This is a genomic window from Nesiotobacter zosterae, assembly GCF_033843645.1.
Lineage (GTDB): Bacteria > Pseudomonadota > Alphaproteobacteria > Rhizobiales > Stappiaceae > Pseudovibrio > Pseudovibrio zosterae.
The window spans coordinates 1-115343 of sequence record NZ_JAWXVZ010000012.1 but is presented as its reverse complement, the minus strand read 5'-3'; the positions used below and the strand labels follow the sequence as shown (position 1 = coordinate 115343).

Sequence of the window (115343 nt, the reverse complement as noted above, 5' to 3'; positions counted from 1 at the left end):
GTGTTTACTACGATGACCCAAGTTCGGTTGCAGAAGCTGAGCTGCGTTCCCACGCCGGGATGGTCGTTTCTGCTGATGTGGAAGTATCGGAGGGTCTGGAGCCTGTAGACCTGCCAGCCGGACCCCATGCGGTGCTGCGCTACGTGGGCCCATATGCTGGCCTCGACACCCCTTACACCTATCTTTTTGGTGAATGGTTGCCGAAGTCTGGCCGGGAAGTGCGTAACAGCCCAAGCTTTGAGATCTATCTCAACTCACCGCAGGACACACCGGCCAATGAACTGATTACCGACATTTACCTTCCACTGGAACCTGCGAAGTAATCAGCGAATTCCCTAAAGAACCTAGGGAGCGCCCTCGCCTTGAGACACGGGCTGGGGCGCTCCTTGCTCTTTTCTGTTGGCGGCAACCGCGCCATATTGAGGGCAAGTTGGTGCCAGCCGGAGCAGTCTCCCCATGTTCGTGCGTCCCCCTCAAACTTTCCGAAACAAAGCCGAGAGCGACCCCATATCCAAGGCGCTGCACCAAGAGGTGATGGAAGAGAAGGTTGGCACCCTGTCGCGGCTCAACAAAAAGCTGGAAGCGGCAGTGGACAGGCTCACCCGGCTGGAGAGTGAGGATCTTCCGGAAGAAGACCGGCAGCGCCTTGTTCACGAAGCCGGTGAAGCGCTATGGCATGTTGTGATCCAGCGCGAACTGGTTGGGCTCACAGGCTTGAAGGCCTTTCTCGACCACATGGGTGTGCCAAAGGAAGTGCGCTTGAAAGCAGGTCCAATGCCTGCGCACCTGAAACGGCCAAACAACAAGCCCTAAAAGGCAAGACAAGCGCGGCAGCACCCCACCGCGCTGGCCCAGCCTGTTCGAGCGGCGTTTCAACGGCCAGGTCTTCAATCAGCCAACATCAAGGAGCCACTTTTGCGCGGGGGTAAGGCGGCTTAGCGTATGCGCCGTGATCCATTTCTGCTGCTCTTGCTGCGCGGTGTCCTGGCGGTCGATATAGAGCCCATGAAGAACGCGGCGGCGGGCGCCGGTCTTGTTCGTGGTGCCGCCATGCCAGGTGTGGGCGTTGAAAATCATCACACTGCCAGCCGGACATTCGAAAACCACCTCATCGGGATGGGGGGCCTCCACATCTGCCAGCACATCCTCGGGCAATTCGGGCCGCAGATGCGTGCCCGGCAGAATGCGCGGTGCGCCGTTCTCACTGGACAAATCATCGATTGCCCAGATGGAGTTCACCAGATGCACCTTTGGGAAGTCCGGGCGCGGTTTCTTCCAGTCGGCATGGAGCGGCTGGTGGCCACCGCCCAGAAGAGCCTCACGGGCGTTGAGGCTGGAGATCTTGAACTCGCCGGCAAAGATGTGATGGCACGCAGCAAGAACAAGCGGGTGGGCCCAAACCTTCTCCCAGACCGTTCCCTTGTTGACCAGATTGGCGATGCGCGTGGCCCCATCTTCCTGATGATGTTCCATGGCAAGGTTTTCCCCTTCTCGGGCCACCAGGCTGTCGAAGGTGCGCCGCATGTCTTCCAGCCAATCAGCATCCACCACGTTTTCGATGATGGTGAAGCCTTTCTGGTCCAGATCCTCCCGCACTTTGCCCGAAACTGGCAGGGTTGCTCCCAAAGCATCCAGATGGCGCGCAGCGCTGTTGCTCAGCTCTTCCATTCATTTCCTCCAAAATGAGTGCAGCAAATCTCATCGACGAGATGGCTCTAGCCTATGGGCTGTTTTCGGTCTGCGAAGGAAGAAAGATGTTCGATTTGCTGGATATTTGTTAGAATATCTGAGGGCGTGCCAACGCCCTCCGGCCCGGCAAGTGCGCTTGGCTTTGGATACCGGATCAGCGGCTCGCTCCCGCTCCCCTTGTCCGACATGACGCAAGAGTGGGACGGAGGTGCTGCAGGCCCATTGCGGACGCCGAGGAAGATGCGCAGCGCACCCTACACCACTACCGTCATCCCGCACCTCACCACCATCACCCAGCAACACCCCCCACCGTCATCCCGCACTTGATGCGGGATCCAGCGGGGCTCTTCGGTCAGTGCTCGGAACTTTAGGTTCTGCGTTCGCAATTGCTCACGCTCGTTGTGCTGGATACCGGATCAGCGGCTCGCTCCCGCTCCCCTTGTCCGGCATGACGCAGGAATGGGAGGGAGGTGCTGACGGGTCCTCTCAGCCTGCGAGAGAAGACTTGTAGCGCTGGTGCTACGCTTTTGTTTGGCGTTGGCCGATGTGTCTTTCAGTATTACCTCGTACCACCATCGTCATCCCGCACCTCACCACCGTCACCCAGCACCACACCTCACCGTCATCCCGCACTTGATGCGGGATCCAGCAGGGCTCTTCAGTCAGTGCTCAGAACTTCAGGTTCTGTGTTCGCAATTGCTCACGCTCGTTGTGCTGGATACCGGATCAGCGGCTCGCTCCCGCTCCCCTTGTCCGGTATGACTCAGGAGTGGGACAGTGGACAAAAGAGAGACGCCGCACCGCTTACGCCACTGGCGTCATCCCGCATTACTCCGCCGCCGTCACCCCGGCATCTCCTATTCCACTACCGTCATCCCGCACTTGATGCGGGATCCAGCAGGGCTCTTCGGTCAGTGCTCAGAACTTCAGGTTCTGCGTTCGCAATTGCTCATGCTCGTTGTGCTGGATACCGGATCGGCGGATCGCTCCCGCTCCCCTTGTCCGGCATGACGCAGGAGTGGGGCGGAGGTGCTGCAGGTCCATTGCGGACGCCGAGGAGGACGCGCAGCGCTGGTGCCACGCTTCTGTTTGGCGTTGGCCGATGTGTCTTCCAGCATTACCTCGTACCACCATCGTCATCCCGCACCTCACCACCGTCATCCCGGCATCGCCTTCCCCCTCGCCGTCATCCCGCACTTGATGCGGGATCCAGTCGGGCTCTTCCGTCAGTGCTCAGAACTTCAGGTTCTGTGTTCGCGATTGCTCACGCTCGTTGTGCTGGATACCGGATCAGCGGCTCGCTCTCGCTCCCCTTGTCCGGCATGACATCCGAGGGGCAATATACAAAAGAGAGAAGCCGCACCGCTTACGCCACTGGCGTCATCCCGCATTACTCCGCCGCCGTCACCCCGGCATCTCCTATTCCACTACCGTCATCCCGCACTTGATGCGGGATCCAGCGGGGCTCTTCGGTCAGTGCTCAGAACTTTAGGTTCTGCGTTCGCAATTGCTCACGCTCGTTGTGCTGGATACCGGATCAGCGGATCGCTCCCGCTCCCCTTGTCCGGCATGACGCAGGAGTGGGGCGGAGGTGCTGCAGGTCCATTGCGGACGCCGAGGAGGACGCGCAGCGCTGGTGCTACGCTTCTGTTTGGCGTTGGCCAATGTGTCTTCCAGTATTACCTCGTACCACCACCGTCATCCCGGCATCGCCCTCCCCCTCGCCGTCATCCCGCACTTGATGCGGGATCCAGCGGGGCTCTTCGGTCAGTGCTCGGATCTTTAGGTTCTGCGTTCGCAATTGCTCACGCTCGTTGTGCTGGATACCGGATCAGCGGCTCGCTCCCGCTCCCCTTGTCCGGTATGACGCCAGTGGGGGTTATTGATGCAGGAGGTCCTTTACACGCGATTCAGTCGAAGTTTGTGAGGTCGAAAACGCCTACCGTCACACTCCACCATCACCCAGCACCCCCCCCACCGTCATCCCGCACTTGATGCGGGATCCAGCAAGGCTCTTCGGTCAGTGCTCGGAACCTTAGGTTCTGCGTTCGCAATTGCTCACGCTCATTGTGCTGGATACCGGATCAGCGGCTCGCTCCCGCTCCCCTTGTCCGGTATGACATCCGAGGGGCAATGCATAAAAGAGAGAAGCCGCCCGAGGGCGGCTTCTGCATTCCAGGTGGCAAGGCCTTGATCAGATAACCACAACATCCAGCGGCGGGAAGCCGTTGAAACCCACAGAGGCGTAGGTGGAGGTGTAAGCCCCGCAGGAGCGGATCATCACCCTATCGCCCGCACACAGGCTCTCCGGCAGAGCCACATGCTGGTTTTCATAAAGCACGTCTGCGCTGTCGCAAGACGGCCCGGCGACAACGCAAGGCCCATGATCGGCCTCGTCCTTGTCGGTGACAAACCGATAGCGAATGCTCTCGTCCATGGTTTCAGCAAGCCCGGAGAACTTGCCGATGTCGAGATAGACCCAGCGGTGCGGATCCTTCTCAGACTTCTTGGAGACCAAGAGCACCTCACAGGCGATCATGCCCGCTTCGGCAACAAGCCCCCGGCCCGGCTCCGCAATGATATGAGGCACACCAGGAAAGCGAGCGTGCACCAGTTCCATGACCATGGCCGAATAAACGGAGGGGTGCGGCACATCCTTGTCATAGGACGCGGGAAATCCGCCGCCGATGTTGAGGAGTGACAACTGAAAGCCTGCTTGGTGCACGGCTTCCCACACTTGTTGCACCTGATCGAGGGTATCCACCCACATGGCGGGCTCGCGGGTCTGCGAACCGACGTGGAAAGAAAGACCGACGGGGTTGAGCCCAAGCTGCCTAGCCAGTTCGAACAGGCTGATCGCCTTGTCTGGCGCACAGCCAAACTTGCGCGAAAGCGGCCAATCTGCGCCGGTTGCGTCGACCACGATGCGGATGAAGACATTGGCGCCGGGCGCGTTTTTACCAAGCTTGTGCAGCTCTTCTTCTGCATCTGCAGCGAACAGGCGAATGCCGTGCTCATAGGCCCAGGCAATGTCCGAAGCGCGTTTGATTGTGTTGCCGAAGGAAATTCGGTCTGGCGTTACCCCCAATGACAGGCAGAGCGCGATTTCGCTTCTGGAAGCGGCATCAAAGTTTGCCCCTTCCTGCAGAAGAACCCGCAGAACGGCAGGTTCCGGGTTGGCCTTGACCGCATAGTGGATTGCGACATCGCCCAAGCCCCGCTTCAACGCGCGAAACTGATGAGCAATTGCAACCGAGTCCACCACCAGGGTTGGTCGGTCAAAGCTGTTGGAACGAATGTAGGATTCAAGGCGTGCAGGCGCAGCAATAGCGTCACGCCCGATATGTTCGGAAACGTATGCGTTCAAGTGCATCTCCAATAGACCCGGCCATATATGACCGCTCACTTCCAAGGGAGACGTTACCGTCGCTACGTAAACACGTTGGATGGAAAGAACCACCCCAAGGCCAGAGGCGCGTGCGTTGGCGTCTATTTCGCCGGTTGTTTTACGCGTAAGTGTGTATGACGCAAGTGAAATATTCCACTGACAAAACCTAGCGGTACTTTTTCCAGAAGAAATCTAGGTTGCAGAAGAAATCCGTGCGCAACTGCGATCGCCGTTAAAAAGTGGTCGCACCTCTCCTATACTTGGCGAAGCGTTAGAACAGGGAGAAACCGCATGCTGACCACAACCACCAATACGCTGCAGAATCACGAAATTGATCAGTACTATGGAATGGTTCATGGGGAAGCCATCTTGGGTGCCAACGTGTTCAAGGATTTGTTCGCAGGCATTCGCGATATCGTGGGTGGCCGTTCCGGTGCCTACGAGGAAGAGCTTTTGAAAGCCCGCAAGATCGCCATCAACGAGATGTGCGAGGAAGCGCGCCAGATGGGTGCCAATGCGGTGATCGGCATCGACATTGACTACGAAACCGTGGGCAGCAACGGCTCCATGCTGATGGTGACGGCCACAGGGACCGCGGTGCGCTACCGCTAAAACGCGGGCCTAGACTTTTGGTCATCCAGGGACGGGTTGCGTTTTTCCTCCCGTTCCTGAAGGTTAGGGATCTGCGATTCCAGAGGAAAAAGCGCCCTGACACCATGACTGACACCGGAAAAACACCGCGCGATAATGTGGAGCAGCTGGCCGAAAAGCTGATTGGCGGACAGCGAGCGGCTCTTGCGCGGGCCATTACTCTGGTGGAATCAAAGAACCCCGCTCATCGCCGGCAGGCCGAAACGCTGCTTTCCAAGGTGATGGACCGCACCGGCGGGGCTTTTCGCCTTGGCATTACTGGGGTTCCGGGCGTTGGAAAGTCCACCACGATCGACAGCTTCGCCTCCAATCTGACGGCGGCGGGCCACAAGGTGGCAGTGTTGGCGGTAGACCCGACCTCCACCCGGACGGGTGGCTCGATCCTTGGCGACAAGACCCGCATGGCCCGGCTTGCGGTGGACCGAAACGCCTATATCCGCCCCTCTCCTTCTGCTGGCACGCTGGGCGGCGTGGCAGCAAAGACGCGCGAGTCCATGCTTCTGTGCGAAGCTGCCGGGTTTGACGTGATCCTTGTGGAGACCGTCGGCATCGGCCAGTCGGAAACCACCGTAGCGCAGATGGTGGATTTCTTTCTGGTGTTGATGCTGCCGGGTGCGGGGGACGAGCTGCAGGGCATCAAGAAAGGTGTTCTGGAAATTGCCGATATGATCGCCGTGAACAAGGCCGATGGCGACGGCGCGGTGCGGGCTCGCGCGGCGGCCTCGGAATACCGCGCGGCGCTGAACATTCTGGCTCCGCGCTCCAAGACTTGGTCACCGCCCGTGATGACCATTTCCGGCCTTGCCAACGAACGCCTTGATGAGATGTGGGCGCAGATCCTGACTTACCGCGACCGGATGACGGCAACTGGAGAGTTTCAGCAAAAACGCGCCACCCAGCAAGTGGCGTGGATGTGGAGCTTGCTGCAGGAACGGCTGATGGAAGCCCTGCGCACCAATGGGGATGTAAAGGCCTTGCTGCCGGACGTGGAAACGGCGGTGCGCGATGGGCGGATGCCTGCGACCCTTGCAGCCCGGCAACTGGCCGAGGCTTTCGGGATCAAGCTCTGACGCAAGACAAGCGCCGGTAATACCCTCTGCCCTTTCGAAGACATCTCGAACCCGTTGAATGAAGATGCTGTAGCCAGTGCCAACAGCACCTGAAATCGTGGCTGACATTCAGCTGGATCCCGGCTCGGAGGCCGGGATGACGGCAGCGTGTGGGGCGTAGGCTGTGGGATGACGGCAGCGTGTGGAGTGGAGGCTGTGGGGTGACCGCAGGGGTGGGGCGTGGGCAGTGGGGTGACGGTGGGGTTTGGAGTGCAGGCTGTGCGTTGACCGATGCCCTCACCTCGCGATTACGACGTCATCCCGGACCAGTTGAGCGACAAGCGAAACGCCGATCCGGGATCCAGCGCAAGGAGAGCGAGCCCGCGCTAGAAACCATCCTGCAGTGCTGCGAGTTTAGTTGGCGAGACCGCTGGGCGTGTGGCTGACATTCAGCTGGATCCCGGCTCGGAGGCCGGGATGACGGCGGAGTGTGGGGTGTGGGCAGAGCGCTGCGGAAAGACAGTGTTGTGCCCGTTGGCCTAGCTGGGCCTCGGCTGGATCCCGGCTCGGAGGCCGGGATGACGGCAGAGTGTGGGGCGTAGGCTGTGGGGTGGCGCTGCGGGATGACGGTGGGGTGTGGGGTGTGACCGATGCCCTCGCCTCGCGCTTACGGCGTCATCCCGGACCAGTTGAGCGAAAAGCGAAACGCCGATCCGGGACCCAGCGCAAGGAGCGCGAGCCCGCGCGCGCGTAAAACCATCCTGCAGTGCTGCGAGTTGAGTTGGCGAGACCGATGGGAGCTGTGGCTTGCAATCGGCTGGATCCTGGCTCGAGGGCCGGGATGACGGCAGAGTGTGGAGTGCAGGCAGCGGGGTGACCGGGGGGGCTGGGGCGTAGGCTGCGGGATGACGGCAGGGTGTGAGGCGAGTGACCGATGCACTCACCTTGCGCTTACGACGTCATCCCGGACCAGTTGAGCGACAAGCGAAACGCCGATCCGGGACCCAGCGCAAGGAGAGCGGGCTCGCCCGCACAAAACCACCCTGCAATGCTGCGAGTTTAGTTGGCCAGAACGCTGGGCGTGTGGCTGACATTCAGCTGGATCCCGGCTCGGAGGCCGGGATGACGGCGGGGTGTGGGGTGTGGGCAGTGGGGTGACGGTGGGGTTTGGGGTGCAGGCTGTAGGGTGACCGATGCCCTCACCTCGCGGTTACGGCGTCATCCCGGACCAGTTGAGCGACAAGCGAAACGCCGATCCGGGACCCAGCGCAAGGAGAGCGAGCCCGCGAGCGCTAGAAACCATCCTGCAGTGCTGCGAGTTTAGTTGGCGAGACCGCTCGGAGCTGTGGCTGACATTCAGCTGGATCCCGGCTCGGAGGCCGGGATGACGGCGGGGTGTGGGGTGGAGGCTGTGGGGTGACCGCAGAGGGTGGGATGGAGGCTGTGGGGAGACCGATGCCCTCGCCTCGCGGTTACGGCGTCATCCCGGACCAGTTGAGCGACAAGCGAAACGCCGATCCGGGACCCAGCGCAAGGAGAGCGAGCCCGCGAGCGCAAAACCACCCTGCAGTGCTGCGAGTTTAGTTGGCGAGACCGCTGGGCGTGTGGCTGACATTCAGCTGGATCCCGGCTCGGAGGCCGGGATGACGGCGGAGTGTGGGGTGTGGGCAGAGCGCTGCGGAAAGACAGTGTTGTGCCCGTTGGCCTAGCTGGGCCTCGGCTGGATCCCGGCTCGGGGGCCGGGATGACGACGGGGTGTGAGGCGTCGGCTGTGGGATGACCGCAGAGGGTGGGATGCAGGCTGGGGGATGCAGGCTGTGGGGTGACGGTGGGGTGTGGGGTGTGACCGATGCCCTCGCCTCGCGGTTACGGCGTCATCCCGGACCAGTTGAGCGAAAAGCGAAACGCCGATCCGGGACCCAGCGCAAGGAGAGCGCGTCCGCGCGCGCAAAACCATCCTGCAGTGCTGCGAGTTTAGTTGGCGAGACCGCTCGGAGCTGTGGCTTGCAATCGGCTGGATCCCGGCTCGGAGGCCGGGATGACGGCAGAGTGTGAGGCGTAGGCAGAGCGCTGCGGAAAGACAGTGTTGTGCCCGTTGGCCTAGCTGGGCCTCGGCTGGATCCCGGCTCGGAGGCCGGGATGACGGCAGAGTGTGAGGCGTAGGCAGAGCGCTGCGGAAAGACAGTGTTGTGCCCGTTGGCCTAGCTGGGCCTCGGCTGGATCCCGGCTCGGGGGCCGGGATGACGGCAGCGTGTGGGGCGTAGGCAGAGCGCTGCGGAAAGACAGTGTGTGCCCGTTGGCCTAGCTGGGCCTCGGCTGGATCCCGGCTCGGGGCCGGCATGACGGCAGCGTGTGGGGCGTAGGCAGAGCGCTGCGGAAAGACAGTGTGTGCCCGTTGGCCTAGCTGGGCCTCGGCTGGATCCCGGCTCAGAGGCCGGGATGACGGCGGAATGTGGGGTGGAGGCAGAGCGCTGCGGAAAGACAGTGTTGTGCCCGTTGGCCTAGCTGGGCCTCGGCTGGATCCCGGCTCGGGGGCCGGGATGACGGCAGAGTGTGGGGCGTAGGCTGTGGGATGGCAGAGGTGGTCCAGGCACAAGCTGCTATGGGGTGACTATTGTGGCGGTTGGTGGGTGCCGCCAGGGGATTGTGGTGAGGTTTGGCGGGCGATGCGGGTGGAGGTGTGCCGGCGGGAAAACAGAACGGCCAAGGAACCTGCGGTCATGATAACGCCGCCCAGAACGGTTTGCCCCGAAAACACAAAGATATCGATGAGCCCCAACTGGTAGAACAGGAACTCAAGGCCAAGGGACATGAACGGCAGGGCCGCAATGCCCGCCAGATAGTTTTCGGTGCCCACCCGGTAGACCGCGCGCAAGGACAGGAACTGGGAGGTTCCGCGCAACAGCGCACCGACCAGAATGGCGGCGATCCAGAGCGTTGGATCCAGCAGCAAGGACGGCGTACCGATCCACTCTGGTGCGGCGGGCAGCGCCTCTGAAAGAGTTGGCAGCGCGGACCCAAGGAGCGACAGAGCAATGGCTCCACCAAGCATGCAGATGGACGCAGCAAACAGCATGACGCCGGTCAGTCCGGCGCGCTGACGCATGTCTTCGGTCTGGTTCATTGGGTGAAGTTCAGAGATCAGGGTTGCAAGGACCACACAAATCTCGGAAAGCACCATGTAAACCAGCGCAGGATTGGAAAATCCGCCTTCCAGCCCGGTGACCACGACCCAAAGACCGGCAAGAACGATGAGCTGACCCGGTAACTCGCGCAGGGTCGGCTGCCGGAATCCGCAGGCAAACAACACAGCCATTGAAAGAGGCACAACGATGATGCCGACAAAGCTGGCATTTGCGGCCGTTGTGTGAACGAGAGCTGCCGTAAAAAAAGCGGCTGTCAAAACACGCAGGACGCCAAAGCCCCAGGTGAAAGGGTCTTTCAGCGCTGACAGCCCGATCTGCCGCCACCCACCAAGAACCATGAGAATGAGACCGCCCGCCATCATTTGCAGGAATGTGAAAAGCCATGGATCAAGACCGGTTTCGACAAGAATGGCGCGGGAGACGACCAGCAGAATGGACCAGCTGAACAGAGCCAGCAGGATGGGAGAGACGGCAGCCATTGGGGAAGTTCCTCTTTTGTTCGTAAGGTGAGTACCGGATGCCAGCGGTGCTGTCCACCTCAAAAAAGGAATGCGCGCTTGGCAGATTGTCTAACACAGCCGCGTGTGACCTGATTTGGCACAAAAATTCCGGCACGAGTTTTGTTTGTAGCAACGCTATTGAACTTTGGGGCGTTGCACATGTCATTCTTGAACAAGTCCACTGCGGTAAAAGGCGTTTCCAGACGCGGATTTCTGCGGCTAGGCGCGACTGGCGCGGTGGGCCTTGCGGCGTCAACTGCCCTGGCCCTGCCTTCCGGCAGTTTCCAAGTGGCGGACTTGCGCGGGACGCTGAATGCCTCGACACACGGTGTAAAGCCGCACCCTTCAAGCGATCAGAGCGATGCCTTGCAAAGCGCCATCAACAAGGCGGCAAAGGACGGCAAGGTGCTGTTTTTGCCTGCGGGCCGCTATGTTGTGCGCCAACTGAACCTGCCCAGCAACACAGCGATTTGCGGTGTGCCAGGGCAAACCCAGCTGGTCTATCAAGGAACGGGCACGTTGCTTGCCGCCCATGGTGCCACCCGTGTTTCCCTTGAGGACCTTGTGCTGGATGGGGGCAAACGTCCCATTTCAGAACAGTATCGCGGCCTTGTTGACCTGACACGGGTGGATGAGCTGAGACTGCGCGGCCTGACGCTGTTGGGCAGCTCACGCTCGGCGATTTCCGCCATCAGCAGCAACGGCGAGATTTCCGGATGCTCCATTTCCGGAGCTGCCCATGCGGGTATCTGGTCCATGGAAGCCAACGGCCTGTCCATTCGGGACAACGTGATCCATGACTGCGGCAATGGCGGCATTCTGGTGCACCGCTGGACCAAGGGACCGGACGGCACGCATGTGCGCGGAAACCGGATCGACCGGATTGCAGCCCGTGACGGCGGCACTGGGCAAAACGGCAATGGCATCAACATCTTCCGGGCGGATAACGTGATTGTGGCTGACAACAGCGTGAGTGATTGCGCCTTCAGCGCCATTCGCGGCAACTCGGCTTCCAACTTGCACATACGCGGCAACACCTGCCTGCGCTCGGGCGAAGTGGCTGTGTTTTCCGAGTTTGCGTTTGATGGGGCGATCATCACAAACAACATCATTGATGGAGCGGCACTGGGCATTTCCATCACCAATCTCGATCACGGCGGGCGCACCTGTGTATGCACGGGCAACATCATTCGAAATCTGGTGAACAAGGCACCCTACGAACCGGAAGGGCTGGACTTCGGCATTGGCATTCAAGCTGAAGCAGACACCACCGTGACCGGCAACGTGATTGAAAATGCAGAGACAATCGGCATCGTGGTGGGCTGGGGGCCCTACATGCGCAATGTTATTGCCTCGCAGAACATCATCCGTGAAACGCCCATGGGCATCGCCGTGAGTGTGGCACCGGGCGCGGGCGGCGCGGTGTTGACGCAAAACGTCTTTGATGGGGTTACCAAGGGCGGCATTGTGGCCCATGAATGGACCAAACCGGTGAGCGGAGACTTGGCCCATGAAGGCGCGGAAGAATGGCCGCGCCTCCTGATCCGGGACAATCAGCTGATTGTTGGGCAGCGCGCCTAACCGCCGCGCAGCACGGCCTTGAAGTCTTCCACCGGGCGAACATCGCCGACGTGGATGTCGCGGCGGTTCTTGAGTGGCTGGCGCAGATAAGGCTCAAGTGCCTTTTCTTCGGCCTTGCTGGTGTCCAGAAGACTTTCAATGACAGAGGCCATGATGACTTCCGCACCGCGTGTGGCACCATCGTCGCATTTCAGGGCGACGCCGTAACCCAGCTCTGGCAGAGCGGCACAGAAAACACCTTCCGCACCGGTCTTGACGAAAACGCGCCCCTGGAAGGCGTCCATCACATCGGTACAGAAGCGGTTCTTGCCAGCAACCATGTAAGGTTCGTTGACGCAGGCTTCATAAAGCGTTTCGGCGGCCTTTGCGCGCACAGGATCCATGCCCTCACCCGTTGCGAACTTGGCAAAGGCCATGGCCGTCTTGTCCAGATTAAGGGCATAGGTTGGAATGGAGCAGCCATCGGTGCCACAAACATCAGCCCCGATGATCTGACCGGTCAGGTTCTCCAGAACGGCGCGAATTTCCTGCTGCACCGGATGATCATAGTCGATGTAGTTTTCGGTGGAGAGCATGAGCGTGCGCGCCAACGCCAGGAAGCCTGCGTGCTTGCCCGAACAGTTGTTATGAAGGGCGCATGGCTCTTCGTCCTCAAGAATGAGGCGGGCTGCATCTTCCATGTGCTTTGGCCACTGAGGCCCGCACAGCAGCGCGTCTTCTGTCAGACCAGCCTTCATCAGCATGACGCGGGCCGTGTTGGCGTGAACATGCTCCCCGTTGTGAGAAGCGCAGGCCAGCGCCAGTTCCGCATCATCATAGTCCAGCGCTTCCGCAGCGCCGGATTCCACCAGCGGTAGAGCTTGAAGCGCCTTGATGGCGGAACGCGGGAAGACGGCCTGTGCGACATCTCCCACACCAAACACCAGCTTGCCGCTCGCATCCACCACAGCAAGCGACCCGCGATGGCGGCTCTCAACCAGCCCGCCGCGTGTAACCTCGACCAATACAGGATTGTCCATAGACCTTCTCACATTCAGTGTTGGTGCTTTGGCGCAAGGTGCAGACCCTTCGCCCGAAACAGGAATTCAACCGCTGAGCCCCAAGCCCTTAAGCCATGCCGCCAGTCGGTCTGTTGCCTCCTTCAATACACTGTCCTTTTTGCAAAAACAAAAGCGGATGCAGTTGGTGGGGGCGTCAGACACATAAAATGCAGATAAGGGAACGGCAGCAACGCCCGCCTCTTCCACCATGCGCAGACAGATTTCTTCATCGGTCCCATTCAGGCCGAGAGGTGTGACATCCACCGTGACGAAATAGGTGCCATCGCACGGCAGAACGGCAAAGCCCAGTTGCGCCAGCTCATTGGAAAGGAAATCTCGCTTGACGCGCAGATCACCTGCAAGGCCGTGATAATAGCTGTCTTCCTTGGCAAGACCCAGCGCAACGGCCTTTTGCAGGTTGGGCGGCGTGGTGAAGGTGACAAACTGATGCGCCTTGGCAATGGGCTCCAGCAAGTTAGGGCTTGCAGTGATGTAGCCGACCTTCCAGCCTGTGAGCGAGAAGGTCTTGCCCGCTGACCCGATGCGCACGCAGCGCTCGCGCATGCCATCGAACGTCATCAGGGGCAGATGCCGGTGCCCATCAAAGGTCAGATGCTCGTAGACCTCATCACAAATGGCGTAGCAGTCGTTTGTACGGCTGAGGCGGGCGATTTCGCCAAGCTCGGCTTCAGTAAACACCTTGGCACAAGGGTTCATGGGATTGTTGATGAGGACCGCCTTGGTGTTTTCGGTAAAGGCGGCCTCCAGTGCCTTCACATTCAGCTTCCAGTCTGGCGGAGTGACGCGCACCCGAACAGGCACACCTCCGGCCCGCTGCACCAAAGGCAAGTAACAATCATAAAGCGGCTCAATGAGAATGACTTCATCGCCCGGCTCAATGAGCGCGAAAATGGCGTCCGCCAGCGCTTCTGTTGCCCCAGAAGTGATCATGACCTCGCGCTGCCAGTCGACCTCAAGCCCATAAAACCGCTTGTTGGCCGCAGCAACGGCCTGACGCAACTCCGGCACGCCCAGCATGGGTGGATACTGGTTGGGCCCAGCCATGAGGGCGTCGGCCGCGCTTTGGCGAATGTCCTTCGGGCCATCCACATCCGGGAAGCCCTGGCCAAGATTGATGGCCGCATGCTCCATGGCAAGGCGGGACATCCGCTCGAAGATGGTCGTCTTGACGCCTGTAAATACCGGATTGGTCGGCTTCATTTGCCCTCCCCCTGCCAAGTCTTGTTGCGCCTTTGAAGCTAGCGATTTCGCAGCGGTCTGCAAAGGCATATTTAAGGACAAGCACTTAGTCGTTTTGGGCACGTGTGATCAAGTGGCTTTTGGAAAAACTGAAGGGGCTGGTTCAAACCGCCTTTAGGGCAGCGGCGCAATGGTGGGCCGCCGTGAAAGAGGACCACCAAGCCTGACTGTGCAAAGCCCTTGGCGTCCACAAGAGCAAGGCAGGCATGCAAATGGATGATGGCCTTTTGCAGGGAGTTCCCGTATAACCCAGCCCATATTGAAGAGTTCTGCGTCAATACTCAGGGCTACATGGTTTCCTTGGTCAAAGGTCCAGTGTCCCAGCCGTTTTCATGAGATCGATTTTTCATGGAAGCTTCACAGTACGCAGTTAAAGGATTGCACAACAGATCAGCTGATCGCAGATGCTGCTTAAGGCTCACACTCAACCGCACCTTTCATCCGTTTTTGATGCTGGGAAGGTGCCGTAGGAATTGCCTGACTTATTCCTACCCAACACGACTACTTGTAATGGAGGTGCTGTTTGCACTCGTCCTCTGAAGTTCTTGCGTCTGCCAAAAATGGCATGTCCGTGAACCTAATCAAAACTGAAGTTCTTGCCGGTCTTACTGTCGCCCTCGCGTTGGTGCCAGAGGCCGTTGCTTTCGCCTTTGTTGCCCAAGTTCATCCGCTGGTGGGGCTGTACGCGGCCTTCATCGTGGGCATCATTACCGCCGTTTTCGGCGGCCGTCCGGGCATGATTTCCGGTGCGACCGGCGCTCTGGCCGTTGTGATGGTCTCCCTCGTGTCGCAGCACGGTGTTGAATACCTGTTTGCCGCTGTGGTCTTGATGGGTATCTTGCAGATCATCTTTGGCATCATGCGCTGGGGCAAGTTCATCCGCATGGTCCCGCATCCGGTGATGCTGGGCTTTGTGAATGGCCTTGCCATTGTGATTTTCATCGCACAGTTCTCCCAGTTCAAGGTCGAAGCCCCAACTGGCGGCGACCCTGTCTGGATGGAAGGGCTGCAGCTTTACATGATGCTGGGGCTGATTGGCCTGACCATGTTCGTGATCTGGGTAACGCCCAAGATCACCAGCGCGGTCCCTGCCCCGCTGGCTGGTATTCTGGTGGTTTCCGCGATTGTGATCGGTGCCGGTCTGGACGTTCGTACTGTGGGCGACATGTCGTCCATCGCGGGCGGTCTGCCGCAGTTCCACATCCCGATGGTGCCGCTGACCCTTGAGACACTGGAAATCATCTTCCCCTATGCCCTCATTCTGGCGGCAATTGGCCTGATTGAAAGCCTTTTGACCCTGAACCTCGTTTCTGAAATGACGAACACCAAGGGTGGTGCGTCCAAGGAATGTCTGGCTCAGGGCGCAGCAAACGTGGTGACCGGCTTCTTCGGCGGCATGGGTGGCTGTGCAATGATCGGCCAGTCCATGATCAACGTGAAATCGGGTGCCCGCACCCGCATCGCAGGCATCATGGCCGCGTTGTTCCTGCTGGCGTTCATCCTGTTTGCCTCTCCGCTGATTGAGCAGATTCCGCTGGCTGCGCTGGTTGGTGTGATGTTCATGGTGGTTGTTGGTACGTTTGCGTGGAACACGTTCAAGATCCTCAACAAGATCCCACGCACCGACGCGGTGGTGATTGCCATTGTAACCGGTGTGACCGTTGCAGAAGATCTTGCGGTGGCAGTTGTTGTGGGCGTGATCATTTCCGCACTGGCTTATGCATGGAACGCCTCCAAGCGCATCAATGCGCGCGTATCCATGAACGAGAAAGGCCAGAAGGAGTACGTTCTTGAAGGGCCGCTGTTCTTCGGTTCAGCCGCTGGCTTTCAGGAGATCTTTACCCCTGAGCAGGATCCGGATGACGTGATCGTGGACTTCATCAACTCGCGCGTTGTGGACCATTCCGGCTTGCAGGCCATCGACAGTATGGCAGCACGTTACATCCAACTGGGCAAGACGCTGCACCTGCGCCACCTGTCACCAGACTGCAAGCGCCTTCTGAGCAAGGCGGGCGACATGGTGGAACTCTCCGTGATGGAAGATCCACGGTACGGTGTGGCTGTTGACTACGACCACAAGTTTGATGAGGAGCCCACGCCGCAAAAGGCGTGACGGCATCGCACATTCTCATGATGACAAGGGCGGCTTCTGTTGGAAAAGCCGCCCTTTTTTCTTGGCTGGTGCGCGCCACTTCTGAGGGTATCAGGGGGATGGAGCTTCGGCGGAACGCACCATACCAATGAATGAACTAGCCGTTGTCAGGACCTGCACCGTTGCGCGGCCCGCTGCCATCGCGTGGACCATCCCCGCGGCGACCGTCACGATCACCCCATCCGCCGCGCTTGTGCTGCTTCATGGCTTCGCGCAGATCGGTTTTGGTGAAGGAACCATCGCCGTCCTGATCGAACCGGTCGAACATGAACTGAGCGCGGGTCGTGAACTCTTCCAGTGTAACCGTCAGGCTGCCATCGGCGTCCATGCGCTGGAACGAGCGCACCATCATTGGCTCTGACCACTCGGCCCAGATCGCCTTGAAGCCATCGAGGTCCAAATTGCCATCTGCAAACACGGTATCAGCATAGGCGCTCAGTTCAGCGGCGGAGAGTTTCTTGTCGCCATTCGTATCAATTGAGGCAAACTTGGCGCCCTTCATGAAACCACCGGGGCCATCCTGACCATGCCGACGCCCTTGGCGTGGGCCATTTCCATCTCGCGGACCATCGCCGCGCATTTCCTTGCCGCCTCTGCGGCCTTCACCACGTTCACCGTCCCACTTGGCCATGCGCTGTTGCATGCGCTCCATGCGGCTGGACATGCGCTCGGCTGTGTTGAGGAACTCTTCCTTGGTGATCTGACCATCACCATTGCCATCGAAACGCTGGAACATGCGCACCTGTGGTTGCTGGGCGCGGTTTGCAAAAGCAACCTTCCACTCTTCCAAGGTGATGTCGCCAGAACCGGTGGTGTCGGCAGTGGTGAACTCTTCCTGAAGGGCCGCGTTCACTTCGTCCTTGGTGATGGTGTCATCGCCGTTTGTATCAAAGCGGTCGAACATCTGCATTGGACCAGATCCACGCTTGCCAAAGCCTGGGCCATCGCCACCCGGGAATGCATAGGCGGAGGACAGTGCAGTAGAGGCGACACACAATGCCAGAGTAGCGACAGCAAAAGACTTTACAGGTTTCATGGTGTTTCTCCTTTGAGGCCATGTGAAGCAGCGGGGGCGTCTGCTTCGATGACCTCAACCTAGGCTGCAATTGTCGCAAAAAAACACCGGGATTGAGGGTGAAGTGTACCAAGCTGTGATAAGCCCCGGGGTTCGATACAGTTTGTTACAGGTTTTCTCCGAGGCTCGTGTAAATTGAGTGTTATGAGAGGGTTGCAGCGCTGCATGCCAGACCCGCCCCCAAGGATCGTGCTGTACGTACACAAAGAGGAATTGGCCGAGAACGCATCATGTCGAACCCAAGCTCACACATCTTGATCGTTGATGACCACCGCGACATTCGCGAGAGTCTGGCGCGCTACCTGACAAAGAACGGCTTTCGCACCAGCACGGCGGAAAACGCGGCGCAGGCACGGCAGGTTCTCAAAGCGGCTTCGATTGATCTTGTTGTGCTGGACGTGATGATGCCCGGTGAAGACGGTCTGTCGCTCTGCCGCCATCTGGTGGAAACCAATCAGGCCCCTGTCATTCTCCTGACCGCCATGGCCGAGGACACGGACCGTGTGGTGGGCCTTGAGATTGGCGCTGATGACTATGTAACCAAGCCATTCAACCCGCGTGAGCTGTTGGCGCGCATTCGCGCTGTGCTGCGGCGGGTGTCCAACGTGCCCAAGACCCGCGACCCGATTGAAACGGAAAAGCTGCGGTTTGAAGGCTGGGAGCTGGATGTGAACCGGCGCGAGCTGACCGGGCCTGATGGCGTCATGGTGCCGCTCTCCACGGGCGAATACCAACTGCTGATTGCTTTTTTGAAGCGGCCCAAGATGGTTCTTTCCCGCGACCAGCTTCTGGACCTGACCAGTGGACGCACACCGGCGGTGTTTGACCGGTCCATCGACAACCAGGTCTCGCGCCTGCGCCGCAAGATCGAGGAAGACCCCAAGAATCCCGTTCTGATCAAGACTGTTTGGGGCGGCGGCTACACCTTTACTGCCGAGGTGACGGAGCCCGCTGAATGAGTTTGTTAAAGCGGCTTTATCCACGGCGCATGGCGACCCAGCTGATCCTTTTGCTGTTGGTGGCTCTTCTGATCTCCCAGTCGGTGAGCTTTTACCTGTTCACCGATGAACGACGCATGGCGATTATCGGCATGGCACGAGACAACGCGCTGTGGCGCACCGCCAGCATCGTGCGCCTGATTGAGGACACACCGCGCACGGTGCATCCCGGCGTTTTGCGGGCCATCTCGAACAACAACACGCACTATGATCTGGGTCTTGCACCACTGGTGACCGCCACAGGCGACAACCGGCTGGAACAAGCACTGACGGGCTTTTTGAAACGCCGCCTGAAGGACGACCGAGATGTGCGCGTTTTCATCAACTACCGGGAAAATGCCGAGGATGAACCGCCACTGTTCAAGGAACGTGAGACGCGAGACGAGACACGGCGCGGGCCGGACAGGCGCAGACCCGAGGGGAACTGGAACCCACACCACGCACCGGACCGCATGCTGCGCCGGTTCGACGGGATTGAAGGCGCAACGCTCTACGCTTCCATTCGCCTGAACAATGGGGACTGGCTGAACTTCCAGAGCAACTTCAACCTGCCACCGCGCCCGCTGGTGCCGGTGCTGTTGCCGATCCTGATCATGGCGCTTTTTATCGTGGTGATCGTGTGGGCCTTTGTGTACCGGCTGACACGGCCGCTCCGGGCGCTTTCAGATTCAGCAGAACAGCTGGGCCGAGGTGCGGATGTTGATCCATTGCCGGAAAAGGGACCGCTTGAGGTGCAGCAGGTAACCCGCGCCTTCAACGAGATGCAAGACCGGTTGACCCGGTTCGTCAAGGACCGCACGCGGATGTTGGCTGCAATCAGCCATGATCTGCGCACACCCATTACCTCCTTGCGCATTCGCGCCGAGTTCGTTGAAGACGCGGAAGACAGGGAGAGGATGATTGAAACGCTTGACGAGATGCAGGCCATGACCGAGGCCACCCTCGCCTTCGCCCGCGATGAGGCCAAGGCGGAAGAAACCAAGCCGATGGACCTGAGCGGCCTGTTGGAAAGCATCTCCAATGACTATGAGGACATGGGCAAGGATGTGCAGTCGAAGGCAGATGAGCGCATTGTCATCACCTGCAGGCCCATTTCCCTGAAGCGCGCGTTCCGCAACATCATCGACAATGCGGTGCGCTATGGCACGCATGCCCATGTGCATGTGTCGCGCGCACACGATCAGGCGGTTATCGAAGTGCGTGACGAAGGGCCCGGCATTCCAGAGCACAAGCTGAATGAGGTGTTTGAACCGTTTGTGCGCGTTGAAGAATCCCGCAGCGAAGAAACCGGCGGCATTGGTCTAGGCCTTGCGATCTGCCGGAGCATCATCCACGCTCACGGCGGCACCATCACGCTGAAAAACCGTGAGGATCGCAGCGGCTTGATCGTCACCGTTCGCTTGCCGCTCTAAGCAAACAATCAAACTCAATTCGACCTTTTCTAGAGCCTTAATCATGGCGTTAAGGCTCTGAAAGGGCTGATCTTGTCTGCCCTCTCACAGCACTCACTTCAACACGTCGGTAGGTCACGCAACACCATACAAGGAGAGTTACGGTGACCAATCGCTATGCAATCGACACAACAGACGACCTGAGCAACTCCGTTGCCAAGTTGAAAGCCAACGACATCGTTGCCGTTGGCCGCTATCTATCCCTCAGCGACTGGAAACGGATACAACGCAATGAAGCAGTTGCGTTGACCCAGAACGGCATCCAGATCTTTACGGTCTATCAGGATGCGCAGAACGCACCGGGCGACTTCAGCGCTGCCTATGGGACCCAAAACGGCACAACAGCGCTACAACAGGCACAAGCCATTGGGCAACCTGCGGGCAGCGCCATCTATTTTGCGGTCGACTATGATGCAAGCCAGAACGACTACGACACCCGCATCAAACCCTACTTTGAAGCAGTCAGAACCGCATTGGCGGGGCGGTACAAACCCGGCGTTTATGGCAGTGGTTTGATCTGCCAGAACCTGCTCAATGACAGGCTCGTTGACTATTGCTGGCTCAGCGAGTCCAGTGGATATCGAGATCATCAAACCTTCCTCGACAGTGGCAACTGGAACCTGTCTCAGGAACCAGCCACCAACGCCTATGACAAGGACCTGATAAACCCGCAAAAGCCAGATTTTGGCGGCTTCCGTCATCTGGACACGCCATCACAACAAAATCAGGCAGCGGAATAGCCGAAGGGTTGGCTTGCGCTTTCTCGCGTGTGAGGTCCCGTGCCAAAGGACCGGCGCCGCACCGCCACGCAGTAAAAAGGCGCGGGAGATACCCGCGCCTCAACTCAGACGGTCCTTGGCCTCGTGAGAGCACCTAGTGCAAAGCTGCCTTTGCTTTCACTTCCAGACGGCGGGCGTGGAGAACCGGTTCAGTGTAGCCGCTCGGCTGTTCACGCCCCTTCAGAACAAGATCACACGCTGCCTTGAAAGCGATGGACGACTCAAAGTCTGGTGCCATTGGCTTGTAAAGCGGATCGCCTGCATTCTGCTCGTCCACCACCTTGGCCATGCGCTTCATGGTTTCCATGACCTGCTCTTCGGTACACACGCGGTGGTGCAGCCAGTTGGCCATATGCTGAGAGGAAATTCGCAGTGTCGCGCGGTCTTCCATGAGGCCGATGTGGTTGATGTCCGGCACCTTGGAACAGCCGACGCCCTGATCAACCCAACGCACCACATAGCCCAGGATTCCTTGCGCGTTGTTGTCCAGCTCCTGCTGGATTTCCTCCGCATTCCAGTTTGGCGAGACGGCAACAGGGATCGTGAGGATATCATCAAGCTTGGCCGCAGCGCGGTTGCGCAACTGCTCCTGAACACTGGCCACGGACACCTTGTGGTAGTGCAGCGCGTGCAACGTGGCTGCGGTTGGCGACGGCACCCACGCGGTGTTGGCACCAGACTTTGGATGACCGATCTTCTGCTCCAGCATGGCCTGCATCAGATCCGGCATGGCCCACATGCCCTTGCCGATCTGCGCGTGACCTTCCAGACCGCAATGCAGCCCTACATCCACATTGTTGTTTTCGTAGGCGGCAATCCAGGTGGACTGCTTCATGTCGCCTTTGCGGATCATTGGACCGGCCTCCATGGAGGTGTGGATCTCATCCCCCGTGCGGTCCAGAAAGCCCGTATTGATGAAACATACACGGCTCTTTGCAGCGCGGATGCACTCCTTGAGGTTCACCGTGGTGCGGCGTTCCTCATCCATGATGCCCATCTTGATGGTGTCACGGTCGAAACCGAGAATGTCTTCAACGCGCTCGAACAGCGTGTTGGCGAAAGCCACTTCCTCGGGGCCATGCATCTTCGGCTTCACGATGTAGACGGAGTTGGCGCGGGCATTGGCGTGACGACCTTCAACCGCCCGGCCCTTGCCGATATCGTGGATCGCAATCATGGAGGTGACCAGCGCATCCATGATGCCCTCTGGAATCTCATTGCCTTGCTTGTCCAGCACCGCCGGGTTTGTCATCAGGTGCCCCACGTTGCGAACCAACATGAGGGAACGGCCAGACAACACCAACTTGTCGCCCTGCGCGTCAGTGTATTCCCGGTCTGGGTTCAAGGCGCGGGTGAAGGTCTTGCCGCCCTTGGAGATTTCTTCCTTCAGGTCGCCCTTCATCAGGCCGAGCCAGTTGCGATAAGCCAGAACCTTGTCCTGTGCATCAACGGCGGCCGCTGAATCCTCGCAGTCCATGATGGTGGAGAGCGCAGATTCCAGAACCACATCGGCGATGCCTGCCGGATCTGAGGCCCCGATTGGCGATGACTTGTCGATGACCAGCTCAAGGTGGATGCCGTTCTTCTGCAACAGCACTTTTTGCGGCGCATCCGCCTCGCCCACGAAGCCGACAAACTGGAGCGGATCTTCCAGACCGGCGATGTCTTCATCCTTCAAGGTCAACGCCAAAGAGGAAGCGACAACCGAGATATCGACCACATCCGCCCAGCTGCCATTGTCGAGCGGCACCGCTTCATCCAGATGCTTCTTGGCAAAAGCAACGACCTGAGCGCCGCGCTCGGGATCATAGCCGCCAGCCCCCGGGGCTGAGCCCATGGCATCGGTTCCGTAGAGCGCATCATAAAGAGAGCCCCACCGCGCATTGGCGGCATTCAAGGCATAGCGGGCATTGAGGATCGGCACCACAAGCTGCGGCCCTGCAAGGCGAGCGATCTCCGGGTCCACATTGGGCGTATCGACTTCAAAGTCCCAACTGCTGGGCACCAGATAGCCGATTTCTTCCAGAAACGCCTTGTAAGCACCGCCATCGACCGGGCCGGGATTGGCCTTGTGCCAGGCATCGATCTTGGCTTGCAGCTCGTCGCGTTTTTCCAAAAGCGCCTTGTTCTGCGGGCCAAGGTCGGCCACAAGCTCGCTCAGGCCAATCCAGAAACTGTCTGAATCCACACCGGTTCCCGGAAGGGCTTCATTCTCAATGAAATCGTAGAGTTCTGTTGCAACCTGAAGGCCGGCAACTGTGGTGCGGTCCGTCATGGTCCCCCTCAATACAGCTTTGTCACTAATATTTTTCACGTAGACCCCACCTTACAATTTTCGGAGTCCTGTTCAATCAGTCGCTCCAATAAGAACCTTTTCCAAAACGGAAACAATAGGCCGAATTTATCAGTTTCGCAGATAAACCCGCGCGATTGAGAAAAAATCGTTTGCGTTATGGGGTGGTTGCGACCAGTGTTCGCGCAAAATAACAGGTATTACTACTTGGACCAGTCGGTCTACCAGAGGCTCACAGGAATTTCGCGGCTCATGCCAGTATCGTCCGTTTACAATCGTCCGCTGTTACTTTTGTTTCTCACAACCATTTTCTGGGGCGGAAACACCATTGCTGGCAAACTTGCCGTTGGAAATGTCTCCCCTTTTGTGGTCGTGTTCATCCGCTGGCTGATCGTGAGCCTGATCATGTTGAGCCTTTACTGGCGTGAGGTGGTGCGGCACTGGCACATCATGCGCCCGCAAATGCTGATGGTGGCGGCGATGTCCGCCTTTGGTTTTACCGGGTTCAATGCGCTGTTTTATCTGGCGGCTCACGAAACAACCGCGCTCAACATCGGCATTATTCAGGGATCGCTGCCCATGATGGTGGCGATTGGTGCGTTTCTGGTTTACCGCAGCCGCCTGACGATCGCGCAGGTGGGCGGCATCCTGATTACCATGACGGGCGTGATTGCCGTTGCCAGCCACGGCAGTGTGGCGCGCCTTCTGGAGTTTCAGATCAATCCCGGCGACGCCTTGATGCTGATTGCCTGCCTTTTTTACTCCGGCTACACACTGGCTCTGCGCAATCGCCCAAAGGTGCCCGCGCTGCCGTTCTTTGCCGTAACGTCCACAGTTGCGGCGGTCGTTTCGGTGCCGCTGCTCCTGTGGGAGGGTATGGCGGGCGATGCACTCTGGCCGAACTTCAACGGTTGGCTGATCTGCCTTTATATTGCGATCTTCCCAAGCTTCATCGCTCAGGTGTTTTTCATGCGCGGCGTTGAGCTGATAGGCCCCGGACGGGCTGGGATCTTCGTGAATCTGGTACCGATTTTCGGGGCCATTTTTGCAATCGTGATATTGGGCGAACCCTTCGAGTTCTATCACGCGCTCGCACTGGTGCTGGTGCTTGGCGGGATTTTCATCTCTGAACGTTCCAGTCAAAAAGCAGAGGCTGCCGCCCCTTAGGGGACAATCTGGCACCATGGTTGCTTGTTTTGCTTGAAACAGCAAAGAGGCAGACATGGCCGAGATCTGGCAGCTGGTCGATTCAAGTGGCATCGGCGGCATCGAAAAACATATGGTGGTGCTGACGCAGGCTTTGCGGGCGCAAGGGTATTCGGCGCGGATTGTGCTGCTAACGCCCCATGAGGACAACGCGTGGATCGCGCAAATTGAAGCAGCAGGTGTGCCCTATACGGTGCTGCCCGGAGGTATGGGCGGTTTGATGCAGGCCTTGCGCACGCAGCGGCCTGCCCTGCTTCATACCCACGGCTACAAGGCTGGCATTTTGGGCCGGGTTTCGGCTCGGCTTGTTGGCATTCCGGCTGTTTCCACCTTTCATGCGGGCGAGACCGGCCCGTTCCCCGTTTCGCTTTATCAGCGGCTCGACGGCTGGAGCAGTTTTCTCTGCAAACGGATCAGCGTAAGCAAGAAAATCGCGGGCAGCCTGCCGTTTTCGTCCACGGTCATCGACAATTTCATCAACCTGCCAGAGAGTGAACTCACCCGACCCTACGCCCGCAGCGTTGCCTTTGTCGGACGGCTTTCCCATGAAAAGGGCCCGGACCTTTTTTGCGAGTTTGCTGCCACGCAAAATACGCCGGGCGTGAGCTGGCACCTTTATGGGGATGGCCCCATGCGGCCGGAGCTGGAAGCAAAATATGGGCACATTGTTGGTTTTCACGGCATGGTCAGCGACTTGACCCCTGTTTGGCCTCAGCTTGGCTTGCTTATGATATCGTCACGGGCAGAAGGATTGCCCCTGGTGGCGTTGGAAGCCATGGCCCACGGCATCCCTGTGCTTGGCGCGCGCGTGGGCGCGCTGCCTGAACTGATTGAAAATGGCGTGAATGGCTGGTTGTTTGATGCTGAGGATTTGCAGAAAGCCGCTGCGCAGTTTCAACAATGGGCAGAGGCCCCGGAGGCAGAGCTGGAGCGCCTGCGCCAAAACAGCCGCAGAACCATTGAGGAACGCTATTCTCCCGAGGGCAAGATGCCGGAGATTTTACAGGTCTATGAAGATGCCGGATTTTGTCTGGCGGCTAAGGCTCGGGAGGTGTCTCTCGGCATATCGAGACAAGGGTCCAGTCATCTTCCAGTTCAGGACCAAGCGCCTCGCTGATGCACCGCCTCAAGCTCTCTATCGGCGTTGGGCTCGTTGTTCCCTCTGAAACGGTTTTCTGAAGTGCTGCTTCGAGCCATTCCGGCAGTTGATCTCCGCTGGCCAGCCCCGCAGGATCGAGCCCATCAGTCATGAGAAAGAGACGCTCCCCGGGCTTCAGGAGATGCTCAACACCCTCATATTCCTGATCCGCGCTAAGGCCAATCAATGGCCCTGAGATGGGAATTGGGTGCACACCTTCAGAGCTGGCAATGACCGGCTCCACGTGCCCGGCAGATGCCATGCGGATCTGGCCATCGGGATAGCAATCAACCACCGCAAATGTGCAGAGCAGGCCAGAAAGACCGATGTCTTCGTTCAGAATCCGGTTGACCTGCGTGATCAAGGCACCGCAATTGATCTCTGGATGCAAGGCATTGATCGTGCGCAGGATCGAGAGGAAGGCCACACTGCTGGCCTGCGCCACAATGCCATGCCCAACCATATCGACCAGAATGATCCGCTGGCTGCCTTCCCTTTCATGAATGATGAGAGCATCTCCCGAGCCGGTGTCGGTACTGGCCGTAAGGCGCTCCACCTTGAAGCCCTTGAGGCGATGAACGATCTGGTGCTCTGCACGCAAATCGCGGGCTATGGCTTCGAAATGGCGCATCAAGGCAGCCTGTTGGCGCAAAGTACGGCGAAAGGCGTGCCTTACCAATCGGTTGAGCTGAACAGGTGATACGGGCTTGGTAATGACGCCCTCCACCCCGTGGTCCTCAAGCCGCATCTTGAGGTCGGGATCTCGGTCACCGGTGATGACAAGAACCGGCGCTGGCAAGCGTTTGCTGTCCCGTTCCAAAAGGGAGATGATGCTCTCACCTGTTCCATCATCAAGGTGATAATCGGTAAGGATAAGATCGACAGGTGTTTCTGATGCCTTTCGAAACGCCTCATCCAGAGACGTTGCGACAACGCTCTTGAAATTTGAGCCCAAGAAGGCGGCATAGGATTGAGCCAGCGTCGGATCATCATCCACGACCAGAACGGTAGGACGACGGTCCATAAGATTGCGGCTGATGGTCAGAAGATTGGGTGTGCGGCGTTCCACATCGCCCACCTGATAGGCGATGCCCTCCACCATATCCTTGATGAGCGCAAGTCCGCGGCCGCTCTCCATGGCCCATGGGTCTTCGCAGAGTAATGGGCTGGGACCGCTGGCAACCATGTCCGGATAAGGCGTTCCATCGTCTGCGATTGTCATGACCAGCGTTGCGCCCTGAAGGTCGATGGAAGCTTCGATTTGAATGGGTGGCTGGGCCGGATGCTTGACCAGGTTTGCGCCCCATTCTGACCAGACCAGCTGCAGATCCTCTGAAACAGCATTTGGAATGGCCAGCGCCGACAAACGCTGCCGCAGGCGCTTGCGCAAGTTGGACACGCCGTCCAATGTGGCTGGGCTGTGGGCCTTGAACAGGTTCATTGAAGCCTCCCCTCAAGCGCTTTTGGAAACAAGCAAAGCCTTTGCGTCCGACAAAACGGCATGTAGCGTGCGCTTGTCCGGGTTCAGCATGGCGGCTTTGATATGGGTTCTCAAGGCAGCTGACGGGTTGCCCTCTTCCAGCTCCTTTTCGGCTGTGGCCACTAGAATGTTGGCGCGAGCCTTTTTCAAGGCCGCCTGCACGGCGGGGGATGCGTTGTCTTCGTAACGAGCGATGATTGAGTTCATGGCATCAATACGCGCCTGCCGTTTTTTGGTCTCGCTTCCGGGACGCATCAGGTAGTCCATGGTGACCGTTCCACTGATGCCTACGGCGCCCTTTTCCGCCAGCTTCAACCAAAGGTCCCAATCTTCAGCGGATGGTAACGCTGTTGCAAATCCATTTGCGTATCGCAAAGCTTCTGTTTTTGCGACGACTGAAGAGGTGCCGACGATGTTGGTCGACAGCAGCGCAGCCAGAGGGTCCTGAAGCAGTTGATAGTGTTCTTTAGGGCGCGCATTCAAATGACCCCGCCAGAATTCGAAGCAGGTACCAAGGTCCTCCCCAGCCATGCCCACGTGGCGATAATCTGTGAAACTGAACAGTGCATTGGGCTGTTCAAAGTGCCAGCGCATCTGCTCTGCGAGCTTGCCGGGATACCAGATGTCGTCTGCATCCAAAAAGGCAACGTGGCTGTAACGGGCCTTGGAGATGGCAAGATTCCGCGCACTTGCAGGGCCTTTCGCTGGCCCTTGAAGGGCGACGAGCTCATCGCAGTCTACGGCAAGCCGGGAGAGCCACTCGCCTGTGCCATCTGTTGAACCGTCGTCGACCACGATCAATTCAAGGGGCTGAAATGCCTGCTCGATAACACTGCGGATGGCTTCCTTCAGATACGGCAGACAATCTCTTGTCGGGATCACAACCGAACACCCCGGCTCCATGGCACACTCCTGATTTTTTATCGAGCTCGAAAGCGATGGGTTGGCATCGAGCTTGCTGCTTCAAGGCAAGCTTTGCAGGTTCTGAGCCAATTCTGATCCCCGACATTACAGGGAGTTCGAGGCCAAGACCGCGCGAGATAACAACAAAAAAGGACGCGCCCTCGTGAAAACCATTGGATATGTGCTGGCTGATTTTCCGGTTTTTTCCGAGACATTTGTTGGAAACGAGATCAGGGCCATGCAGGAACAGGGGCACCGGGTTGTGCCCATCGTGCTGCGCCGTACCGATGGCCCAGCGCAATCCGCTGACCTGAAGCTGAAAGAGATTGCCCACTACCTGCCGGAGCACAGTGATTTTTCAGCGCTGAAAGCGCTGCCGTCCTTGTCCAGCTCCTTCCTTTCCGCGTTGCAGTTCTGCCGCCAACAAACCGGCTTGCCGGTCTACTCGCTGCTGGGCAATGCCATGAAGATTGCTAGCCTTGCCAGACAGGAGGGAGTTGAGCACTTTCATGCGCATTTCGCCGGCCCAGCTGCAGCCCATGCCATCGTCGCCGCGCGGTTGATGCGGGTAAGCTGCTCGTTCGTATGCCATGGACACGACGTCTACTCAGAGGCAATTGATCTGCCAGAGAAGCTGGAAGCTGCGGACTTTGTGGTCGCTGTTTGCAACGACATGGCAGAAGACCTGCACACCTTGTGCCCGGAAGCGGAAATCTCCATCGTCCCTTGTGGGATAGATCCGACCCGTTTCCGCCCCCGCCTAAACGGCGGCGACAATGGCCGACTGCTTTTCATCGGGCGATTGGTGGAGCAGAAAGGCATCGATGACCTTTTTACCGCGCTCCATGAAATGGGCGATGCCATGCCCCCCGTCGACATTGTGGGAGACGGCCCTTTGAAGCAAAGGCTCCAAGCGCAGGCGATCAAGTTTGAGCTGGAGAAGAAAGGGCTCGCGTTTTTGGGGCCCAAACCTGCGGAGTGGCTGACGGAAAACGGACCTCACTACAAAGCTCTGGTCGCGCCCTTCAAGGTCGCTCCGGACAAATCCCGCGACTCCGGGCCCCTTGTTGCCAAGGAAGCCATGGCCATGGCGCTTCCGGTGATCACCACTGACTTCATGGGCATGAAAGAGACGATTACTCCCGAGTGCGGCTACAAAGTGCCCCCCGGCAACCCGCAGGCATTGCAGGCAGCGCTGGAAGCGTTTCTCGCGCTTTCTCCAGAAAACCAAGAGGAAATGGGGGCGGCGGGGCGGCGCCGGGTTTGTGAAACTTTCACATTGCAAAACCAAGCCAGAGCGCTTTCCAACCTCGTGGAAGCGGCAATACCGCACCGAAAGGCCGCCTGACGCATGAACCTAAAGAGCTTGCTCCATGCCTGGCCCTATGTGGCCAGCATTGTTCTGACCAAAGGCCTTGCGGTTATCACCATCCCCGTGCTGACCCGATACATGGCAGCGGAGGATGTGGGCTATCTGGATGTAGCCGCGTCCTTGCTCGAGTTCATTGGTCTGGTGTTTGCCATGGGGCTGGCGGACACGCTGTTCCGGTTCTCCGGCACCCAGCGCACGGAAGCAGAACGCAACCGCGAAGCTTCTATCATTACCGGCAGCGCGTTGGTGCTGGCACTGTTCTTTGGCGTTCTGGTGCAGCTGTTCATGCCGCTGGTGATTGGCGCATGGGATTTGCCCATCAACGAATGGGCGCTGCGCTTGAGCATTTTGGGCGCCACTCTTGGCGGGCTCATCGAGCTGCCGCTGGCGTGGCTGCGGCTTGGTAACAAGCCCAAGCTCTTCCTGATTTTCACGGCCTCTCGCGGTGTGTTGCAAGCGCTGACCATGGTGGTCTTGCTGATGAACGGGTATGGCATTGACGCCATCCTGATCGCAAACGGCAGCATTGACGTTGTGCTGGCGCTGAGCTTGCTCGCGCTCCAAGTTTCGCGCACCGGCATTGGTTTCTCCCGCCAAGGTTTTGAGCGCACGGTGAAGTTCGGCTTGCCCTTGGTTGGAGGCGCGCTGGCCATGTTCGCGCTTGGCTCCTGCGATCGCTGGTTCCTCGTGACGGCCATTTCGCCGGAAACACTGGCTCACTATTCAATTGCCGTTAAACTGTCGCTGGCCGCGCCGCTTCTGCTACAGCCCTTTGGCTTGTGGTGGTATGCAAAACGCATTGCGGTTCTGGAAGAAAGCAACGGTCTTGCCCACTCCGCTGATGTGGTGCTGCTCGGCTACTGGGTGCTTGTGGTTGGGGCGCTGGGGACCGCCCTTGCTGCGCCGATTTTCATTGCGTGGCTGTTGCCCGCCTCATACCTGCCTGCCATTGCTTATGTGCCGTGGCTTGTACTGTGCTTTTCGCTGAATGAGCTGTGCTCCTTGCTCAATGTTGGAACGTACCGCGCCCAGCATGGCTTTTATGTGCTCGGCGTGAATGCTGCTGGCGGGGCTGCAGCCGTTCTCGGCTATTGGCTGCTTGCGCCGTCCCATGGCGTTGCCGGTGCGATTTTTGCCACGCTGGTGGGCCATGGCCTGCGGCTTCTGCTGTTTCTAGGGTTGTTTCACCGAAAGGCCCCAATCCCCTATCGTCTGCCTCAGATGGCCGTTTTTACGGGGCTTGCCGTCCTCGCGGTGGCGGGCCAGCCGCTCAGCGTTTCTTTGCTCTGGCAGTTTGCCTATGCCATCGCGGCGGGTCTGATCATGCTGGCGGCAGGGTATGGCGTTATGTCCCGTCTGAAATCCCGTGGTGCATTGGCGCCGGTGGAGGCCTGAGCCATGACGGACCTGAGCCAACTGTCCACCAAGAACAAAGCCCACCACCATGTGCTTATTGCGGCTCTTGCCTCTTTAGGGGTGGGGCTGGCTATTCTCAATCCACTGCATCCCCTGCTGATTGTCGTTGTGGCAATCCTGCCCATCGGGGCGGTGATTGCCTTTAAGAACCTGTTCTATCTCTGCCTTGGGTTCGTGGTGTTCTCGTTTTTCCGCATCCACGAAGTGTTTCCGTTTCTGATGCCGTTTCGCATTCCCATCCTGTTGGCGCTGCCAACTCTCGGGGTGCTGTGCTGGCAGCTTTTTTGCGCCAAGTCGCTGAAACCATTCTGGAACAGAGATCTGACCGCGTTTGCCGTGTTCTTTGGCCTTGTCACGCTGGGTCTGGCGCTGGCCATGAACCGATCACTGGCGTTTTCCTATTACACCGCCACCTACATCAAGATCGGCATCATGGTGCTGGCGATTGCGTGGATCGTTCGAAAGCCTGAGGATTTTGCCACCGCTTGCCGGGTCTTTGTGATTGCAGGCATGGCGGTGGCACTGGTGACCATCTCGCGCAAACTGCAGGGCATCGGCCTGGTGGAAGGGAGCCGTGTGACAATTGGCCGAGACTACGGTTCTGTCTTGGGTGACCCCAACGACCTGTCGCTGGTGCTGCTGTTTCCTTTGAGCTTTGCAACAGCGCTTGCCATCATTCGCCCCACAAAGCTGGACCGTCTTTTGGGCATTGTCGCCACCCTCTGCATTTGCTGGGCTATCGTTGCAACGCAAAGCCGTGGCGGGTTGCTTGGCATCGTTTCCGTGCTTGGCATCGGGGGAACCCGTGTGATCAAGAACAAGTTCGTTCTTGCGGGCATCGGTGCCGTTGGGCTGGCGGCCCTTATGGTGATGGCAGGCATTGCCGACCGGCAATCGGGCGGCGCTGCAGAGAGCGGCATTGATGAAAGTGCCATGGGCCGCATTTACGCATGGCAAGCGGCAGTGAACATGGCTCTGGCGCGCCCCTTGAATGGGGTTGGGCTAGACAACTTTGTTGCCAACTACTTCTCCTTCACGCCGCACTGGACCGGCATGGCAAAGGCCGTGCACTCCACCTGGCTGGGCGTTTTGGGTGAAACGGGGTTTCCGGGTCTCATCGCGTTCGTAACCATGGTGGTGCTGATGGTGCTGACCAACCGGGAGTCGAGCCGAATTCTGGATGCTCACAACGCCCCGGCCAGCACACGCGCCACGGCGCTGGCGCTCATTGGTGGGATTACCGGCTTTTGCATTTCCGGCACCTTCCTGACCCAAGGCTTTACGTGGCCGATTTACATCCTTCTGTCGCTCACCGTGGCCTTGTCCCGCTATGCCAAGGAGCTTGAACCCCCGGCAATTCAAGGAGCGTCGCCGGACGCGTCGCAAGCGGAAGATTCACCCTTTGCTCATAGGCTGAGAGCACGCAGCCCAAGATCCCGACCTCGCGTCAAAGTGCTGGAGGGAACCAACGATAACAACAGGATGGGGCGATGACAGCAGTGAACAAACTCAAAGGGTGGATCAAGCGTCAGGACACCCCAACCACCAAGTGGCTTTACAAGACCTTGAAGCAGGTACGCAGTGCGTCATTTCCGGTGATCCCTGGTTTTCACGGCGCGCTCTACACCATCAGCCGCGGGATCAAAGGGGTTTTCTTGAACCTTGTGCGCGTGTGTTGGACCACGCCCCTCTTTCAAAGCCAGCTCGAAAGACCTTGCAAACAGCTCTACATCTTTGGTGGCATGCCGTTGGTGATCGGCCCGCTGAAGATGGCGTTTGGTGATGATGTGCGCCTTTCAGGCCAAACCACATTCACTGGCCGGTCCGACGCTGAAAGCACGCCGGAACTCAAGGTGGGCAGCCACATAGATATCGGCTGGCAGTGTACCTTTGCGGTGGGAACGCGCATTGAACTTCAAGACAATGTGCGCCTTTCAGAACGGTGCTTCCTTGCTGGATATCCCGGCCACCCCTTGGATCCTGCGGACCGCGCTGCAGGCCTTCCTGCGACCGCCGATCAGGTGGGTGACATCATTGTGGAGGAAGGTGCCTGGCTGTGCTTTGGCACCATCGTGCTGGCCGGGGTACGCATCGGCGCGGGCTCCGTGGTCGCAGCAGGAAGCGTGGTGACCAAAGACATTCCTCCGGGCGTCTTGGCCGCAGGGTCCCCAGCCCGTGTGATCCGTCCGATCCACGCCGATGTGGAGGTGGCAAAATCCCATGCCCTCTGATCTCGTGGTCTTTGGTGAGGACTGGGGCCGACACCCTTCCTCCACCCAGCATCTGATTTCGCGCCTTTCTGACGACTGGCAGGTGGTGTGGGTGAACTCCATTGGCCTGCGCCGCCCGCGCCTTAGCTTTCGAGACCTTAAACGGGTGACCGAGAAGCTGGGCAGCATTCTTTCTCGGCCCAAAAGGATGAACGGAACAGCCGCCGCTTTGGTGCCTGCAAACATTCATGTTCACGCGCCAACAGCCATACCTTGGCCAGGCAGCAGGCTGGCTGCATGTGCCAACCGGCGCTTGCTTGCCCGTCAGGTCACCAGTTGGATGCGAGAAGACGGAGTGAAACGACCGATCCTCTGGACTTCCTTGCCGACCGCCGTTGTAGCTCTTGGCGAATTTGAAGAACGGGCCGTGGTTTACTATTGCGGTGATGATTTCTCGTCGCTCGCAGGTGTCGACCATAAACCCGTCGCGGCAATGGAGCGACAGCTTGTCAAAAAGGCTGACCTGATTGTTGCCGCAAGCCAGCACCTGGCGGACCGGTTTCCTGCTGAAAAGACGCTCTATCTGCCACACGGGGTGGACTATGATCTGTTCGCAAAACCGGCTGACAGGCCCAGTGACCTGCCGCAGACCGGCCCGATTGCGGGGTTTTATGGCTCCATTGCCGACTGGGTGGACGTTGCCATGCTGTGCGAGGCCGCGACCCAATGTCCTGACTGGCATTTCGTCCTGATTGGGGCCGTTGAGACAGACATCTCCTTGCTGGAAAAACACAGCAACATCCACTTCTTGGGGCGTCGCCCCCATGACCTGCTGCCGGGCTATGTCCAACATTTTGATGCAGCGCTGTTACCCTTCAAAGACACCGAGCAGATCCGCAACTGCAATCCGCTGAAGCTGAGAGAATACCTTGCGGCGGGCACGCCAATCATCACCACGCGGTTTCCGGCGATGGAGCCTTATGCCCCTCTCCTGACAATCCTTGAGACCGGCGAACCGCTGGCCCATGCCCTGAACTTTGCCCTGAACGACAAACAGCGCAACAGCGTGCGCCGTGAGGTGGTTCGTCCGGAATCCTGGTCGAGCCGGGCGGCGCAGCTGGAAGCGGCTTTGAAGAGCTTATAGGCGAGAGGTAGTCATGCGATCAGCACTTGGGCATTTTCTGTTGCTTGCCACCATTGGGTTGGCCGCGCTCTTGAGTGTATCCCTGCCCGCACAAGAGCTGACCCAAGGAAACCTGCCGCTTGAAACGCCGCTGCCTTCCGACACCTTGAGCGGCAATGAACAATTGATTGTGCGAGGGCGGCTTGAGGGCGCACGTGAAGCGATGCTGATCGTCCGCATTGATGACAGCGCCTCAACCGGATATGCCAGCCGATACAATCTGGAACAAACATTGTTGCCCGGGCCTTTTGAGCTCAGCATTCCTCTACGCGGGATCAAGGCCACCGGCGGGCGTTTGATGGACCTTGCCCAGCTCACTGATGTCTTTGTGTTTTCACCCGACAGTTCCACCATTTTCAGCGAGGTGGAAGTCTCCATTTTCACACCCGCCCCTCTCCCGGAAGGGTCGGCTGGTTATAGCTTTGGTGAGGCCGATGCGCCAGTTTTTCCGGGCTTTCAACGGGTTACACCGGAAAGCTCGTTAATTGAGTCAGGCCGTCCCACAGCGCTGCGCAGAACAGGCTCCGATCCGCTGATTACCAACGGGATCAATGGCATGGAGCGTGTCGTTCTGCCGTGGCGTGAAGGAGATGAGGTTGATGTGCATTTATGGACTGAAGACATTGGTGAATGGGAACATTTGCCTCATCCGCTGGAACGGCGCATCAACATCAACGACCACACCGTGTTTTACAAAAGCCACAGCATCGAAGACTGGGTGCGTGAGCGCTATCTGGAAGGCAAACGCCGCGAGGTTCTGGGACAAGGTGATGCATGGACGGACCTGGCGCGCTACCGTGGGGGGTATCTGAAGGCGACCACCACCGCCACCAGCGAAGGCGTGCGCATTGACCTTGCTGGCGACAGCGCCGATGCCACCTACCTCTCCGCCGTTTTGCTCACACCCAAGGGGGATGACAGGGCGCTCAACATTGTGCTGGAAGAACGCGCCCGAATTGCGCGCGCGGCTTGGCCTGTGGTGCCATTGGGCCCCCGAGAGCCAGCAGATGCGGTTTTCAATCTGACCCAAGCGGTGAAACCGATGGTAGCCCTGCCCTTGCGCATCGCCGCCGGAACAGGAGCGCGCCTGAGTGTGGACCTTGTGAGCGATGAACGCATAGACCTGCTTAGCGCTTCCCTAACGGGCGCCCCCCCTGAAGCAGCGCTGTTTCTTTGGGCGGCCCTTCGGACCCTGGACAGGCCAGCAGCGAACGCCAGCTCCTTGAGCGTTCAGGAAACACGCCTTCTGTCTGACGTGAGCGGCCTCACAGTTGCTCCAGAACGTCCACGGCGTGTGGAGATATGGGTTTCAGTGCCGCCCGACACGCCAAAGGGGACCTATCCCATGCAGCTGGCGGTGACGAGCAGCTTTGGCAATGTGAGCCTTCCCATCAACCTTGAAGTTCTCGAGAGTACATTGCCGCCCTCAAGAGCCCCTGCCGGGTTTTACATGGATGAGGCACCACATCTAACCTGGGCCTGGCAGGACGGTGAGAAGCGCGTTGCTCAGCTGCAATGCGACATTGCTTTCTTCAATAAGCTGGGCCTCAGCCCACTAGCGCCCGGGCTGATTACACCCACACCAGATGAGGAACAGGCCTTTTTCCAAGAACTGTCCGCGGCAAAGCAATTCGCGCCCGCCGTGATGGCCTATACGCCCGCAAAGCGCCTGATTGAACAGGTTGGCATTGAAGCTGCCGCAGTGCAGCTTCAACGGATCACCCAAGAGGCAGAGGAGCGAGGGCTTTCCCCGATCTACTGGAGCGTGGCGGATGAACCTTCAAACCCGGACATGCAAGCCTATGACCTGCCGCATCTGGTTGACGTGTTCCGGGAAGTCGCCCCTGATGTGAAATTGGCGGCGCAACTGAACTCGGAAGAAGACCGCGCGTTGGCCCGGCTGTTCGACCTCGTCCAGATCAACGACGGCTATGGCCTGCAGCCCATGGATATTCGCTCCCTCCAGCGGGAGGGGCTCAAGGTCTGGCTTTACAACACGAGACAGCCTCGGATGACGGCCGCTCTGGGTGTTCTGGTGACCGGGGCAGAGGCCTATGTTCAGTGGCACAGCCGCATGCCAACGGCGGACCCGTTCGACCCAACCGACGGCCGCGAGGGGGATGTGATGATGCTGTTGCCGAGTGCAGAGGTGTGCCCGAGTCAGCCCGATATCCATTCTGGCCTTCTGGACATGGCCGAGGGCGTGGTTGACCAGCGCTGGCTGCTGCACTTTGGGCAACAAGAAGACGAAGAAGCACAAGACCTTAAGTGGAAACTATGGAAAAACATCGAAACACTCTGGTGGGATCGAAACAAATCGCCAAATACTTATGAAGAAGAAATTAAAAAAATAATTGATACACAAAAATAAAACATAATATTAAACGCGGTTTATTGAGGCAAAAATCAATGATCAGGACAAACGTCCTTATCGTTATACTCTGTTTGATGTTCGCTTCTTGCGTTCAAACGGATGATCTTGAGCTTTTGCCGGACTACCTCCAAGCACAGGGAAAGGCGGCCAGCGCACGTGCAGCTGGTGAAAGTGACGATGCGCTTTCGCAGACCAGCCGTGACGCTGAGAGACCGGACCCCAGTTCGGCGGACAGCGTGAGGGAACGCATGCTGGCAGAAGCGCGGGCGGGCATTGCAGTACCGTCACCGCAACAGCGGGAGGACGCAAACAAGCTCACCGCAGATGGGACCACGGCTCCGTACACGGGACAGCCTTCTGCAGAAGAGCTGTTTAGAGATTTCATGGCGCGCCGGCCTGTGCAAGCAGTACCGAGCTATGCAGGAGACGCTAAGGACATAACCGGCAGCATCCGCCTTCCTGAAACACCTCAAGCTTCCCGCGCTGACGTCTTTGGGCGGAGCGCTGCCACAGACCCGGCGCTCATCAACGCACGCATGCAGTTGCTTGCTGCAGCACGAGCCGCATTGAGCGCGGAAGATCCCGCTTCTCAAAGCGCACCCTCTCCCAAACTGCGTCCGGGCGACACGCTTGTGTTTCAAGGCCTTGATGAGGTGACGCCGCTTTCGGAACAGGCGCGTAGTGATCTGGAACGGTTCTCTTATCTGGCGGCTGAGAACAATTGGTCCTTGATGCTGACCGTTGGCTTGCCTGACCACGGCGAGGCTTTTGAACGCCTTCGCAAGGCTCGGGCGGTGAGCAAGCGTATCATTGCCAGCTTGCCGGACACAATTGAGGTTCGTGAGCGCGTGTCACCGGACCTTGAAGCAGGCGAAGCGCTGCTTGAGATCACCCCATGAGGTAACAGGACTGCCTCGGAAAAAAGCTCATAAAAATTGAGCAATATCTGCGACAAACTATTGAGAAAACAAAAAGAAAGCAGCAGACGCAAGCGCCCATCCTCACGTAGAGTATTCATGATGATAAATGGCAAAGGCAGATCAATCCGAGACTTTTTCCTGCTTGTGCTGGAAGCGGCATGGCGCCGGCGGTACATGATCTGCATTCCCATGCTTATCCTGCCTGCCATGGCATTTTTCGTCTCCGACTATGCACCGAAGCGCTACGCAGCGACGATGACTGTGCTTGTTCAGGAACCCGCCCGGCTGAACCCATTTCTGGAAGACCTTGCAATTGGCCCCAACCTGAAAGAGCGCATGCCCGCACTTGACGCGCTGCTGCACAGCGAACATGTGCTCGGACGTGTTCTGGAAGACGTAGGGGACATTACCCCCAGCACACCTCAGCGAGAGCGGGAGTTGATGGTCCGCTCCCTTTCTGCTTCGATCAATGCGCAACTGGTGGGCAACGACCTCGTGCAGCTCACCATCACGTCCACCAATCCCAATGGACTGGCGGCAAAGCTGGAGGCTGTGGGAGAGCGCTTTCTTGAACGGCTGCTCTCACCAGAAAGGTCGGCCGTCGACAAGAGTGGTACCTTCCTGGCTGAACAACTGGCAAAACAAGAAACCTTGTTGCGTGCAAAGGAAGACGAGCTGGCTGAATTCAAAACGCTGAACGCCGACAAGCTGCCTTCCGTTTACACCGCCAACGTCCAGCGCTTGGTGACCTTACGCTCCGAGCTTGACAGCAAAAGCGTTCAGCTGGCCTCGGCGGAAGCAGAGCTAAACCACCTGAAGAAACGACTTGCCAGTACGAACCCGGCTATGGGGCGACTGGAAGAGCGCATTGTTGCCCAGACCAGCCTGCTGGCCAACCTGAGAACACGCTACACCGAGAACCACTCAGACGTGCGGGCAGCACAAGAAACGCTGCGCCAGCTTACCGAGGAGCGCAAACTGCTTTTTGATGCCGCTTCCGACCTAACAGACGCGGACCTTGACCGGCTATGGAACATGGCTGCTGGACAAGAGCTGAACGCGGACCAGAAAACGGTGCCTCTGCTTGTTTCGCAGATGCAAGCATTGCAAACGGCGGAGAGCAAGCGCGAGGCGCTCTCCAAAGACGTGGCGCTCCTTAAGAATAACATAGCCGAAATGGAAGCAAGTGTTGCCGAGTTTGGGCCAATTGAAAAACAAATGAACCGGCTTGAACGTGACATCGATCTGGCTCAGGAAACCTACAGCGAACTCTCCCGTCGCTATGAAATGGCTGAGGTGACGGGCGCGCTCGGCAAGTTTGAAGCCCCGGAGCGGGTGAAGATTGTTGATGCGGCTGAAGACCCCCAAGCGCCGATCACACCCGGTAAGGTGGTTTATGTAGCTGGCGGCATTTTCGCCGCGATCATGCTGGGGGTTGGCCTTGCTGTTGTGTTTGAAGTGCTGGACCCGACCTTGAGACGGCAAGATGCGTTTCTTGCAGCGACCAACAATCTACCCATAATTGTTCGCATGCCCAGGATGGTAGACCCTTCCACCAAACCGGGACAGACCCGCAAGGGGAAGAGCAAACCGGATCAAGAAGCCGCCTAGCGCAAACAACAGGCTGAGGTGTCCGCAAGCCGCACTCAGGATTTTGCCCCAGAAGAGGACTGGGCGTCGTCCTGCGCATTTTGAGCCACCTGATCTTCAAGCTCCCATGCCTGCAGACGGCGGTAGATCGTGGAGGGGCTCACCTCTAACGCCGCAGCAGCCCTTGGAATGCTGCCATTGCAACGGTCGATGGCGTCTTCAATGGTCAGGCGAATGACTGTCTCCAGAGGCAAGATGCGTGAGGCATCACGGGACTCGCTTTGGAAAGGCAAGGTCAGCGGGCTTTGTTGAGCAACCTCACCTTGCTGTCTCAACGGCGCATGAGCAGCACCGGCCTCATGACCATAGGAAGGGGGGCTCACTCGACTGTTCTCATCCCCATTGGCATGGAGACTTGGATGGGCTGACGGCTCAGCCACCCGATGCCCTGCACTTGGTTGGGATTTTGGCAGGGACCGCACAGAGCCTTCTGCAATGTCGGGCGGCAGCATGTAGCGCTCGAGCACATCACCGTCATTGAGCACAACAGCGCTTCGCAACACATTTTGCAACTGCCTGATGTTACCGGGCCAGGAAAAGGCCATGAGCGCCTGTTCGGCTTCCGGGCTGAAGCGGGTGAACCGCTTGCCGTCTTCCTGCGCATAGGCGTCCAGAAAATGACGCGCCATGAGGAGAATATCCATGCCGCGGTTTCTGAGGGGCGGCAGGTCAATGGGAACCACATGAAGGCGGTAGTACAGATCTTCCCGAAACCGACCAGCGGCAACCTCGGCCACCGGGTCGCGGTTGGTCGCGCAGACAATTCGCACATCCGCGTCTCGCAGGCGATCCTCCCCTACCCTTTGCACCTGCTTTTCCTGCAGGAAACGCAGCAGCTTGGACTGCAAGGACAGATCCATTTCACAGACCTCATCCAGAAACAACGTGCCCTTGTCCGCTGACAATGCGGCTCCCTTGCGATCGGAAGTCGCGCCGGTGAACGCCCCCTTGATGTGACCAAAAATCTCGCTTTCCAAAAGGTCCTTTGGTATCGCCGCACAGTTTATGGTGACCATTGGGCCTGTGCTGCGCTTGGAAAGCTGATGCACCGCCTCAGCGCACAGCTCCTTACCGGTTCCGCTTTCCCCGCGGATGAAAACGGAGGCATTTGTGGGCGCAACAGCACGAAGCATGCGGTAAACCGCCTGCATGGACTCGGATTTTCCGATGATGTTGGACAGGCCCTGTTCTTGATCTGGCCCCTCCACCTTGCTGCCCAGTTCGCTCAGCTCCCGCCGTTCCAGCGCATTGCGAATGGTGGTCCGCAGGCGATCCGCAGAAAACGGCTTCATGATGAAGTCGAACGCCCCTTCCCGCATGGCTTCAACAGCCAGATTTACCGAAGCCTGTCCGGTAATCACAACGACTTCCGAAGTCAGCCCCTCGGCGCGAATGGCCTTGAGAACGTCTATGCCGTGCATGTCTGGCAGATTGACGTCGAGAACTATGACGTCCGGGACCGCAGCCTGAATCTCTTCCATCGCCTGCTGCCCGGTTTCAACACCGCGCACCCGAGCCTCCTCCTGCTTCAGGTAGGCCTTGTACGTTTGCAGCAAAGCATAGGTATCCTCGACAATGAGGATGTCCGCGGGTTGGTTTGACATCTAATCCTGCACAACAAGGTTGCATCTGGCAAAAATGCGCCAGCAAGTTCAGATGCCGACGTTAAGAAGAGGACGCAACCTCCGTCAATTCGAATTTAACGCAGGGTAATTTCTTGAGTTCTGAAACTGCAGTTCCTGCTGACTGTATAAATTCACTAGCCAATTCTAAAAGAACTTCCTGATCCGGTTCATTTTCTACTTCGGATGCAATTTTTGCTGCCTCCAATGCGCCGAATTGGGACATGAGCCCTGAAAATCTATGGGCGGTCTTTCGTAGCTGCTCAATATCGCCAGTCTCAATGCACATGTTGAACTGGTCAAAAAGTTCTTCCGAGTTGGTAAAGAATGTACTTAGTAGGCTGGCAAAAACATCCTCACCGACTGCCTCGACGATATCATTCAAGGTCTGCTGATCAATGGTCGATGATTTCTTGCCGCTATTAGCCTCGCCAGTCCGGGTCTTCGAGGGTTCGTAGCCTTTTTCTTCTTGCTTATGGGCATGTACCATTAGACTTCCTTCCCTGACGGGTGCCGCCAGATCGTCATCTTGAAGCAGCGCCTCCAGGCGCCTGAGCTCCTGTTTCCAGCCATCGTTGGGCAGCGCAAATATATCCGGTTGGACTTCCTCGTTTTCTGCTGTAGGCGGCAGAATGTTGGCGGGCAGCTCTGCCTTCTCGACATACTTTTCACTGTCTTGGTCTTCCCGCTTGGCAACGCTTTGACGCACCACTGCCAATACGCTGTCCAGCTCCTCCCAGCTTATGGGCTTGGTGAGGTAACCTGTCAGACCAGCTGCAAAAGCGGCTTCCTTGTCTGCTGCCATCGCCTGTGCTGACAGTGCATAGATTGGTGTTGCAGACATCGGCAGACCCATCTCCCGGATTTTCCGGGTGGCGGTCATGCCGTCCATGTTGGGCATCTGCATGTCCATCAGAATAAGGTCGAAATCACGGCGTCCGACCGCCTCCAGCGCCTCTACTCCGTCCTGCGCGGTGGTTACAATGTGCCCGCGTTTTTCCAATGCGGTTTTGATGACCAGCTGACTTGCGGGCGTATCTTCGGCGACAAGGATCTTGAGGCGCACTGGCTCGGCAGGTTGTTCAAGGTCAAGCGTGCCCTGAATGCCCTTCCACTCAGGGTCATTTTCCGCCGCCTCACCTTCCATGGCTTCCAGCTCGATTTCGAACCAGAACTGGGAGCCGAAACCGACAGTGCTCTCGAAGCCGATCTCACCTTTCATCAGGTTGACAAGTCGCTTGCAGATGACGAGCCCAAGTCCGGCACCGGGCTCTGTCAGATCTCTATCCTGCCGCTTGCGCTCAAATGGCAAGAACAGCTGCTTTTGAACATCCAATGCAATCCCGGAACCGGTATCGTGGACCGCAAACCGCAAACGGCGCTTGCCTTCATGGATGCCAATGCCTTCAACAGCTAGGGTCACATGCCCTTGTTTGGTAAACTTGGCTGCGTTGCTCATGAAGTGGGTGAGCACCTGACCAATTCTCCCGGCATCTCCCTTGTAGATACGCGGCAGATCAGCTGGCAGATTCAGGTCAACTTCCACATTCTTGTCGCCAACCGCATCTTCAGCAAGGCGCAAGCTCTTGTTCACGAGGCGCTGTAAATCGAACGGGCGATAGTTGAGCTTGATTTTGCCAGAGTCCAGATCGGAGAAGTCGATCGTGTCTGATATGAGACCCAACAGACGCTGACCAGACTGCTGTATTTCGGCGGTAAATCTGCGTTGATCAGATTTCAAGTCGCTGTCCGAAAGCAGGGAAGCGAACCCCATGATGGCGTTGAGGGGCGTGCGGATCTCATGGGAGATCATGGAGAGGAACTCGGATTTGGCACGGCTGGCCGTTTGGGCTTTCTCCGCCAGATCCTTAAGCTGTACGGCTTGCTTTTCCAAACGTTCATTGGCGCTTTGGATTTCCAGCGCGCGGCTCTTGGCCTCCGTAATGTCCGTGAAGACAGAAACCATCCCGCCGGTGCTTGTGCGTTGCGTTGAGAGTTGCATCCAGCGGCCATTGGCCGTGGGCTCCTGATGGCGGTAGTGAACCTGATCAGATGCCAAAGCGCTGCGGCGTTTTTTCATGCGCTCACTGATGAAAGCCTCCAAATCGTCGGGCTTTGGATATACGCGTGCTTCAACGGCAAGGCGGATCGTTTCCTCATAGGTCATGCCGCGGTGAATACGCTCGGCCTTGTCTCCGAACAGCTCTCTGAACCGACGATTGCACAAGATAAGCCTGTCCGTCCGGTCGAACAGGACAAGGCACTCGTCCAGACTGTTCACCGCATCATCCAATATGCTGCGGGCGTGCTCGGCTTCCTTGGCCATTCTGGAGAGCTGATCTGCCTGTTGGCTCACGTGTTCTCGGGCGTGTTCCAGTTCGGCTTCTCGGCGTTTCATCTCTGTGATATCGGTGCGGATGCTAACGATCCCGCCATCTTCGGTGTGCTTGTCTGAAATCCGCACCCAGCGCCCATCGCTCAGCTTCATTTCATAGGTAGCGACCGGCTTGCGCCGCGACTGCTGACGATGCTCCAGCCACTGGGCCAAGCCTTGGCCTTGCAGGTCAAACTCGTTGTTTTCCGCACCGTATTTCAGGACATCCATGTAGGGGACACCTGCGCGCAACGCAGCTGCGGAGATCTTGTAGATATGGGTGAACTTCTGGTTCCAGAGCACAACACGGTCTTGTGCATCACATAACAGGAAGCCCTCATTGATGTTCTCAACAGCATCGGAAAGGCGTTGACGGGCGGAGCTGGCCTTCTCCTGCGCCTCAAGGGTTTTCCGAAGAAGCTTGTTGGTGTGCATCTCATAGTACACCAAGAAGCCCATGAGGCCCATGAGCGAGGCGATAGCCAATCCGCTGAACCAGACGAGTTTTTGCAGCATTTCGCTCATCTCGTTCTTGACGCGCAGACGCTGCTCGATATCCCAGCGCAGGCTTGCCAGCGTCACGTCCCGCAAGTTCTGAGGATAGGGGTTGAAGCGCTCTCTGATCTGCAGATAGGTGGCCAGATCGTCGGCCTGCAATTGCCGGACTGCGCCTTCAACGTCTATCAGTGTTTTTTCAAGACTGCCAACGACGCCCTGAAGACCCATTATTGACGTGATCTCCTGCTTCAGACGCCCGGTCTTGTAAAGCTCCATGCGGCTCCAAAGCAGGTCGAAGCGCAGCAGCATGTCGGCCTGACTTATGCTGTCATTGCCCAGCATGAAACCATCAAGGGCGTTCAAAAAACGAGCTAAATCCAGCTCGGTCTGAGCTGCGGTCCATACGGCATTTTCCGTGACGGTGCGCGTGAGTTTCTGCTCCACTTGCTCATACTTGAAGGCCGTGTAGACGGTCAGCCCTACCAGGCCGCAGAAGAGCAGAAACAAACTGATTACGACGATGCGCCCGCGCGCGGAAAAATGCTTCATCATTTGACGTGGAGCTCCCTAACCTGCCAGATCCACTTGTGGTCCTCGGAGACTAAAGGGTGCTGATCTTTGGGGTAAACGACCCAGAGCGGGCCCTTGTCGCGAACGCTTAACGGCTTGCCGTTCATTTCCGCTGCGAGAATAACCGGATACTCTTTGAGTTCGGAAACATCCAACTCAACCCGGTAATCGTTGAGCGCCACTGCTTCCACCTTGGTGCCATTGGCCCCAACGCGTTCCAGGATATCGCTGATGCGCGTGCCATCGAACCGCTGCCTGCCGTCCGTCCACGTGGTGTGGGTCAGAACGGTTTGAGAGCCTAGGGACGCCAGGGCGTCACGGTCGAACTTGGCAACCGCCCCATCGGTTGTCTTGTCAATGTCGCCGCTCACCACGAGGATGACCGGACCGTTGGGCGCGCTCAGCTCTTCCGCGTCGCTGGAGAGCGCGAACAATGAGAGTGCGCAGGCAGCCACAGCACCAAAAACAATGTTCTTTTGCAGAGGAAGCATCGGCGGTTTCTCCTTTTACTGACCGCGACCCGTCACCATCACAACGAATGTTCGCAGGATGATGGAGAGGTCTGTCTTGAACCATTCCCAAGGGGTAACAAGCTGCATGGCGTAGGCGTGATCGTGCATGACCTTGGAGCGCACATCTTCAACATCCTCATCGTAGCCCTGCTCGACTTGAGCAAGGCCCGTAATGCCGGGGCGCAAACCATAGGTACGCTCGATGTAAAACGGGATTTGATCCTCAAGCCGTTCAAAGAACACGGGACGTTCCGGACGCGGGCCAACAACGGACATTTCACCTCTCAGCACATTGAGGCACTGGGGCAGCTCGTCCAACCGAGACTTGCGCAGGAAACGGCCGATCCGTGTGATGCGAGGATCTCCTTTTGTTGCCCACTGCGCGCCGTGCTTTTCGGCGTCTGTGCGCATACTGCGGAACTTGGTCAGCAAGAACAGGTTGGTGCGGTCTGGCAGGCGCTCTCCCACACGGTACTGGCGATAGAAGATCGGGCCCGGGGAATCCAACTTGATGATTATCGCCAGAGGAACAAACAGGATCGCCATCACAACAAACGCTGCCACAGCAAGGATGACGTCCATCACCCGTTTTCCCATTCTGGCGAGTGGATGAATGAAGTCAGGAACGCCAGTGTTGTCCGCCGCGCGGCGCCAAGGTTTGCGGGTTCCAAAAACATACTGACAGCAGCCGAGAAACGCCGCCACCTGACCGCCCAGCGCATAACCAACCGCAGAAAAGGGGCGCAGTAGTTTGGGAAGATCGCCGTCTGTTACCGCCTCATAGATATTGACCGCCATCGCGACAAGAACGCCCGCCATTACCAGCTGAGCCAGCAGCGCGCCTTGCAGCGCAAGCACGGCACAGGAGAGCAGGAACGCAACCATCAGGATCGGCGTGAAGGCCCGCAGCCCCTTGCCTGACAGATAGATAAAAGCCAAGGCCGGTTTCTTGAGATCAGCAAGGCGCCAAAGCCAGATGGCCTGCTGCAGGTTTCCCGCGCCAATGCGCAGCCGGCGGCGCAAATCGGTCTCGCGGCTGGCGGCCTCTGTTTCTGTGGCAACAAGCGACAGATCGTAGATGGCGCGATAGCCATCCTCGACGATCTGCATGGGGATGAGCACATCGTCGTTGATCGTGGATGGAGGAATGGCCCGCCAAGCGGAGCGGCGGATGGCGTAAAATGCACCATGCGCGCCAAAAGGAGCGGCCACGGAGGCCTCCGCCTCCTTCAACCAGCGTTGATAGGACCAGTAGGCATGTTCTCCGCTATCTTCGGTCTCCAGTTCATAGGTGGCGCAGACCACGCCAACATCCGGATCTGCAAACTCGTCCGCGACGCGCCAGAGCGCATCTGGTTCAACAACTGCAGAAACATCCGTCAGGACAATGATGTCAGCCGTGCTTTCCGAAATGGCCTGATTGAGAACGGCGACTTTGCCGCGGTTGTAGTGCCATTCGCTGAGTGAGAGCGCAGCGGTTGAGAGGCCCTCGTCCTGAAGCTCTTTAAAGGTTCTCTTGGCAATGGGATATGTCTCATCGGTGCAGCCATCAAAAATGATCGAAACCTTGAGCTGGCCTGCTGGATAGTCCATTTGAGCGCAGTTGCGCAGTTTGGCCGCAATGCCCAGCGCCTCGTTGTAAGCCGGGATGATCACCTCGATGCTTGGCGGCTGAGTGCGATCCACCTTCTGAAACTTTGGCTGGCGTGGTTCTGAACGTGACGCCATTTGCCGAAGAACAGCCGGATAGACCAGACCGTGATAGGCCATCAAAGCGCCGGAACCGAGGGCAACGAGTTCTGCGGTCAAAGCGGTACCCCTTGAGCTAGAGAGTCGTAAGCACTCAGCGTGTCGCGCCAATCAAAGCGGCGGCGGACGAATTTTACAGGAGCATCGGTTTGCGGCGCCTCTGACTGGATCAGGAGCGCTGTGGCGAGCGCGCTTTCATCTTCCGGCGGCACAACCTGACTGGCCTCCGGGCATACTGCATCCGGCAGGGCCCCAACTCGGGTCGCGACGACAGGAACGTTTGCGGCCTGAGCCTCGATAACTGTGAGCGGCAGCCCTTCCTCTCGGGATGGCACCGCCAACACATCAAAAGCGGGCATCAAGGCATTCACTTCCACCACATTGCCAAGGAAAGTCACGCGGTGACTGATCCCCAGAGCAGCGGCTTGCGCTTCAAGCGCTTCACGCTCGGTGCCATCACCAGCAAGGGCCAGATGGAAGCTCTCGGGAAGATGGCTGATGGCATCAAGAAGCACATCAAACCCCTTGACCCTTTCAAGACGTCCGACGCCTCCAATGAGACGCGACCGCTCTGGCAAACCGAACTTTTCTCTGGCCGCACGTTTGTCCCCGGGACAGAAAACCGTCATGTCCACCCCATTTGGGATGACGTAGACCTTCTTCTTCCCTGTGAGACGCTCTACTTCTTTGGCGACCGGAAGGCTGACAGCGGTAACGATGGGCCGAAGCAGCTGGAAAGCTGCCTTGGTCAGGAACAGTTGGCGGCCATCGCGCAGATGCCAGGCATCATGCTCGACCTGCATGATGTGCGGCACGCGCACCAGACGGGCGGCCAGGCCCCCGTAAAGTAACGGGCCGATATGATGTGTGAAGACTGCCGCCGGTTTGTCCCGCTTCAAGGCTCGGCGAAGTTTTCCGACGACCGACAAATCCCAACCATTGCTCTTACCGAAGTAAACAGGCTCAACACCGTAGCGCTGCGCAAGTGCAACGCCCGCTGTGCCCGCTTCTGGCGCTCCTTCCAAGACGTAAACACGGGTGTGCGCAGGATTGGCTGCACACAAACGCATAACCAGCAGCTCGATGCCGCCGGGGGCAAGTTTTTGAATGATATGGATCGCTCTTATTGTCATTCGTTGGGATCCTGAGATGCGCTAGGACGCGGTTCCCCAACTACTTCGCAACGCTCGTGCCAATCGAAACCCCCTCGAAAATGTGCGGGATTTGCGCCGCGCTATAGATCTTCGCTATTTGCAAAGAATGCCTCTAAAAATTGCCAGTGTCATAGCTAACGCCCCGAATTCCTGCGGTTTTCCCGGGCATGGGAATTGCTAGATGATTGGCGTAGTGCCCCGCGTACACGGGACCATGGTCGGCAAATAACAACAAGGATCTGAATAATGGCCGAAGTGATTTCCATGCCTAAAGATATGGATGCAGCCGAAATTGACCGCATGCGCGATACGCTCGACAGCCTCGCCAACAAGAAAACAGATGTGACACTGGATCTGGCCGAGACGACCTTCATCGATTCCTCTGGAATCGGTGCGATTGTGTTTCTTTTCAAGCGGCTCAGCATGGCTGGCTGTGAGTTGAAACTTGTCCACGTTTCAGGCCAGCCTCTCAGGCTGTTGAAACACTTGAAACTGACCAACAGGATTACCGTGGAGGGTGATGCAGCCGCATGAATCGGACTCGGGTGTCATGGCCCATGGCGCTGCGATGGGCTGCGCTTATTCTCTTAGTCTCCATGACACCCGGTTGCACCTGGTGGCCCGATTCCGGCTCCGGTGGTGCTGCCGAACGCTTTACAACAGACCAGCGCTCTATCCGCTCCTATGAGATCATCTTAACTGATCTGGAGCGCCGTGGCGCCGACCGCTGGGCGGCTGTGGACATGAAGCGTGCTCGGGCGCAACTGGTCAAAGCCAAGCAAGCTGCGGCTGGTGGCCTTGCCTATGATGCTGAAGAAGATCTTGCACTCCTTTGGTTCCAGCTTCAGGTCATTGAAAAGAAACTGAACCGGCTTGAACAATCTGGCCACACGGCGGTGCGGTCATGAAAGTGCTTGTCCGCTGCGTCTCGGCCTTGCTTGTTCTGCTCTTTGCTGCAACGTTGAAGGCGCAAGACTTGCCAGACAATGCACCTTTGCAAGTTGGAGATCAGATAACAATCTTTCTTCCCGGCGAAGCCGGTTTTGATGAGCCGTTCACCATCCAGAACAACGGCACAATCAATCTGCCGGAAGTGGGAGAAGTGAGCATCACAGGCATGACCCTGCCTGAAGCACTGGAGGCCATACGTGGCACTCTCTCCCGTGCATATCGTCAGCTCGATCAGCTTTCCGTCTCACTGTTCAAACGCAATTTGATCGTCACCGTTCTTGGATACGTGTCCTCGCCCGGAGAATATGTTCTTGACGAAGATGCCAACGTGCAGATTGCGTTGGCAGCCGCTGGCGGCCTTCGTCAGGGGGCGCAGCTTGACAGCATCCAGCTGCGCCGGGGGAGCAACATCGAGCGGTTTGACTACAAGCGCTATCTGGACACGGGCGATCTGCGCTTGATCCCCCCTTTGCAAACGCAGGATGTGATTTTTGTCCCGGCCTCCCCGTTGATTGGCAATGTGCAGATCGACTTTGATGGCCGCTGGCTTGCGGAAGCCGGAGACGCGGCAGACGAACAAACCTCCATCAAGGTGATGGGGGAAGTGAACAACCCGGCCAACTTCGCCCACAGGGACGGAGCGACCATCATTGACTACTTGATGCGGGCGGGCGGCGTGACCCGCTTTGCCAGTGTCGAACAGATCCGGGTGATCAACGGTGACACCCCTGTGCTCTTCAACATGCAGCGCTATCTGGATACGGGAAACAGCACCTTTCTCGTCGACATCGCGCCCGGAGCGACCATCTATGTGCCACTGCAAAAGGACGAAATCCGCGCGGGGCAAAGCACGATCTACGTGATGGGAGAAGTGGCCAAACCCGGTGCCTACGAGGGCCGGGATGACGCGACTTTCATCGACATTCTGGCCAATGCCGGTGGTCCGACACGGTTTGCGGACACACGCAACATTCGCTTGATCCGGTCTGACGGCTCGGTGGAGATGGTGGACCTTGTGGCATTTACAGAGCGCGGTGGTGTTGATTTGCCTGACGTGGCACCGGGAGATGCGCTGTTTGTACCCGAGAAGACTGAGGTGGAGGACACTTCCTGGCTGAAGACCCCTCCAGAACGTGCCATTGAAATCATCGGAGCCGTGAACAGTCCCGGCCGATACGAATGGGCAAATGAAATGAGCCTGTTCGACCTTGTTGCACAAGCAGGTGGCCCCACCGCAGATGCGGATATCGCCAATATCCAAGTGGTCTCCAAGGACGGCGACTGGGCCAACTCCCAACGCTTTGACATGGAGGCTTTTCTAGAGCGCGGTGGCAGCTTTTCTGAAGTGCCGCGCCTTGATGCAGGCTCCATCATTCTGGTGCCGGACCGACGGACTGGCGAGCAGGACCTGAAAGGCCTCATGGTTCGGGTGCTGGGCTATGTGAACACGCCCGGCGAAGTTGACCTTCCCCTTGGTGCCAACATTCAACAGGCCATAACCGCAGCTGGCGGGCTGCGCCAAGGGGCCCAACTTGACAAGATGCAGCTGCGCCGAGCCAACGACCTTCTGATCGTATTCAACTACAAGGAATACCTTGATACCGGCCGCCCTGATGCACTTCCAGACCTTGAAGAAGGGGACGAGGTTTTTGTGCCCTCCAGCCCGCTTACAGGCAATGTGGAGGTGGAGTTTGATGGCCGGACGCTCTCAGAACGAGGGGATGGCGGCGACATCAATACTGCGATCAAAGTGTTTGGTGAGGTGAACACACCCGGCAGCTTCTCGTTTGATGAGGAAGCCACAGTGGTAGACTACCTGATGCGGGCGGGCGGCATTAGCGGGTCCGCCAACATTCAGGATATACGGGTCCTCAGCGGCGGCGAGCCAGTGTTGTTTGATCTTCAACGCTATCTGGACACCGGCAATCTGGATGCCGTGCCAGCGCTGGCACCGGGGGCAACGGTGTTCGTGCCACCGATGGCTGAAAACACGCTCTCCGGAGACAGCTACGTTTATGTGATGGGCGAAGTTGCAGCGCCCGGTGCCTTCACCTATCGCCCGCGCACCTCGTTCATTGATCTTCTGGCCAACTCTGGTGGCCCGACCCGGTTTTCGGACACACGTCAGATCCGCCTCATTCGCGCAGATGGCAGTGTTGAGATGATAGACCTTCAACGGTTTACAGAAGGCGACACGACTGTGCTGCCAGAAATCCGCGCAGGCGACGCGATTTTCGTGCCGGAAAAGGCTGAAACTCAGGAGATATCGTGGCTCAAGGTGCCGCCTGAACGGGCAATCGAAGTGATCGGTGCGGTCTACAAACCGGGTAGGTTTGAATGGTCCCCCGAGATGACGCTTTTTGACATCATCGCGCAGGCAGGTGGACCAAACGCGCAGGCGGACCTTTCCGACTTACAGATTGTCTATCGCCGTGACGGGAGGGCTCAAACTGTTCGGTTTGACGCCGACCGTTTTTTGAAGTTTGGCGGCAGCCTGTCTCAGGTACCACAGCTTGAAGCCAGTTCCATTGTCGTCGTGCCCGAGTTGCCTCAGGACCCAACTGACAACAAATCTCAATGGGTGCGGCAGGCACCTGAAGATTCGATCTACATCATGGGTGCGGTGGGTGCGCCAGGCCGCTACGCTTTCAACGACCAGATGCACTTCCTCGACATTTTGAACGCAGCGGATGGCCCCCGCGTTTCGGCGGATCTGCGCAATGTGCGCGTAACCCATCGCAGTGAACCCGGCGCGGTGGTCAGCAAGGTCAATCTCGCGCTCTATCTGGAAACAGGGGATGACAGCATTTTGCCCCACGTGCGCAATGGGGACCTGATTTATGTGCCGGATCAAGACCGGCAGTGGCTGGAAATCCCGAAGGAGACCACCGTGCGGGTACTGGGCGCTGTCGGATCGCCGGGGCGCTATGAGTACACCAGTGACATGACCATTCTGGACTTGCTGGCAGAAGCTGGGGGACCACAAACCGACGCTCTGGTCGAGAAGATTCTGATCGTGAATCTGTCTTGCTGTCGAGATCAAGCCCGCCTGTTCAACCTTCTGGATTTTGCGAAAACAGGCAACATGAAGCAGCTGCCGGTGGTGCGGCCCGGTGATACCATCTTCGTACCGGACGTTTCCCGGAGCAACTGGCGGCAGGTCTTTGACAAGTTTCAGGATATTGTCTCTGCACTCAGCGTTTTTGCGCTGTTTAGCGGCCTCTAGCGACAGGCAGGAGGACAGCCCCCATGGATATGTTTGACCCTTCAACCCTTGAAATCGAGCGGATCTACGCCTCCAGCTTGGGGCTTGGTTTACGGACCATCGGAGTTACAGCTACGACTTGGGACAGCGGGACCACAAGCCTTGCCAAGTCCCTCGCCTCACGTTCTGCCCTTGCAGAACAAAAAACACTTTACGTGGATCTCACAACACCCGTTCGCGCGGAAGGCGATCCTAGTGAGGGGGAGTGGCAACCGCATCTTTCAGGCCCCGGTCAGGCCATTCAAACCGGCGGAGATGAACCCTATGACCGGCTGATCCTGCACGCTGACTTGAAGGATGCAATGGCAGTGCGAGACCGCGACCGGCTCAAGATTGCCTTTAACAGCGACCTCATCCGATATCGCGCCATTGTGGTGGACCTGCCCCCTATCCCCCGCTCCAATCCTGCAGCGCTTCCTTCCAACATCGGCGCTGCCTCCTGCGAGGGGATCGTGCTGATCGGCCTCGTTGGGGCTGTTACAGAGGAAACCCTGAGCCAAAGCTACGAAGCCATCCGCGCCACCGGAACCCAGTTGCTTGGCATGGTACTGAACGACCGCGATGCGCCGACTTTAGGTCAAGAGATGGCGCGTGAGGCCCTGAGGTTCCGCCGTGTCTTCCCATGGCTTGCCAATGGGCTTGCAAGCAAGGCTTTGAAGTCGAAGCTTTTGAACTCCCGTCCATAACCCGGCCGCGTCTCTTGCGAACCCACGGCGACACCAGATAGACTGCAGCGCATCACAGCCAGCCTTCGCCAGCTATTAACACGCGCCAGACGACCGGGATCCCTGATGCGAGGGTATGCAGACGCTTCGAAGCACCAAAAAGACGATGAGCGGTTCAACCCAGAAGCCGCCAGCCTTCCCTATCGGTTTACCGAGCTGGTGGAGCGCTCTGCGCCGGGTGCCCGACCGCTTCTTGAGAAGCGGCTGATTGTTCCCTACAGCGGCATGGCCGCAATGGCAGAGCTTCGCGACTACGACAGCCTAGAACGCAACTGCTCTGCATGGATCCAGCCACTTCTTCAACATTTTACGGAGGAGCGCGGGGCTACAACGGTAAAGATTGCAGCCTCTCAAGCGCTCAAAAGCTTGGCGCAAAGCCTGCTCAACCGCGTGGTCGTGAACTACCTCTTGACCGGCCGTGCACCACGCGTTGGCGAACTGCGCTTCCTTCCAAGAGGCAAAGCGCCGTGGATAGAGCTGTTTCTGGATCCTCGTATTATGCCTGAGGAAGTGGACTTTGACCCGGACAAAGGACCATCAGAACTGTTTCAGCTCTCCATCACGATCGAGAACATCGTGAACGTCCTCCACGCGGAGCTTGGACGTCGCAAGACACCGAAGCCCGTGTTCTTCTCAAGTGTTGCACTCGCCATCTTAAGCCCCCTCATGGTCGCCCGCCGCCATGGTGCGCATCCTCAAGAGGTTGCCGCCCTGATGCGGCGATTGCTGCCCGCACTTGGAAAAGACATCAACTCAGGCGTTGTTTGGCGACAACGGTTAGTTGATGGGCGAACGGAGTACGCCCCTCGGCGCAAGGCCTGTTGCCTCAAGTATGCGCTACCAGACAAGCCCCATTTGTGCTCCACCTGTTCGCGCAGACCAGAGACACTGTTCTTTGAGAAGGTTCCCGCGCTCGGCGGCCATGACACCGCCGACGGTCGCTAGCCGGTCTCTATCAAGAGGCCAGTTTTGTCGCGGTTTGACGGCCCAAGTCCGGCAGAGTGACAATGCGATTACCGCGGAGGTCGCTTGCGCAAATGATGAAACCGCGCTCTTCCATATGGGTCAGAAGCCAGCGGGCTCGCCCCGGAGACCTGGTGCCATAGGCCTTGGCGATTTCCAGATCTGCCGGGCATGGTTGCTCGGCAAGCGCGGCTTTCGCCAACAGCAAATAGACGCCGCGCATTTCTTCAGGCAACTGCGAGGCGACAATCTCCACCTGCCCCCAGTCCCCCTCTGCAACTTCCTTCTTATCCACGCCAGCGCGCGCCACAGAGAGCAGACGACGGAACCTTGGAAGGTCTGGGCACTTGATGCGCTCAATTCGGCACCGCACTTGAAAGTCCTGATAGAGCTGCGATACCGGCTGGAACGCTGCATCGGGATCTTCCAACATGCTGGCCAGGATTTCTTCCAGTTGGGCGTTTTTTTCCTCAAGGTTGAAGAGGTCTTCCGGGTCGGTTTCCGGCTCAGCCTGTGCTGCCTGAATTTGCGCTGCGGCAGTGCGCGAGAGCTGCTGCATCACATCCTTTGCAGAAGGAGCAGCAATGCGGTTCGAATGCAGGACCGGGTCATTTTCAGAAGCCGTAAAAATAAGTTCGGCGGCATTGTCGGTCTGCTGTTCCGGCAGCGGCATGAGCTTGGTGGAACCATTTCGGCCCGAAGTGACCACCTCGCCGATTTTAGCCCGTTCCGGACGGCGAGAAATTGCCGGCCCCAAGGCGATAAAGTGACCACGGTCCAGGTTTCGGAATTGCTCTGCCTGACGCCGCTCCATACCGAGCAGGTCTGAAGCGCGCTGCATGTCGATATCAAGGAAGGTACGGCCCATGAAGAAATTAGTTGCTTCTGCAGCCACATTCTTCGCCAGCTTTGCCAAGCGCTGGGTCGCAATTACCCCTGCAAGGCCGCGTTTACGGCCACGGCACATGAGATTGGTCATTGCCGTCAGAGATAGGCGGCGCGCTTCTTCGCCGTAATCCCCGGCGCCGCTTGGTGCAAACAGCTGCGCTTCATCCACGACCACCAGGACCGGGTACCAATAGTTGCGGTCGATATCAAACAAGCCATTCAGAAACGCAGCCGCCGCTTTCAACTGCTTGTCCGGTTCCAGCTCTTCCATATTCAGGATGACAGAAATGCGGTGTTGGCGCACACGGGCAGCGATCATGGTCAGTTCCCGCTCGCTCATGGTGGCGTCAATAACCACGTGGCCGAAGTGGTCCGCCAGCATCACGAAGTCACCTTCCGGGTCGATGACGACCTGCTGAACCCACGGCGCACTCTGCTCCATCAACCGTCGCAGCAGATGTGACTTTCCTGAGCCAGAGTTACCCTGAACTAGAAGGCGCGTCGCCAGTAATTCTTCCAGATCGATTGTTGAAGAAGTGCCGTTTGGCTTAGTCCCCATTTCGATCGTAACTGTCATGTACCTTCTCTTTCAGCAGCGCGTTGGAACCGGCAATGATAGCGTGCCGTCTCCGGCCAAACAGGATTTCCTGAGCGGCGCGGCACACCAAGAGCTGTCCGTGCGATTGCGTTGCCACGGGAGCTCAACTTCAAAACCTTGGAATCTGCGCTTGGGTGCGCTCGCAGCCTTTATGCCAGCAAACGGCACGATTCGAGGAGGGGAGATTAATCCAGCTGTTGATGACAGCTCAAACCTGCCCACATACCCACAGGAGATGGTGTCGTGCCTCATTGTTCACCGGCGAGATACCATCATTGGATAAACTGCCGCTAGGTGACGCGTTCGTCATGAAATCAACATGAGAGCTGCGCAATATCAAACCTCGACGTTTGACCTATTCATGAAAATGGCAGTTGCCCCTGCCACTTGTTTTTGGCCTAAATGAACGTATGACCAGATCAGATCTTATACCGGTTGCTCCCCGACATACTCCGAGAACAGAGACCAGAGGCGAACTCATTGCCGATGGGATCATTCATGTGTTGGGCATTGCACTAGGAGCCGCAGCAACAACGGCATTCATCATTTTGCTCTGGTCCTATGAAGACCCGGCGCGAAAGATCAGCATCTTCATTTATGCTGGTTGCCTCATGACCATGTTGATCTGTTCGGCTACCTACAACATTTTGGCCAAGGACAATCGTATCGGCATTCTCAGGCGCTTGGATCACTCCGCGATTTTCCTCATGATTGCCGGCACTTACACGCCGCTCTGCCTGATGGTTCTCGGGGGCTGGACTGGCGCCATCCTGCTGGCGGTGGTCTGGGCGGGTGCTGTTGCGGGCGCCACCATCAAGATCTTTCACATGCACCGATTTGAGCGGCTCACCGTTCCGATCTATCTCGCGCTCGGATGGGCGGCAATTTTCGCTATTGTCCCGCTGTATCAGCAAGCTTCAACTGCAGGGTTCGTGTTTCTGGTCGTCGGCGGCGGCCTATATACTGTCGGCACGTTGTTCTACGTCTGGAAAACCCTGCCCTATCAGAACGCCATCTGGCATGGTTTCGTTCTTAGCGCCGCCATATGCCATTTTGTATCAATCCTGATTGATACGGTCGTGCCGGTTCTGGCCTAGGCAACTTGCAGTAATTTCACCGGCTTATTGAAATTCTCTCACCCAAAGACAGCATTGCGCCTTTGGCAGGGCTTCCGCTACAACTGAGTGCTCCAACCAAAAACTGGGAGCAGACCCAATTTCTCCCATTTCGCTTCCGGAGCCACTCCCCGCATGACTGCTTCAACACCAAAGATCTTTGACGGCCATAACGATACGCTCTTGAAACTCGTCATGCATCGCGGCACCAAGAAAGAGCGCAGCTTTTTTGAGCGCGTGGACTACGATCATATTGATCTGCCGCGCGCAAAAGAAGGCAACCTCTGTGGCGGCTTCTTCGCCCTGTGGGTACCTTCGCAGCGCGACCTCAAAGCCGATATGGGCACAGCCCACGATGATCCCTCAAACTTCTCCTGTGTGCCGCAAGAGACCGCTCTGGCCTATACCAGCCAACTGATTTCGCAGGCCGTCCAAATCGAACGCGCAGCCAAAGGAGAGGTCATCCTATGCCGCTCCACCCGAGAAATCCGTGAGACTGCCGCGCAAGACAAGTTTGCAATCCTGCTTCACATGGAAGGTGCGGAAGCAATTGATCCGGATTTTGCGGCGCTGGATATGCTCTATGAGGCCGGGCTGCGGTCCATCGGACCGGTTTGGAGCCGTCAGAACATCTTTGCAGACGGTGTCCCAATGCGTTTCAACTCTTCGCCTGATACGGGCTCTGGCCTCACTGAGAAGGGACGGGAGCTGGTCAGACGCTGCAATGACATGGGCGTGATGCTGGACATGTCTCACATTACCGAAAAAGGGTTTTGGGACGTGGCTGCCTTAAGCACAAAGCCGCTTGTCGCCACCCATTCCAACGTCCACGCCATCTGCCCACACGCCCGCAACTTGACCGATAAGCAACTCGCAGCGATTGCCGAGAGCAAGGGCGTGGTCGGGATAAACTTCGCCGTTAGTTTCCTGCGCGAAGATGGCAGCTGGAGTGCAGACACACCACTGGACATTATTGTGCGACACGCCGCCTATCTTGTTGAGAAGCTAGGTGAAGATGGGGTCGCGCTCGGCTCCGACTTTGATGGCTGCCGCGTGCCGAAAGATCTGAAAGATGCCAGTGGCCTGCCCCGCCTGATTGATGCCTTGCGAGCTGCAGGCTTTGGGGAAGAACTCATCGAGAAGATCGCGCACAAGAACTGGTGGAGTGTGTTGGAGCGGACCGGCATTTAGGCGCAGACCAAGCAGCGTTCTCACCAAACGAAAAACCCGGCACAAGGCCGGGTTTTTATTCACTATTGCATCAGATCTCAAGCAACAACAGGCTCGTCATGCTTGAGAACGGCAGCCTCGACCAGTTCCTGGGTATAGGCCTGCTGCGGATTGCTGAAGATCTCAGCGGCTGAGCCCTGCTCCACAACAACACCCTTCTTCATCACCATAACGGTGTCCGACATGGCACGCACAACAGCCAAATCGTGAGAAATGAAGAGGTATGTCAGGTTGTGTTCGTCCTGGAACTTGCGGAGCAGTTCGACAACCTGCTTCTGGATTGTGCGGTCCAGCGCGGAGGTTGGCTCGTCCAGCACCACAAGTTTTGGCTTCAACACCATGGTACGCGCGATGGCGATACGCTGACGCTGTCCACCCGAGAACTCGTGCGGATAGCGATTGCGCATGCTTGGGTCCATGGACACTTCTTCCAGGGCCTGACAGGCGTAGCGGTCACGCTCAGCAGCGGAAAGGTGCGGTTCATGAACCAACAAGCCTTCCGTGATGATCTGGCCTACCGTCAGACGCGGGCTCAATGAACCAAACGGATCCTGGAAGATAAGCTGCATTTCCTTGCGCAGCGGACGCATTGCACGCCGCGTTGCCCCGGAAATGTCCTTGCCCATATAGACCACGCGGCCCTTTGAAGGCAGCAACTGCAGCACGGCACGACCAAGCGTGGACTTGCCTGAACCGGACTCACCCACGATGCCTAGGGTCTGACCTTCACGCACCTTCAAAGAGATGTCGTTTACGGCCCGCAGAACGTGTTTTGGCATCAAGAAACCGTTTTCGGTCTCAAACTCCACACGAACGTCGGTAGCATCCAGCACCAAAGGCTTTGTGTCCGGCACAAGATCTTTGCGCCCTGTTGGCTCAGCATCCAACAACATGCGCGTATACTCATGCTGTGGGTTGCCAAAGATCTCTTTGGTGTTGCCTTCTTCAACCACTTCACCCCGGCGCATCACGTAAACGCGGTCAGAGATCCGTTCCACGATGCCCAGATCGTGGGTGATGAAGACGACAGCCATGCCGAGACGCTTCTGCAGATCGGCCATCAGGTCAAGGATTTGAGCCTGAGTGGTCACATCCAGTGCGGTGGTTGGTTCGTCCGCAATGAGAATGTCTGGGTCGTTTGCCAGTGCCATTGCGATCATTACGCGTTGGCGCTGCCCACCGGACATTTCATAGGGATAAGCCTTCACCTTACGTGCAGGCTCAGGAATGCCAACCAGCTCGAGAAGCTCGACGGCTCGCTTGCGAGCGCTCGCCCATGTATATTCACCGTGCTCGACCATTGGCTCGCACAACTGACGCTCAATGGTGTAGAGCGGGTCAAGCGATGTCATTGGCTCCTGGAAGATCATTGTGATCTTCGCGCCACGGATCTTGTTGAGCTTGCGAGAAGACAACCCAAGAATGTTGTTGCCTTCATACTTCACGCTGCCTGAGGTCCGGCCATTTGACGCGAGCAGGCCCATGGCCGCCATCATCGTCTGGCTTTTACCAGAGCCGGACTCGCCCACGATCGCAACGGTCTCGCCCTTGTCGACGTGGATGTTGATGCCTTTAACGGCATTAACGGTGCCGGTGTTGGTCTCGAAATCGACTTTGAGGTTCTCGATTTCAAGAACAGTGTTTTCGTTTACTGTACTCATCCAGCCCTCTTATCGATCTTTCGGATCCAACGCATCGCGCAGACCATCACCGATGAAGTTCAGCGCAAACAGCGTGGAAGTGAGGAACAGGGATGGGAAGATCAGCATCCAAGGCGCACCCTGAAGATTACGCGCACCTTCTGAGATCAAAACACCCCAGCTGGTCATTGGCTCCTGAACGCCCAGTCCCAAGAAGGACAGGAAGCTTTCCAGAAGGATTACCTTTGGTACCAGAAGTGTCATGTAGACAACAACAGGGCCAAGGGTGTTCGGGATGATGTGACGCTTCAAGATACCGCCACTCTCAACGCCCATTGCTTCCGCAGCCTGAACGTATTCCTGACGTTTGATGGAAAGCGTCTGACCGCGCACAATACGCGCCATATCCAGCCATTCCACCGCACCCACGGCTATAAACATCAAGACGAAATTTCGCCCAAAGAACACCACGAGCATGATCACGAAGAAGATGAACGGCAGTGAGTAGAGGATATCTACCACGCGCATCATGATCAGATCGACCTTGCCGCCGAAGTAACCGGAAACGGTACCGTAGATCACACCAATGGAAATCGCGACCAAGGTTGCGAGCAAACCAATGGTCAGAGATACACGGCCAGCAATCAGGGTCCGGGTGAGCATGTCACGACCGTTCGCATCCGTACCGAAGTAGAAATGCATGTACTGAATGTCAGCAGTTACAGTAGCGCTCTTGCGGTCCTCAGAGTAGTTGATGATCTGAGTATTTTCGAAGATGTCAGAACGATCGAAGCGACGGGTATTGCGCTCATCAATTTCACGACGAGAAGTGACTTCGGCTTCCACCTTGCCATCAACAACCTGATAGCTCTCTACATTCAGTCGTGCGCGCTTGGCGACAGACATGAATGCAGGTTCAATCTGGTCCTGTCGCGGGTAGGCTTCCAGGCTGGCTGGCACCTTGACGTAGTCACGGTAAACCGCGTCGTACTCGTGCGGAGCCAACATAGGACCAATGATGGACAAGATCGTGATGAAGATCAGAACAACGATCGAAGTTACCGCAGCGCGGTTGGCCTTCAATCGGTCCTTCGCATCGTCCCAAAGGGAACGCCCTAGCTCTGGCGTTTCTTTATTATTAGTAGAGGTAACACTCATTTGCGGGAACCTCAGTCGAAGCGAACGCGCGGATCAAGCACTGCATAGAGCAGATCCACGATCAAGTTGAAGAGGATAACGAAACAAGCCACAACAACTACGGTACCCATGACGAGGGTGTAGTCGCGGTTCAAAGCGCCTTGTACGAAATAGCGGCCGATGCCCGGGATACCGAAAATGGTCTCGATCACAACGGAACCAGTCAGGAGCGCTGCAGCTGCAGGGCCGAGATAGGTTACCACCGGCAGGATCGCGCCGCGGAGTGCGTGGACCACGACAATGGTGTATCCAGACAAGCCATAGGCACGAGCAGTGCGTACGTGGTTTGAACGCAGGGCTTCAATCATTGAGCCGCGTGTCAGACGTGCAACAATCGCGATCTGTGGCAGCGCCAATGTCACCACCGGCAGGATCTTGTTCACGAAGGCTCCACCGCCCCAACCGCCGACCGGCAGCCAGCCCCAGTAGACGCCGAGAACCAGCGTCAGGCAGGGCGCGACCACGAAGTTCGGAATAGTCACACCGAACGTCGCAGCAGTCATGACGGAGTAGTCGACGCCTTTGTTCTGCCGAAGGGCAGCAATGACGCCAAAAAAACCACCAATTACAAGAGCAAGGGTGAGCGCACCAAGACCCAACTGCATAGAAATAGGCAGGCTTTGCGCAAAAAGTTCATTGATAGAAAAATCTCGGAAGAAGAAGCTCGGCCCGAAATCGCCGGACAATACACTCTTCAAATAGATGAGGTACTGCTCCCAGAGAGACTTATCCAAATTGTAAATCTTGTTCAGATTTTCCATTACCTTAGCTTCGAGCGGACGCTCCAGATCGAAGGGACCACCTGGCGCGATGCGCATGAGGAAGAAGGAAATGGTAATAATCAGAAACAAGGTCGGTATTGCGCTGAGCAGACGGCCCAGAACATAACGCAGCATGGCCCTGTATCTCCAATTGTTTATAGTTTTGTTCAGTGCCTGATAACAAAGGAACCGGCCACAGTGGGTGCCACCATGGCCGGTCCTACTGAACTTACTTTACGTTATTCAGCAATAGAGATGAAGCGGCTTGGGTGGATGTCCAGCAGGTTATCCTCGAAGCCACTTACGCTGTCCGCTACGATGTTCTTGGAACCGTAGAACATGAGCGGGATGAATGGCAGGTCACGCATGAAGAGCGTTTCTGCCTGCTTCAGAACTTCAGCGCGCTTTTCAAGATCCAGAGTCACTGCTGCCTCATCCATGAGAGCATCGAATTCTGGGTTTTCGTAGCGAGCGTAGTTGAAGCCAACGTTGTCACTCTCAACCATGAACAGGAAGTTCTGTGGGTCAGAGTAGTCACCAATCCAGCCAGCACGTGCCACATCGAAGTCACCACGGTCACGCAGGTGCGCATAGTGGGTCTTGGTGTCAGTGTTGAGCAGGGTTACTTCAACACCGAGAGGCTTCCACATGTCAGCAATCGCAACTGCTGTGTTCTTGTGGTTTTCAGAGGTGTTGTAGCGGATTTCGATCTCGAGTGGGTTAGCTTCGCTGTAGCCCTTCTCTTCCAGGATCTTCATTGCCAGTTCTTCACGGTCCAAGAGGTCCATGTCGGCCCACTCAGCCAGTGCTGGCTCACCGTAGTTTGCAATTCCTGGAGGAATGAAGGAGTAAGCAGCAACCATGGTGTCGCCCCAGATTTCCTCTGCGAGGAACTCACGGTCGATTGCCATGGAAAGAGCCTGACGTACTTCAGGGTCTTTGGTTGCTTCAGACTCATGGTTCACAGCGTAGTAGTATGTGCCGAGGTATGGCGCTACGTGGAACTGGTCACCAAAGGTTTCCTTGATGAAGTCGATCTGCTCGAGCGGAACGTCGTTGTTGGTGTGCAGTTCGCCAGCCTGGAAGCGACGCAGAGCAGCGCCACGATCTTCGGTTGGGTAGAACTTGACCTTGTCGACCTTCACGTTATCAGCGTCGTGGAAGTGTTCGTTCTTCACAACGGTGATGGAGTCGTTTGGTGTGAAGTCTGCAAGAACAAAGGCACCATTGGTTACAATGTTTTCTGGCTTCACAAAGTCACTGCCGAACTTCTCGACGGTTGCAGGGTGGACTGGAAGACCAGTCTGGTGACCCAGCAGATCAATGAAGTAAGGCGTCGCTGCTTGCAGCTTGATTTCGAGTGTCGCGTCGTCGAGCGCCTTAACACCCAGCTCTTCAGGAGCCAGCTCGCCGGTGTTTACCTTCTCTGCATTGAAGATTGGGTAAAGGACGTTCGCGTACTTCGCGCCAGTCTCTGGGGTCATGATGCGACGCAGAGAGTATTCAAAGTCGCCTGCAACAACTGGATCGCCGTTGGACCACTTTGCGTCTGGGCGCATTTTGAAAGTGTAGACCAGACCATCTTCGGAAACAGTCCAGCTTTCAGCTGCGCCCGGGATGATTTCGCCTTCTGCAGAATATGCTACGAGGCCTTCGTACATATCGCGCAGAATGTGTGCTTCATAGGTGGTGGAGGTTTTGTGCTGGTCCAGAGTTTCTGGATCAGCTGAATTGCCGCGGTGATAGACAACTTCAGCGGCTGCTGTCAGCGACGTGGCTGCAACCAACGCTGCTGCGAGAGCTGTCATGCGCATGGACTTGATCATTAAGATCTCCCCTCTCCTTAATTCTAACTATTTGCCCCTTTGTTACCCGGGCAGCGGCGCCAAGATTCCACTGTTGGCCCGCCTTGGCAAGAGACAACAAGGGCTTTTATTTAGATTTGGAACGCCTTCGATTGAAAACATTTCAAAATTCGACACCTAAAAGGCGTCTTTGTTTCCCTTTTCCACACGCGCAAGGGAGGAATAACCCCTACACCCCATGTAGATCGCAGAAAAGTTCTTCAGATTCCAGCACCGCGAATCCGAGCGACGAGCCCACTAATTTACCGGTGTTTTTCCGCGATATTGTATCCTCAATCGCTTTCTTTGGCCCGGCAATGTGATAGATGAAGCCTGCGAAACCTATATACACTGTCCATGCAAATTACATAAAGCCGGGGTTTTAACATATGGCGCCTCCTCTCCTGCATATCCGCGACATCCACCTGACCTTTGGGTCAACGCCTCTGCTGACGGGTGCAGAGTTGCAGGTGGGCGAAGGTGACCGGATCTGTCTGGTTGGGCGCAATGGCTCCGGCAAGTCCACTCTTCTGAAGGTCGCAGCCGGCTTAGTAGAACCAGACAAGGGCGAAACCTTTTTGCAGCCCGGCACAACAGTGCGCTATCTTCCTCAAGAACCTGATCTAACAGGCTTTTCAACCAGTCTTGAGTATGCGGAGGCTGGCCTTGCACCAGGTGATGATCATTACCGCGCACAGTACCTTTTAGAGGTTTTGGGTTTGACCGGCCGGGAAGACCCAGCCACACTTTCCGGTGGAGAGGCGAAGCGAGCAGCAATTGCCCGAGCCTTGGCACCAGAGCCTGATATCCTGCTTCTGGATGAGCCTACCAACCACCTTGATCTCCCAGTAATCGAGTGGTTGGAAACTGAATTGCGGCAGATGAAGTCCGCAATCGTACTTATCTCACACGACCGACGTTTTCTGGAAAACCTGTCGCGAGCGACAGTCTGGATAGATCGCGGGCTCTCCAGACGCCAGGAAGAAGGCTTCTCCAAGTTTGAAGAGTGGCGTGACAAGGTTTTTGAAGAAGAAGAACGGGATCAACAGCGCCTCGACCTGAAGATCAAGCAGGAAGAGCACTGGATGACTTATGGCGTGACCGCACGTCGCAAACGGAACATGCGCCGCGTTCGTGAGCTGGCCGATCTTCGTCAAAAGAAGCGCGACTACAAAGGTCCCCAAAGCGGCGTCAAGATGGCGGCGACGGAAGGGGAAGTCTCGGGCAAGCTGGTTTCTGAAGCGAAGTCAATCAGCAAGGCATACGAGGCCCGCCCTATTGTAAAAGACTTTTCAATACGCATTCAAAGAGGGGATCGTGTTGGCTTTGTCGGCCCAAACGGGGCGGGAAAGACGACTCTCTTGAAAATGCTGGTGGGCGATCTGGAGCCGGACAGTGGCAGCGTCCGTCTTGGCGCAAACCTTCAGATGATTACGCTGGACCAAAAGCGGGAAAAGCTTGACCCAAATGACACGCTGGCCAGCGCCATGACCGGTGGGCGTGGGGATACCGTCATCATTGGCGACACTTCCAAACATGTCATGAGTTACATGAAGGACTTCTTGTTCAAACCGGAACAAGCGCGTACGCCGGTGCGCGTGCTTTCGGGCGGGGAGCGCGGTCGCCTGTTGCTGGCCCGCGCCCTGGCTATGCCGTCCAACGTGATGGTACTCGATGAGCCAACAAACGATCTGGATCTGGAAACGCTTGACCTCCTGCAAGAGCTGATCGCCGACTATCAGGGAACCGTTTTTCTTGTCAGCCACGATCGCGACTTCCTTGATCGCATCTGCACCTCCGTCATCACCATGGAAGGGGATGGCAAGTGGCAAGAGTATGCTGGCGGCTACTCGGACATGATCGCCCAACGGGGAGCGGGTGTTGACGCCAAGAAGGTGCAGAAGTCTGAAAAACCCAAGAAGGACAAGGGGGAAAAGCCGAAGGAAGAGAAGGTAAACAGCAAGAAGAGTTCCCTCACCTTCACCCAGCAACACCGTCTAAAGGCCCTGCCAGAGGAAATTGACTCGCTGCAGCAGAAGATTGCCAAGCTTCAAAAGGAGCTTGAAGACCCTAACCTTTTCACTGGAAACCCTGAGCGCTTCCACAAAGTGACCGAGGCCGTCGGCAAGGCCCACGAACAGCTGGAAACCTTGGAAGAGGAATGGCTTGAGCTGGAAATGCTTGCGGAAGAGTAGAGCACAAGCCCCCCAAACTATCCTTCCTTTTTCGTGATTGAGGACCTTGAATGGTCCTCATTTCGGTTTGAGGTCGATGCAATTGGGCATTTGGGTGTTTTCTGTTCCCATCACATTTGATGAAAGGAACTCCCAATGCCAAAACTTCGCTACATCCTCCTCGGCACAACTACCTTGATCATTAGCGGGCTGGTCACGCTAAGCCTGACCGGCACCTCCGCCATCTCCGAGGAGATTGACGCCAGCCAAGCCTCATCCCTGGCCCTTGTGGGTGACAGCATCGCCGTGGCGATTACCACCAAGGACGATGACCACAAGAGCGTTGAGGTTCACACCAACGATTACAAATGGTGCGACCTGAGCGCGAAACTCTTCTCAGAAGGGGATCGGGTAGTGGTGCGGATGGAACGGTCGGCCTGGTCTCGCTTCGGATGGTGTGACCCGGAAGCGGAAATCGCCATTCCATCCGCATTTAATCTGGACGTGGAGCTGGACGCCATTGCCGCTAACCTGACCGGCTCCTATGAAGCTGTCCGGATCAAAGCCGACAGAGGTGTTTTGCGCTTCAATGGGACCGCCAGTACCTTTGATATGGTTGCAGATGCTGCAGTGGTTTACCTGAATTTCCTCAGCCACATGGCGCTGGGTTCGGTAAACATTGACGTAGACAAGATTGTCTCCAGCATCAGCTACCCGGACTAAGCATCAACATTGCGGGAATGGGCTCGATAAGCTGAAGGGCTCATTCCTGTTACGCGCTGAAATTCCTTGTTAAAGTTCGATTTGGTGGTGAAACCGACTTCGAACATGATCTGGGTTATCGTTGCCTTGGTTTCTTGAAGCAGCTTGCAGGCTTCACGCACACGATACCCATTTACGAATTGCGGCACATTCTGCTGCTCCAAGGCATTGACCGCCTCGGAGATCTGCCTGCTTGGAATGCGGGATGCCTTGCTCAGCATTTCGAGGGAAAGGTTCTCTTTCCTGTAGAGCCTTTCACTCTCCATAAGCGCCTTCAACCGCTCAAGAGCTGAAACCAGCTCAGGGTCAGTGCGTGGCAAAGCAGCACTGCTTGAAGCATCGCTCGAATGCACGGATCGGGTGGTTACATATAGATACAGCGCAACAAGAGAGCAGAGCATCGTGAGCGTTGCAGCGGTTACGAGTGTAGGCGCGTTCCGCCCTCCTGAAACCGCAAAATCTATCGCCACTGCCGTATCCACAAGCGCTGACACAACAAACAAAACACCTGCGCTCAAGAATGCCAGTTTGGCTGGCATAACCATATGAAACGGCTGTTTTTCTGCCCAGCTCAGATCACCGTGTCTGGCTGCCTGAACCAGCGAAACACCGAAGCTTAGATAAGTGAGCGCAATGATTAGGTCTGGCCCGACACCCCACCCAACCAGATAGGTGGCATACATCGCCAGTGCGAGCGCAACGATCAACGCCGAAACCCCGGCCAGCAGACGGACGCTTACCGGTTTCATGAGATCTTGCAGTGAGGCCCATGTGAGTGGAGGAAGAGCAATGGCCACGAGGGCCAGTGTCAGTGGAGGCAAAGCGCTGATGCCCCAATTGATCCCCACCAGAACTGACTGGGCGCAATAGAACAGAAGCGTTACCAGAAACAGGGAACTGAAGTGGCGCCCCCCTGCTCCCCAAAGACGCAAAAGGACGAGCCCAAGAAAAATCGCCGTCAGAAAAGGAAGTGGAATGCTTGGCAAAGTAAGGCCTCCAGGTCCCGAAAAAAGTAACCGTCCCCCAACGAGAGGCAAGCGCTATCAGCGGTTGATGCACAGGCTCCTGACAAGCTTATCCGATCACAAGCGCCTTTTCGTCTTCCGACAACACCTTCCACTCACCGGGTTTGAGGTCGCCAAGCATAAGATTGCCAATTCGAGAACGGTGCAGATCGGTGACATGATTGCCCGTTGCGGCAAACATGCGGCGAACCTGATGGTAGCGGCCTTCGTGAAGCACAAGGGTTGCCGTGTGTTCACCAGTAATTGTCAACTCGGCTGGCTTGAGTGGCTTGTCCTCCCCCTCAAGCATCATGGTGCCACTGGCGAAAAGAGTCGCTTCGGTGCCGGATAAAGGACGGTCGAGCGTAACCTCATAGAACTTGGGCGTTTCAGTTTTGGGTGAGATCACCTTGTGCAGATATTGTCCATCATCAGTGAGCAGAAGAAGGCCAGAGGTTTCCTTGTCGAGACGACCGATGGTGGAGATCGCAGGCTTTCTAAGTTTGAAGCGATCTGGAAACAGGTCATAGACCAGTTTGCCCGGGTCCTTCTTCGAACAGGTTACACCCAAAGGTTTATTGAGGAGCAAGACTGATCCTTGGGCAGGATCAAGCGGCTCATCGTCAAACAGGATCTCTTCGTGAGGCAGTTTGCTGTCCGCCTTGATCGGGGCGCCTTGCATATCTGTCACCCAACCATTGCGGATAGCCTGCTGCATTTCCTTGCGCGAGCCATAGCCAAGATTTGCAAGCACCTTGACCAGTCTCATCGGCGTGCCTTTTTGGCTTGGATAACCTTATACCCCTGCTCATCCGCGATGATCTCGAAGCTCTCAAAATAGCGGTCAAGCGTGCTTTCATAAGGCAGGTGGCGGTTTGCCACCATGTAAAGTGATCCGCCCGGCTTCAACCCCTTAGAGGCAGCGACGATAAACGCTTGCCCAAGGTCTGTACGGTCTGCTTTACCGGTGTGAAACGGTGGGTTCATCACCACAAAATCGTAGGAATGTTTCAAGCCTCTGGTAACGTCAGCCCAGTGAAACTCAACCGGGATTTTCGGCTCAAGGCGGCCGATATTGCCAGCTGCAAGATCAAGCGCGCGCTTTTCAGCCTCGTAAAGATCAAGTGCGGCCAAACTTGAACATCGCTGCAAGATTTCGGTCGAGAGATAGCCATAGCCCGCGCCAAGATCTGCCACACGCCCCTTCAGACCTTCAGGGAGCTTGGAGACAAGCAGCTTTGAGGCCGGATCAATGTGATCCCAAGAGAAAATGCCCGGACGGCTGGTGAACCTTCCATCTTCAATCTCCCGCGGCATGTCGAGCTGAAGCCATTCGTTTAGAAGACCGCCATCAAGCGTATCCCGGGAAACGGCGGCCCAGAACACACGGCACTTGTGCTTGGAAAGCTTGCCATCCAGTCCTGCCAGTTTGTTCAGATCCGCTTCGCAGGACTTGGCACCTTCGGTGTTTGACACGCACGCAACAACAAAGCCACCATCACGGGTCGTGTTGACCGCATGGGCCAAAAGGGCGCGAGCCTCCTGTTTCTGCCGGGGTGGGAGCACGAGAGTTATCTCAGCTGCCTCAACTGGCGCTTCCACCAGCTCCAGCCCAGCGCGGGACAGAATGTCGGCATCTGGCGCGAAGGACTGTTGGCACACCAGCGCGCTTCCAAACACCTCCTTCAGTTTTGGCGAAAACCTTGCCCTGAGGAACAACACCTTGCCGCCCTCAGGCACATCCAAGCTGTCGTTTTCAAAGGGTAGAAGAAGCGTTTCAAGTGCAGGATCAAGCATAGACGTCAAGCTCTTAAGAAGGGAGAGCGAAAAGGCCAGCACGGTGCTGGCCTTGTTGCACTAGTCGGCGGTGTAAACGATCTCACGCGTTTCTCGGAACCGGATATCTGGGTTCTTTTCACCCACATAGGTCACTTCCCACGCGTTCTTGAAAAGATAAACAGGCTTGTCATCGCGGTCGAGTGCCACGTGCGCACGGTTGGTTTCAAGGAACTTGTCGAGCTTCTGGCGGTCATCGGCCTCTGCCCAACGCGCGGTATTGTACATGACCGGCTCGAAGCCGATTTCCGTTTGGTATTCCTGCTTCAAGCGATCCACAACAACGTCGAGCTGAAGCACACCAACCACACCTACAATCCAGTTGGTGCCAATAGAAGGCTTGAAAATCTGCACAAGGCCTTCTTCTGCAAGGTCTTCAAGGCCGCGTCGCATTTGCTTAACGCGCATGGTGTCAGTCAGGCGAACACGGCGCAGGATCTCAGGCGCGAATGCGGGTAGCCCTGTGACGTGGATCTCCTCGCCCTCAGACAACGTGTCACCTACACGCAATTGGCCGTGGTTTGGCACCCCGATCACATCGCCCGGGAATGCGGTTTCTGCAATCTCTCGTTCTTCCGCGAAAAAGAAGATTGGCGCGGAAACCGTAATCGGCTTGCCAGCACGGACGTGTTTGAGTTTCATGCCGCGCTTGAACGTTCCAGAACAAAGACGCACAAACGCAATACGGTCCCGGTGCTTGGGGTCCATATTGGCCTGCACCTTGAAGACGAAGCCTGTTACCTTGCCTTCTTCCGGTGTGATGGTACGGCCACCCGTTGCAGGCTGAGCGTGCGGCGGCGGCGCATAGTCTGCAATGAAGTCCAGCACCTGGTCGATGCCGTAGTCACGAAGAGCTGAGCCAAAGAACACCGGTGTCAGGTGGCCCTCAAGGAAGGAATCCTTGTCAAACTCTGAGTAGCCTGCACCGCCAAGTTCCACATTCTCTTCAAGATCATCGCGAATGTTGTCAAACAACTCGCCAATCAGTTCAGGGTCTTCAAGACCTTCCACTGGTTTGATGGTGTCCAGTGGGCCACCACGGCCTTCCGTTGAAGTGAAATAGCGGTTGCCGATGTGATCGTAGACACCGAAAAAGTCCGAGCCCATGCCCACGGGCCAGCTCATTGGCGTCACATCAAGGGCCAGTGCCTCTTGAATCTCGTCGAGAATTTCGAGCGGATGGCGGCCTTCTCGGTCAATCTTGTTGACAAAAGTGATGATGGGAATGTCACGCAGGCGGCAAACCTCAAACAACTTTCGGGTCTGACTCTCAATACCCTTCGCGGCGTCGATTACCATGATGGCCGCATCAACAGCTGTAAGCGTGCGGTAGGTATCCTCCGAGAAGTCTTCGTGGCCCGGCGTATCGAGAAGATTGAAGATGATGTCGTTTCGCTCGAACGTCATCACGGAACTTGAAACCGAAATGCCACGTTCCTGTTCGATCTTCATCCAGTCAGACCGTGCGCGGCGACGTTCACCACGAGCACGGACTTGACCGGCAGCACGAATGGCACCACCACCAAGCAGCAGCTTTTCCGTAAGCGTTGTCTTACCCGCATCCGGGTGAGAGATGATTGCGAAGGTGCGGCGCTTCTCGTATGGCAGCAGATTTTTCGCGCCAGCAGGTGCTACGCTCATATGGCCTCCTTAAGCAGGCTACAATCCTGCTGGATATCAAGGCAGGTCTTGGCCGCCCAAGGCGGCGCGCGCCATCCGCGCGTCAAACCTGCAGAAACTTTTGTTGAAGGCCTCTTACAGAATGTGGCTTGTTCACGCCAGCCCTTCTCTGGATTTTTTCATTATCTTTGCACCCGTATACCCAACAGCAATAGGCACCTGATGACTGATCGCTGCGCACCAATTGTTTATGTATTGGCGGGCCCCTCAGCCCACCAGAGAAAAGAACTGACGCCGCATCCATGACAGAGCGCCCCACGCCGCCTGCGAGCGGGCCTGTCGCCCCTTCATGACAAGCGTGCCAATGTGCTGACTATAAGTCGCTCTCTGCGATGTTTCGTGTGTGTTCAGACCTGTTTGCATCGTGATGTTCCTTCTGTTCGACATCACTACAAATATTTCCTAGACGCGCCTTCGACAAACGCTTAATTTTGAAGCTTCGGATCAAATTTTTTGAGGCGACATGGACGACCGGCTCCCTCCTCTAAACAGCTTCAAGGTTTTCGAATGTGTCGCGAGGCACATGAGCTTTTCAAAAGCTGCTGTAGAAATGAACCTCACCGCTTCAGCCATTAGCTACCAAGTTAAAACACTCGAAGAGCAGCTGGGGGTTCAACTGTTTGAGCGGTTCAACCGGGCGATTGACCTGACACCTGCGGGCCGCCAGCTCCTGCCCGGTGTGGAAGCTGGACTGGAGCAGTTTCGTGAGGCGGTTGCCCGGATTACGGGAAAGGGGCAGGACTCCATTCTTGTGGTCTCTACCGGCCCTGCCATCGCCGCCAAGATTTTGGCACCGCGAATTTACCGCTTCATGGACGCCTACCCGGAAATCGAGTTGCGCCTTTCAGCTAGCCTCGCGCTGGTCGATTTTAATCGGGATGAAGTAGACCTTGGCATGCGCTTCGGCCCCGGGCCCTATCCAAAGCTGCATTCGGAATCCTTGGCACGAGAGATCGTTTTCCCGCTATGTGCCAAACGGTTGGCTGAGCACCTGCAACATCCCAGAGATCTAGAACAAGCGCCGCTTCTGCATGATCTCGCAATGGAGAACATTGCCGGGACCCCACGTTGGCCGGACTGGCTTGCGGCGGCGGGTCTGCCCAAAGCCGACTGGTGGAGGCGTGGCACACAGTTCAGCCATGCAGATCACGCACAAAACGCGGCTCTGGAGGGTGCGGGCGTCCTGCTCGGCAGGAGCATCCTTGCCGCGGGAGACATGCGCCTCGGCTTGCTGCATCGCCCGTTCGAACTCTCCTTGGAGATCCCTGCACAATACTGGCTGGTAGGGCTGGAACCGACATATCAAAAGGACAAAGCACGAAAGTTCCGCGATTGGCTTCATGCCGAAATGGCAGAACTAGCAGCTGAACGAAACGGATAATCCTCTGCACGAAAGCCTGAAGACAAGTTTCAGACAGGTCTGTTCTGGCACATGCCACTGTGATACGTCGGAAGCCTTCTTCCTTTACTTCAATCAGAAACGGATCGATTTGATGAGACTTTCCGCTCCAAGCTTTATCGTGTTCATTCTGGCGCTTGCACTTGGCGTAATGGCTCTGCTCAGTGCCGTTGGCGGCATCTACATTCCGGTGATCACCGGTAATACCTTTTGGGCGATGACCGGTGGCTGGGGCCTATTGGTTCTCGGCAGTATCTTCAAGGGCGTTTAATTCGACCCTAAAATTGCAGCTGTTTTCCCCCTCAAGATTGGGCCATGAACTGATCGGAACCGCGATGGAGTACTTGTCCTCCGTCGCGCCGATCACAACGGCAGCCACACGCGCCTTCCCCTCCACTTCAATCAAAGCCGGACCGCCAGAGCCGCCATAGTTGGTGTTGCAGTTGGTTAGCCAAACACCTTCCTGCTCAGCGACAATTTCGCAGCCGCTGTGCGCCGATGGCAGGTAGGGTCGGTCACGGTAGTAGCCAACACTGGTGAAATCAGGCCCGGAACCCTCCAAACCACCAGTCTCAGAAAGATCGACCGTCTGCACAACGGGGACATCAAGCGGCTTTGTCAGGTAGATGAAAGCAATGTCCTGCAATGTTTCGGCGAGCATTGGCTTTCGTGCGAAACGATAACCTTCGGGCATGGCTACGCAACGCGCTACCGCGTGTGCCAAGTGCTTGTCGCGGCGCACACCGGCTACAAAATGGATTTTGTTGGCAGGAAAAGGCTTGGTGGTGATGCGATTGAAAACGCAGTGGGCTGCAGTGAGCACCACATCAGGAGCGACCAAAGTTCCCGTACACATAGACGTGGAACGAAACCCCGCGACGTTGATACGCCCAATGGAACTCCATGGCGCATCCCAGGAATCTATCATTTCTCGCTGATCTTCGCCTCGGATACCTGGGAATGGATCTGGTCCAATCGCCTGAGCAAGGCTGGAGACCGGCTGAAGAACAAGACAGAAAAAGCATAGAACTGCTGCGCCCAAAGGCCTTTGCATCTCAACCGCCATAAGCTGCATCTCCCAAACTGAACAACAAAACCCTTGATACGGCGTCAGCTTGCAAGGGTACGGTCCCCTTCATCGAAGCGCTTTTGGAAGCGCAAGAAATCGATAGACCACTGCCCTCCCGTGTAAACCAACGATATGTCGAAGATGCCATAGAGTTTGAAGAACTTGTCGGCGTCCGCTCTGGGGCCAAAGTATGTGCGGGCGGAGTACAGCCGAGCACAGGCTTTTTGCTCCTGAGATTCAACAATGATGTTGCTGATGTAGTGAAGGCTCCCATCAAACTGGCCCAAGAACGCCTTTAGATGGTCAACAGCTTCGGTCGGCGCCAGATCTTGAGCTCCCCCCTTGCACCAGTATGGATCATCCAGATGAACCGGATTGGTCAGAACTGCTTCCGCCATTTTCCAGTTCCGATCATCCAGGTGCTGAAAAAACGCGTTTATGCGATTGGCTATGGTGTGGGCAGTGTCCATTGTTCGCTCAGATCGGTGACTGTCGAAGGTGAGAGCCACTATACATGGCTCCTTGGCGATCCAAACATCTTAAATCTTATAGCTTAGTAGGCCATTCGGTCTGAATGGAGCGAAGACCGCTAACGACGCCTGAGGTTCCACTTTTTCGCCAGCTCTTTGAAGTAGCCCCGCTCTTCTTTGAAGCGGATCCATGAGTTCACATAGTTGATCCAGACCTGATCGTTGCGAGGCAGCATCATTCCCACAGGCGTGGGAGCGCGGGGCGCTTCCACCGGCACGATCATCAACTCTCTATGTGCTTCAATCAGTTGCAAGGCTTCCACGTCCGATGTGATGTGGGCATCAGCGCGGCCAGCCAGAACTTCCTCATAGTCGCGGCGCGGTGTCACCACAATCCAATGTCGCGCGAGAGGAAAAAACTCTTTAATCAGCTGTTCTTGACTGGTCCCCAATGTGGCAGCAATCGTAACGCCCGGTTGGTTCAGATCTGCCCAAGTGTTGAACCTGCCATCGTTGGCTCGCAGTGTCAGCGGAACGGTTGCGAGCGAAAAGTAGCTCTCTGAAAAGGCAACTCTGGCTGCTCTGGCCGGAGTTAGGCTGGCCGACGTGGTAATATCATAGTGTCCGGCATGTAGCCCCTTTGTCAGATTACCCCAGTCCATTCGGACGTACTCAATCGAAACACCAAGATCCTTAGCAAGTTCGCTTGTTAAATCAATATCATAGCCGATATAGCCGCCATTTTCCGGATCGCGCACCGACATGGGCAGCCAATCCCCGGTGGTTCCCACACGCAACACGCCGTATTGGAGGATACGATCTAAAACAGTGTTTTGCCCCCAAGAGGAAACTGGTTGCAAAACCAACAAAGCGAAAAAGCCAAGGAGTACAGCCTGCCGAAACTTACATACCATTTTAGAGACCACGTGTTTCAAATCTGAAAGGTCCTTCGGTTTGCTGCTTAATGGCACGACAGCGCGCATAGCCAAGCTTCCCGGAACACAAATTACCTTAACGTAATCATTCTAATATGAATATTGCAAAGATGCAGATTTTCTACAACTCACGCTTTTCTTCCCAAACCATGCCATCTCAAATTATGCAATATTCAATATACGAGAAATGTTCATCTAAACTCCTCTGCTTTCAAACAAAACTAGACGCTCTCGAAGTGAAGTTTACCTAATCACACCCGAAAGAAGTAAAAGAAATTCCAGTATATGGGATTCCTTGTTCTCTGAAAAATTAAGGAGAGATGACAGCTTCAAGAATAGGCACCGAACTTTACAAGAAAAAATTAAGGCAGCTCCATTCTTTTTCAATTCGGCTCCTGAAATAACACCTAAACCGCTACTAACCACAGATAGAACGCCACGGTTACCTATCGTTTTCACAATTACGTATTGACCCTTAGATTTGCAGGTGCTTATAACAAGCTCCCGTTGTTTCATTGACCATAGTTGCCTAGGAATGAACAATCTTCGCCGATTAAAACTGCGCCATCTGGAGGCATTCGTTGAAGTTGCACGATTGAGTAGCGTCAGCCGAGCTGCGGAGGTCTTGAACCTCACCCAACCAGCCGTGACACGCACAATCCGCGAACTTGAGGAGATTTGCGGCCGCCCACTGATCGAGAAAGACGGGCGCGGCATAAAGATCTCGCAGTTTGGCGAAATGTTCCTCAAGCACGCAGGTACAAGCCTTTCCGCGGCACGAAACGGCATAAACGCTCTGGCCCAGTTTAGCGTGGCCGACGGACCAATGATCCGGCTGGGTGCCCTACCAACAGTCTCTGCTGCTATCGTTCCGCAAGCCGTCGCGAGATATCTTCAGTCCGGCATGCGCAATCGATTGCACATAGTAACCGGTGAAAACAAGGTTCTCCTCGATCAGCTCCGGAACGGTGAACTGGACATGGTTATGGGCCGGCTACCTGCGCCCGAAAACATGCAGAACCTGACATTTGATCCGCTTTATAGAGAACGCGTGGTTTTTGCGGTGGACGCCAACCATCCTCTTGCGAAAACCCTGCAGCTATCCATTCAGCAGTTCAACGATTATCCTGTCTTGCTGCCTTCAGCCGCCTCGATAATCCGGCCGTTCGTTGATCGCCTTTTCATCGAGCAAGGCATCCCTGAACCTATTCATGCAATCGAAACAGTGTCGGATTCCTTTGGCCGGGCTTTTACCCGGGACCATCAGGCAATCTGGATTATCTCACGAGGGGTTATCGCTGCAGAAATTGCGTCTGGGCAGTTCGTTGAACTGCCGATTGACACCTCATCAACACGAGGAGCGGTCGGCCTCGTCACCCGATCCGATCAGCAACAGGGTCCCGCTTCCCTATTCTTTTCCGAAATACTGAAAGACATCAGCTCAGAGGGCTTTGCACAGCCTACAGAACTCGCTGAGGCCTGACCTCGCCCCCATCCATACATATCCAAACCGGCATGATACGGGCCGAAAAACAAATTTTACGCACCAAACGCGACATGGAATAGATAGGGATCTACGTAGTTCATCGGAGAACGCTGGGTTATATTTTGTGAAGAGCTGAGCCTTGCAGGTCCGTTTCTGTTTTTGTAGCTGCATGCACATATTCGGAGTCACGCATTCAACCAGAGGTTAGGTTTACCTGATGTGGCACCTGACTACTGTAGCGTCGAAGTTTCCGATTTTGGGAGGATACCATGAAGACACTGGGTGCATTATCAATGTTGGCGGCCTCCGCGCTTCCTGCAATTTTTGCTGTCGGCGCAGCGAACGCAGCAGACTATACCTTCAAGCTGCATCACTTCCTAAGCAACAAAGCCCCCGCGCATGCGCAGATGCTTGAACCATGGGCGCGGGCTGTAGCGGAGAAGTCGGGGGGTAAAGTTTCCATTGAAATATTCCCCTCCATGACACTCGGCGGGCGCCCTCCTGAACTTGTCTCTCAAGCGCGCGACGGCGTGGTTGATCTTGTCTGGACGTTAAACGGCTACACACCGGGTCTTTTCCCTCGCACAGAGGTGATGGAGCTCCCACTCGTCTACGTCAACGATCCCAAGGCGGCCAATCTGGCGCTCAATGACCTTTTTGAGAGCGACCTAAAACAAGAGTACAAAGGCCTAGAGGTGATGTTCCTGCACGTACACGCAGGTAACGGCATTCAAATGCGGGACAAGGAAGTTCGCAGTCCTGAAGATCTGTCAGGCACAGCCCTTCGCACGCCGTCTCGCACTGGCGCATGGGTCATTGAGGCACTTGGCGCGTCGCCCGCTGCCATGCCAGTGCCTGACCTGCCACAGGCATTGCAAAAGGGCGTTATTGACGGCGCGTTCATTCCTTGGGAAATCATCCCTCCGCTCAAGATTCAGGAGCAGACTCAATACCAGATCGAAGGCGCTGCCAACGCACGCTTTGGAACTGCTGTTTTTCAGGTTTCCATGAACAAGGCTCGATGGGACAGCCTGCCCAACGATGTACAGCAGGCCTTTCGTGAGGCTTCCAACGAGGAATGGCTGGCACAGGTTGGGGAGATCTGGCGCAACGCAGATGACTTCGGCATTGGGCTGGCAGAAAAGGCCGGAAATACTCACATCATCCTGACTGACGAGGAAACCGCGGTATTTAATGAGGCCCTGGCGCCCGTCGTCGATCGCTGGGTGGCGGAGGTCAGCTCAAAAGGTATTGACGGCCCGGCCTTGGTTGAGAAAGCCCGCGCAGCCATCGCAAAACACAGCGGCCAATAAGAATGACTGCCACTCGGCCTCCGCATAGAACTGCCAGCCTGAAACGGCTGGCAGAGGTCACAATAACAGGCTGGGCAATGGCTGGCGGCGTCCTGTTGCTGCTGGTGGTCGCCGTCAATATGATCTCCGTGATCGGGGGCATTTTTGGGCACCCATTTCCTGGGGACTTTGAACTTACGGAAATGGGCGTTGCCATTGCTGCATTTTCATTCCTTCCTTACTGCCAGTTGAAAGATGCCAATGTGACAGCAGATGTTTTTACAGCCCGTGCATCCATTCGCATCAAGGCCGTGCTCTCCCTTGTTGCCTCACTTATTGCACTCGGGTTTGCCCTGCTTCTTTTATGGCGCATGTATCTTGGTATGGAGGATCAGCGGCTTTACGAGTACACCACAACAATCCTTCAAATCCCTCACTGGCTCGCCTTTGTTCCGATCCTCATCTCTTTGGCTTTGCTTTCTATTGCGGCAATGATTTCGCTCCTGAACGCCACCACAACTGCTTTGACGCGGTACCCGTATGGCTGAATCTCTCACCCTCGGCATTGGTGGTTTGTTGGTTCTCATTCTGCTGATTGGAATCCGGATTCCCATTGCCTATGCCATGATCATCGTCGGCGGCATTGGCATTTCCCTTATCAACGGCCCTCAACTTCTGCTCAGCCAGCTAAAGACACTCGCCTATGGTCAGTTCTCCATCTACGATCTGTCGGTCGTGCCACTGTTCGTTTTAATGGGCGCATTGGCCGCCAAGACAGGCTTGAGCCAAGCGCTGTTTCGCGCAGCGAATGCCTGGCTGGGCTGGCTGCGAGGCGGAACAGCCATGGCGGCGATTGCCTCCTGTGCAGGCTTTGGTGCGATCTGCGGCTCATCACTTGCAACGGCCTCCACAATGGGCAAAGTCGCTCTGCCTGAACTGCGGCGCTACAACTATTCTGGCGCATTGGCCACTGGCACACTGGCGGCCGGCGGCGTCCTTGGAATTCTCATACCCCCCTCCGTAGTGCTCATCATCTACTCCATCATCGTTGAAGCCAACATCGTCACGATGTTCGTGGCAGCCTTTATTCCCGGCGCACTGGCCGTCATTCTGTTTCTGCTCACCATCGCGCTTTATGTGCTGATCACCCCCACGGCTGGACCAAAGGGTGGAGCGGGCAGCAGGGAAGAATTTGTTGCAGCAACGGTAGGAATGATACCGGTGCTGATTGTGTTCGGACTGGTGATCGGCGGCATTTATATTGGTCTTTACAACCCCACTCCAGCCGCGGCCGTTGGCGTCTTTCTCGTGCTGTGCTTTGGCCTCATCCAGCGGAAGATCAACTTCAGAGTGATGGGGGAAGCGCTTCGGGAGACGGCCAGCACCTCTGGAATGATCTACTTGATCCTGCTCGGTGCGGAACTCTTGAAGATCTTCATGTCGCGCAGCGGCTTGCCACAAGAGGCGGCAGCATGGGTTGCAGCGAGCGGGTTGGAGCCAATGACCGTTCTCGTTCTGCTCCTCATTGCCCTGATCCTGCTCGGTTGCTTGATGGATAGCCTTTCCATGATGCTTCTGGTGATACCCTTCTTTTGGCCAGTCCTGTCGGAGATGAATGGCGGCATCTATCAAATGGCCGAGGGCTCGGGCTATGGCATGAGCACTGAAGACTTGAAGGTCTGGTTTGGCATTCTGGCACTCATTGTTGTGGAACTGGGGCTGATCACACCACCAGTCGGTATGAATGTGTTCGTCATATCCGCGCTTGCCCGCGACATTCCCATGATTGAAACATTCAAGGGCGTCCTGCCATTCTTCATGGCGGAGATCATACGGGTCATAATTTTGCTGAGTTTTCCGGCACTGGTCCTGTGGTTGCCGCATGTACTTAGCGGCTAACCCAGTATGCCCAACAAAAAACCTCGCAAGCTAAACTGCGAGGTTTTTCAGTTTCAGTTCTGAAAACAGAGAATTTCGATGCCACTGCGTCTTTGACACATCTAAGCAGCAAACCGCATCTTCCGACTTGGCTCAGGCTTCGGTTTCCTCAATGTGATTGATGAACTGGCCAACAGCCACGCGCCACCAATCAACAGCGTCTTCGAAATTTTCTTCTGTAAGGCCACCCTTTGTGGTGACAAAGTACTCAAGGTAAGGATCGCGTTCATCGTCGATATAGGCCTTGCCGACAATACGCTCTTCATTCCATGTATTGATGCTGTCCATATCAATACCGTTTTCCAGATCCCATACTGCGCTGAACTGGATGCCATTACAGTCCTTGCCTTCAGTGCAGCCATAGAAATAGATGCTGTAACGCACACCTGAAACAGAGCTGCGGATCATCGGATCCCCTTGGTGATCTTTCTCAAGCTTGGCCTGATAGCCTAGGTCACGCATGGCATCAGCCATACCGATCGGATCATTGGCGTTAATGTCCTTCGCCGAAGCCATATGGGTGTATGCCATGGCAGCAGCGAAGACTAGAGCAGCGGTTTTCTTCATATCCTCAACCTGTAGTTTTTTGTGCCCAAAATCTCTAGCATTTGAAAAAATCGCAAGTCCAGTGAGCAGCCGAACCCGTGCAACTACTCTACAGAAAAAAGCCACGCATCTGGAGCTGCGCGGCATTGTACCCGATCTTTCGAACAGATTTATTCACTCTGCACCAATTGCCTCTACCTCAAGTAACAGCTTCTCACCAACGGCTAGACTCTTAGCTGCAACACACAACATTTGAGGTAGAATCATCCACTCCAGCATCCAGGCACTACCAGACCGTTCCTGTTCATGCATGAGGCTGTGATGGACACCAGCAATTTGCGTCGCATTGAATCTGGCCAAAGCGATGAGAAGCTCCGCCTTCACCGGATTTTTTTTATGCGCCATCGCGGAAGAGCCGCCTCCCCCACCTAGCCTTATCTCCTCAACGCCCTGCTGAGCCATGAGAGAAACGTCCTGACCTATTTTGCCAAGCTGGGCTGTCAGGTGCGACACCAACTCGGCAAGGCGGGAAAACGACACTCTGTCGGTGTGCCACGCAGATCCGGGATCTACCAGCGACAGGTCTTTCGCCAAGGCTTTGGCGAACACATCTTCTTTCCCATCAAAACCATTCCGCGTCCCGACAGGGCCACCGAACTGTAAAGCGAGTGCGTTTTCGCGATGAGACTCAAGGTCCGCTTTCAACCGCAGCAAGGGCCGCTGCCAGTTTGAAAGCCGATCATGAGCCGTTATAGGCATGGCGGCTTGCATCCGAGTGCGCGCCATCAAGGACGCAGCGCCAAACTGCTGATCCAGGACGCCTAGTGCTTTGGCCACATTGGCAATGCGGCCCTCGAGAATGGTGAGGGCCTCGCGAAAACTCAACACCAACGCTGTGTCCAACACATCCTGACTGGTGAGGCCACTATGGAGAAACTCGGCAGCTTCCCCTGCTACGTGGCGGCGCAGTTGGCCTACGAACTCCGGAACGATCACTCCATCACGAAGTTGTCCAGCTGCGATTTGTTCCAGTTGGGGGCGGAAGCTGGCGGCTTTTTCAACGATGGCGTCCGCGTGGATCCGATCGATCATGCCGCTGGATGCCATGGCTTTGGCCGCTGCCACCTCATAGGCAAGCGCGTGGTTCAAGATCGTTCGAGCGCTAAAAAGGCTGGCAACAGCTTCCTCCTGAAACAAAGAAGCGGCAAAGAAGTCATTTGCCATCATGTCTTCATTCCATCAAGGCATCGGCCTGCGTGCATTGAACCATCCCATCTATAGGTCAAAGAACACCGTTTCATTGTCTCCTTGAAGGTAGATATCGAGGGCGTAACCACCATCAACTTTCCCGGCAATCAAGGTCTGGATCCGGTGCTTGTGCTCAATGCGCTGCAGAACCGGATCGACCGCATTGGCCTCGTCTTCATCAGCGAAGTAGAGCCGGGTATTAAGTCCGAGATTGATGCCACGGGCGACGATCCACAGACTGATGTGAGGTGCTTGCATGCGCCCATCTGGAAAGGGAACCTGACCCGGCTTGATGGTTTCAAACTGGAAAACACCCGTTTCCATATCCACCGGTTGGCGTCCCCAACCCGTGAAGTGCGGATCTGCGTCCCCTCTTGGGTCTTCAGGGCTATTGTAAAGACCATCGGCGTCGGCCTGCCAGATTTCGACCATGGCGTCTTTGATCGTCGCGCCAGCTCCATCAAAGATACGCCCGGACACGACAATTCTCTCGCCCTTGGCACCTTCCGCAACCATGGAGCTGCCCAAGTCCCGCGCATAGATACCGTCATTGCCGATGAAGTTGGGGGTGCAGCCAATATGCAAGTAAGGGCCCGCAGTTTGGGATGGGGTTTCTTTAAGATACTCAAACTTGACCACCTCAGTTGCCCTCCATGCGATTTTCAAAAAGGGTCGATCTGCGCCCTCGAAGCACCACATCAAAACGATAGGCCCGCGCGTTCATGGGAATGGTGTTCTTCATGTCCAGCTTGGCGGTGAGCATGTCGATTGCATCGGGATCGCCGATTGTATTGACGATAGGGCATAGTGCGATGTGCGGATCGCCTTCAAAATACATCTGCGAAATCAGCCGCTGCGCGAAACCACTGCCAAACAGGGAGAAATGGATGTGAGCGGGACGCCAGTCGTTCACTCCATTTGGCCAGGGGTAAGGACCCGGCTTGATGGTGCGGAAGGCATAGTAGCCCTCCTCATCGGTCAATACCCGGCCACAGCCGCCGAAGTTTGGATCAAGCGGGGCAAGGTACCCGTCTTTCTTGTGCCGGTAGCGCCCACCCGCATTGGCCTGCCAAACTTCGATCAGCACATTTGGGACTGGGCGTGCGTTCTCATCCAACACCCGACCGTGAACGATAATACGTTCACCCAGCGCGCTTTCTCCTGGCCTTGCGTAGTTCAGGATCAAGTCAGCATCCAGCTCACCCAAGGCGCTGTGGCCGAATACGGGACCTGTGGTCTCACTCAGTGTGCTACCAAGGGACACAAGAGGCTTTTGCGGCGACCGCAGCACACTGGTCTTGTACTCAGGTGTATAGGCCTTTGGATGCCAACTCCTGTCACGCGGATAAAAGGCGCCAAGCGTTTTTGTCATGATCCAGTCCCCTCCCCATCTGCCTCATCAAAGATGTTCTTGGCGATCTTTATTGCGCTGTTTGCAGCCGGAACCCCGGCATAGATGGCCACGTGAAGCAAGGCCTCCCGAACATCTTCACGGCTTGCCCCGGTATTCACTGTGGCCCGGATGTGCATGGCAAGCTCCTCTTCGTGCCCCAACGCAGCAAGAAGCGCAATTGTTACAATGGAGCGGTCCCTCGGCTGCCAGTCACTTCTGGACCAAACAGAACCCCATGCCGCCTCGGTGATCAGGTCCTGAAACGGTTCATCAAAAGAACTCTTGCTCCTCTCGGCTTGATCTACGTGCGCAGTGCCCAATACCCGCCGACGCGTTTCCATGCCTTGGCGGTGTCTTTCCGACTTGTTTTTCATCTATCTTTGTCCTTGCACATGCACCTTGGCAACGAACTGCGCCAGTAACTGCGCAATCGCGTCAGGCTGTTCCACGCAAGGCAGGTGCCCGGCGTATTCGATCATTTCGAAGGAAGAACCGGGGATTTTCTCCTGCATGTCCATCACCACTTCTGCGGGTGTTGAACCATCTTCATCACCACACAGACACAGGGTTGGCACGGTGATTGACTGGAGCACCTCGGTAAGGTCAGCATCTCTGATGGCCTCGCATGTGCCCAAGTACCCATCGAGAGCCGTGCGCACCAACATACTTCGGTAACCCGAAACCTGTTCTTGGCAGCAACTGCGAAATCCGCTGGAAAACCAGCGCTCCAAAACAGGCTCCGCGAGCGCGGCAATGCCATCCTTGCGGATCAGATCAATACGGTCCTGCCACATCTGAGCAGTACCGATTTTGGCGGCCGTATCGCATAGGACCAAGCCCGCAACGAGGTCCGGTCGCTTGCGCCAAATCTCCAGTGCGATCAAGCCGCCGACCGACAAGCCGCAGAGCACCACCCCATCGAAGCCAGTTTTGGTCAGAAGTCCAATAAGATCATCGGCATGACGGCCAATGGAGTAGGCATCTGTGCCTTCCTCTGAGAGGCCATGGCCGCGCTTGTCATAGCGCAGTGTGGACCAACCATCTCCAAGCCGTGCGCAGACACCCGTCCAAATCCGAAAGTCACTGCCCAATGAGTTGATAAACACAAGAGGCGGTGGCCCCTTTTCAACTCTTTGAATGGCACAGTGCAACACAACACCATTTGTTTCGATGAACTCCATGGCATCCTCCTCATGAGGGAGATTTACATGCAGCTTTGCATATGAAAAATGATATTCGAGGGCATTATCATACCCGTAAAGCTATGAATTTCAGTGAGCTGATTGCCTGATCGTTGGCTCCATGCCTAGGCTCAGGCATAGCACTTTCGTGATTAAACAGCGCCGATTTTTCATTATTCATTTTGAAATGACTATGCAATTTTCGATCAAAGCGAAGTCTATGAGTGCGATCAGGTTGGGAGACTTGCCGCACTTTGGGGAGGTTCAGGAATGGGTGCGAAACACTTCACCACACAGGTGGCCATTATTGGTGGAGGACCTGCTGGTCTTCTTCTTTCGCACATCCTTCAAAAGCACGGCATCGAGAGCATCGTTCTGGAGCGACAAACCAAAGACTATGTTCTGGCTCGCATTCGTGCCGGTTTTTTGGAGCACGGCACCGTCCAAATGCTGAGGGACTATGACCTTGGCGAGCGCATGGATCGGGAAGGCCTTCCCAAAAACGGCGGTGCCATTGCCTGGCAAGGCAAGCCCGGTGTCTACATCGATACGGTGAAATGGACCGGCAAGCAGATGATGGCCTATGGCCAAACGGCTATTACCGAAGATCTCTATGCCGCAAGAGAACGCGATGGCGGCCATGTGATCAACGAGGCCGGACAAGTGGCACTCCATGACTTGAAGTCTGACAGGCCTCGAGTGACGTTTTCCAAGGACGGCGAGAACTATGAGATTGCGTGTAGTTTTATTGCCGGATGTGATGGTTTTCACGGTGTAAGCCGGCAATCGATCCCCTCGGATGTTCTTAAGGTTTTTGAGCGCGCCTATCCGTTCGGCTGGCTTGGCATCATGGCTGAGGTGCCGCCATTGAAAGAGCTGGTCTACGCCTATCACGAGGACGGCTTTGCCCTAGCCTCTCAGCGCAATCCGATGCTGAGCCGCTATTATGTGCAATGTGATATCAATGACGCGATTGAAGACTGGACGGACGACCGATTTTGGGAAGCCTTGCTGCGCCGAATGCCAGATGACATTGCTGGAAAGATCACCACGGGCCCTTCCATTGAAAAATCAATCGCGCCGCTTCGCAGCTTTGTTGCCGAGCCCATGCAATACGGAGCGCTATTTCTTGCAGGTGATGCCGCTCATATCGTGCCCCCGACCGGTGCAAAGGGGCTGAACCTGGCCTTTTCCGACGTCCATTACCTGTCACGCGGCTTGATAGAACACCTCAAACATAACAGGTCTCAGCATTTGGAGCGCTACTCCGCGGACGCTTTACGGCGTGTTTGGAGCGCGGAGAACTTCTCATGGCGCATGACCAAGATGCTGCACGCCTTCCCAAATGAAGATCCGTTTACGCGCCGCATCCAGGCCAACACATACGACCTGCTGCTACAGCACCCACCTATGCAACAGGCACTTGCCTATGAATATGTTGGCCTGCCGTTCTAGGCAAAAACAAGAAGCCGACCAAACTGCCCCGCATTGCCGCGGGGCCTTTTTTTATGCCCAGTAGACCGGCCAGTTTTTTCCCTTGCCCAGATTGTTCAGAACAAGGGCAATCAAGACCAAGGTGAGCGCCCCGATGAGTACAGGCGTGACCAAAAACCACCAGTCTGTCACTCCTCCTAGAATGACGACAAGGGGGTTTGCACCAGCAGGTGGATGCACTGCGCGAAACACCTGCATCAAGGCAATTGCAACCCCAACGCCCAGCGCCATCTGAAACAGCCCTGCCCCCAAAATGTTCAGAACCAACAGTCCAACTGATGCGGCAATGAGATGGCCGAGCACAACGTTTCTAGGCTGCGCCAAAGGCGCGGCTGGCGCTGCAAACAACAATACACAAGTTGCTCCAAATGGCGCCATGAGCAGCGGAAGGTTTGAAACCTCGGCCAAGTAAGCAACCACGCCAATGCCAGCGAAACCTCCAATCAGGCCATTCAGGATTTGCGGGATGGCAGGCCTTGCAGGGGATTTGGCGGAACCCTTTATCTTCTCAAACATACGCGACTCCTATATATGTACAGACCGGTCTGTACATATATTGTCCAGTTGGAATTTGCAAGCAGGCGATGTATGCCAAGAGCAACTTGAGGGGAGTTTCATGAGCAAGAAAGACGACATTCTGGAAGCCGCAATGCGACTGTTCAACGAACACGGGTACACGGCCGTGGGCGTCGACCTGATCCGCGATGAGGCCAAGGTCTCCAAGATGACGCTCTACAAATACTTCAAGAACAAGGACAAGTTGGTTGAAGCGGTATTGGAGCTACGCCACCAGCGTTTCAGCAGTTCTCTTGTTTGCGCGCTTGATGGCCTTGCCACACCCGAGCAACGGCTTCAGGAACTGTTCGACTGGCACTTGAGATGGTTCCTGTCGCGGAACTTCTTCGGCTGCATGTTCATCAAGGCCATGGGGGAGTTTCAAGGCAACGATGAGTTGCAGAACGTTTCGCAGAACCACAAGCGTTGGCTTGCAGAACTTCTTGAGCAGATCCTAAAAGACATGGGCGTGTCAGAAGCAAAAGCAAAAGGAGTTTTCCTGCAAGTGGTGCTGGACGGCATGATTGTGAACGCAAACCTTTTCCGTTCCTACAACCAACTGGATGAGACTTGGCGTATCACTTGCCAGAGTTTGGGCCTGCCTTACACACCCTTAAAAAAGCCAGAGGACACTGCCGCTCTGTCCTTTTAGGAGCCTCGCCGTTGATCATCCCCGAGGATCATTTCTGCAGCCTTCTCGGCAATCATCGTGACTGGTGCATGCGTGTTGCCTGAGGTGATTGTGGGCATGATTGAGGCGTCTACAACGCGGAGCCCTTCAAAGCCATGGAGCTTGAGGGTGTCTGACACCACAGACATCGGATCATGGCCCATCTTCGCTGTTCCCACGGGATGGAAAATGGTCGTTCCCACATCCCCGGCAGCTTCAACAAGCTCCTCATCACTTTGATAGGTCAAACCCGGCTTGATCTCTTTAGGGGCAAAACGGGCCAAGCGCTGCGTCGCCATAAGACGACGCGCGTGTCTTATCGAGGCAATCGCCACCTCCTGATCCTCCTGAGCTGTCAGATAATTTGGCCGTATCTCCGGCTTCTCTTTAAAGTCATTGGAGGTAATCGCTACCCGCCCTCGGCTTTCTGGACGCAGATTGCATACAGATACGGTTATCGCCGGGAAGTCATGGAGCCGGTCGCCAAACTTCTCCAGGGACAAGGGCTGAACGTGATACTCAATGTTCGGCGTTTCATAGCGCTCATGGGAGCGCGTGAAGATGCCAAGTTGACTGGGTGCCATGGACATCGGGCCTGAGCGCTTCAAGGCGTATTCCAGCGCGATCTTGGCCTTGCCCCAGATCCCCTTCTGCATTTCATTGAGTGTTAGCGCGCCTTTGATCTTGAAGATTGTGCGCAGCTGCAAATGATCTTGCAAGTTCGCCCCAACGCCGGGCGCATTCCTGCGCACCTCAATGCCATGTTGCTTCAGCAGCTCAACAGGGCCTATGCCAGAGAGCTGAAGGATTTGCGGAGAACCTATGGCACCTGCCGCCAGAATGGTCTCCTTGTGGGCTCGCACCAAACGGGGCTTACCTTGATGATGAAAGACAAGGCCCGTGGCGCGCGCTCCATCAAATGTGATCCGCTCCACCTGCGCGCCCGTCAAGATCTGAAGGTTTTCGCGTTTTTTGACGGGTTCCAGAAAGGCACGGGCCGCACTCCACCTGACACCGCCACGTTGGTTTACTTCAAAATAGGCAGCACCTTCATTGGTACCCGCGTTTACATCATCTACCTTGGGTATGCCCAGCTCCTCAGCCGCATCCCGTACCGCATCCAGAATGTCCCAATGGAGACGCTGTTTTTCAACTCTAAGTTCCCCACCTTGCCCGTGGTAATGCCCATTTCTAAACGCGTGGTCCTCGTGCTTTTTGAAGTAAGGCAGCACCTCATCCCAGCCCCATCCTCGGTTTCCCAGTTGACGCCAAAGATCATAATCTGCTGCCTGCCCGCGCATGTAAATCATGCCATTGATAGAGGAGCATCCGCCCAACACCTTGCCGCGGGGATAAATGAGCTGACGCCCGTTCAAGCCTTTCTCAGAAACGGTTTTGAACTGCCAATCCGTGCGCGGATTGTCGATGCAGTACAGATAGCCGACGGGAATATGGATCCAATGGTAGTTGTCTCGACCCCCGGCCTCCAACAGGAGCACCCGGTTTTTTGGGTTGGCGCTAAGGCGATTGGCGAGAACACACCCGGCAGACCCTGCGCCTACCACAACGTAGTCTACCTCGCCAAAGTCCTGCGGTGAAAGCGCGCCCATTTCCCCTCCCATATGCTCTTGGAGTTGACACGCCGCAGGCCTCCCAACCCGCACGCATCGCCAACTCAGCTTCCGCTTTTCATTGTCAGCAATTCAGCAGGTTTGATGAGGCCTGTCGAGAACAATAGAGCTGTTCTTAGCCCAAAGACTAGAGGGATAGGCTATTGAAATCGCGAGGGAAAGACTTCAGCGCCTTGAGGCTAATCCGCGACGGCGGCGGGCAACCTGCTGGGCGGAGTATATCTTGGCCTTCAGGGTCTCCCGCTCGCTTTGCAGCACATCGCAGGGAATGGCAACGGCGTGCGCATCGATTGGACAATTTCCTTCACAGCACGCCAGCGTGTCGTCGAGGGCCACTTCAAGATCCTGCCAGAGCCCGGCTTCGCTCCACCGTTTGAACTGTCGATGGATGGAGCTCCAGTTGCCGAAATGGTCTGGCAGGTCGCGCCACTTGCGCTCATTTTGTGCGACCCAGAACACGCCATCCAGCACCAGTCGATGGTTTTGAGGCGGACGGCCGCGCCGAGCTTGTCGCTCAGAGACAAATGATTTGAAGAACGTCCATTCAGCATCGTTCATTTTGCAGGTCGCGTTCATACCCATACCGATAACGTCTTGAAGCCTTCAAAGGGTGATCGAGCATCAATTAAGCACCCATTCGGTGTATGGCGTCAACAAACCAAGTATTTGCACGCAAATGGAAATGGCCGCACCCGGAGGTACGGCCTTTTTCTTCTTGGCTCAGCCTTTGCCCTAAGGTTACGCGGCTTGGGAAACGACCTGATGGTCAGCGTCTTCCCAGTTCAGGTTTCCAGTATAGCGCGCGGTCACCTGGCCATTTTCGCCCAACGCGAACAGGTGCAGCCAACCATTGTCCACCAGATTGCGAACCATCTCGTGACGTTCGATGATGGCGTTCATGGCTTCGATTGGTGCCTCAATGGCAACGTTAAGGCGCAGCGGCTCATGGATAAGCTTTTCTCCATCATGGATCGACTGCATTGGAAGACCCGGACGCAAGTCACCGCCATTACCTTCAAGCACACCGATGGTTCCGACCACGTTATGCAACACCTTGTTGCCGCTGCCGAACACCTTGTTGTCCACGGTTGACCCGTAGTACTGCAGGCTGATCCAACTCGTGACAATCATCGGTGCCGTCATGATGAGTTCCAGAACCTTGAAGCCCTCGTCCTGCTGCCATTCATAGCTGTGCAGGAAGGAACGCCCGCCGAAATCAAGGCCTGCAGTGCGCTCGCGTGGCGCCACGACGAAGGCCGCGCATCCTGCAAGGCCCCACTCAGGACGGACTTGAGCCCAATCGGTGGAACGCGCCAAGATCTGCCCATCCACCGGCTTGCCCTCTTCCAGGTTGAGCTGGGCGGCACGTTCAGCACGTGCCAGCTTTGCGGCGTCGGCGAGTTGCTCCTTGAGCTTTACAAACTCAGCGATATGCGTCGCTGGAATGCTCTCTTCTCCGTAGACCTGAACTTCATCGGTTGTGGTGTCATGAAGGGCACCCAGAAAGATCGTATCCTCAGGCACTTCGATGCCACGAGCCTTTAACCCTTCGCGAACCTTCCTGTCGTTGAGAATTGCGGCTGCGACACGGGCATTGGCCTCTCCGGTGTGGCCACCACACGCGCCACAATCGAGGCCGGAGGCATGTGGGTTGTTCACCGTGGTTGAGCCATGTCCGGCCAGCAGTACAATCCGAGCAAAGTTCTTGGTCAATGACATTGCGGTGAGCACGGCTTGCGCCATGTCCACCCGTGTTGTCTCTGTGAAACCCGTGATCCGGCCATCCAACTCGCCAGAAGTGACATCCGGGGTGAGCCGGTCCTGCACGTCCTTGTCAAACCCATCCACCAATGGATGCGGCACCGGGCGAGACAAACCGAGTGCATCGGTCGCCAACTTGCCAATGTAGGTCAAACCGAGGGTCTCCACGAAGGCAAATGAAGACACCGCAGCCAGCTTGAACGACTTGAACGCCTTGCCCGCCTTGCGTCGGAACATGCGCAGATCAAGGATAGACTTTTCCTCAACAGCATCCGCACCGCCTACGCTTTCGCAGACGATGAACTGCGGTTTGAGCAGGACCGGACACTGTGCCCCACCATGGCGCTGACCGAGTGGCACATACTCGATGGGGAAGCCGAAGAAGCCCGCAAAGCCAATGGTCTCCACGTCTTGAGAAGCGGTTTCAAGGGCACGGCGGAACACTTCTGAGCGCACATCAATACAGAAGGCGGCCTGAACGCTCATGCGCTTTGGCTCGGCTTTCTTGGACTCCACCGCAAACTTGGTTACGAAATCCCGCTGCCATGCCTTGTCATAGGCGGACTGAAACACACAAGCGATGCTGACAGCCTGCTGTTCCCTTGGATTTTCGTAGGACTTCACTGCCGCCTTCCAAGCGCTGTCAAAGCCAGCCTTGTCAGCACATAGTTCCCAGATTGCCAGTTCCCACGCCAAGCGGATGGCGAGGAAATCGGTCAGCGTCGCATCCGTACCGCCATTCAACTCTGTCTGCCAAACCTTCTGGCGCGCATAGGACGACCAGCCACCAACTGTCATCAAGAGGCGATGGAAGTAGAGGTCTACGGATGCTTTGGTGAGACCGAAACGTTCTGCGGCAAGCGCAATCAGGCCCTCCGCATTTTTAGGCATTGCCTTCACAGCCTTGCGGAAGCCCTTCAGGCCAGCCACATCGGCAGTCCGATCTACTGACGCCGTCTCATGCCATCCTTCATAGAAGCCCTTCTCACGGGTCACCGTAACCCAAGAAGCCTGACCCTCGTCGAAATATTCCGCAGCATAGCGCGCAATGCTTTCCAGCATCAGCTCAGACCAATCCATGCCGTCGATATCGCCAGCGATGTCGGTCAGGGTGGGCAACACTGTGAGGTTCTGTGCCTTTTCAGAGCGCGCAAGTGCCAAGAAAAGTTCTGGATCTCGCGGCAAACCGTCAATCTGCGCTTCGTCCAGCGCCGCGGCAAGATCGCCATGGCTAATGCGCCCCCTGTCGAGTGCATCCATGTAGAAGGCCCGTGGCATGGTCATGCGCGCACCGGCCACTTGCGCCATGGTTTGGGCGGCCTCATCAAAGCGCTGATCAGACAGACCCAGAAACGGGTTCACAGCCACGAAGGTTTTCAAAGACCACAGAGGGGCGATTTTACCAGCTGCCGCTGTTGCGGCTTTAAGCGCGTCTTCAGCTACCAAAGGAGCTTGAGAACTGAGCGCAGCGCTGTCGAGGTTGAATGGTGCGTTCATGACAAACTCCTTAGTTCGAAGAGCCAGCAGGCCGGTTCAAGGCGCCGACGAAACGGTCAAAGTAAGCATTGGCGTAAAAGCCGTTTGCCGCATGTATACGTGCCGCGCGCCAGAAGTCCGACTTGGCGTTGGACGGTTCAATGATCTGCAGGAAGGTCACTACGGCGAACGAACCGACCGCGAGCGCCATGATCGCCATCTCGAGCACGCCAGCTTGTACCGGCGCTGGAAGCATGTGTCCGAGAGTGATGCTTGCCAATGCGTGCAGACCGAAGTAGGCGACCGAAATGACGCTTCCTGCGATAAACGTACGGCCGAGGACATATTTGCTGGTGCGGCCACTAGACGCCTGTGCGAACAGGAAGGTCAGGCCCATGACTAGAATGCTGCCGACAGCGAACACCTGAAGATCGGTAGAGGTGGAGAGGCCAAACAACATACCAACACCCACGTAGAGCCCCAGCGCCATGGCAAGGCCGAGCGTCACCAGCCCAACCTTGGGCTTGGCTGTGTCTGGTACCCAAGATGCACGCGCGATTTCAACCACACTGCCGGAGGATAGAAAGGCGTGTGCCTTGTAAAGGGAGTGGGTGACGATGTGCAGGACCGCGAGTGAAAACAGACCCAAGCCACACTGCAACAGCATGAAGCCCATCTGAGACACGGTGGACCAGGCCAACGACACCTTCACGCTTGTCTGCGTCAACATCACAATGGCGCCGAAGAGTGCGGTAAAGCCACCGACAAGCGCGAGAATGTGCAACGCGCCGGATGACAGCATCATCACATCCGCTAGGCGCACAATCAGGAAGCCCCCTGCGTTGATGATACCTGCGTGAAGCAGTGCGGAAACCGGGGTTGGCGTCTCCATCACCTCTGTCAGCCAGCCATGTGTCGGGAACTGAGCCGATTTGGTGATCGCCGCAATGACGAGCAGAAACGTTGCGATGGTGACCGCCAACGGAGCTTCGCTCATCGAACCGGCTGCCTGGAGGATCGTCGCAATGTCCGAAGTGCCGAAGGTGTACATGAGCAGCGTCACCGCTACCAGCAGCCCCAAATCTCCAAAGCGGGCAACAATGAACTTCTTCTTGGCCGCAAGGCGCGCTTTCGGCCGTTCCTTGTAGAACACCAAAAGACGATCGAATGCCAAGCTGGTGATGACCCAAGAGACAATCAGCTGGACCAGATTACCGGAAAGCACCAGGAGCAGCACACAGGCCACAGTCAGGGAAAGCTGCGCCATGAAGCGGCCCTGCTGAGCGTCCCCGTCCATATAGTTGCGGCTGTATTGCACTACGATGGCCCCAACAAAGGTGACCAGCACCATCATGATGGCACTCAAGGCATCCAGTCGGATCGACAGTCCAAATTCGGCGGCACCGATGAGCGGCGACGTGCCGCCGCCGGTCAGCGGAACCGTGAGTGCGGATGCGACTGCAATGACAAGTGCGAAGACGGTAGCAAGACGCGTGACTTGAAGCGCCTTACGAGGCCTGATCCCGCTGTCGGTCCGAGCCACCAGAGCTGCGCCGACCAGCGCAAGCGGTGCTGCCAAGGGCACTAGGGAAATAATCGACATTGATGAGGAACTCCGAAATTTTCTTGATTTTGGAGATACCAACGATTGTTCGATCTTAAAAATTCATTATATGTCTTTTATCGTTCTGTTTTGGAGAATGAAGATGGCCGCGCTTAATTATAATCACCTACGTTATTTTTGGGCTGTGGCTCACGAAGGCAACCTGACACGCACAGCAGAAAGGTTGAATATCTCCCAATCTGCGCTCTCAACGCAGATCCAGAAACTGGAGACGCAACTTGGCCACCAGTTGTTCGAGCGCCGTGGAAAACAATTGCTCCTCACGGAGGCTGGCCGGATCACTTTGGACCATGCAGACACGATTTTCGCGGCTGGCGACGAGCTTTTGGGCACTTTGAGGGAAACAGGCACTGCCCGTCAGATTCTGCGCGTAGGGGCCCTCGCAACTCTCTCGCGGAACTTCCAAGTTGGGTTTCTAAGGCCCTTGCTCGCCCGCGAAGATGTTGAAGTGATCTCCAGTTCCGGCAGCTTTGCTGATCTCTTGAAAGGCCTGGAAGCCCTGCACCTTGATGTTGCTTTGGTAAACCAAGCACCGGCTCACGATTCCGCCACACCTTGGATCATCCACCAAATCGCTCAGCAACATGTCAGTCTCGTCGGCACCCCTGAACGGGTGTTGGGCAAGGTCTCCGTGGCTGGATTGCTTAGAGATCACCCGGTCATTTTGCCACCGCTTGCCAGCTCGATGCGCGCTGGCTTTGATGCTCTGGCGGACCGTTTGGGCGTTCGTCCGAAAGTCGCAGCTGAAGTTGATGACATGGCGATGATCCGCCTCTTGGCCCGCGAGGACGTTGGCATCGCTGTCGTGCCGCCCATCGTGGTTAAGGATGAGCTTGAGACAGGACGCCTCATCGAGGCAACACAACTACCAGATATCGTCGAGACTTTTTATGCGGTGACGATCTCGCGGCGCTTCCCAAATCCGTTATTGAGACCACTTCTGGATTCACCACAGGTCTGAATGTCAGGCGCTTGGCCTATAGCGAGCCAACATCATGGCAACTGCGGAATCGACCGTGTTTCGCATTGCGTCTTCGGTGACCAGCTCCCCGCCGTAGATCGCAGGCCAGAACCCTGTCGCCTTGAGCAAACCAATGAACTCTCGGGTCGCTGCCAATGTGTCGGCGATGTCGAGGACACCGTCTTCTTTGGCGTCACGCATGAACTTTTCAATCACATCCGTCTTGTCCAGACGGCACTGAACCTCGTGGCTCATTTTTGTGTCGCGTATGATTTCGCCAAGAACCATGCGTGCGGTCCTCATGAAATCATCGGACATGAACAAGGCCGCCTCAGCCCAGGCCAAATCCCGCAGTTGCTGCTCGATTGGCTTGTCGCTGGTATAGGCAACATCCAACGCCTCACCCAACCGGGTTGCCAGCTCTTCGACAATGGCGTGGAACAGGTTCTCTTTGCTCGTGAAATGCTTGTAGACAGTGCGTTTTGAAACGCCAGCGTTCTGCGAGATGCGATCCATACTCGCACTCTCAAATCCGCGCTCCTGAAACTCCCCTCGAGCAGCGATGATGATCTCTGCACGCTTGGTAAGCGTAGGAGTATCCGCATCAGTCATCTTAAAGCCCCTTTCCTCCTGATTGTTTATCCGTGCAACCAACCAATGTAAACTTGATCGTTTACAGATCCGGAAAAACGTGTAGTGTAAACTGACCGGTTTACACCCAATACCAATAATCCGGCCAACATCCCCCAATTTCCGAGCCAAACAGGAGAAGCATCTTATGGCGCTCACTGTGAAAATTAACGGCACGACCCGTGAAGTCGACGCTGAGCCAGGAACCCCGCTGTTATGGGTCATTCGCGACGAACTCCAGCTGACAGGAACAAAGTTTGGCTGCGGCATTGCCGCCTGCGGTGCCTGTACCGTTCACATGAATGGCGAACCGGTTCGCTCCTGTCAGACCTACATTGACGATGTTGAAGACGCAGAGATCACAACCATTGAAGGCGTCAGCGGAACTGTGGCCAAGGCTGTCCAAACTGCATGGACCGAGCTTGACGTCGTCCAATGCGGTTATTGCCAGTCTGGGCAGATCATGCAGGCGGTCGGCCTTCTCAGCGAGAATTCGAAGCCATCGCCGGACGAAATCGACAGCTACATGGCAGGCAACGCTTGTCGCTGCGCCACCTATCAACGTATCCGCGCTGCCATCGGCCGCGCCTCAGAACTCTTGGAGGCTTGATCATGCCCATTCAGACCTCCCGCCGCAGTTTTATTAAAGGAGCCGCCGCGACGGCTGCTACAGCGACGGCTGCCCTTATTGTTGGGTTTGCACCAAACGGGGCGCTGGCAGCCACAGGCGAAGGCAACCTGACGCCTTTCGTCAAGATCACTCCGGAAGGCAAGATCATTGCCATCATAAAACACTTTGAAATGGGGCAAGGCACGACGACCGGTCTCTCTTCCCTGATTGCCGAGGAACTTAACTCTGAGCTGAAGGATGTGGACTTCGAGTTCGCCCCGGCTGACAATTCCCGCTACGCCAATACCCTGTTCGGCGCGCAGGGCACAGGCGGCTCCACCGCAATGGCCAACTCCTATCTGCAATACCGCAAGGCTGGCGCAGCAGCCCGCGAAATGCTCATTATGGCCGCAGCAAAAGCGTGGGGCGTTTCTGCTGCCGAGCTCAGGCTTGAAAACGGTGTCATTTCCGGCGCGGGTAAAACTGGAAGCATCGCAGAGTTTGTGGCGGCGGCATCGGCCCTGTCGCCACCGGAGAATCCGACACTCAAATCAGCTGCTGACTTCAAGATCATCGGCAACCCTGCTCGAGGGCGAAAGGACACCCCTGCGAAGATCAACGGTACAGCCATCTTTGGGATGGACATCCAACTTCCCGGTCAGATCTACGTCGCCATCATTCGCAGTCCGCGACTTGGCGGCAAGCTGACGTCGTTTGATGCAAGCGGGGCGGAAGGCATGACCGGCTTCATCGAAGCCAAGGCTCTGCCCAACGGCAAGGGTGTTGCAGTCTTCGCAAAGAACACTTGGGCTGCATTCCAGGCACGCGATGCGGTGGTTGCAGACTGGGATTTCTCTGCCGCTGAAACCCGAAGTTCCGAAGAGATCAAACAGGATCTCCTCACCAAGGTAAACTCTGAGAGCGAGTTCAGCGCCACCCCGGATGCTGATCTGAAAGACACCCTTTCTGCTCTTGAAGGGGCCGCACAGGTAGTGGAGAGCGAGTTCTACTTCCCTAATCTGGCACACGCGGCCATGGAGCCCATCAGCTGCACGATCGAGCCCACTTCCGATGGTGGTGTGGTCGTACATGACGGCTGTCAGTTCCCTGCCCTTACTCACCCGACGGTGGCGTCAGTCTTGGGGCTTGATCTTTCCAAGGTGCAGATCAACACCTTGCTCGCAGGGGGCTCCTTTGGACGCCGCGCAAACGCCGATTCCGACTATCACGTTGAAGCTGCGATGGCCTTTGCACTGACGGACCGCAGCAAGCCGGTGAAACTCGTATGGTCCCGCGAGGATGACATGCGCGCCGGCTATTACCGGCCTGCCTTTGCGCACAAGGTGCGGGTCGGCCTTGACGAGGCTGGCAAGATCATCGCCTGGGATCACCGTGTTGCTGGCCAGTCCATCATGAAAGGCACCGCATTTGAGCAGTTTGCAGTTCATGATGGCGTCGATCATGCCTCCGTTGAAGGAGCTGCAGACACGAACTACGCCATTCCGGGCTTCCATCTTGGCCTTACCGATCTCGAACCTTCTGTCACCGTTCTGTGGTGGCGTGCAGTGGGCCACACCCACACTGCCTATGTGATGGAAAGCATGATGGATATGGTCGCAAAGGCAGCTGGCAGAGATCCGATAGACTACCGGTTAGAGCTGCTTTCTTCAGGAACACCTGATCAAAAGCGACTTGCAGGTGTCCTTCAGCTCGCTGCTGAAAAGGCTGGCTGGGGGCAAGAGCTTGCCTCAAACCGGGCACAGGGTGTCGCCGTTCACAAATCCTTTGGCACATATGTGGCCGAGGTGGTTGAGATCTCACGGGATGACGACGAGGTCGTACGGATTGAAAACGTAACCTGCGTTGTTGACTGCGGCACACCCGTGAATCCGGATGTCATCAAGGCGCAAATGGAGGGCGGCATCGGTTACGGCCTTGGCGCGGTCATGCGCAACGAGATCACCCTCGAAAACGGTGAAGTGATGCAATACAACTTCCCCGAGTATGAACCGCTGCGGATCTATGACATTGCAAAGATCAATGTGCATGTCGTCCCGTCCACTGAGCCGCCTACTGGCGTCGGGGAGCCGGGGCTTCCTCCAGCGGGCCCAGCACTTGCAAACGCCATCGCAGCAATCGGACCACGGGTGACCATGTTGCCGATGAGTCAGAGCGGCGTTGAGTTCTACTGGGCTTAACAGGCGCCCAAAAAGCAAAAAGCCCGCCGAGTTTGCGGGCTTTTTTTTCTTTTGAGAATTCAGAAGCTTATGCTTCTTGGAATTCCTGATTAACGTCTTCGATGTCTGCGGTGGTTGGCAGAGACGCTTCATTACCCAGATGCTGAATGGCGTGCGCAGCTGCTGCACGTGCCAGCTTGAAGTGGTCTTCCCACTTGCCTTCCGGGTTTGCAAGGTAGGCGTAAACATAGGCACCGTGGAAAGTGTCGCCTGCACCGTTGGTGTCAACAACACGCTCTTTTGGCACCTTCAAAGATGGAAGGTGGCGAATTGGGCTGTTGTTTTCGTACCAGTGCATGCCACGCTCACCGAGGGTGACCGCGCCGACCTTAACACCACGGGTGCGCAGGTATTCCAGTGTGTCTTCAACGGACTTGCCGAGCTGCTCACAGAACAGTTCAGACACGACAGCAACGTCAATGTAGCCCAGAAGCTCTTCGGTGTTCTCGCGTACAGCGCCGCCGTCAAGCGACGTCATGATTCCGTACTTGCGGCACTGCTTGGCATAGTGCAGCGCAGCTTCTGGAATGTGGCCATCAACATGCAACGCACGGCAGCCAGCCAGATTCAGGTTCGGATACGGGTGCAGGAAGTCGTTGTCGCGACAACGAACGATCGCACGCTTGCCGTCCTTCGGCATGATGAAGGACAAGGAGCTTTCCGCAACTTTACAGCTGTGGATCGGGATTTGATACTTGGCGGCCATGTCGCGGAACATGCGAGCCAGCCAGTCGTCAGCCATGGAACAGAGCAGGTCTGGTGCAATACCGAGCTTCGCGCAGACGAATGCTGCGGTCACGGCGTTCCCTCCAAAGGCAACTGCGTAGTCGTTTGCAATTGTCTTCTCATCACCGGTCGGCATTGAGTCAGCGATAAAGGTGACGTCAATGTAGGACTGACCAATAAACAGTGCTTTCATAGTGGTCTCCAAATGGTCCGCGTTTCCAGGAGGCAGGCCTGGAGCGTACTTTAAGGGCGTCGTGGCTGCAACGCATGCGTTGCCCAGCGCACAACCTCGCCCGAGCTTTCTTTGAAAGAAAGAGAAAAGTGACCCGAAAACGGGTCACTTTGTATTTTTACGTATTATTGCGCCAGCGTCTTGCCGGTGCTGCCAAGGTCCTTGAAGGCCTCGGTCATGCGCTCAACAATACCCTCTTCACCAGCGCGGAGAACCTTGCGTGGGTCGTAGAGTTTCTTGTATGGCGTGCCGTCTTCCGGATCGATCTGATACTTGAACGCACGTGCGTTCTTCTCGACGTAAGCACCTACAGGTTCGGAGAACGCAAACTGGGTGTCAGTGTCGATGTTCATCTTGAAGACACCGTAGCCGAGGCTTTCAGTGATCTTCGCCTTTTCAGAACCAGAACCACCGTGGAATACCAGCGGCAGCGGGTTGCTTTCCAGAGAGTGGGTTTCCTGTACCAGCTTTTGGCTTTCGCGCAGGATCTCTGGGCGCAGCTTCACGTTACCTGGCTTGTAAACGCCATGTACGTTACCGAAGGATGCCGCAACGGAGAAATGACCCAGTGGAGACAAGCGGTCATATGCTTCCAGAACGTCTTCTGGCTGGGTGTAGAGCTTTGGATTGTCTGCTCCGATATCTTCATCGGAACCAACACCATCTTCCTCACCACCCGTACAGCCGAGTTCGATTTCCAGGCTCATTTCAAGTGGAGCCATGCGCTTCAGCAGGCGCTCACTTTCAGCAAGGTTCTCTTCAAGGCTCTCTTCGGAAAGGTCGAGCATGTGAGAGGAGAAAAGCGGCTTGCCGTTTGCCTTGTAGTAGGCTTCACCTTCGTCAACCAGCGCTTCCAGCCATGGCAGGAACTTGCGGTTGGCATGGTCGGTGTGAAGCACGACACAAACGCCATAATGCTTGGCAAGCAGATGAACGTGCTGCGCAGCAGACACAGCGCCAAGGACGCGTGCCTTGAACCCATCTTCCAGACCTGCGCCTGCGAAGAACTGAGCACCACCGTTGGAAAGCTGAATGATAACGTCGGATTTGTTCTTGGCTGCTGCTTCCAGAACTGCGTTCAAGGAGTTAGTGCCAACAATGTTAACGGCCGGAAGGGCGTAACCACCTTCACGGCATGCTTCGATCAAAGTTTTGTAGTCTTCGCCGTATACGACGCCAGGCTGCAACTTTCCCATTCAAGTCCTCCTGTGGACCGGATATCCACGTAGTGGGTGATTCAGAGCTTTGATGGGTGTAATTTAAACCGATTTAAATAGCTATATCCCGACGGATTTCCACGTACTTCACGCGGCGCATTGTCGCACCGGTGAAAAGCGCAGGAAATGGCAGTTTTCCGCCCATCTCAGCTCTTCGGCAAAAGGTGGGGACATTCAATCCCACACCGTTCTCCAATGTTTCAGGAACGAACGCGTACGAGACTGCGCACCAGAGCGAACTTGGGTTCCTTCACTCGATGCGCACTGCACACATTCAGTGGCTCACTTCAATCATCCGCACCTGTCAGCGGTATCACAGAACCAACCGGCTTGGACATTACACCCTTTACGTATACGCGGCGAGCACAAACATGGCGCGTCATACAGGCGCGGGTGTGCGGCTCAAGCGTCAATGGGGTAACAAGCCTCTTCAATGCTAGAGGGAAGCATTCATGCACTCGCTCAGTGCGAAGGCAGCAGCACCTTTTGCCCACATGAGATCGCCCCAGCGATGTACCACAATTTCCGGCCTTGGCCCCTCAACGTACACAATGTTTCGCTGCACCTCCTGCGTGAACTCATCAGAAGAAAGATAATCGAGACGCATCTGCTCCCCAGCAACGATAATGAGCTTGGGAGCAAAGACATTGATGATGTTTGCCAGCCCCAGAGCAAGCAATTTACCCGCACGCCAGAAGATCGACTTAGCCTCTTGATGGCCCTCTTGAGCCATTCGATAGAGCTGATCCAGTCGGCTCTCAAGTGAGTTGCTTGGCAGATCCGGCATTGCGATGTTGGCCTCACGAAGCAACGCATAGTCCGCAACATAGGCCTCCAGACAACCGCGTTGGCCGCAGCGACACAGAGCGCCGTCAGGAATGATCTTGGTATGACCCAGTTCAGCTCCGCATCCGCGGGCTCCTCGATACACCTTCCCGTCGATCACGATGCCCATGCCAACACCGTGCTCGGTGGTTACCACGATGAAATCATCAAATGTGCGGCCATACCCGAACCAAAGCTCAGCAAGCGCCACGAGGTTTGCATCATTGTCTATGAAGACCGGAACCGGCAAATGGTCCGCCAATCGTTCCAACAGCGGAACATTGCGCTGTGTCAACATCGGGCTCCAATATACGTAGCCCTCTTCCTTGTTGACGATGCCGGGAACGCCGATGCCAACTCCTGACAGGTCCTCTATCTTCAAGCCTTGAGGCGCAAGAAGATCCTTCAAGAGCTCCCGCACGGACACTGCCAGAACATCCGCCTCAACTGTGGCCGGATTGAAGGTACGGGCCAGACTGCCAAGAGTGTTGCCTGCCAGGTCAACAACCACTGAAGACATCACGCCTTTTGAGAGCTTGATCCCCGCGACGATGCACGAAGAAGAGCTGAGCTTTAGCTCTACTCTTGGTCGTCCTCGCTTAGCGTCCCCAGTGGGGGCTGCACGATCGGCCTCTTCGATGAGCCCCTCCTCCATCATCTCAGCGGTGATGGTGGTAACTGTCGCGGGGCTAAGCCCTGTCTCTTTGGACAAGTCAATACGGGCCAGTTGGCCTGACTTCCTCAACTGCGAGAAAATCAGGACACGGCCCTGCCTTCTTTGTTCAATCAGTGAGGATTTTGATTTCTGCACAACCGATCTTCGCTTGTCTTGCCAGGAGATCATTGACCTCTCTCACGCGCATGCGTGGAGAGCCTCTATATTTTGCCCTTCAAATTTAACATGATAAATTTTTCAAGGCTAGAAAGAATTTTCACTAACCCATTTCTGGTTGCTACACAAGTAAATGCGCGCAAAAAAGCAGAGGTGATTTCTCTCCTCTGCTTCCCAAAACACGTCACTTGTTGTTCGCGTCGCTGACCGGAACGTTTTGGTCAGGTCTTCAGACTTGCCCCGTTCGTCGCGATGACTTGCTTATACCAATGGAAGCTCTTCTTCCGTTTGCGCTCCAACGTACCGGTGCCATCGTCATGACGGTCGACGTAGATGTAACCATAGCGCTTGCTCATCTGAGCTGTTGAGTTTGCCACCAGGTCAATCGGCCCCCAACTTGTGAAGCCCATCAGCTCGACCCCGTCCAGTGTTGCTTCGCGGGCTTGAACCAGATGATCGTTCAGATAGGAGATACGGTAATCGTCAAAGATTTCGCCATTTACTGTTACTTCATCCCGCGCACCCAGACCATTTTCGACGACGAACAATGGCTTTTGGTAGCGATCATAAAGAAAGTTCAAGAGGATACGCAGCCCCTTCGGATCGATCAGCCATCCCCACTGACTTTTCGCCAAATACGGGTTTGGCACGCTATCGACGATGTTGCCGACTTCCTTTTGCTTTGGGTCGGCACTGGCGCAACCGGAGGCGTAGTAGCTGAAGGAGATGAAGTCGACGCTGGCATCTGCAAGCTCCTCCAGATCTCCCTCCTCCATCTGGATCTCAATGCCGTTGTCCCGGAAGTAACGCAACATGTAGCCGGGATAGCGGCCACGGGTCTGTACATCCCCAAAGAACAGCCACTTGTTGTTCTCGTTCATGGCGGCAATTACATCATCCGGATTGCAGGTGTAAGGATAGTTGATCGCCCCCAGAAGCATGTTGCCAATACGTGCGTTTGGTACAATCTCGTGGCACAGTCGTACGGCGCGGGCACTGGCAACTAGCTGGTGGTGAATGGCCTGATAGATCTCTGCTTCAGCTGCGTCTTCAGGCAAGCCGACACCGGTAAACGGCGCGTGCAAGGACATATTGATCTCATTGAAGGTCAGCCACAGCTTGACCTTGTCCTTGTAGGCATCAAAGACGGTTCGAGCGTATCTCTCAAAGAAACCGATCAGGCGCCGATCAGCCCACCCGCCATAAGTCTCGGTCAACGCATACGGCATCTCATAGTGCGACAAGGTCACGAATGGAGTGATGTCGTGCTTGGCAAGTTCATCGAAAATCTTTTGATAATAGGCGAGCCCCGCCTCATTGGGCGTGTCCTCGTCTCCCTTTGGGAAGATGCGCGTCCAAGCGATGGAAAGGCGAAGGCAATTGAAGCCCATTTCTTTGAACAGAGCGATGTCTTCTGGATAGCGGTTGTAGAAATCAATCGCCAAATCCTTGATGCCCGGTGTGCGCTCCTCCCGTGATTGATGAGGGTTCAAGATACCCTTGGGCAACATGTCGGAGGTTGATAGCCCCTTCCCGTCCTTATCAAAAGAACCCTCAACCTGATTGGCGGCAATTGCGCCGCCCCATAGAAAATTATCCGGGAATGTGGCCATCGGTGTACCTGCAGTGACTAGATGTGTTTCGCTCACCATAGCGTAATCATTCCATATGAACATGGCATGAGATGCCCCCTCCGGCGTTCTCCACGCTCCTCTTGCATCACCAAGTCTGCCTCGACCTGTTGTGCGTGTGCCTCAACCTGGAGCGGTCCTAGCTAGCTGTATCGCAGGTGCCTGTTCCAACCTGCGTCTACTAGAACGAACTGGGAGATGGTTTCAGTACGCTGGTGGGCACTGAGGTTGAAGGGCTCGCAGCAACAACGGCAAACGGCACTAACGAGAAGTTTGAGACACGTGACACCGCCTCCGATGGCCTGTGGCGGCACCGCCAGCAATGAGCCTTTTGGTAAATGTTGATAACAAGCAAGCTGCGCACGCCTTTTTCTGCGCGAGCATCGCCCTCAAGGTCTGCGGAACGCCCGCTCCCCAAACTTTGAACATTTCCAATAAGTAAGCCAAAAAGCGACACCCTCAGCTGATACTTCACAGTTAAGCAGAAGGACTGATCCTGATATTTTTTTCTTGATGTAAGCGCTTACAAATGACAGCCTTCCTGCATGTAAGCGCTTACAAGTCGATTCGACTGGGAGAATTGAAAGATAGAAGCGCTGCATTTGGGAGAATGCTCGTGGCAACAATCGCACAGGTCGCAGTCAAGGCTGGCGTGTCAACCGCAACCGTTTCACGCGCCTTAAACAAACCAGAAATGGTTGACGCAAAGACGAAAGCGAAAGTGCAAGAGGCTGTGCAGTCACTAGGCTATCGCCCCAACCAGGTTGCGCAAGGTCTGGCCAGCCGCTCTTCCCGCACCATCGGCGTTGTGGTGAACCAATTCGGGTCCGCCTACTATGGCACCATGATTGATGGTGCGGAGCGCGCGCTTCGCAAGATTGGCTACAAGCTCATTGCTGAATCATCCGGAGAAGCGGCAGAAGGTGAACGCAGCGCATGGCAGTCCTTGTTCGACCGCCAATGCGAAGCCGTAATCGTCCATTCTGATGCGCTTGCTGAGGAAGAACTGACCGGTTTCATGGAAAAACACCCCATGTCCGTACTCATGAACCGGCACCTTCCAGACTACGAAGACCGCTGCGTTTATCTCGACAACGTTCGCGGCGGGGCCTTGGCAGCAGCACACTTGGTGGCCAAGGGTCACCGGAAAATCGCGACGATTACCGGCCCCTTTTCCTACCACGAGGCACGGGACCGCCTTAAGGGCTTCGAGCAGCAATTGGCCGAGGCTGGCATTCCGCTGGATCCAGACCTGACCGCTGAAGGTAACTTTAAAGACGACATGGCTTTCGAGCGCATGATGGCGCTTTTGAATGGCCCCAAAGAGTTCACTGCACTGTTCTGCCAATCCGATGAAATGGCCGCGGGTGCCATTGAAGCGTGCCGCCAAAAAGGCCTTCGCATTCCCGATGACATTTCCATTATCGGCTTCGATGATGTTGATCTTGCACGGCACCTTTCCCCCAAGCTGACAACGGTGCGCCAACCCCTGAGGGAAATTGGCGCCGCTGCAGGTTTGCTTGCACATGCTGTTGCCAGAAAAAGCCCTGACATTGAGGGCATTTGTAGAAGTTTTGAGGCGGAAGTGATCGAACGTGCTTCCGTTCTGGATCTGAATACAGGTTCTTAAAACGTTCAAATGGTGGAGGAAACAATGAAGAAGTATCTACTTGCTGGTCTTGCAACAGCTGCCCTGATGGGCGCATCCGCGCAAGCTGGCGACTTGCGTTTTGATGGTTTTCCGGATTTTGACAGTCATCTGGAAGTTCTGATCCCTCAGTTTCAAGAGAGCCATCCAGACATAAACATTACCTATCAAATGAACCAGCACGCGGACCATCACCGCAGGCTCACAACCAACCTTGCCACCGGATCGGGAGCCGGTGACGTGGTCGTGGTGGACGTGAGCTTCGTTGGCTCCTTTATCAACGCAGGCGGCTTTGAAAACCTTTCAGCACCTGAGTATGGCGCTGACCTCATGCAGGAAAATTTCGTCAGCTATGCTTGGGATCAGGGCAAGGGAACAGACGGCAACCAGTATGCCATTCCAGTCGATATTGGCCCCGGTGTCATGTACTACCGCCGCGACATTGCAGAGTCAGTTGGCTCCTCCATTGAAGACGTCATCAAGAGCTGGGACAGCTACATCGAATATGGCCGTAAGCTGAAAGAGAAAGATGTATATCTGATCGCTGACGCAGCAGAGGTTGCGCAGCTCATCATCTACACCACGGTCAAGGAAGGTGAAGGCTTCTATTTTGACGAAGATGGCAAGCCGCTGGTGACCTCTGACCGCTTCGTCCACGCCTTCACCGTTGCCAAGCAGATCCGTGAAGAAGGTCTCGACGCTCAGGTCCGCGCATGGACCAATGAATGGTACGATGGCTTCAAGAACGGCACGGTCGCCACTCAGCTTTCCGGTGCGTGGCTTCTCGGTCACCTGCAAAACTGGATGGCACCTGAGACAGCTGGCCTGTGGGGCGTCTCCAACCTTCCTGATGGCATTTACGGTTCCTGGGGCGGCTCCTTCCTTGCCATACCAAAGCAAGCCAAGAACAAGAAGGATGCCTGGGAGTTCATCAAGTACCTCACCAGCACTCCTGAAGCACAGCTTGCAGGCCTGAAGAACATTGGCTCCTTCCCAGTGCTCACTGAAACCTACAGCGACGCTTCTTTTGACGAACCGCTTGAGTTTCTTGCTGGCCAGAAAGCCCGCAAACTGTTCGCTGAAGTTGCCCAAAAGGTGCCAGCGGTTGCACCACGCCAAGGCGACCTGATCGCTGACGACATCGTTCTGCGTGCGGCACTTCTTGAAGTGCTGAATGACGGCAAGGACATTGAAGCTGCTCTGCGTGACGCTGAGCGCCTGATCAAACGCCGCGTGAAATAGGCCCGAACAAGGCAGGCTCTGACCAACACCTTCTTGAGAGCCTGCCGCCTTTTTCCCTCTTCACTGAGTTAGGCGAGACATGACACTTACAACAACGCCCAATGAAGAACGGGGCACTCAGATGCGTGCTCCGGCCAGACGGCGCAGTACCCTGCGTATCTGGAAGAAGCGGTTGATGCCGTGGTTGTTTATCAGCCCATTCATTATCCTCTTCATGGTCTTCACCCTGTTCCCACTGCTGTTTTCCATCTACCTCTCGTTTCAGGAGTGGAACCCAGTTGCTGGCCTTTCCTCCATGGAGTACGTGGGTCTTTACAACTACCAGCTCGCCCTCACTGATCCGTGGCTTTGGAAGTCCCTTTACAACACGGTCTGGCTGGCTGTTGTGAGCGGCATCCCCCAGCACCTGCTGGCCATTCCAGTGGCATACATGCTGGTCTCCGCTGTACATGGCAGGCTCCGCCACCTCTATACCGCCACCATGTTCATTCCATTCATTACCTCAACGGTGGCCGTGGCGCTGATCTTCTTCAGCATCTATTCCACCAATGCTGGCATTTTGAACCAGTGGCTTCTAGCACTGTCCAACCTGCCCGTCCTGTCCTGGTTCTTTTCATGGGTGCAGGATGCCATGCCAATCCGCTGGCTGACCTCGTCAGACTTGCTCAAGCCATCCATCGCAATGGTGGTGATCTGGAAGTACACCGGCTTCAACATCGTGGTGTATTCCGCTGGCTTCCTGACGGTTTCTCGGGATCTTTATGATGCCGCGAAAGTGGATGGATGCAGCCGTTGGCAGCAGTTCTGGCATGTCGCTCTGCCTATGATCCGCCCGTTCATTTTCTTCGCGGTAACACTCACCATCATCGGCAACCTGCAGCTCTTCGAAGAACCTTACGTTCTTACACAAGGTGAGAGCGGCGGCGTGGCGCAGTCCGGTCTGACAGCCTCCTACTACCTCTATCTGGTGGGCTGGCAGTGGTTGGAAATGGGCGCGGCAGCAGCAATTTCCTGGATCTTGTTCCTGTTCATCGCGATCGCAACCGGTGTTCACTTCTACTTCAATGGCCGCAAGGGTCTCGGGGAGGACCGCTGATATGAAAGCACTTATGAAACGTCTTCCCAAGATCAGCATGCACGCCTTCCTGATCGTCAGCGTGCTTATCACGATCTTTCCATTTGTCTGGGTGGCCATGATGGGCACCCACTCCCGCAGTGAGATCTTCTCCTCACCGCCACCGTTCTACTTCGGCAGCCGGCTTCTGGAGAACTATGAAAAGCTTCTCGATATCATGCCGTTCTGGCTGGTTTTGGGGAACTCTCTGATGGTCTCCATCATTGGTACAGCGGTTACTGTCCTGTTCTGTTCCATGTGTGCCTATGGCTTTTTTGCCTACGAGTTTCGGGGCAAGAACTTGGTGTTCGGCGTCATGGTTGCTTCCATGATGGTGCCGCCAGTGCTCACCTTGATCCCGTTCTTTCTTACAGTAAAGTTCCTCGGGCTGCTGGACACCCACGCTGCGATCTGGTTGCCACTAGCAGCCAATGCCATGGGCATCTTCTTGATCCGGCAGTACATGGTAACCTCCATATCCCGGGACCTGCTGGATGCCGCCAAGGTGGATGGTGCCTCAGACTTTCGCACCTATTGGACGGTCGTTCTTCCTCTGATCAAGCCCGCACTGGCAACGCTGGGCATCGTGACGTTCATCGCGCTTTGGAACAACTTCCTTCTGCCACTGATCGTCATCTCTTCGCCGGACAAGTACGTCCTGACCCTTGCACTGCGGTCCTTGCAGTCTGTCGCCAACACCCCGTGGGGTGCGGTCATGCTGGGCACTTTCCTCTCTATGATCCCGCTTCTGGTCGCCTTCCTGTTCTTCTCAAAGCAGATGATGGCAGGTTTGACCGCCGGTGCAGTTAAAGGCTAAAACCCATGAACAATATCAAACACTTGGCACAACGTTTCCCTCGCGACTTCAAGTTCGGCGTCGCAACTGCGGCCTATCAGATCGAAGGCGCGGCCCAAGAAGACGGACGCAAGCCCAGCATCTGGGATGCCTTCAGCAAGATGCCGGGCCGTGTCTACCAACAACACTCTGGCGATGTGGCCTGTGACCACTATCACCGCTGGGAGAGTGACCTTGATCTCATCAAGTCCCTTGGTGTTGACGCCTACAGGTTCTCCATTGCCTGGCCGCGCATCTTGCCGGACGGACGGGGTAAAGTGAACGAAAAGGGCCTCGACTTCTATGACCGTCTGATAGACGGCATGAAGGAGCGCGGTCTGGGGGTCTTCCCTACGCTTTACCATTGGGACTTGCCAATCGAACTGGCTGGATACGGGGGCTGGACGGCCCGCAACACTGCAGAGGCTTTTGCAGAGTACACAGAGGTGGTGGTGAACCGTCTTGGTGACCGCATGGATGCACTGGCAACCATGAACGAACCGTGGTGCATTTGCTACTTGAGCCACCTGCTTGGCATCCACGCCCCGGGCGAGAAAAGCATCGATGCAGCGATGGCCGCCATTCATGTCATGAACCTTGCCCACGGCATGGGTGTTCAGGCAGCGCGCTCGGTCCGCTCTGATCTGCCCATGGGCATTGTTCTGAACCTGATGTCAGTTTATCCTGGCAGCTCCGAGCCTGCCGATCTAGCCGCAGCGGAGCGCTCCTTCCTGTTCAACAACGGTGTCTTCCTGTCCCCTATTTTCAAGGGCGAATACGACGCTGAAATACTGGCGGAGTTCGGCGAGAAACTGCCAATTCAAGATGGTGATCTGGAGATCATCAATCAGCCCCTCGATTGGTGGGGCATGAATTACTACAATCCAAGCAAGGTAAAGGACGACCCGGCACCGGACGCAGCTTATCCGCGTGCGCTACCCGTTCCTGTTACCGACAGCGATGTGCGTACCGACATTGGCTGGGAAATCCATGAAGCGGGCCTTTCCTACGTCATGAAGCAGGTCTACGACCGCTATGACCTGCCACCGGTCTACATCACCGAGAATGGCGCTTGCTTCAACGACGAGCCTGTCGATGGCGTTGTTGATGACAAAAAACGCATTGACTATCTCGACCGTCATCTGCGCGTGTGCGCCGAGATTACGGAGATGGGCTTGCCGTTGAAGGGCTATTTCCTCTGGAGCCTCATGGACAACTTCGAATGGGCAGAGGGCTATCGCATGCGCTTTGGCATCGTCCATGTGAACTACGAGACACAGGAGCGTACGCTCAAGAACAGCGCTCATTGGTATCGTTCCCTTATTGAAACCCACCACTCCCCTGAACGGGCTGAGAAGCTTGAGGAGATTTGATCATGGCAGGTGTTGAACTTTTGAACCTGAGCAAATCCTTTGGCTCAGTCGAGGTCTTGAAGAGCCTCAATCTGACCATTCAGGATGGTGAGTTCGTGGCCCTTGTTGGTCCGTCTGGGTGCGGCAAGTCCACCTTGCTGCGCATTATCGCCGGTCTGGAGGAAGAAACAGCAGGCGAGGTTTACATTGGCGGTGAGTACGTCAACGACCTCTCTCCCAAAGAGCGGAACATCGCCATGGTGTTCCAGTCCTACGCGCTCTATCCGCATATGAGCGTTGAGGAGAACATGGGCTTTAATCTCCGTATCTCCGGGATCAGCAAGTCAGACATCAAGGCCCGTGTTCAAGAAACCGCCGAGATACTTGATCTGGTGCATCTGCTTGACCGCAAGCCGTCACAGCTTTCTGGCGGCCAGCGCCAACGCGTCGCCATGGGCCGCGCGCTGGTGCGCAATCCTGACGTCTTCCTGTTTGACGAGCCCCTCTCAAATCTGGATGCCAAACTGCGCGTTCAGATGCGTGAGGAAATCAAGCGGCTACATCAGCGTGTTCGCACCACGAAGATCTATGTCACACACGACCAGATCGAAGCCATGACCCTTGCAGATCGTGTTGTTATTTTGAACCAGGGGATCATTCAGCAGGTTGGCACACCACGCGAGCTCTACCAAAATCCGGCAAACGCGTTCGTGGCTGGTTTCATTGGCTCTCCAGCCATGAACTTCTTGCCCGCGACCCTTACAAGCGATGGCACGTCCTCCCGTATTGAGCTGGAAGACGGCAGCATCTTGGTCGCAGACAAGCGTGCAAATCAGCCTTCGGACGGAAAAATCCTTCTGGGGATGCGTCCGGAGCACCTTCATTTGAGTGCAGAGAAGGACGAACATAGCCTGAAAGGCCGTGTGGATCTGATTGAGCCGACAGGCGCTCAAAACCACCTGCGTGTCACGCTTGCTGGCAAATCTACAACGGTGGTGGACAACTCCCTGACCGAAGTGGAACTCGGAGAGTTCGTCAATCTGAAGATCGACCCCGACAACCTTCATCTGTTCAGCCAGTAGACAACCTCTTGAACAATCGAAAGGCCCGTGCTCTCTGGATCACGGGCCTATTTATTAGAAGCCAGAACACCTGATGCATCAATGGAAGGCCGTGCATTTGAGTTGAAAGCCATTTTCCTTGGAGCTTTTTATGATCGAACTGCGGATAATCAACGACGTGCAGGACAGCCATTTTGAAGGCATTGTGGGGCCGCTGAGCACCTTCACTGAGGGAAAAGGGTTCTCATATGCACCGGAGACAATCACCATCGGTGCATTCGCAGGCGAAAAACAGGTCGGCGGCTTGCAAGGAGAAATCCTGTGGCACTGGTTCTACATCAAGCTGCTAAGCCTCTCAGAGGAAACACGAGGACACGGAACAGGTCGGCGTATCGTGGAAAAGGCAGAGGCAATTGCACGAGAAAGAGGTTGCGTTGGAGTCTGGCTCGACACCTACACATTCCAATCACCAGAATTCTACCGGGCGTTGGGCTACCAGTCCTTCGGCGAACTTCCAGATCACCCAAGAGGCCACTCGAGGATCTTTTTCCGCAAGATATTTTCAGAGGGATGAAAGCGAAGGCCTGCCTTAGGGAAAGGCAGGCCTCGGTTTTACTTTGTGATTTTGATGAGGCCAGGATTGGCATTACCTGTCATGGCTGAGACAAGACCAAAGTTGGTCACCAGATACCCTGTATCGGTCGCAGCGATTGATGCAGGAAAGTCCAGCATGTTGTCTCGCGATAGTGAAGAGACCACGCCCTCATAAGAGATGAAGCTCATCTGATTGGTGCGATTAACAGCGGCAGTAATGCCCTCTGGCCCGGCGATGATACCGTCAATACCTTCCAACAGATCGCAGTTGGTTTCATTTACTGGAGCTACATGGCTGGGCTTTCCATCTTCAATGGCGACCCGCAGCACCTGTGCCCGGTCGGTCACCGCCACATAGAGCGCGCCATCCGGACCAAAATCCAGTCCGTTGGCCCCAATGCCATACCCAACTTCATCCGGCGCACAGACTTCCGGGTCGCCCTTAAGAAGCGGGTGTTCCAACCACTTCGTTGTAGATCCATCTTCTGACACGGCCCAAATCACACCAGCAATGGAATCTGTAACCAGCGCAGTACCATCATTTTGCCAGGTGAAGTCATTCGGGAAGCCCATACCCTCAGCCGAGGCGTGCAAGGTTGCTTCGCCGCCTTCTGCGCCAACGCGGTAGATACCTGTGGTTACGCCTTCGGCAAATGAGGCCAGGCCTGCCCAAAGAGACCCGTCCTTGGCAAAGGTCAGACCAGTCAAAAAGCCCGCCCCTTCCGGCAAGGAGGGATAGGTCGCGAACTCGGTCAGTTCGCCTTCAGCCAGACGCAACACGCTCTGCTTGGTTGCAAGGCCGAGAAAGGCATCTGTGCCGCGCAAGGCCAGCCCCTCTGGAAGCTCATTCGCAGCAGGGTCCAATTTGGTGACGAACTCGGTCTCTGCGGCTTGCGCAGAGAAGGCGCTCAGTGCGAGCAGCGATACAGCGGTCAGTGTGGTGCCCAGTTTCATTGCATTCTTCCTCATTGCATTAGAGCGGTATCAGCCGCGCTCTGTCGTTTGGAGATGTTTGTTGCAATGACCCTAGCCGGGCGCATTAATCAGATAAATCGTGAATTAATGGAATGATATTCCGCTTTTTCCGATGAATTAAACTGGAAAGATACCGGTGAGTTTATCTCACCGGCACCGCGACTTAAGGAAACAACAATTAGTCAGCCTCGCCGTGCTTGATCACTGCCTCAAGCAGCAAGACCAAGAAGCTCGCGGGCCTGTTGTGGTGTTGCGACCGGGCGCTCATAGCGTTCACAGATTTCAACTGCGCGTTTGACTAGCGCTGCATTGGAGTTGGCCAATGTGTCCTTGTCGATGCGCACATTGTCTTCCAGACCCGTGCGGGCATGTCCGCCAGCGGCAATCGACCACTCATTGAGCACAATCTGGTTGGGTCCAATACCGGCCGCACACCACTGTGCAGTTGGCATCAGCCGCTCAACGGTCTTCACATAAAAGTCGAAGACCTCCTTGTCGGCTGGCATGGCGTTTTTCACACCCATCACGAACTGTATGTATATGTCGCCCGGAATCCGGCCATCCTTGTTCATAATCGCAGCTTGATGAATGTGGCTGAGATCAAACGCTTCGATCTCCGGCTTCACGCCATAGGTGCGCATTTCTGAGGCCAGCCAATCCACCAGCTCCGGTGGGTTCTCATAGACGCGGGTTGGGAAGTTGTTGGAGCCGACGGAGAGTGATGCCATGTCCGGCCGAAGTGGTAACATGCCCCCACGCTCCCGGCCTGCACCAGAACGACCGCCCGTGGAGAACTGAATGATCATACCCGGACAATGTTTCTCAAGCCCCTCCTTGAGGCGTGCAAACTTTTCCAGGTCAGAGCTCGGTGTTTCGTCGTCATTGCGCACATGGGCGTGACAGATGGCAGCTCCAGCCTCGAATGCCTGCTGCGTGCTCTCGATCTGCTCACTCACCGTAATTGGCAGTGCTGGATTGTTGGCCTTTCGCGGCACGGATCCGGTAATAGCAACGCAAATGATACAAGGTTTCGACATGCAACACCTTTTTAACGGGGCGCCTAACACCGCATTCGTGCAAGGCCAAATTCAGTTTCGACTTCCAGTCGCACAGACCTTCCCAAGCTGCTGTGCAGCCTCTGCTTAAACTTGATTCCTAACGATCCGAGCTAAGCCTGTTCCATGCAGGAAGTTGGTTTCTTAATCCTGTTGCCATCATGCCTATTGCCGTAAAGGGTCGTCAATTCTTCGAAAGCACTTTCTGGTTGCCTTCGTACTCCAACGCCACAACTTTAAGTCACCGCTGGGCCTCGACATGGCAAACAGAGAGAGGCGGAAGGCCACGACGGGATCTGGCAACGCGTTCAACCCCGATATCGGGTCCAAATGCTTCGTAGTTTCAGGGGCATGTCAGCAATAAGGTTTGCTTATCTACTCCATCAGAAAATGCAAATTCTTTTTATTCGGCAACGGTGCTAGGTTAAAAAACGTAGGGGCACCTATGTCGTTTGGCATCTGGCCGCAACGAACACATGCCCTTTCAGAGATCGCACAAACGATATTGAGGGAGCCATGAATACCAACCCAAAAATTTCCGCAGGCAAATGCCCTGTCATGCATGGTGGCAACACGGCGAGTGAAAAGTCCGTTATGGACTGGTGGCCCAACGCGCTGAAACTCGGTATCTTGCACCAGCATGATACCAAGACCAATCCCATGGGCGATGACTTTGACTACCGTGAGGAGGTCAAGTCCCTCGACTATGAAGCGGTGATGGACGACCTCAAGGCCTTGATGACCGACAGCCAGGACTGGTGGCCAGCTGACTGGGGGCACTATGGCGGCCTGATGATCCGCATGGCATGGCACTCCGCAGGCTCCTATCGCTCCTCCGATGGTCGCGGCGGTGGCAATACCGGCAACCAGCGCTTTGCGCCGTTGAACTCATGGCCGGACAACGTCAATCTGGACAAGGCACGCCGTCTGTTGTGGCCAATCAAAAAAAAGTACGGCAACAAGCTGAGCTGGGCGGATCTGATGATCTTGGCGGGCAACATGGCCTATGAATCCATGGGCCTGAAGACCTTCGGGTTCGGTTTTGGCCGCGCCGATATCTGGCACCCCGAAGAGGACGTTTATTGGGGTTCCGAAAAGGAATGGCTGGGCCGAGATCGCTATGACAGCGATGCGGACCCGCAGTCTTTGGAAAACCCGCTTGCTGCGGTACAGATGGGCCTCATCTATGTGAATCCCGAAGGGGTTGGTGGTCAGCCAGACCCATTGAAGACAGCGCTTGAAATCCGCGAAACCTTCGCGCGCATGGGCATGAACGACGAAGAAACCGTCGCGCTAACGGCCGGAGGTCATACGGTAGGCAAGGCACATGGCAACGGCGATGCCAGCAAGCTGGGCCCAGAGCCAGAAGCGGCCGATGTCTTCGATCAGGGATTGGGCTGGACCAACACCGGAAGCCGTGGGATTGGCCGCGATACGGTTTCGAGCGGTATTGAAGGTGCATGGACCACACATCCGACCAAGTGGGACAACGGCTACTTCTATCTGCTGTTCACCTACGATTGGGAGCTGACGAAGAGCCCGGCAGGAGCGTGGATCTGGCATCCGATCAACATCAAGGAGGAAGACAAGCCGGTCGACGTGGAAGACCCTTCCATCCGCTTGAGCCCAATGATGACTGATGCAGACATGGCGATGATCAAGGACCCGATCTATCGTGAGATCTCCAAGAAGTTCTATGAGAACCCGGATCTGTTGTCTGAGACCTTTGCCCGTGCCTGGTTCAAGCTCACCCACCGCGATATGGGCCCCAAGGCGCGCTACATTGGTCCTTATGTTCCCAAAGAAGACCTGATCTGGCAGGACCCGATTCCAGCAGGAAACACCTCTTATGACGTAGCTGCCGTAAAGCAGAAGATCGCCGCAAGCGGCCTGTCATTGCAGGATATGGTGTGCACTGCCTGGGACAGTGCCCGCACCTACCGTGGCTCTGACATGCGCGGCGGCGCCAATGGTGCCCGTTTACGCCTTGCGCCCCAAAAGGATTGGGAGGGCAACGAGCCAGACCGGTTGGACCGTGTTCTTTCCGTCTTGGAAGGCATTGCCGTCGACACCGGTGCCAGCGTCGCTGACGTGATCGTTCTGGCAGGCAATGTCGGTGTCGAACAAGCGGCCAAGGCGGCTGGCTTTGACGTTGAAGTTCCGTTCCATCCCGGGCGCGGCGACGCCACACAAGAACAGACCGATGTTGAGAGCTTTGCTGTTCTGGAACCAATCCATGATGGCTACCGCAACTGGCTGAAAAAAGACTATGCCGTAAGCGCCGAGGAGCTTTTGCTCGATCGCACCCAGCTCATGGGCCTGACAGCAAAAGAAATGACGGCCCTTGTGGGCGGCATGCGTGTCATGGGAACCAACCACGCCGGCACCAAGCATGGCGTGTTTACCGACAAGGTTGGCGCGCTGACAACGGACTTTTTCGTCAACTTGACCGACATGGCCAACTCATGGGTCCCGGTTGACGGCACCACCTATGAGATCCGTGACCGGAAGAGCGGCGCAACCAAGTGGATGGCAAGCCGAGTGGATCTGGTGTTCGGCTCCAACTCCATCCTGCGCTCCTATGCCGAGGTCTACGCGCAAGATGACAACAAAGAGAAGTTCGTGAAGGACTTTGTCGCCGCCTGGACCAAGGTCATGAATGCGGACCGTTTTGACCTCTTGAACTAACTCAAAACAAACTCAACCCGAGACCGGCCTGCCCTACATCAGGGCAGGCTTTTTTTGCCGCTCAACTGCGCACTGTAGCAGACGCATCTGTGAACCTGACCCTAGAACGACAAAACCCGCCAACTCGATGAGCTAGCGGGTTCAATTTTGGTTGCGGGGGTAGGATTTGAACCTACGACCTTCAGGTTATGAGCCTGACGAGCTACCGGGCTGCTCCACCCCGCGATAAACTTGTGTTTTGGGCTTTTGTAGTGCCCAGTCGGGCGTTGGCGTTGCCCGTTCTCTTTTTGGTTTGCCCGTCCTCAGGCTTGCGGCCTTGCGGGCGATGCGGGGCTGCTCCACCCCGCGATAAACTTGTGTTTTGGGCTTTTGTTGTGCCCAGCCGGGCGTTGGCGTTGCCCGGTCCTTTTTTGGTTTGCCCGTCCTCAGGCCAGTGGCCTTGCGGGCGATGCGGGGCTGCTCCACCCCGCGATAAACTTTTAGTTTCGTGTATGAAGAGACACGAAAAGGCCCGTGGTTGGGCCTTGTTATGTGTTCAAGCTGATTGGCTTGGACAGTTGGAGAGTTTGTTTTGTTGTTATCATGCCCGGCGGCGCCCTACTCTCCCGCGTCTTGAGACGAAGTACCATTGGCGCAGGGGCGTTTCACTTCCGAGTTCGGGATGGGATCGGGTGGGGGCGCCCCGCCATGGCCA

The 115343-nt window shown here is 56.2% G+C and carries 92 protein-coding genes, 1 tRNA gene, 1 rRNA gene and 1 pseudogene (1 of these 95 running past the window's edge); 48 read left to right on the top strand and 47 right to left on the bottom strand.

Features of this window, described 5'->3' with window-relative positions:
* Together Q3Y58_RS16930 and Q3Y58_RS16925 are read left to right on the top strand one after the other, a co-directional pair.
* A protein-coding gene (locus Q3Y58_RS16930) for an AraC family transcriptional regulator (protein ID WP_319623057.1) crosses the window boundary here: on the top strand, positions 1-323 show its final stretch. 544 nt of this gene lie to the left of the window's left edge; 323 of the gene's 867 nt are visible here — the last part of the coding sequence; its start codon lies off the left edge, out of view; its stop codon occupies positions 321-323.
* Positions 324-456: 133 nt separating this feature from the next.
* Positions 457-813: a DUF6665 family protein gene (locus tag Q3Y58_RS16925; protein ID WP_319623056.1), complete on the top strand. Its 357-nt coding sequence runs from the start codon at positions 457-459 to the stop codon at positions 811-813.
* Positions 814-891: 78 nt separating this feature from the next.
* Here the strand turns inward: Q3Y58_RS16925 and Q3Y58_RS16920 are convergent, their stop codons facing one another.
* Positions 892-1668 carry a phytanoyl-CoA dioxygenase family protein gene (locus Q3Y58_RS16920; RefSeq protein ID WP_319623055.1) on the bottom strand — a complete coding sequence of 259 codons (777 nt, stop codon included), beginning with the start codon at positions 1666-1668 and terminating at the stop codon, positions 892-894.
* Positions 1669-2466: 798 nt separating this feature from the next.
* Here Q3Y58_RS16920 and Q3Y58_RS16915 point away from each other — a divergent pair.
* Positions 2467-2700, top strand: coding sequence for a hypothetical protein (locus Q3Y58_RS16915; RefSeq protein WP_319623054.1), 234 nt, complete (start codon positions 2467-2469; stop codon positions 2698-2700).
* A 1183-nt stretch (positions 2701-3883) separates the two neighbouring features.
* Here Q3Y58_RS16915 and Q3Y58_RS16910 read toward each other — a convergent pair.
* The gene (locus tag Q3Y58_RS16910) at positions 3884-5056 is read right to left on the bottom strand and encodes a type III PLP-dependent enzyme (protein WP_413697838.1); all 1173 of its coding nucleotides are present in this window, start codon (positions 5054-5056) and stop codon (positions 3884-3886) included.
* Positions 5057-5368: 312 nt separating this feature from the next.
* Here Q3Y58_RS16910 and Q3Y58_RS16905 point away from each other — a divergent pair, with 312 nt between their 5' ends.
* The gene (locus Q3Y58_RS16905; protein ID WP_274217305.1) at positions 5369-5689 is read left to right on the top strand and encodes a heavy metal-binding domain-containing protein; all 321 of its coding nucleotides are present in this window, start codon (positions 5369-5371) and stop codon (positions 5687-5689) included.
* A gap of 104 nt (positions 5690-5793) precedes the next feature.
* A complete protein-coding gene (gene meaB / locus Q3Y58_RS16900) occupies positions 5794-6798 on the top strand; it encodes a methylmalonyl Co-A mutase-associated GTPase MeaB (RefSeq protein ID WP_319623052.1) in 1005 nt (334 codons plus the stop codon).
* Between the two features lie 2590 nt (positions 6799-9388).
* On the opposite strand, the gene Q3Y58_RS16895 is transcribed toward meaB, so the two are convergent.
* Positions 9389-10402 (bottom strand): EamA family transporter, encoded by a 1014-nt coding sequence (locus Q3Y58_RS16895; protein ID WP_274217307.1) that lies wholly within the window; start codon positions 10400-10402, stop codon positions 9389-9391.
* Between the two features lie 180 nt (positions 10403-10582).
* On the opposite strand from Q3Y58_RS16895, the gene Q3Y58_RS16890 reads away from it, so the two are divergent.
* Positions 10583-12004, top strand: a complete 1422-nt coding sequence (locus Q3Y58_RS16890; protein ID WP_319623051.1) for a TIGR03808 family TAT-translocated repetitive protein — start codon at positions 10583-10585, stop codon at positions 12002-12004.
* On the opposite strand, the gene Q3Y58_RS16885 is transcribed toward Q3Y58_RS16890, so the two are convergent.
* A complete protein-coding gene (locus Q3Y58_RS16885) occupies positions 12001-13023 on the bottom strand; it encodes an asparaginase (protein ID WP_319623050.1) in 1023 nt (340 codons plus the stop codon). The two genes, Q3Y58_RS16890 and Q3Y58_RS16885, sit on opposite strands and share 4 nt — an antisense overlap.
* 66 nt (positions 13024-13089) lie before the next feature.
* A complete protein-coding gene (locus Q3Y58_RS16880) occupies positions 13090-14265 on the bottom strand; it encodes an aminotransferase (protein WP_319623049.1) in 1176 nt (391 codons plus the stop codon).
* 604 nt (positions 14266-14869) lie between these two features.
* Here Q3Y58_RS16880 and Q3Y58_RS16875 point away from each other — a divergent pair.
* Positions 14870-16417 (top strand): SulP family inorganic anion transporter, encoded by a 1548-nt coding sequence (locus tag Q3Y58_RS16875; protein WP_274217430.1) that lies wholly within the window; start codon positions 14870-14872, stop codon positions 16415-16417.
* Positions 16418-16553: 136 nt separating this feature from the next.
* On the opposite strand, the gene Q3Y58_RS16870 is transcribed toward Q3Y58_RS16875, so the two are convergent.
* Positions 16554-17492 carry an EF-hand domain-containing protein gene (locus tag Q3Y58_RS16870; protein WP_319623048.1) on the bottom strand — a complete coding sequence of 313 codons (939 nt, stop codon included), beginning with the start codon at positions 17490-17492 and terminating at the stop codon, positions 16554-16556.
* A gap of 269 nt (positions 17493-17761) precedes the next feature.
* Here Q3Y58_RS16870 and Q3Y58_RS16865 point away from each other — a divergent pair, with 269 nt between their 5' ends.
* From Q3Y58_RS16865 to Q3Y58_RS16855, 3 genes are all read left to right on the top strand, one after another.
* On the top strand, positions 17762-18490 hold the full coding sequence (locus Q3Y58_RS16865; RefSeq protein ID WP_319623047.1) for a response regulator: 729 nt from the start codon (positions 17762-17764) through the stop codon (positions 18488-18490).
* On the top strand, positions 18487-19941 hold the full coding sequence (locus tag Q3Y58_RS16860; protein ID WP_319623046.1) for an ATP-binding protein: 1455 nt from the start codon (positions 18487-18489) through the stop codon (positions 19939-19941). Before Q3Y58_RS16865 ends, Q3Y58_RS16860 begins: the two co-directional genes overlap by 4 nt.
* 143 nt (positions 19942-20084) lie before the next feature.
* Entirely contained in the window at positions 20085-20720 is a 636-nt protein-coding gene (locus Q3Y58_RS16855; protein ID WP_319623045.1) for a DUF1906 domain-containing protein, read from the top strand.
* Positions 20721-20853: 133 nt separating this feature from the next.
* On the opposite strand, the gene Q3Y58_RS16850 is transcribed toward Q3Y58_RS16855, so the two are convergent.
* Positions 20854-23034 (bottom strand): malate synthase G, encoded by a 2181-nt coding sequence (locus Q3Y58_RS16850; RefSeq protein WP_319623044.1) that lies wholly within the window; start codon positions 23032-23034, stop codon positions 20854-20856.
* A 270-nt stretch (positions 23035-23304) separates the two neighbouring features.
* On the opposite strand from Q3Y58_RS16850, the gene Q3Y58_RS16845 reads away from it, so the two are divergent.
* Both Q3Y58_RS16845 and Q3Y58_RS16840 read left to right on the top strand, forming a co-directional pair.
* Positions 23305-24219, top strand: a complete 915-nt coding sequence (locus Q3Y58_RS16845) for a DMT family transporter (RefSeq protein WP_319623043.1) — start codon at positions 23305-23307, stop codon at positions 24217-24219.
* Between the two features lie 55 nt (positions 24220-24274).
* Positions 24275-25375: a glycosyltransferase family 4 protein gene (locus tag Q3Y58_RS16840; RefSeq protein ID WP_319623042.1), complete on the top strand. Its 1101-nt coding sequence runs from the start codon at positions 24275-24277 to the stop codon at positions 25373-25375.
* Here the strand turns inward: Q3Y58_RS16840 and Q3Y58_RS16835 are convergent.
* Together Q3Y58_RS16835 and Q3Y58_RS16830 are read right to left on the bottom strand one after the other, a co-directional pair.
* A complete protein-coding gene (locus tag Q3Y58_RS16835; RefSeq protein ID WP_319623041.1) occupies positions 25296-26837 on the bottom strand; it encodes a SpoIIE family protein phosphatase in 1542 nt (513 codons plus the stop codon). The genes Q3Y58_RS16840 and Q3Y58_RS16835 overlap by 80 nt on opposite strands.
* A 12-nt stretch (positions 26838-26849) precedes the next feature.
* Complete coding sequence (locus tag Q3Y58_RS16830; RefSeq protein ID WP_319623040.1) at positions 26850-27779, bottom strand: glycosyltransferase family 2 protein; 930 nt, start codon at positions 27777-27779, stop codon at positions 26850-26852.
* 163 nt (positions 27780-27942) lie between these two features.
* Here Q3Y58_RS16830 and Q3Y58_RS16825 point away from each other — a divergent pair, with 163 nt between their 5' ends.
* The 8 genes from Q3Y58_RS16825 to Q3Y58_RS16790 all read left to right on the top strand — a co-directional run bounded on the left by Q3Y58_RS16825 (position 27943) and on the right by Q3Y58_RS16790 (position 38865).
* Positions 27943-29127 (top strand): glycosyltransferase family 4 protein, encoded by a 1185-nt coding sequence (locus Q3Y58_RS16825; protein WP_319623039.1) that lies wholly within the window; start codon positions 27943-27945, stop codon positions 29125-29127.
* 3 nt (positions 29128-29130) lie between these two features.
* Complete coding sequence (locus Q3Y58_RS16820) at positions 29131-30546, top strand: lipopolysaccharide biosynthesis protein (RefSeq protein WP_319623038.1); 1416 nt, start codon at positions 29131-29133, stop codon at positions 30544-30546.
* 3 nt (positions 30547-30549) lie between these two features.
* Positions 30550-32061, top strand: coding sequence for an O-antigen ligase family protein (locus Q3Y58_RS16815; protein WP_319623037.1), 1512 nt, complete (start codon positions 30550-30552; stop codon positions 32059-32061).
* Positions 32058-32798 carry an acyltransferase gene (locus tag Q3Y58_RS16810; protein WP_319623036.1) on the top strand — a complete coding sequence of 247 codons (741 nt, stop codon included), beginning with the start codon at positions 32058-32060 and terminating at the stop codon, positions 32796-32798. The genes Q3Y58_RS16815 and Q3Y58_RS16810 overlap by 4 nt, the downstream gene beginning before the upstream one ends.
* Positions 32788-33921: a glycosyltransferase gene (locus Q3Y58_RS16805; RefSeq protein WP_319623035.1), complete on the top strand. Its 1134-nt coding sequence runs from the start codon at positions 32788-32790 to the stop codon at positions 33919-33921. The genes Q3Y58_RS16810 and Q3Y58_RS16805 overlap by 11 nt, the downstream gene beginning before the upstream one ends.
* Positions 33922-33934: 13 nt before the next feature.
* Positions 33935-36331 (top strand): hypothetical protein, encoded by a 2397-nt coding sequence (locus Q3Y58_RS16800; protein WP_319623034.1) that lies wholly within the window; start codon positions 33935-33937, stop codon positions 36329-36331.
* 38 nt (positions 36332-36369) lie between these two features.
* Positions 36370-37233, top strand: a complete 864-nt coding sequence (locus tag Q3Y58_RS16795) for a hypothetical protein (protein ID WP_319623033.1) — start codon at positions 36370-36372, stop codon at positions 37231-37233.
* A 117-nt stretch (positions 37234-37350) separates the two neighbouring features.
* Positions 37351-38865: a GumC family protein gene (locus tag Q3Y58_RS16790; RefSeq protein ID WP_319623032.1), complete on the top strand. Its 1515-nt coding sequence runs from the start codon at positions 37351-37353 to the stop codon at positions 38863-38865.
* A 35-nt stretch (positions 38866-38900) separates the two neighbouring features.
* On the opposite strand, the gene Q3Y58_RS16785 is transcribed toward Q3Y58_RS16790, so the two are convergent.
* The 5 genes from Q3Y58_RS16785 to Q3Y58_RS16765 form a co-directional block, all read right to left on the bottom strand.
* Positions 38901-40508 carry a sigma-54-dependent transcriptional regulator gene (locus Q3Y58_RS16785; RefSeq protein ID WP_319623031.1) on the bottom strand — a complete coding sequence of 536 codons (1608 nt, stop codon included), beginning with the start codon at positions 40506-40508 and terminating at the stop codon, positions 38901-38903.
* Positions 40509-40569: 61 nt separating this feature from the next.
* A complete protein-coding gene (locus tag Q3Y58_RS16780) occupies positions 40570-43950 on the bottom strand; it encodes a PAS-domain containing protein (protein ID WP_319623030.1) in 3381 nt (1126 codons plus the stop codon).
* Positions 43947-44459 (bottom strand): putative pterin-binding protein, encoded by a 513-nt coding sequence (locus Q3Y58_RS16775; protein ID WP_274217333.1) that lies wholly within the window; start codon positions 44457-44459, stop codon positions 43947-43949. The genes Q3Y58_RS16780 and Q3Y58_RS16775 overlap by 4 nt, the downstream gene beginning before the upstream one ends.
* Positions 44460-44474: 15 nt before the next feature.
* Positions 44475-46289 (bottom strand): sugar transferase, encoded by a 1815-nt coding sequence (locus tag Q3Y58_RS16770; RefSeq protein ID WP_319623029.1) that lies wholly within the window; start codon positions 46287-46289, stop codon positions 44475-44477.
* Entirely contained in the window at positions 46286-47362 is a 1077-nt protein-coding gene (locus Q3Y58_RS16765; RefSeq protein ID WP_319623028.1) for a glycosyltransferase, read from the bottom strand. Before Q3Y58_RS16765 ends, Q3Y58_RS16770 begins: the two co-directional genes overlap by 4 nt.
* 267 nt (positions 47363-47629) lie before the next feature.
* Between Q3Y58_RS16765 and Q3Y58_RS16760 the strand changes: the two genes are divergently transcribed.
* The 5 genes from Q3Y58_RS16760 to Q3Y58_RS16740 all read left to right on the top strand — a co-directional run bounded on the left by Q3Y58_RS16760 (position 47630) and on the right by Q3Y58_RS16740 (position 53269).
* Positions 47630-47917, top strand: a complete 288-nt coding sequence (locus Q3Y58_RS16760; RefSeq protein WP_274217336.1) for an STAS domain-containing protein — start codon at positions 47630-47632, stop codon at positions 47915-47917.
* Complete coding sequence (locus Q3Y58_RS16755; protein WP_319623027.1) at positions 47914-48291, top strand: hypothetical protein; 378 nt, start codon at positions 47914-47916, stop codon at positions 48289-48291. Before Q3Y58_RS16760 ends, Q3Y58_RS16755 begins: the two co-directional genes overlap by 4 nt.
* Positions 48288-51560, top strand: coding sequence for a polysaccharide biosynthesis/export family protein (locus Q3Y58_RS16750; RefSeq protein WP_319623026.1), 3273 nt, complete (start codon positions 48288-48290; stop codon positions 51558-51560). The genes Q3Y58_RS16755 and Q3Y58_RS16750 overlap by 4 nt, the downstream gene beginning before the upstream one ends.
* A 23-nt stretch (positions 51561-51583) precedes the next feature.
* The gene (locus Q3Y58_RS16745; protein ID WP_274217339.1) at positions 51584-52285 is read left to right on the top strand and encodes a P-loop NTPase family protein; all 702 of its coding nucleotides are present in this window, start codon (positions 51584-51586) and stop codon (positions 52283-52285) included.
* A 105-nt stretch (positions 52286-52390) separates the two neighbouring features.
* Positions 52391-53269 carry a hypothetical protein gene (locus tag Q3Y58_RS16740; protein WP_319623025.1) on the top strand — a complete coding sequence of 293 codons (879 nt, stop codon included), beginning with the start codon at positions 52391-52393 and terminating at the stop codon, positions 53267-53269.
* A gap of 10 nt (positions 53270-53279) precedes the next feature.
* Here Q3Y58_RS16740 and Q3Y58_RS16735 read toward each other — a convergent pair whose 3' ends face one another.
* Positions 53280-54752: a helicase HerA domain-containing protein gene (locus Q3Y58_RS16735; RefSeq protein WP_274217341.1), complete on the bottom strand. Its 1473-nt coding sequence runs from the start codon at positions 54750-54752 to the stop codon at positions 53280-53282.
* Between the two features lie 431 nt (positions 54753-55183).
* On the opposite strand from Q3Y58_RS16735, the gene trhA reads away from it, so the two are divergent.
* Positions 55184-55870 carry a PAQR family membrane homeostasis protein TrhA gene (gene trhA, locus Q3Y58_RS16730; RefSeq protein ID WP_319623024.1) on the top strand — a complete coding sequence of 229 codons (687 nt, stop codon included), beginning with the start codon at positions 55184-55186 and terminating at the stop codon, positions 55868-55870.
* Between the two features lie 153 nt (positions 55871-56023).
* Entirely contained in the window at positions 56024-57079 is a 1056-nt protein-coding gene (locus Q3Y58_RS16725; protein WP_319623023.1) for a dipeptidase, read from the top strand.
* Between the two features lie 77 nt (positions 57080-57156).
* On the opposite strand, the gene Q3Y58_RS16720 is transcribed toward Q3Y58_RS16725, so the two are convergent.
* The 4 genes from Q3Y58_RS16720 to Q3Y58_RS16705 all read right to left on the bottom strand — a co-directional run bounded on the left by Q3Y58_RS16720 (position 57157) and on the right by Q3Y58_RS16705 (position 62542).
* The gene (locus Q3Y58_RS16720) at positions 57157-58779 is read right to left on the bottom strand and encodes an ABC transporter ATP-binding protein (RefSeq protein WP_319623022.1); all 1623 of its coding nucleotides are present in this window, start codon (positions 58777-58779) and stop codon (positions 57157-57159) included.
* A gap of 9 nt (positions 58780-58788) precedes the next feature.
* The gene (locus Q3Y58_RS16715; RefSeq protein ID WP_319623021.1) at positions 58789-59916 is read right to left on the bottom strand and encodes an ABC transporter permease subunit; all 1128 of its coding nucleotides are present in this window, start codon (positions 59914-59916) and stop codon (positions 58789-58791) included.
* Between the two features lie 11 nt (positions 59917-59927).
* Positions 59928-60851 carry an oligopeptide ABC transporter permease OppB gene (gene oppB, locus Q3Y58_RS16710; protein ID WP_274217346.1) on the bottom strand — a complete coding sequence of 308 codons (924 nt, stop codon included), beginning with the start codon at positions 60849-60851 and terminating at the stop codon, positions 59928-59930.
* Between the two features lie 104 nt (positions 60852-60955).
* The gene (locus Q3Y58_RS16705) at positions 60956-62542 is read right to left on the bottom strand and encodes a peptide ABC transporter substrate-binding protein (RefSeq protein ID WP_319623020.1); all 1587 of its coding nucleotides are present in this window, start codon (positions 62540-62542) and stop codon (positions 60956-60958) included.
* A 407-nt stretch (positions 62543-62949) separates the two neighbouring features.
* Between Q3Y58_RS16705 and Q3Y58_RS16700 the strand changes: the two genes are divergently transcribed.
* Positions 62950-64755, top strand: coding sequence for an ABC-F family ATP-binding cassette domain-containing protein (locus Q3Y58_RS16700; RefSeq protein WP_319623019.1), 1806 nt, complete (start codon positions 62950-62952; stop codon positions 64753-64755).
* A gap of 135 nt (positions 64756-64890) precedes the next feature.
* Positions 64891-65457, top strand: a complete 567-nt coding sequence (locus tag Q3Y58_RS16695; RefSeq protein ID WP_319623018.1) for a hypothetical protein — start codon at positions 64891-64893, stop codon at positions 65455-65457.
* On the opposite strand, the gene Q3Y58_RS16690 is transcribed toward Q3Y58_RS16695, so the two are convergent.
* The 5 genes from Q3Y58_RS16690 to Q3Y58_RS16670 all read right to left on the bottom strand — a co-directional run bounded on the left by Q3Y58_RS16690 (position 65454) and on the right by Q3Y58_RS16670 (position 70379).
* The gene (locus Q3Y58_RS16690) at positions 65454-66482 is read right to left on the bottom strand and encodes a helix-turn-helix domain-containing protein (RefSeq protein WP_319623017.1); all 1029 of its coding nucleotides are present in this window, start codon (positions 66480-66482) and stop codon (positions 65454-65456) included. The two genes, Q3Y58_RS16695 and Q3Y58_RS16690, sit on opposite strands and share 4 nt — an antisense overlap.
* Positions 66483-66570: 88 nt before the next feature.
* Positions 66571-67269, bottom strand: coding sequence for a pseudouridine synthase (locus Q3Y58_RS16685; RefSeq protein ID WP_319623016.1), 699 nt, complete (start codon positions 67267-67269; stop codon positions 66571-66573).
* The gene (locus tag Q3Y58_RS16680; protein ID WP_319623015.1) at positions 67266-68297 is read right to left on the bottom strand and encodes a class I SAM-dependent methyltransferase; all 1032 of its coding nucleotides are present in this window, start codon (positions 68295-68297) and stop codon (positions 67266-67268) included. The genes Q3Y58_RS16685 and Q3Y58_RS16680 overlap by 4 nt, the downstream gene beginning before the upstream one ends.
* A 60-nt stretch (positions 68298-68357) precedes the next feature.
* Positions 68358-69977, bottom strand: a complete 1620-nt coding sequence (locus Q3Y58_RS16675) for a peptide chain release factor 3 (RefSeq protein ID WP_274217353.1) — start codon at positions 69975-69977, stop codon at positions 68358-68360.
* A 246-nt stretch (positions 69978-70223) separates the two neighbouring features.
* Positions 70224-70379, bottom strand: coding sequence for a hypothetical protein (locus Q3Y58_RS16670; RefSeq protein ID WP_319623014.1), 156 nt, complete (start codon positions 70377-70379; stop codon positions 70224-70226).
* A 100-nt stretch (positions 70380-70479) separates the two neighbouring features.
* On the opposite strand from Q3Y58_RS16670, the gene gcvA reads away from it, so the two are divergent.
* Both gcvA and Q3Y58_RS16660 read left to right on the top strand, forming a co-directional pair.
* Positions 70480-71397, top strand: a complete 918-nt coding sequence (gene gcvA / locus Q3Y58_RS16665; RefSeq protein ID WP_319623013.1) for a transcriptional regulator GcvA — start codon at positions 70480-70482, stop codon at positions 71395-71397.
* A 112-nt stretch (positions 71398-71509) separates the two neighbouring features.
* Positions 71510-71686 (top strand): hypothetical protein, encoded by a 177-nt coding sequence (locus Q3Y58_RS16660; protein WP_274217356.1) that lies wholly within the window; start codon positions 71510-71512, stop codon positions 71684-71686.
* On the opposite strand, the gene Q3Y58_RS16655 is transcribed toward Q3Y58_RS16660, so the two are convergent.
* The 3 genes from Q3Y58_RS16655 to Q3Y58_RS16645 form a co-directional block, all read right to left on the bottom strand.
* Positions 71651-72481 (bottom strand): trypsin-like serine peptidase, encoded by an 831-nt coding sequence (locus tag Q3Y58_RS16655; protein ID WP_319623012.1) that lies wholly within the window; start codon positions 72479-72481, stop codon positions 71651-71653. The genes Q3Y58_RS16660 and Q3Y58_RS16655 overlap by 36 nt on opposite strands.
* A gap of 44 nt (positions 72482-72525) precedes the next feature.
* On the bottom strand, positions 72526-72954 hold the full coding sequence (locus tag Q3Y58_RS16650) for a nuclear transport factor 2 family protein (protein WP_319623011.1): 429 nt from the start codon (positions 72952-72954) through the stop codon (positions 72526-72528).
* Positions 72955-73073: 119 nt separating this feature from the next.
* Positions 73074-73868, bottom strand: a complete 795-nt coding sequence (locus Q3Y58_RS16645) for a transporter substrate-binding domain-containing protein (protein ID WP_319623067.1) — start codon at positions 73866-73868, stop codon at positions 73074-73076.
* 556 nt (positions 73869-74424) lie between these two features.
* Between Q3Y58_RS16645 and pcaQ the strand changes: the two genes are divergently transcribed.
* From pcaQ to Q3Y58_RS16625, 4 genes are all read left to right on the top strand, one after another.
* Positions 74425-75372, top strand: coding sequence for a pca operon transcription factor PcaQ (pcaQ, locus tag Q3Y58_RS16640; RefSeq protein ID WP_319623010.1), 948 nt, complete (start codon positions 74425-74427; stop codon positions 75370-75372).
* Between the two features lie 296 nt (positions 75373-75668).
* The gene (locus Q3Y58_RS16635; RefSeq protein ID WP_413697839.1) at positions 75669-76688 is read left to right on the top strand and encodes a TRAP transporter substrate-binding protein; all 1020 of its coding nucleotides are present in this window, start codon (positions 75669-75671) and stop codon (positions 76686-76688) included.
* A 2-nt stretch (positions 76689-76690) separates the two neighbouring features.
* The gene (locus Q3Y58_RS16630; RefSeq protein ID WP_319623008.1) at positions 76691-77215 is read left to right on the top strand and encodes a TRAP transporter small permease; all 525 of its coding nucleotides are present in this window, start codon (positions 76691-76693) and stop codon (positions 77213-77215) included.
* Positions 77208-78566, top strand: a complete 1359-nt coding sequence (locus Q3Y58_RS16625; RefSeq protein WP_319623007.1) for a TRAP transporter large permease — start codon at positions 77208-77210, stop codon at positions 78564-78566. Before Q3Y58_RS16630 ends, Q3Y58_RS16625 begins: the two co-directional genes overlap by 8 nt.
* A gap of 132 nt (positions 78567-78698) precedes the next feature.
* On the opposite strand, the gene Q3Y58_RS16620 is transcribed toward Q3Y58_RS16625, so the two are convergent.
* The 6 genes from Q3Y58_RS16620 to pcaD form a co-directional block, all read right to left on the bottom strand.
* Complete coding sequence (locus Q3Y58_RS16620) at positions 78699-79172, bottom strand: YbjN domain-containing protein (protein ID WP_274217363.1); 474 nt, start codon at positions 79170-79172, stop codon at positions 78699-78701.
* Positions 79173-79325: 153 nt separating this feature from the next.
* Positions 79326-80378, bottom strand: a complete 1053-nt coding sequence (locus Q3Y58_RS16615; protein WP_319623006.1) for a 3-carboxy-cis,cis-muconate cycloisomerase — start codon at positions 80376-80378, stop codon at positions 79326-79328.
* A gap of 48 nt (positions 80379-80426) precedes the next feature.
* Positions 80427-81038, bottom strand: a complete 612-nt coding sequence (pcaG, locus tag Q3Y58_RS16610) for a protocatechuate 3,4-dioxygenase subunit alpha (protein ID WP_319623005.1) — start codon at positions 81036-81038, stop codon at positions 80427-80429.
* Between the two features lies 1 nt (position 81039).
* Positions 81040-81771: a protocatechuate 3,4-dioxygenase subunit beta gene (gene pcaH, locus Q3Y58_RS16605; RefSeq protein ID WP_319623004.1), complete on the bottom strand. Its 732-nt coding sequence runs from the start codon at positions 81769-81771 to the stop codon at positions 81040-81042.
* Positions 81768-82166 carry a 4-carboxymuconolactone decarboxylase gene (gene pcaC / locus Q3Y58_RS16600; RefSeq protein ID WP_274217367.1) on the bottom strand — a complete coding sequence of 133 codons (399 nt, stop codon included), beginning with the start codon at positions 82164-82166 and terminating at the stop codon, positions 81768-81770. Before pcaC ends, pcaH begins: the two co-directional genes overlap by 4 nt.
* A complete protein-coding gene (pcaD, locus tag Q3Y58_RS16595) occupies positions 82167-82973 on the bottom strand; it encodes a 3-oxoadipate enol-lactonase (RefSeq protein WP_319623003.1) in 807 nt (268 codons plus the stop codon).
* Between the two features lie 270 nt (positions 82974-83243).
* Between pcaD and pobA the strand changes: the two genes are divergently transcribed.
* On the top strand, positions 83244-84428 hold the full coding sequence (pobA, locus tag Q3Y58_RS16590) for a 4-hydroxybenzoate 3-monooxygenase (RefSeq protein ID WP_319623002.1): 1185 nt from the start codon (positions 83244-83246) through the stop codon (positions 84426-84428).
* Between the two features lie 51 nt (positions 84429-84479).
* On the opposite strand, the gene Q3Y58_RS16585 is transcribed toward pobA, so the two are convergent.
* Positions 84480-84983 carry an HPP family protein gene (locus Q3Y58_RS16585; protein WP_319623001.1) on the bottom strand — a complete coding sequence of 168 codons (504 nt, stop codon included), beginning with the start codon at positions 84981-84983 and terminating at the stop codon, positions 84480-84482.
* Positions 84984-85083: 100 nt separating this feature from the next.
* Between Q3Y58_RS16585 and Q3Y58_RS16580 the strand changes: the two genes are divergently transcribed.
* Positions 85084-85674 carry a TetR/AcrR family transcriptional regulator gene (locus tag Q3Y58_RS16580; protein ID WP_319623000.1) on the top strand — a complete coding sequence of 197 codons (591 nt, stop codon included), beginning with the start codon at positions 85084-85086 and terminating at the stop codon, positions 85672-85674.
* On the opposite strand, the gene Q3Y58_RS16575 is transcribed toward Q3Y58_RS16580, so the two are convergent.
* The 4 genes from Q3Y58_RS16575 to Q3Y58_RS16560 all read right to left on the bottom strand — a co-directional run bounded on the left by Q3Y58_RS16575 (position 85671) and on the right by Q3Y58_RS16560 (position 92163).
* A complete protein-coding gene (locus Q3Y58_RS16575; RefSeq protein ID WP_319622999.1) occupies positions 85671-87302 on the bottom strand; it encodes a GMC family oxidoreductase in 1632 nt (543 codons plus the stop codon). The genes Q3Y58_RS16580 and Q3Y58_RS16575 overlap by 4 nt on opposite strands.
* 186 nt (positions 87303-87488) lie before the next feature.
* A complete protein-coding gene (locus Q3Y58_RS16570; protein ID WP_274217374.1) occupies positions 87489-87881 on the bottom strand; it encodes a transposase in 393 nt (130 codons plus the stop codon).
* Between the two features lie 180 nt (positions 87882-88061).
* Positions 88062-90581 carry a YbcC family protein gene (locus tag Q3Y58_RS16565; protein WP_319622998.1) on the bottom strand — a complete coding sequence of 840 codons (2520 nt, stop codon included), beginning with the start codon at positions 90579-90581 and terminating at the stop codon, positions 88062-88064.
* 10 nt (positions 90582-90591) lie between these two features.
* Positions 90592-92163, bottom strand: a complete 1572-nt coding sequence (locus Q3Y58_RS16560) for an NADH-quinone oxidoreductase subunit L (RefSeq protein WP_319622997.1) — start codon at positions 92161-92163, stop codon at positions 90592-90594.
* 103 nt (positions 92164-92266) lie between these two features.
* On the opposite strand from Q3Y58_RS16560, the gene Q3Y58_RS16555 reads away from it, so the two are divergent.
* Positions 92267-93145, top strand: coding sequence for a LysR family transcriptional regulator (locus tag Q3Y58_RS16555; protein ID WP_274217377.1), 879 nt, complete (start codon positions 92267-92269; stop codon positions 93143-93145).
* Between the two features lie 3 nt (positions 93146-93148).
* On the opposite strand, the gene Q3Y58_RS16550 is transcribed toward Q3Y58_RS16555, so the two are convergent.
* Positions 93149-93757 (bottom strand): TetR/AcrR family transcriptional regulator, encoded by a 609-nt coding sequence (locus Q3Y58_RS16550; RefSeq protein ID WP_319622996.1) that lies wholly within the window; start codon positions 93755-93757, stop codon positions 93149-93151.
* Between the two features lie 166 nt (positions 93758-93923).
* Between Q3Y58_RS16550 and Q3Y58_RS16545 the strand changes: the two genes are divergently transcribed.
* Positions 93924-94385, top strand: coding sequence for a (2Fe-2S)-binding protein (locus Q3Y58_RS16545; RefSeq protein WP_319622995.1), 462 nt, complete (start codon positions 93924-93926; stop codon positions 94383-94385).
* 2 nt (positions 94386-94387) lie between these two features.
* Positions 94388-96583 (top strand): xanthine dehydrogenase family protein molybdopterin-binding subunit, encoded by a 2196-nt coding sequence (locus tag Q3Y58_RS16540; protein ID WP_319622994.1) that lies wholly within the window; start codon positions 94388-94390, stop codon positions 96581-96583.
* 67 nt (positions 96584-96650) lie between these two features.
* Here the strand turns inward: Q3Y58_RS16540 and Q3Y58_RS16535 are convergent, their stop codons facing one another.
* From Q3Y58_RS16535 to Q3Y58_RS16520, 4 genes are all read right to left on the bottom strand, one after another.
* Complete coding sequence (locus tag Q3Y58_RS16535) at positions 96651-97541, bottom strand: sugar kinase (protein ID WP_274217381.1); 891 nt, start codon at positions 97539-97541, stop codon at positions 96651-96653.
* A 164-nt stretch (positions 97542-97705) separates the two neighbouring features.
* Positions 97706-98776, bottom strand: coding sequence for a class II fructose-bisphosphate aldolase (gene fbaA / locus Q3Y58_RS16530; RefSeq protein ID WP_274217382.1), 1071 nt, complete (start codon positions 98774-98776; stop codon positions 97706-97708).
* A 457-nt stretch (positions 98777-99233) separates the two neighbouring features.
* A complete protein-coding gene (locus Q3Y58_RS16525; RefSeq protein WP_319622993.1) occupies positions 99234-100466 on the bottom strand; it encodes an ROK family transcriptional regulator in 1233 nt (410 codons plus the stop codon).
* A 209-nt stretch (positions 100467-100675) separates the two neighbouring features.
* A complete protein-coding gene (locus Q3Y58_RS16520) occupies positions 100676-102106 on the bottom strand; it encodes a glycoside hydrolase family 1 protein (protein WP_319622992.1) in 1431 nt (476 codons plus the stop codon).
* A gap of 595 nt (positions 102107-102701) precedes the next feature.
* On the opposite strand from Q3Y58_RS16520, the gene Q3Y58_RS16515 reads away from it, so the two are divergent.
* The 7 genes from Q3Y58_RS16515 to Q3Y58_RS16485 all read left to right on the top strand — a co-directional run bounded on the left by Q3Y58_RS16515 (position 102702) and on the right by Q3Y58_RS16485 (position 109911).
* Positions 102702-103715, top strand: coding sequence for a LacI family DNA-binding transcriptional regulator (locus Q3Y58_RS16515; protein WP_319622991.1), 1014 nt, complete (start codon positions 102702-102704; stop codon positions 103713-103715).
* A 24-nt stretch (positions 103716-103739) separates the two neighbouring features.
* Entirely contained in the window at positions 103740-104975 is a 1236-nt protein-coding gene (locus tag Q3Y58_RS16510) for an extracellular solute-binding protein (RefSeq protein WP_274217386.1), read from the top strand.
* Between the two features lie 79 nt (positions 104976-105054).
* Complete coding sequence (locus tag Q3Y58_RS16505) at positions 105055-106071, top strand: carbohydrate ABC transporter permease (protein ID WP_319622990.1); 1017 nt, start codon at positions 105055-105057, stop codon at positions 106069-106071.
* A 1-nt stretch (position 106072) separates the two neighbouring features.
* The gene (locus tag Q3Y58_RS16500; protein ID WP_319622989.1) at positions 106073-106906 is read left to right on the top strand and encodes a carbohydrate ABC transporter permease; all 834 of its coding nucleotides are present in this window, start codon (positions 106073-106075) and stop codon (positions 106904-106906) included.
* 5 nt (positions 106907-106911) lie between these two features.
* Complete coding sequence (locus tag Q3Y58_RS16495; protein ID WP_319622988.1) at positions 106912-108297, top strand: GH1 family beta-glucosidase; 1386 nt, start codon at positions 106912-106914, stop codon at positions 108295-108297.
* A gap of 2 nt (positions 108298-108299) precedes the next feature.
* Positions 108300-109358, top strand: coding sequence for an ABC transporter ATP-binding protein (locus Q3Y58_RS16490; protein WP_319622987.1), 1059 nt, complete (start codon positions 108300-108302; stop codon positions 109356-109358).
* A 130-nt stretch (positions 109359-109488) separates the two neighbouring features.
* Positions 109489-109911, top strand: coding sequence for a GNAT family N-acetyltransferase (locus Q3Y58_RS16485; RefSeq protein WP_319622986.1), 423 nt, complete (start codon positions 109489-109491; stop codon positions 109909-109911).
* A gap of 323 nt (positions 109912-110234) precedes the next feature.
* Here the strand turns inward: Q3Y58_RS16485 and Q3Y58_RS16480 are convergent.
* Positions 110235-110885, bottom strand: a pseudogene (locus tag Q3Y58_RS16480) (SMP-30/gluconolactonase/LRE family protein); the annotation flags it as partial.
* 230 nt (positions 110886-111115) lie between these two features.
* Entirely contained in the window at positions 111116-111943 is an 828-nt protein-coding gene (locus Q3Y58_RS16475) for a beta-keto acid cleavage family enzyme (RefSeq protein ID WP_319622984.1), read from the bottom strand.
* A 534-nt stretch (positions 111944-112477) separates the two neighbouring features.
* Here Q3Y58_RS16475 and katG point away from each other — a divergent pair.
* Positions 112478-114649, top strand: a complete 2172-nt coding sequence (gene katG, locus Q3Y58_RS16470; protein WP_319622983.1) for a catalase/peroxidase HPI — start codon at positions 112478-112480, stop codon at positions 114647-114649.
* Positions 114650-114797: 148 nt separating this feature from the next.
* On the opposite strand, the gene Q3Y58_RS16465 is transcribed toward katG, so the two are convergent.
* Both Q3Y58_RS16465 and rrf read right to left on the bottom strand, forming a co-directional pair.
* Positions 114798-114874: transfer RNA gene (locus tag Q3Y58_RS16465), tRNA-Met, on the bottom strand.
* Between the two features lie 359 nt (positions 114875-115233).
* Positions 115234-115343: ribosomal RNA gene (gene rrf, locus Q3Y58_RS16460) — 5S ribosomal RNA — on the bottom strand; the annotation flags it as partial.

Coding starts and splice junctions, on each gene's coding strand:
- Q3Y58_RS16925 (WP_319623056.1), top strand. CDS start 457: ATGTTCGTGCGTCCCCCTCAAACTTTCCGAAACAAAGCCGAGAGCGAC.
- Q3Y58_RS16920 (WP_319623055.1), bottom strand. CDS start 1,668: ATGGAAGAGCTGAGCAACAGCGCTGCGCGCCATCTGGATGCTTTGGGA.
- Q3Y58_RS16905 (WP_274217305.1), top strand. CDS start 5,369: ATGCTGACCACAACCACCAATACGCTGCAGAATCACGAAATTGATCAG.
- meaB (WP_319623052.1), top strand. CDS start 5,794: ATGACTGACACCGGAAAAACACCGCGCGATAATGTGGAGCAGCTGGCC.
- Q3Y58_RS16895 (WP_274217307.1), bottom strand. CDS start 10,402: ATGGCTGCCGTCTCTCCCATCCTGCTGGCTCTGTTCAGCTGGTCCATT.
- Q3Y58_RS16890 (WP_319623051.1), top strand. CDS start 10,583: ATGTCATTCTTGAACAAGTCCACTGCGGTAAAAGGCGTTTCCAGACGC.
- Q3Y58_RS16885 (WP_319623050.1), bottom strand. CDS start 13,023: ATGGACAATCCTGTATTGGTCGAGGTTACACGCGGCGGGCTGGTTGAG.
- Q3Y58_RS16880 (WP_319623049.1), bottom strand. CDS start 14,265: ATGAAGCCGACCAATCCGGTATTTACAGGCGTCAAGACGACCATCTTC.
- Q3Y58_RS16875 (WP_274217430.1), top strand. CDS start 14,870: ATGTCCGTGAACCTAATCAAAACTGAAGTTCTTGCCGGTCTTACTGTC.
- Q3Y58_RS16870 (WP_319623048.1), bottom strand. CDS start 17,492: ATGAAACCTGTAAAGTCTTTTGCTGTCGCTACTCTGGCATTGTGTGTC.
- Q3Y58_RS16865 (WP_319623047.1), top strand. CDS start 17,762: ATGTCGAACCCAAGCTCACACATCTTGATCGTTGATGACCACCGCGAC.
- Q3Y58_RS16860 (WP_319623046.1), top strand. CDS start 18,487: ATGAGTTTGTTAAAGCGGCTTTATCCACGGCGCATGGCGACCCAGCTG.
- Q3Y58_RS16850 (WP_319623044.1), bottom strand. CDS start 23,034: ATGACGGACCGCACCACAGTTGCCGGCCTTCAGGTTGCAACAGAACTC.
- Q3Y58_RS16845 (WP_319623043.1), top strand. CDS start 23,305: ATGCCAGTATCGTCCGTTTACAATCGTCCGCTGTTACTTTTGTTTCTC.
- Q3Y58_RS16840 (WP_319623042.1), top strand. CDS start 24,275: ATGGCCGAGATCTGGCAGCTGGTCGATTCAAGTGGCATCGGCGGCATC.
- Q3Y58_RS16835 (WP_319623041.1), bottom strand. CDS start 26,837: ATGAACCTGTTCAAGGCCCACAGCCCAGCCACATTGGACGGCGTGTCC.
- Q3Y58_RS16830 (WP_319623040.1), bottom strand. CDS start 27,779: ATGGAGCCGGGGTGTTCGGTTGTGATCCCGACAAGAGATTGTCTGCCG.
- Q3Y58_RS16820 (WP_319623038.1), top strand. CDS start 29,131: ATGAACCTAAAGAGCTTGCTCCATGCCTGGCCCTATGTGGCCAGCATT.
- Q3Y58_RS16815 (WP_319623037.1), top strand. CDS start 30,550: ATGACGGACCTGAGCCAACTGTCCACCAAGAACAAAGCCCACCACCAT.
- Q3Y58_RS16810 (WP_319623036.1), top strand. CDS start 32,058: ATGACAGCAGTGAACAAACTCAAAGGGTGGATCAAGCGTCAGGACACC.
- Q3Y58_RS16805 (WP_319623035.1), top strand. CDS start 32,788: ATGCCCTCTGATCTCGTGGTCTTTGGTGAGGACTGGGGCCGACACCCT.
- Q3Y58_RS16800 (WP_319623034.1), top strand. CDS start 33,935: ATGCGATCAGCACTTGGGCATTTTCTGTTGCTTGCCACCATTGGGTTG.
- Q3Y58_RS16795 (WP_319623033.1), top strand. CDS start 36,370: ATGATCAGGACAAACGTCCTTATCGTTATACTCTGTTTGATGTTCGCT.
- Q3Y58_RS16790 (WP_319623032.1), top strand. CDS start 37,351: ATGATGATAAATGGCAAAGGCAGATCAATCCGAGACTTTTTCCTGCTT.
- Q3Y58_RS16785 (WP_319623031.1), bottom strand. CDS start 40,508: ATGTCAAACCAACCCGCGGACATCCTCATTGTCGAGGATACCTATGCT.
- Q3Y58_RS16780 (WP_319623030.1), bottom strand. CDS start 43,950: ATGATGAAGCATTTTTCCGCGCGCGGGCGCATCGTCGTAATCAGTTTG.
- Q3Y58_RS16775 (WP_274217333.1), bottom strand. CDS start 44,459: ATGCTTCCTCTGCAAAAGAACATTGTTTTTGGTGCTGTGGCTGCCTGC.
- Q3Y58_RS16765 (WP_319623028.1), bottom strand. CDS start 47,362: ATGACAATAAGAGCGATCCATATCATTCAAAAACTTGCCCCCGGCGGC.
- Q3Y58_RS16760 (WP_274217336.1), top strand. CDS start 47,630: ATGGCCGAAGTGATTTCCATGCCTAAAGATATGGATGCAGCCGAAATT.
- Q3Y58_RS16755 (WP_319623027.1), top strand. CDS start 47,914: ATGAATCGGACTCGGGTGTCATGGCCCATGGCGCTGCGATGGGCTGCG.
- Q3Y58_RS16750 (WP_319623026.1), top strand. CDS start 48,288: ATGAAAGTGCTTGTCCGCTGCGTCTCGGCCTTGCTTGTTCTGCTCTTT.
- Q3Y58_RS16745 (WP_274217339.1), top strand. CDS start 51,584: ATGGATATGTTTGACCCTTCAACCCTTGAAATCGAGCGGATCTACGCC.
- Q3Y58_RS16740 (WP_319623025.1), top strand. CDS start 52,391: ATGCGAGGGTATGCAGACGCTTCGAAGCACCAAAAAGACGATGAGCGG.
- Q3Y58_RS16735 (WP_274217341.1), bottom strand. CDS start 54,752: ATGACAGTTACGATCGAAATGGGGACTAAGCCAAACGGCACTTCTTCA.
- trhA (WP_319623024.1), top strand. CDS start 55,184: ATGACCAGATCAGATCTTATACCGGTTGCTCCCCGACATACTCCGAGA.
- Q3Y58_RS16725 (WP_319623023.1), top strand. CDS start 56,024: ATGACTGCTTCAACACCAAAGATCTTTGACGGCCATAACGATACGCTC.
- Q3Y58_RS16720 (WP_319623022.1), bottom strand. CDS start 58,779: ATGAGTACAGTAAACGAAAACACTGTTCTTGAAATCGAGAACCTCAAA.
- Q3Y58_RS16715 (WP_319623021.1), bottom strand. CDS start 59,916: ATGAGTGTTACCTCTACTAATAATAAAGAAACGCCAGAGCTAGGGCGT.
- oppB (WP_274217346.1), bottom strand. CDS start 60,851: ATGCTGCGTTATGTTCTGGGCCGTCTGCTCAGCGCAATACCGACCTTG.
- Q3Y58_RS16705 (WP_319623020.1), bottom strand. CDS start 62,542: ATGATCAAGTCCATGCGCATGACAGCTCTCGCAGCAGCGTTGGTTGCA.
- Q3Y58_RS16700 (WP_319623019.1), top strand. CDS start 62,950: ATGGCGCCTCCTCTCCTGCATATCCGCGACATCCACCTGACCTTTGGG.
- Q3Y58_RS16695 (WP_319623018.1), top strand. CDS start 64,891: ATGCCAAAACTTCGCTACATCCTCCTCGGCACAACTACCTTGATCATT.
- Q3Y58_RS16685 (WP_319623016.1), bottom strand. CDS start 67,269: ATGAGACTGGTCAAGGTGCTTGCAAATCTTGGCTATGGCTCGCGCAAG.
- Q3Y58_RS16680 (WP_319623015.1), bottom strand. CDS start 68,297: ATGCTTGATCCTGCACTTGAAACGCTTCTTCTACCCTTTGAAAACGAC.
- Q3Y58_RS16675 (WP_274217353.1), bottom strand. CDS start 69,977: ATGAGCGTAGCACCTGCTGGCGCGAAAAATCTGCTGCCATACGAGAAG.
- Q3Y58_RS16670 (WP_319623014.1), bottom strand. CDS start 70,379: ATGCAAACAGGTCTGAACACACACGAAACATCGCAGAGAGCGACTTAT.
- gcvA (WP_319623013.1), top strand. CDS start 70,480: ATGGACGACCGGCTCCCTCCTCTAAACAGCTTCAAGGTTTTCGAATGT.
- Q3Y58_RS16660 (WP_274217356.1), top strand. CDS start 71,510: ATGAGACTTTCCGCTCCAAGCTTTATCGTGTTCATTCTGGCGCTTGCA.
- Q3Y58_RS16655 (WP_319623012.1), bottom strand. CDS start 72,481: ATGGCGGTTGAGATGCAAAGGCCTTTGGGCGCAGCAGTTCTATGCTTT.
- Q3Y58_RS16650 (WP_319623011.1), bottom strand. CDS start 72,954: ATGGACACTGCCCACACCATAGCCAATCGCATAAACGCGTTTTTTCAG.
- Q3Y58_RS16645 (WP_319623067.1), bottom strand. CDS start 73,868: ATGGTATGTAAGTTTCGGCAGGCTGTACTCCTTGGCTTTTTCGCTTTG.
- pcaQ (WP_319623010.1), top strand. CDS start 74,425: ATGAACAATCTTCGCCGATTAAAACTGCGCCATCTGGAGGCATTCGTT.
- Q3Y58_RS16635 (WP_413697839.1), top strand. CDS start 75,669: ATGTTGGCGGCCTCCGCGCTTCCTGCAATTTTTGCTGTCGGCGCAGCG.
- Q3Y58_RS16630 (WP_319623008.1), top strand. CDS start 76,691: ATGACTGCCACTCGGCCTCCGCATAGAACTGCCAGCCTGAAACGGCTG.
- Q3Y58_RS16625 (WP_319623007.1), top strand. CDS start 77,208: ATGGCTGAATCTCTCACCCTCGGCATTGGTGGTTTGTTGGTTCTCATT.
- Q3Y58_RS16620 (WP_274217363.1), bottom strand. CDS start 79,172: ATGAAGAAAACCGCTGCTCTAGTCTTCGCTGCTGCCATGGCATACACC.
- Q3Y58_RS16615 (WP_319623006.1), bottom strand. CDS start 80,378: ATGATGGCAAATGACTTCTTTGCCGCTTCTTTGTTTCAGGAGGAAGCT.
- pcaH (WP_319623004.1), bottom strand. CDS start 81,771: ATGACAAAAACGCTTGGCGCCTTTTATCCGCGTGACAGGAGTTGGCAT.
- pcaC (WP_274217367.1), bottom strand. CDS start 82,166: ATGAAAAACAAGTCGGAAAGACACCGCCAAGGCATGGAAACGCGTCGG.
- pcaD (WP_319623003.1), bottom strand. CDS start 82,973: ATGGAGTTCATCGAAACAAATGGTGTTGTGTTGCACTGTGCCATTCAA.
- pobA (WP_319623002.1), top strand. CDS start 83,244: ATGGGTGCGAAACACTTCACCACACAGGTGGCCATTATTGGTGGAGGA.
- Q3Y58_RS16585 (WP_319623001.1), bottom strand. CDS start 84,983: ATGTTTGAGAAGATAAAGGGTTCCGCCAAATCCCCTGCAAGGCCTGCC.
- Q3Y58_RS16580 (WP_319623000.1), top strand. CDS start 85,084: ATGAGCAAGAAAGACGACATTCTGGAAGCCGCAATGCGACTGTTCAAC.
- Q3Y58_RS16575 (WP_319622999.1), bottom strand. CDS start 87,302: ATGGGCGCGCTTTCACCGCAGGACTTTGGCGAGGTAGACTACGTTGTG.
- Q3Y58_RS16570 (WP_274217374.1), bottom strand. CDS start 87,881: ATGAACGATGCTGAATGGACGTTCTTCAAATCATTTGTCTCTGAGCGA.
- Q3Y58_RS16565 (WP_319622998.1), bottom strand. CDS start 90,581: ATGAACGCACCATTCAACCTCGACAGCGCTGCGCTCAGTTCTCAAGCT.
- Q3Y58_RS16560 (WP_319622997.1), bottom strand. CDS start 92,163: ATGTCGATTATTTCCCTAGTGCCCTTGGCAGCACCGCTTGCGCTGGTC.
- Q3Y58_RS16555 (WP_274217377.1), top strand. CDS start 92,267: ATGGCCGCGCTTAATTATAATCACCTACGTTATTTTTGGGCTGTGGCT.
- Q3Y58_RS16550 (WP_319622996.1), bottom strand. CDS start 93,757: ATGACTGATGCGGATACTCCTACGCTTACCAAGCGTGCAGAGATCATC.
- Q3Y58_RS16545 (WP_319622995.1), top strand. CDS start 93,924: ATGGCGCTCACTGTGAAAATTAACGGCACGACCCGTGAAGTCGACGCT.
- Q3Y58_RS16540 (WP_319622994.1), top strand. CDS start 94,388: ATGCCCATTCAGACCTCCCGCCGCAGTTTTATTAAAGGAGCCGCCGCG.
- Q3Y58_RS16535 (WP_274217381.1), bottom strand. CDS start 97,541: ATGAAAGCACTGTTTATTGGTCAGTCCTACATTGACGTCACCTTTATC.
- fbaA (WP_274217382.1), bottom strand. CDS start 98,776: ATGGGAAAGTTGCAGCCTGGCGTCGTATACGGCGAAGACTACAAAACT.
- Q3Y58_RS16525 (WP_319622993.1), bottom strand. CDS start 100,466: ATGATCTCCTGGCAAGACAAGCGAAGATCGGTTGTGCAGAAATCAAAA.
- Q3Y58_RS16520 (WP_319622992.1), bottom strand. CDS start 102,106: ATGGTGAGCGAAACACATCTAGTCACTGCAGGTACACCGATGGCCACA.
- Q3Y58_RS16510 (WP_274217386.1), top strand. CDS start 103,740: ATGAAGAAGTATCTACTTGCTGGTCTTGCAACAGCTGCCCTGATGGGC.
- Q3Y58_RS16505 (WP_319622990.1), top strand. CDS start 105,055: ATGACACTTACAACAACGCCCAATGAAGAACGGGGCACTCAGATGCGT.
- Q3Y58_RS16500 (WP_319622989.1), top strand. CDS start 106,073: ATGAAAGCACTTATGAAACGTCTTCCCAAGATCAGCATGCACGCCTTC.
- Q3Y58_RS16495 (WP_319622988.1), top strand. CDS start 106,912: ATGAACAATATCAAACACTTGGCACAACGTTTCCCTCGCGACTTCAAG.
- Q3Y58_RS16490 (WP_319622987.1), top strand. CDS start 108,300: ATGGCAGGTGTTGAACTTTTGAACCTGAGCAAATCCTTTGGCTCAGTC.
- Q3Y58_RS16485 (WP_319622986.1), top strand. CDS start 109,489: ATGATCGAACTGCGGATAATCAACGACGTGCAGGACAGCCATTTTGAA.
- Q3Y58_RS16475 (WP_319622984.1), bottom strand. CDS start 111,943: ATGTCGAAACCTTGTATCATTTGCGTTGCTATTACCGGATCCGTGCCG.
- katG (WP_319622983.1), top strand. CDS start 112,478: ATGAATACCAACCCAAAAATTTCCGCAGGCAAATGCCCTGTCATGCAT.